Raw genomic sequence first — 111,827 nt, forward strand, 5'->3', positions numbered from 1 at the left:
TGCACGCGCATGGCGAGCAGGAAGTCACCTACGCGTATTGATGGGGCATCGCACATGGCCATTCTGACAGTCCCGGCCGCCGGCAACGTCTGGCTGCGGCGGGCCGCAATCCCCGCGGGCACGCTCGATGATACATCATCCGCCCATCTTGGTGTCCCGCGAGAGGGTTACCTGCACGATGCCGATCTTCTCATCGAAAACGGGGTAGTCGCCGCCGTCGAGCCCGCCGGCACCATTTCGGACGGGGTCGATCTCGCGGGCGGCATCGTCTGGCCTTGCTTCGTCGACATGCACACGCATCTCGACAAGGGGCATGTCGTTCGCCGCACGCCCAACCCCGACGGCACCTTCTTCGGCGCGCTGACGGCGACGGGCGCCGACCGCGCATCGTTCTGGACCGCCGACGACATCACCGCGCGGATGGATTTCGGACTTCGCTGCGCCTACGCGCATGGCGTCAGCGCGATCCGGACCCATCTCGACAGTTTCGGCGAGCAGGCCGAGATTTCCTGGGGCGTCTTTCGCGCCATGCGGGATTGCTGGGAGGGACGCATTGCGTTGCAAGCCGTCGCCCTCGTTACCATCGACCAGTATGAGGGCGCCTTCGGGATTACACTGGCCGACATCGTCGAGCGCTCATCGGGAATACTCGGCGCCGTCACGCGATTGTCCGGCGTCGATCATGGTTCGATCGAGGAGATCGACGGGTTGCTCGACCGGCTTTTCCTGCAGGCGCGGACGCGTCGGCTCGATGTGGACCTGCATGTCGACGAGACGGATGATCTGGCAGCCTTCACGCTGCCGCGGATCGCAGCGGCAGTGGAGCGGAACGACTTCCAGGGCCGCGTGACCTGCGGCCATTGCTGCAACCTCGCGCTGCAGACGGATGATGTTGCCACTGCCGCGATAGAGGCCTGTGCGCGCCTCGGCATCACCATCGTGACGCTACCCTCCGCGAACATGTACCTGCAAGATCGCTCGGGTGGCCGCACCCCGCGCTGGCGCGGCGTTACGCTCGCGCATGAACTCAGGCAGGCCGGCGTCGCCGTTGCGGTCGCTACCGACAACTGCCGGGACCCCTTCGTGCCGTACGGCGATCACGACACGCTGGACAGCTTCCGTTTCGCGCTGCGGGTTTCGCATCTTGATCATCCCTACGGCGATTGGGGCGGCAGCATCTGTCGTGTCCCGGCGACCACCATGGGTCTGCCGGGACTGGGGGCAATCGGCGCTGGGAGATCGGCCGATCTCGTGCTGACGCGGGCGCGGAGCTTTGATGAGCTTGTATCCCGCCCGCAATCGGATCGCATAGTGCTGCGCGCGGGACGGCCGGTCGACACCACGCTGCCCGATTACGCGGAGCTGGACTATCTGGCGAAAGCGGCGCCGCGCGCGACCAATGGACCCAGCGCAGCGTAGCGGGATCAGTAGTCTCGGGCTGCCGCAAAGCTCGTCAGATAGCCTGCGGGGTCGGTCGACAGCAGGCCGGAGAGGTGGCGTCCGATTGCCTCCACGATCGTGTCCTTGCCCATGTCCTCACCGAAGATGGCGGTGATGCCGAGCGCGGCCCGCGCCAACTCCCGTGTGTCGCCGGTCGCTTCGGCCATGGAGATGACGGCACTCGCCCTAGGATCGCTCGGTTGCCACCTCCTCCCGAAGCGTGACGCGCCGGCCACCGCATAGGCAATCCAGCTTGCCGCCGCCAACACCAGGTGGTCGGCCGCCAAGCCCGCCCGAAGGCGCTCGCGTAATGGGTCGAGGATGCGTTGCACGATCTTCTGAGACCCATCGGTGCCGATCTGGTGGCAGCGGTGCCGAACTGCAGTGTTGCCGATACGCGTGAACGTCGTTTCAATATAAGGCTGGATCTCCATCCCGATAACGCTCGGCAGCGTCCACGCAGTTTCCTGTTCAAGCATGGCGCGGGTGAGGCGCGCCAGGAGCTGGTCCGCCGCCGCCTCGAAGCTGTAGTCGTGACCCAGCAACGCTCCTAGATGCGACAGCGTCGACTGCGCAGCGTTCAGCACGCGCATCTTGATCAACTCGTAGGGTCTTACTTCGGAAACGAAAGTGGCGCGAGCCGTATCCCAAGGCGGCCGCCGCGCTGCAAACGAGTCCTCGATCACCCACTGCCGGAACGGCTCGCCCACCACGGCGCCGAGGTCCGTGACGCCTGTCAAAGCGCCGACGTATTCGATGTCCTCGGCCGTAGTCGCAGGCACGATGCGGTCAACCATGGTCGACGGGAAGGCGACCCGCTCCCCGATCCAATCGGCCAGCTTGGGCGAGCGCCGTCGAGCGAACTCTGTAAGCACCGATCGTAGAATGCCACCGTTGCCGGGAATGTTGTCGCAACTGACGAGCGTCAGGCCGGCGCCGTGCTGTTCGCGTCGACGGTCGAGCGCCAGCGCCAGCAGTCCAAGGGCCGTTTTCGGCATCGCGCCACCCGCGGCATCTGCCAGCATGTCGGCATTCGCGGCGTCGAGGCCGCCTGTGGAGGGGATGTGGCAATAGCCTTTCTCGGTCAGGGTCATTGTGACTACATCGATGTCCGGGTCGGCCAACGTGGCCAAAGCGGCGTCGAGCCCGCTTGCGGTCTCCCCATCGATGACGTGACGGAGACTGCCGATCACGCGCGTCTCCGCTGTCGCACCTTGCCGGAGGGTCGCGGTATAGAGCCCGTCCTGGATGCCAAGGCTGTCGGCGAGCCGGGGTGGCCGGATATTGATCCCAATCACCCCCCAGCGCCCCATGCGCGTTTCAAGCATGTCATCGGTGAATACCGCCTGATGACAGCGGTGGAAGGCGCCGACGCCTAAATGCGCCATGCCGATCTGCAGGTTCTCGCGCCGGTAGGCTGGCCGCCGTATCTCGGGTCCGACTTTGGTGAGCGTCGCCGGGGACAGCCGGGGCCGATGGTCCTCTTCACCGTCTGACACGACGAGATCCTTGAATGCGCAAGCTTGAAACCTCTACCCCCGGAAGACGCACGTTCCAATACTTGGTGGCCGGGAGGCGACAACGCGCGCCTGATAGTTGACAGAGCTAGGCGTCCCAGTTCTTACTTATCTCAAGAAGTCTCCGGCGCACGGCGCCATCGGGAGGAGAGTTGCTATGCGGACCCTGAAGGGGCCGGGCCTGTTTCTGGCGCAATTTGTACAAGATACGCCACCACATAATTCGCTGCAGGGTATCGCTGCGTGGGCGAAGAACTTCGGGTATCGCGGCATCCAGATCCCGACCTGGGACCGTCGCCTCTTCGACCTCGATCGCGCTTTCGAAAGCACAACCTATTGCGATGATGTGGCGGGACAACTGACCGATGTCGGCATCGCGATCTCGGAGTTGTCGACGCATTTCCAGGGGCAGATGGTCTCGGTCCATCCGGCCTATGACGGGCTGTTCGATGGCCAGTGTCCCCCCGAACTACGTGGAGCGCCGGAAAAGCGGCGCCTGTGGGCTGCCGACCAAGTGCGCAAAGCGGCCGTCGTGTCACGCCGTCTCGGCCTGACCGAGCACGTGTCGTTCACCGGCTCGCTCGCCTGGCCCTTCTTCTATCCTTATCCGCAGCGTCCGGCCGGCCTTATCGAGGAATGCTTCGAGGAACAGGGCCGGCGCTGGCGTCCGATCCTCGACCTCTTCGACGAGTGCGGCGTTGATCTTTGCTTTGAGATCCATCCTACGGAAGATGTCTTCGATGGCGACACCTTCGAGATGTTCCTGGCTGCCGTCGGAAATCACCCCCGGTGCCACATCAACTATGATGCCAGTCACTTCATCAAGCAGGGGATGGACTATCTTGGCTTCATCGACGTGTATCATGAGCGCATCAAGATGTTCCATGTGAAGGACGCGGAGTTCAACCCGACCGCGAAGCAGGGGTTTCTTGGCGGCTACAAGGGCTGGCTGGATCGTGCCGCGCGCGACCGGTCGCTCGGTCATGGTCAGGTTGACTTCAAGGCGATCTTTTCGAAGCTCGCAGCTTACGATTTCACCGGTTGGGCCGTCTATGAGTGGGAGTGCTGTCTCGAGCATCCCGAGGTTGCTGCCCGCGAGGGCGCCCGTTTCATCCGCGACCACATCATCGAAGTCACTGACCGGATATTTGACGACTTTGCGGCAACGCACTCAGATCGCGCGGCGGTGCGGCACCTCCTTGGATTGTAGTGTTGACCGTCATCCCGGGCTTGACCCGGAGAATAGATACTTCCGCTCGCTCTTGAAGTCGAAGTCCGGATCATCCCAGGCGATCATCTTGCCGGGGTTGAGCAGCCCCTTCGGATCGTTCTCGCGCTTGAAGGCGAGCTGCCCGAGGTCGGAGCGTTTCATCCCGCCCTCCTCCAGCGTGTAGCGGTGCGGGTTGAAGACAAGGCAACCGTTTGCCTCGAACAGCCGCACGATCTCGTCGAGCCGTTCTTCCGTGGTGAAGCGTATCAGGGGCAGGCCGGAACAGACGATGCGGCCGTCGAAGCGAATGAACTCGAGGTGGTCCATCATCTCTGAGCCGATTAGTGTGCCCATGCGGGCGACCGCTTCCAAGTGCTGCGGATAGGGATAAAGCGTCTGCAGATAGGTGATGGCAGGGTCGACGCGACGAGCCACCAGCGTCGTGTGATTCCATGTCAACTCAAAGAGCGGCGGCAGGGCGCGCCGGTCGTCTTCGGAAAGCCGGTCGGTTCGGAACAGCATCTCTCCGCTATGACGCTGCGTAAAAGCCTGCAACGCGGAGACGGAATGCGGCGCCACCATGATGAGCACCGCTGCCTGATCGCGTCGGACGAACTTCCCGTGGCCTGGAAAATAGTCATGTGCGACACCGGGCGCCATGACCGACAGTTCCTTCAGCAGAATGCCGTCCTCGTTGCCGAGGCGATCGGCGAAGGTCGTGGCGCGCTCCATGTTCTCGAAGCCAACGATCACGTCGATCCAGTCATAGGAGGGACCGAGTGGCATTTCGCATTCGGTGATGATGCCGTTGGTCCCGTAGGCGTGAGCGATTTTGCCGATGTCGTCGCCTGTGAGGTCCAGGACGCGCGGGTTGGCCTCCATCGTCACGACGCGAAGCCGGATGACGTTGCCGATGTTGCGCAGACCACCCCAGCGGATGGAGCCGACGCCGCCCGAACCGCCTGCGATGAACCCGCCGATGGAGGCCGTGCGGTGCGTCGACGGGAACATACGCAATTCCTGGCCAGAATGCGCGCGTGTCGCTGCATCGATCTTGCCCAGCAGGGCGCCGGCCCCCGAGACGACCGTGCCCGGGCCGATATGCGTGATGTCGTTCAACCCGCTCAAGCTCAGCACCATGCCGCCCGCGAGGGGCATGGCCTGACCGTAATTGCCTGTGCCGCTGCCCCGTGGCGTAGCCGGGACGTCGGCCTCAAATGCGGCCGCGATTGCCTGCACGACCTCGGCCTCGGTCGTCGGGCTGACAACGATGTCGCCCGTCACGTGGTCGAGCTCGCGTTTAAGGACGGGCGAATACCAGTAGAAGTCGCGGCTCTTTTTGCGGACGATTGCGGGGTCGTCCTCCACCAACAGGCCGCCAAGCTTGGTCTTGAGCTTCTCTATGTCCATCCGAGTAGTTTGGTTCTTTCTCTTGAAAAAGAACAACCATCCTCCACTAATTTTCGCGCCGCACGGCGCTTTCGTGCCAGTGCCGCAGCATCAGGTATTCGAAGGTGCTCAGCACGCCGAAGATCGCAATGCCCAGTACGGAGAGAAGTGCGAGGGCCGCAAACATACGTGGGATGTCCAGTCTGTTTCCCGCCTCGATGATACGCCACGCAAGCCCGGTGGAGGTTCCGCTGCCGGCTACGAACTCAGCCACGACAGCGCCGATAAGTGAGAGGCCGCCCGATATTTTCATCCCCGCGAGCAGGTAGGGCATCGCGCTCGGAAATTGGATCTCCGTCAGCACCCGCCAGCGGGAGGCGCCATAAAGTTGCATGAGGTTGCGCAGGTTGTGGTCCGTCGAGCGCAGGCCGAGCGTTGTGTTGGAGAGCACCGGAAAGAAGGCGACGATCCAGGCGAGGATGAGCAACGCCGTCCGCACGTTGTCGTAGCCCACCCAGATGATGATGAGCGGCGCGATTGAGACGACCGGCGTCACCTGTAGAATGACGGCGTACGGGAAGAAGGCCGTCGCCACCAACTCTGACTGCGCGAAGATGACCGCCAGCGCCACGCCGCCTATGACGGCGAGGATGAAGGCCTCGACTGTCACTGTGAGGGTGAACCAGAGCGACCCCATCAGGATGCCAAAGTCGCGAACAAAGGCCGCCGCGATGAGGGTCGGCGCGGGCAGAACGAACTTCGGGACCTGCAGCCAGGTGACAAGGAACTGCCAGATGCCGAGGAAGGCGACGCCGACGAAGATTGGCAGCGCAACCCGCAGCGCCTTGACGCGGAGAGTGGCTCTCATTCGGGCGCCTCGTCCATGCTGGAATGGAGTTCGGCCGAGACGATCCGGCAGTAGTCGTTATAGGCGGCCGTCATGCGGAAGGCTTCGGAGCGCGGATAAGGCTCGTCGATTGTGAGGTCAGCTGTCACCCGCCCCGGCCGCGCCGCCATCACCACGATGCGGTTGGAGAGATATACGGACTCGTAGACGCTGTGGGTGACAAAGATCACGGTCCAATCATGACCGGCCCAAAGCCGGAGGAGGTCGTCGTTGAGACGGAAGCGGGTGATCTCATCGAGCGCGGCGAAGGGCTCGTCCATCAGCAGGACCGAGGGCCGGGTGATGAGGGCGCGCGCGATGGAGACGCGCATCTTCATCCCGCCTGAAAGCTCCCGCGGATAGGAACGCTCAAACTTCTCCAGCCCGACCATTGCCAGCGCATCCATGATGCGCGGCCGTGCAGACTTCCGTGACAAGCGAGTGAGCTTCAGCGGGAGGTAGACGTTGTCGAACACGTTCGCCCAGGGCATGAGCGTCGGTTCCTGAAAGACGAAGCCAAGATTGCGTTTGAAATCGTCTCCTGCCTGATTTTCAGCGGGCGACTGTGTCCAGTCGATCCGCCCGCTGCTGAAATCGCCGAGGCCCGCGATCAACCGCAGCAGGGTGCTTTTCCCGCAGCCGCTAGGACCAAGCAGGCTGACGAACTGAGCCCGGCCGATCGCAAGGTTCACGTCGCGGAGCGCGACGGTGCCGTTGCCGTAAACTTTGCCAACGCTGTCGAGCGTGACGATGGGTGTGCCGACGCCGCGCGTGTGAACGGCCTCGACACGGCTGGTCGGTTGATTGGCTGCGGGCAAGCGCGCTTCCGTTCTCAGGGTTTCGCCAGATGAAGACTGAGCGCCTTGTTCACAAATTGCAGGGTGTATCCGGATTTGTAGTCGAGCGTCTTGGGGTAGACACCCTCGTCGGACATCACGTCGAAGAACTCCTTCCATCGTGCGTCGGTCATGCCGCCGATGCCGAGCGTTGAAGCGTCACCACCGTCGACGATGCCGTAGGCCTTCATCGTCTTTATCCCGTAGGCGATCAGCGCATCGGTTTCGTCGGGATCGTCCTTCTTGATCAGTGCATTCGCGGGAGACGGATCACCGTGCAGATAGTCGAACCAGCCTTCAATTGAAGCATTGACGAAGGCCTGCACGACCTCGGGATGAGCGTCGACCATCTTCTGGGAGACCATGACGAGTGTGGCGTAGGATGGATAGCCGTAGTCGGCGAAGAAATACACTTGTGGATTGAAGCCACCCTGTTGCTGCACGATGAAGGGTTCGGATGAGACATAACCTTGCTGGATCGCTTTCGAGTTCACCAGGAAGGGCGCCATATTGAATGTGTAAGGACGGATCTGACTGTCGGTGAAGCCATATTTGGCTTTGAGCCAGAGAAAGAACGTATTCACCGAACCGGAAGAGATGAGGATCGGCTTACCCTTGATATCAGCAAGGCTTTTGATGTCGCTACGCGGATGCGTCATCAGGCACTGCGGATCCTTTTGAAACGCGGCCATGACCGCCACGTCCTTGGCGCCGGCCTGGACAAGGTTCAGAGGTCCAAAGCTGTTGGACCCAATCGCAAAATCGACTGCGCCGGCGGCGAGAAGTTGCATGTTGTCGATAGAGGGACCGCCTTGCCGGATGGTCACGTCAAGGCCGGCCTTCTTGTATAGGCCCAGGGCCAGAGCTTCGTAGAAGCCGCCATGTTCCGCTTCGGCTTTCCAGTCAGTGACAAACGTAATTCTTGTAGCGGCCGCTACCGCCGGTTGCAGCCGCAGAGCCAGGATTCCAGCCATGCCGGCAACCACCGTCAGCTTGAGCAGCCTGCGCGTGAACATTTGCGTCCTCTTCCTTTTGGATCAGCAACCACAGCCTAGTTTTTAGGCAGTTCCGCGCCGGGTGACCACCTGGGCAAGACAGCATGAAATTCCGGCACCGCGAAGCCTGAAAATTGTGCCAACCGCTGCTACGGGTGTCTCTCGCCTGTCGCGTCTGCACCCCTGGAACGTCGCCCCTCGACAAGGCCTCACAGATTTGTCATGACTATGGTCTAGGGGCAGATATGCCTTAAACTCATACCTCACTGTGTCAGCCAGGGCACTCTTCTTGTGAGGACGGATGAGAGACACGTCATCTTGGGAGGTCAGCATGTGGAAGCCTAATCGCGGGATCGGCCGGCCGGAAGCCGGCCTGGATCGACGCCAGTTCCTGGCTGCGGCCGGGATTGCAGGGGCCGCCGCCGGGTTGTCCACGCTTCCGTTGATCGGCCACGCGCAGGCAGCCACCATGCCGACACAGGGCGGGCATCTACGCCTCGGCATGTCCGGTGGCAGCACAACGGACAGCCTCAATCCAACGACCTACCTTCAATGGGTGCCGGTCAACCTTGGCTACCAAATCATGAATGGCATGGTCGAGATCGACGACAACAACAAGGCGACGCCGGAATTGCTGATGAACTGGGAATCGAAGCCCGGTGCAACCGACTGGGTCTTCGACGTGAGGCGCGACATCACCTTCTCCAACGGCAAGACGCTCGATGCCGACGACATCATTTACTCCATAAATCTCCATCGCGGGAAGTCGGCTTCTCCGGCGGCGTCGCAACTAGCGCCCATCAACGCCATCACGAAGCTTTCGGCAAACCAGATCCGGATCCAGTTGAGCAGCGGCAACGCTGATCTGCCCTTCATCCTCTCAGATTACCACCTCCTCGCAGTGCCGAACGGCTTCACCGACTGGAACAACCCGATCGGAACTGGCGCCTTTGTGCTGGAACACTACGAGGCAGGAGTTCGTTGCATCGTCAAGAAGATGCGCCCGTACTGGAAAGCCGGTCGCGGCAATGTCGATAGCGTCGAGACGCTGACCATCAACGATGTCTCGGCCCGCACGGCCGCGCTGCTCTCCGGCCAGGTCGATGTCATCAACCGTCTCGATGCGCGCACTGTCAACCTGCTGAAGCGCCGAGCGAAATTTCATGTCATCCAGAGTGCTGCCGGCCAGCATGGCGTCTTCGTCATGAACTGCACGGATTCGCCCTACAGCGACAACAACGTTCGGATGGCGCTGAAGTATGGCATCGACCGCAAGCAGATAGTCGACACCGTGCTGAAGGGCTACGGCCATATTGGTAACGACCAGCCAATTCCCGTTACCAACGAGTTCTACGACGCCAGCCTGCCGCAGCACAGTTACGACCCTGACAAGGCAAAGTTCTATCTCAACAAGGCTGGTCAGACGAACCTCAAGGTCGAACTGGCGGTTTCCGATGTCGCCTTCACCGGCGCCACAGACTCTGCCGTGCTGTTCCAGCAGGCTGCGTCCGCCGCGGGCATCTCCCTCTCCATCAAGCAGCAGCCGGCCGACGGCTACTGGGACAACGTCTGGATGAAGGCGCCGTTCTGCGCGTCCTACTGGGGCGGGCGTCCGACCGCAGACCAGATGCTGACGCTCGCCTACAAGTCCAACGCGCCGTGGAACGACACCTTCTGGAAAGTTCCCGAGTTCGACAAGCTGCTGCTGGCTGCCCGCGTCGAGCTTGACCAGTCCAAGCGGAAGGAGATGTACGGCCAGATGCAGAGCATGATCTCCTCGACGGGTGGCGCGCTCATCCCGATGTTCATCGACTATCTGGAAGCCGGATCGAACAAGGTGCAGGGTATGAAGCCCAATCCCTACTTCGACTTCATGGGCCAGCGCATTAGCGAAAGGGTCTGGCTGAGCTGAGACGCCGTGGACATCCTCCGTTTCATTGCCACCCGCGCGGCGCTTGGGGTGCTCACCCTGATCGCCGTGTCGCTGCTGCTCTATCTCGGCACACAGCTCCTGCCGGGTGACGTGGCGAGCGCGTTGCTCGGACAATCGGCGACGCCCGAGGCGCTAGCCGTGCTGCGCGCGAGACTGGGACTCGATGTGCCAGCCTGGCTGCGCTACCTGCATTGGCTCTGGGGGGTGCTGCACGGCAACCTCGGCACCTCGCTCACAACAGGCTCCCCGATCGCAAGCGTGTTGATGCCGCGGTTGGCGAACACGCTGTTCCTCGCGGGCTATGCAGCGATCATTGCCGTCCCGCTGGCGGTGGGTCTCGGCATCCTGGCAGCGATCCGAGAGGGCGGTATCCTTGACCGTGTCTCCACAACACTCAGCCTTGCCACGATCTCCTTCCCGGAGTTCTTCGTGAGCTACATCCTGATCGTGATCTTCGCCTCGCAGCTCGGCTGGCTGCCGAGTCTGGCCACCGTCTATGACGGCATGGGCTTCTGGGGCCGCGTTGACGCCACGACGTTGCCGGCCCTCGCGCTGGTCTTGGTTGTCGTTGCTCACATGCTGCGAATGACCCGCACCTCGACGCTTGCGGTGATGTCGGCGCCGTACGTCGAGACGGCATTTCTCAAGGGCCTCTCGCGCAGGCAGGTGGTGCTCAATCATGCGCTGCCAAATGCGCTCGGGCCGATCATCGCCGTGGTGGCACTCAACCTCGCCTATCTCGTGGTGGGCGTTGTCGTGGTCGAGGTGGTTTTCGTGTATCCTGGCATGGGTCAGCTTATGGTCGATGCCGTCAGCAAGCGCGACCTGCCGACGGTGCAGGCCTGTGGACTGGTCTTCGCCATTGCCTTCATCGGGCTCAACACGCTCGCCGATATTCTGGCGGCACTGGCGAACCCTCGCCTGCGTGGGAGCCGCCGATGAAGGTTGGAGGCCACAGAGTCCCGGTGACCGCCTATATCGGCTCGTTCATTGTCGCGATCACGATCATTGCAATCCTCTTCGCGCCATGGGTCGCGCCCTATCCGCAGACGAAGATCGTCGGCGGCGTCTGGGATCCACCGAACCCGCATGATCTGCTCGGCACCGACAGCATTGGCCGCGACATGCTCTCCCGCCTCATCTATGGCGGCCGCACCTCCGTGACCATCGCGCTCGTAGCGACGACGTTGACCATGATACTCGGCGTCGGCCTCGGCTTCCTTGCGGTGGCCACAAACCGGATCGTCGACAACATCCTGTCGCGCCTCATCGATATCATGCTCGCCATGCCCGTGTTGATCTTCGCGCTGATGGTCTTCGCGGTGCTCGGCACCTCTATCCCGATCATGATCATTACAATCTCCATCCTGGAATCTACTCGCGTTTTCCGCCTCGCCCGCGCCGTCGCCATGAACATCACCGTTCTCGACTACGTGCAGGTGGCGCGCCTGCGCGGCGAGGGTGTCGGCTGGGTCATCTTCCGCGAGATCCTGCCCAACGCTCTTCCACCGCTCATCGCCGAGTTCGGGCTAAGGTTCTGTTTCACCTTTCTGTTCATTGCCTCGTTAAGTTTCCTCGGCCTCGGTATTCAGCCACCGGCAGCCGATTGGGGCAGCATGGTGCATGACAACGCACAGGCCATCAGTTTCGGCGGTTATGCGCCGCTGTTCCCCGCCGGGGCCATTGCCCTGGTAACGATCGGCGTCAACCTTATCGTTGACTGGCTGCTGTCCATCCATGCCCTGCCGAGCGGCACCGGCGCGGAGATATGACCGAGTGACAGAAGACCTTCTCCTCGACATCAAAGGCCTGCGGATCGAGGCAGGCACGTCGGCGGTGCTCGCCGATGGCATCGACCTCGTCCTGCGCCGTAGCGAGGTGCTCGGCCTCATCGGAGAATCGGGTGCAGGCAAGTCAACGCTGGGCCTTGCGGCGCTGGTGTATGCAAGGCCCGGTTGCCGCATCACCGCCGGGCAGATCCTGTTATCCGGCAAGGACATCCGCGTGCTGAACGCTGCCGGCCGGCGCGCGCTGCGGGGGGTGCGAGTGGCCTATGTCGCGCAAAGTGCCGCGTCGGCCTTCAACCCGGCGATGACGCTCATGCAGCAGGTCTGCGAGGGGCCGCTGCGCCACGGCCTCATGAAGCGGCAGGAGGCTGAGGCCAATGCGGTCGCGCTGTTCAAGGCGCTCGACCTGCCGGACCCCGAGAACTTCGGCAGCCGCTACCCGCATGAGGCTTCGGGCGGGCAGTTGCAGCGCGCCATGGTGGCGATGGCGATGTCCTGCCGGCCGGACCTGCTGGTTCTGGATGAGCCGACGACCGCGCTCGACGTGACGACGCAAATCGAGGTGCTCGCCAAGCTGCGTGAGTTGATCCGCGACTACCACACCGCGGCCCTCTACGTGACGCACGATCTTTCCGTGGTGGCGCAGATCGCCGATCGCATTCTGGTGCTGCGCCACGGGAAAATGGTAGAGACAGGAACGACGACGGAGATCCTCACCTCGCCCATGAGCCCTTACACGCGGGCGCTGGTGGCGGAGCGGCAGGCGGCGATGAGTGGTCCCGGTGCTGTCGGTATGCCGCGGGCCGCGACGGTGCTTGCGGTCGAGAGCGTCACGATTAAATACGGCAACCTCACTGCTGTCGACAAAGTCGGTTTCCGCGTGGGGCGGGCGGAAACGGTCGCCGTTGTCGGCGAATCAGGGTCGGGGAAGTCGACGCTGGCCTATGCCGCAGTGGGGCAGATCGTGCCGGCCGACGGTGGGTTCCGCTTCGGCGAGACGCTGCTGCCGCCTAACTACAAGGCGCGTACGGTGGATCAGCGGCGGCGTATCCAGCTCATCTACCAGCTGCCCGATATTGCCTTGAACCCGCGTCAGAGCATCGGCGATATCCTCGGTCGTCCCGTTGCTTTTTTTGAGAAGATGTCGCGGGCAGCGGTGCGCGACCGGGTGGCGGAACTCCTGCGCCTCGTCGGTCTGCCGGAGGACTTCGTCAGTCGGCAGCCCGGCCAGCTTTCAGGCGGACAAAAGCAGCGAGTCTGTATCGCGCGCGCGCTCGCCGCCCGTCCGGAACTGGTGATCTGCGATGAGGTGACCTCGGCGCTTGATCCGCTGGTTGCCGAGGATATCCTCAAATTGCTCAAGCAACTGCAGGACGAGTTGGGCGTCTCCTACCTGTTCATCACGCATGACCTCGGCACAGTGAAGCGCATCGCGCACCGCGTCGTCGTGATGCTCAAGGGGCGCATGGTGGCTGAGGGCGCGACGGCGGAAATCTTTGACACGCCACCCGACGAGTACACGCGCAAGCTGCTGCTCTCGGTGCCGGAGATGCGCACAGACTGGCTGGACGAAGCGCTGCAGCGGCGTGAGATTTGGCGCGCTGGTCCGGCGCCCGCGCTGGCGTGAGACGCGTTCACGAGCCAAGCCGCGACGTCGATGTCGTCCATGACACGGATGTCCTCGTTGTCGGATCAGGACCAGGCGGTCTTGCGGCCGCGCTGGCGGCGGCACGATCCGGCGTCGAGGTCACGCTCGTTGAGCGTTTCGGCTGCTTCGGCGGCAATATCACCACCGTCGGCGTCGAGGGTTTCGCCTGGTATCGGCACGAGCGGACGGTGGAAGCCGGCGGCATCGGCTGGGAGTTTGAAGAGCGCGCGAAGGCGATGGGCGCTGCCGTTCCGGAAAGCCAGTCGCTGAGCTACGAGCTGGACTCTGAAGGTTTCAAAGTCGTCGCCGATCGGCTGGTCGAGGAGGCTGGCATCCGCCCCATGCTGCACCGGCTGTTCGTGGCGCCCATTCTGGACGGTGACGCGGTCACCGGCATCATCACCGAGTCCAAGGCCGGGCGGGAGGCGATCCTCGCCCGCCGGATCATCGATGCGACCGGTGACGCCGACGTCGCTCACCGGGCAGGCGCCGCGACGCACACAACCTTGGTCGAGAAGATGCAGGCGGCCTCAGTGATGTTTCATCTGGCGGGTGTGGACAAGACGGCCTTCATGGCCGCTGTGCGCGTGAACCCACAGACCTACAGGGATTGGTCAAGCGGAGAATGGACGGTCGAGACCTCCGGCAAGGAGGATGACATGTTCTCGCCTTTCCTGAAGAAGCCGTTTCAGAAGGCAATCGAGGCCGGCGTGTTACCCGCCAACCTCAGCACGATCTCCGGCACCTGGGGCGCGATGCACGACACGGGTGAGCTGACATACATGAACCTCATCCACCTGGCAGGTTGCGATGGCCTCGATCCGGACAGCCTCACCCGGTTCGAGATTGAGGGCCGCAGGCAGGTCATGCTGGCCATCGAGGCGATGCGTCGCTTCGCGCCCGGCTGCGCCTCGGCGCGCCTGCGCAACTTCGGCATGACAATCGGCATCCGCGACACGCGCAAGATCGACGCCGTTTACAATATGACCGAAATCGACGTTCGCAACCAAGCCCGGTTCGACGACACGATCGGCATCTATCCCGAGTTCATCGACGGCTACGGCGTGCTCATCCTGCCGACTACAGGACGCTATATGCAAATACCCTATCGGGCGATGCTGCCCAAAAAGGTCAAAAACCTCCTGGTCGCAGGCCGAGCTATCGGCGGCGACAGAATTGCCCATGCGGCGACGCGTAACATGGCCTGCTGCGCTGTGGCCGGCCAAGGCGCCGGAGTTGCAGCGGCAATTTCGGTCAAAAGCGGGCGTCCGCTCGACAGCATCGACATGGCGGCGGCTCAAGCCGAGCTTCGCCGGCAGGGCGTACGAGTCATCTGAGGGTGCCGACTATGGCTGTGACTGTGACCGAGCATCTCTGGGTGCCGCTGAGCGACGGCACGCGGCTTGCTGCCCGGCTCTGGCTGCCGGACGGGCCGCCCGCGCCGGCTATCCTGGAATACATCCCGTACCGCAAGCGGGACGGCACGCGTGGGCGCGATGAACCGATGCACGGCTATTTCGCGGCCCAGGGCTACGCTGTAATCCGTGTCGACATGCGCGGGTCCGGTGAATCGGATGGTCTGCTGGACGACGAATACATCAAGCTGGAACAGGACGATGCGCTGGAGGTCATCGACTGGTTGAGCCGTCAGCCTTGGTGCGACGGCCGCGTCGGCATGATGGGGAAGAGCTGGGGCGGCTTCAATTGCCTGCAGGTCGCGGCGCGGCGACCGCCGGCGCTGCAGGCGATCATCTCGGTCTGCTCAACTGAAGACCGTTTCGGCGGTGACATCCACTACATGGGCGGAAGCCTTCTCAACGACAACCTGTGGTGGGGCAGCATCATGCTCGCCTATCAGGCGCGGCCGGCCGATCCCGCTCTGGTGGGGGAGGGATGGCGTGCTCAATGGATCGAGCGCCTCCGCCACATGCCCTTCTGGCCGGCGCTCTGGCTTGCTCATCAGCGGCGTGATGAGTATTGGGCGCACGGTTCGGTCTGCGAGGATTGGGCCGCCATCCAGTGCCCTGTCTTTGTCGTCGGAGGCTGGGCAGATTCCTACACCAGCGCCGTGCCGCAGTTGCTGGAACATCTCACCGGGCCGCGGCTGGGGATCATCGGCCCGTGGGCGCATATCTACCCGCAGGACGGCGTTCCTGGCCCGGCGATCGGCTTCCTGCAGGAGGCGACCCGCTGGTGGGACCATTGGCTCCGCGGCCGTGACACCGGCATCATGAAAGAGCCAATGCTGCGTGCTTACGTCGAAGATGCGCTGACACCGATCTCAACGACGAAGACAACAGCGCCTGGACGCTGGCGAGCGGAACCTTCGTGGCCGAGCCCCTCGATCGACACCCGATGGTTCCACCCGCAGGGGCGCGCCGCTGAGGCCGAGCCCGGCCCCGCCGGCCTGCGCCAGTCGATACGCTCGCCGCTCTGGACAGGTATCGCCAGCGGCGAGTGGATGGGCACGGGCGTGCCCGGCGACATGCCGGGGGACCAACGCATCGATGATGCGAACTCGCTAACCTTCGACACCGAAGTGCTCACCGACGCGGTAGAGTGCCTCGGGCAACCGTTGGCGGAACTGTTGCTGTCGGCGGATGCGCCGCTGGCGCAGATCGCGGTGCGGGTGTGCGACGTGGCGCCCGATGGAGCGTCTCAGCGCGTCAGCTATGGCGTGGTCAACCTCGCGCACCGCAACGGCTCAGCTCAACCGAAACCGCTGACGCCGGGCGAGCAGGTGCGTGTTGTGGTGCCGCTTAAGGTGTTCGGTCACCGATTTGCACCGGGGCATCGTATTCGGTTTGCGCTATCGACTGCCTACTGGCCGATCCTTTGGCCTGCACCGAATGCGGCGACCATCACTCTGGATCTCGGGGGCAGCCGGTTCGGCCTCCCGGTGCGGCAGGTGCGGAAGACTGAGCCCGGAGTGGTGCTCGAGCCGCCTGCTCACGGAGCTTCGGCGCCAATCACCCAGCTGTCAGAGAGCCGCCTCGCACGGTACATAACGCTCGACAGCCTGACGGGCGAGGCGACCTACGTCACGGTGGGTGAGGGCGGCTTGTTCGGCGAAGGCGTGCAGCGCTTCGATGAGATCGACATGCTGGTCAACCACGGGCTGACGCGGCGGTTGACGGTTTCGGCCGATGATCCACTCTCGGCGCGGTCCGTGATCACGCAATCCTACGAGATGGGCCGTGACGGCTGGCGCATCCGTATCGAGACCGAGGCCGAAATGACTGGAACGGCGGAGACGTTCCGCCTCACTGGCGCGGTGCGCGCCTTCGAGAACGGCATACTGGTAGTCGAGCGCGCCTGGGACGAGGTGTTTGATCGGGATTGCCTGTAGCACTGGCACGGCGCGCGCGGCAGGAACTTGTCTTGAAAAGGATCAGACGTTTTCAGCCATCTGCTGTCGATGTTGCGTGATAGCCGCCGCTAGCTTGTCGCCGAACGCCCTCAACCTCGTGCCCGAAATCCGCAACGGCGGCGCGTTCGTTAACTGTATGGATGGCCTCTTTATTCGTGTAGCAGAGGTGGCGTTGCGGCAGCCCTCTGTTGCTTGCCCGCTAGGAGACGACGGATGAACTGGGACGCTTTTATCACCTGCGCCGTGACCGGCGTCGGCGCGAGCACGGACAAGAACCCGCATGTGCCGGTGACGCCGGCCGAAATTGCAACCTCCGCGCTGGAAGCGGCGCGGGCCGGGGCGGCCATTGCGCACATCCACGTGCGCGATCCCGCAACCGGCCGCGGCTCCCGTGATCTCGCACTCTACGCTGAGGTCGTGCGGCTCATCCGGGCGTCGGACACCGATGTCGTCATCAACCTTACCGCCGGCATGGGCGGCGACGTCGTCTTCGGCGGCGTGGAGAACCCGCTGCCGCTCGATATGCAGGGAACCGATATGGTCGGCGCCGAGGAACGCCTCGCCCATATCACTCAGCTTCTGCCCGAAATTTGCACCCTCGACTGCGGATCAATGAATTTCGCTGAGGGCGACTACGTCATGACCAACACGCCCGGGATGCTGAGGGCAATGGCGCGACGCGTGCAGGCGCTGGCTGTGCGGCCTGAAATCGAGGTCTTCGACACCGGTCAACTCGTGTTGTGCAAGCAACTCATCCGCGAGGGGTTGATCGACGATCCGGTGATGATCCAGCTTTGCATGGGCATCCCGTACGGCGCGCCGGATGACCCGCTGACGCTGATGGCGATGGTGAACCAGTTGCCAGTCGGCGCGATCTTTTCGGCCTTTTCCATCGGGCGGATGCAGCAGCCCTTTGCCGCGATGGCGCTGCTGGCCGGCGGCAATATCCGCGTCGGACTCGAGGACAACATCTGGCTCGCGCGCGGCGTGCCCGCGACCAACGCGCAGCTGGTGGAGCGCGCTGTGCGCACCGCCGAGAGCATGGGCGTTCGCATCCTGGGGCCTGCGGACGTGCGGGCGAAGCTGCGGCTGGAACGCCGGGCATGAGCGCGATCCGGCATTGCGCCATCATCGGCGGCGGGGTCATCGGGGGCGGCTGGGCCGCGCGGTTCCTCGCCAACGGGCTCGACGTTACGGTGTTCGACCCCCACCCGGAGGCCGAGCGCCGTCTCCGCGAGATGGTGGCGCTCGGCACGCGGAGCCTGCGCCGGCTTGTGGCCGCACCTCTGCCGCCCGAGGGGCAACTGCGATTCGCCGGCAGCCTCGCCGAGGCGGTGGCGGAGGCGGATCTTGTTCAGGAAAGCGCTCCCGAGATCGAGCACGTCAAGCAGCGCATCCTGGCCGAGATCGACCACTACGCCAAGCCGACGGCGCTTGTATGCTCCTCGACATCGGGATTGCTGCCGACGCGCATCTCATCGGAGATGGCGCACCCCGAGCGGTTTCTCGTCGCCCACCCGTTCAACCCGGTCTATCTGCTGCCGCTGGTGGAGCTATGCGGCGGCGAGCACACCGACGCCGCTTCCATCGAGCGCGCCCAGGCATTCTTCGCGGGCATCGGGATGCACTCTCTCCACGTCCGGAAGGAGATCGACGGGTTCATCGCCGACCGCCTGCTGGAGGCGCTTTGGCGGGAGGCGCTGTGGCTCGTGCATGATGGCGTCGCAACAGTTGCCGAGGTTGACGACGCGATCCGCTTCGGCGCCGGTCTGCGCTGGGCCTTCATGGGCACCTTCCAGATCTACAGGCTCGCCGGGGGTGAGGCGGGCATGCGGCATTTTATGGCGCAGTTCGGTCCAGCGCTCAAATTACCCTGGACCAAGCTCATGGATGTGCCCGACCTCACCGAGGCTTTTCTCGATGAGCTGGCGGCGCAATCGGATGCGCAGTCAGGTGAATGGGGCTTCCGTGCACTGGAGGCGAAGCGGGACGATTGCCTCATCGGCATCATGCGGTCGTTGCAGAGCCAAGGCTTCGGCGCAGGCAATACTCTGGCCGCCTATGAGAAGAAATTGCGCGAGGGCCAGAAGCCGGTTGAGCCGCTGAGGCTCTACGAAGGCACCGTGGCGCAGGATTGGGTCGACTACAATGGCCATATGAACGAGAGCCGCTACCTCGAGATCTTCGGTTACGCCACCGATGCGCTGCTGGCCCGGATCGGCATGGATGACGCGATGCTCGCGCGTGGGTTCAGCTACTACACCGTGGAGACCCATCTGCGGCACCTCGGCGAAATCACCGGGGACGAGCGTTTTGTCTCGACCACGCAGATCATCGGGCATGACACGAAGCGCATCCACCTGTTCCACCGGCTCCATCACGACGATGGACGCTTGCTCGCAACGGGGGAACAGATGATGCTGCATGTGGATACGGCGAAGCATAAGGCATGCGAAGCGGCGCCGGAGGTCTTGGAGCTGTTGAGCGCGCTGGCGGCGGCCCACCGTGGATTGCCCGTGCCGAGCGAAGCGGGACGCGGGATCGGCATGAAGTAGGGGAGAGACGACCATGTCCATCATCGAGCGGCCCGACATCCAATCCGCCGTGCCGACGCTGCCGGCCTCGGCCTATCGCGATCCCGCGTTGTTCGATCGTGAACGACGCGAGATCTTTGCCCGAGAGTGGCTTCTCTACGGTCGCAGCGATCAGTTGCCGAACCCCGGCGACTTCCTGGCTGCTACCATCATCGGCTACCCTGTTATCGTTGTCAGACAACCCGACGGCAGCCTCCGCGGCTTCCACAATGTCTGCCGCCACCGTGCTGCGATGCTGACGCAAGAGACAACGGGCGGCCTGCCCGGCGGCATGATCCGCTGCCCCTATCACAGCTGGACCTATGAACTCGACGGCTGCCTCAACCGCGCGCCCGGCTTCGGCGCGGCCAGAGGCGAGGTTGAGCCCGCCGCATGGTCGCTGTTTCCCATCGCCGCCGATGAATGGCGAGGTCTCGTCTTCATCCGCATCGCGACCACTGGCCCGAGCCTGCTGGATTGGCTAGGCCCCATCGTGCCGCTCACCGCGCATTACCCGCTCGAGAGTCAGCGCTACTTCACGGAGAAGAACCGCGAGGTCGCCGTCGATTGGAAGGTCTATGGCGAGAACTACCTCGAATGCTACCACTGCCCGAACATGCATCCCGGCCTGTGCGAGGCGCTCGACATAAGCCGCTACACGATCGACCCGCATCCGGAGCATGGGCTGTTCCACCTCTACGGGCCCAAGCGCGATGGCAGCGCAACGGATGGCCTGTATTTCTATCGCTTTCCCTTTCTCATGCTGAACTTCTACCAGTGGGGCAGCTCGATCGCGACCCTGGAGCCGCTGGGCGCGGGTCGCGTCCGACACATCAACTGGTACCTTTTCTCCGACATCAGCCCAGAGCGCGCCGAGGAAAACAGCCGGTCCGCCGAGTGGTCGGCGCAGATCGTCACCGAGGATCTGGATATGACGATGGGTGTGCAACGCAACCTCTCGGCTGGCGTCTACGAGCGCGGGATCCTCTCGCCGCGGCAGGAACGGGCCGTGCACGCGTTCCAGAACATGGTGCGGGCAGCACTGCCAGGGATCGGCTGATGCTCGACCGCGCGGCAGCGACTGCGGCGAAAACCTATGACGCCGTCGTCATCGGCAGCGGCCATAACGGCCTCGTCTGCGCGAACTACCTGGCCAAGCGCGGCCTCAAGGTCGCCGTGCTGGAGCGTCGCCACGTCATCGGTGGCGCCGCGGTGACGGAGGAAATCGCGCCGGGCTTTCGCGCCTCCATTTTCTCCTACCTCATGAGCCTTCTGCATCCACGGATCATCCGCGACTTTGATCTCCCAAAGCATGGGCTGACCGTGTTGCCTTGTTCGGACATGATCTCCTCGGTCTCCTATGACGACTACATCCTATTCTCGGAGGACATGAGGAAGACCCAGGCGAGCTTCGCCAAGTTCTCGCTGCACGACGCGGAGATCTACCCGGCCTTCGACGCCTACCTGCAGGAAGCGACGAAAGTGGTTCGCTCGCTGCTGTGGGAAACGCCGATCGATCCGTCCCGCGCCAACCTCAGGAGTTTCCGCGAGTCCGCCAGTCTGCTCTGGCGCTATCGCAAGATCGGGCGGAAGATGTACCGCCTCGTCGATCTCCTCACCATGAGCGCCTACGACTATTTGCGCGAGTGGTTCGAGGACGACCGGGTGATGGCGTGCCTCGCCTACTACGCCTCGATCGGCACCTTCGCGGGGCCGAAGAGTCCCGGCTCTGCCTACGTCATCATGCACCACATCATGGGCGAGCATGAGGGTGCAGGCGGCTGGGGATTCATCAAGGGCGGTATGGGCGCGATTACTCAGGCGCTCGCCAGCGCCGGGCGCGTTATGGGCGTCGAGGTCTTCACCGAGACCGCTGTGGCCGAAATCCGTGTCACCAGCGGTCGCGCCAGCGAGGTGGTGACGACAACCGGCGACGTGTTCCGCGCGCGCGTCATCGCCTCCGGCGCCAATGCGAAGGCCGTGTATCTCGACATGCTGAACGAGGCGGACGTACCGCCCGAGGTGCTGCGCGAGGTGCGCGGCTACCGGACCTTCTCCACCGCCTTCAAGATGAACATCGCCTGCGAGCGCCCGCCGCAATACCGCATTCTCGACAAGGCGCGCGCCGATGGTTCCCTCGGCGACTTCCCATACCCGACCTACTGCCACATCGCCCCCGATATCGATTATCTCGAGCGTGCCTATGACGACGCCAAGCACGGCTGGTATTCCTCCGAGCCGTTTATGACGCTCTGCACGCCAACCATCGTGGATGACACTTTGGCGCCCCCAGGGAAGCACGTTGTCAACGTCTTCGGAGGCCACGCGCCCTACAAGCTCAAGAACGGGGATTGGAGCATTGAGAAGGAGAAGTTCAAGAGAACCGTGCTGAACGGCATCGACAACTATGCGCCGGGCTTCTCGAGCGACATCATCGAGGCGCAGACCTTGGTGCCACCGGATCTGGAAGCGATCATCGGCGTGCCGCAGGGGCACATCTTCCATGGTGAGTTGTCGGCGGACCAGCTGTTCTTCCAGCGGCCGGTGTCGGGTTACGCGGATTATCGCACGCCGGTAAAGGCGCTATATCTTTGTGGCTCTTCGACGCATCCCGGCGGCGGTGTTTCCGGAATTCCGGGACACAACGCCGCGCGGGAGATACTCCGTGACATCAAGGCGCGCAAAATCTAAAGGAAGTTTTTGCGCGCTTTTTTCAAAAGCGCCGCTTATTTCATCGAGACGGTATCGGTGGCCTTCATTTTGGCCAAAGCCAGGTTTAGTTGTAGCACGTTGACGTTCGGCGTTCCGATGAAGCCTAGTCCCGGATGATAGGCCATCCGATTGACCAGCGCCGTCACGCTATCGGGCGGCAGATGCCGGGCGGCGGCGACAGCGGGCGCCTGGACCAGTGCGTTGCTCAGCGAGATGTCGGGGTCGACGCCGGAACCCGAGGCAGTGGCGGCATCCGCCGGCACCGGGCCCGGCCCGTAGGCCTTGTGCCATGCATCCACGCGCGTCTTCACCGTCGCCAGTAGCGCGGCGCTGGAGGGCGCGAGGTTCGATGCACCCGATTCCGAGTCGTCGTAGGGCGTGCCGATCGAGGCGCCCTTGGCGTCCGTGCCTGACAACGCAGAGGGCCGCGTGTCGAACCAGGTGGGGCCGGTGAAGTTCTGGCCGATGACGGCTGAGCCGACAACTTTCCCATCCTGTTGGATGAGGCTCCCTCCTGCCTGGAAGGGAAAGAGGGCCTGCGCGACCTCGGTGAAGACCGCGGGCAGGAAGAAGCCCATGGCGATGGTGAAGAAAATCACCAGCGACAGGGCAGGGCGGAATTCGCGGATCATGACATGATCTCTCAAGGTTCAGGAGAAGATGTGGAAGGTGTGGAGCACGACATCGATCGCCTTGATGCCGGCGAAGGGTGCGATGATGCCGCCGAGCCCATAGATGAGCAGGTTGCGACGCAGCAGCGCGCCTGCACCGATGGCGCGGAACTTCACCCCGCGCAGCGCCAGCGGCACCAGCACCACGATGATGATCGCGTTGAAGATCACCGCCGAGAGGATGGCGCTCTCGGGCGAGGAGAGCCGCATGATGTTGAGCGCGCGGAGCCCGGGGTAGGCCGCGAGGAAGATCGCAGGCAGGATCGCGAAGTATTTCGAGATGTCGTTGGCGATGCTGAAGGTCGTCAGCGCACCGCGCGTGATGAGCAACTGCTTGCCGATCTCGACGATCTCGATGAGCTTGGTCGGATCGCTGTCGAGGTCGATCATGTTGCCCGCCTCGCGGGCCGCCTGCGTGCCCGATTGCATGGCGACGCCGACATCCGCCTGCGCCAGCGCCGGCGCGTCGTTTGTGCCGTCACCGCACATGGCGACCAGCCGCCCCTCGGCCTGAACCTTGCGGATGTAGGCGAGCTTGTCCTGCGGGGTTGCCTCGGCAATCACGTCATCCACACCGGCCTCGGCGGCGATGGCGTTGGCGGTGACGCGATTGTCGCCGGTCACCATTACGGTGCGGATGCCCATGCGGCGCAGAGCGGCGAAACGCTCCTTGATGTCAGGTTTGACGATGTCCTTCAGCTCCAGCGCGCCCAACAGCCGGTTGCCCGAACTCACGGCAAGCGGAGTGCTGCCTGCGCGCGAGATGCGGCCCACGGCGTCGGTGAAAGCCTGCGGCGGGTTGGTGACGCCGATGGCTCCCAGCACGCTATCGACCGCGCCCTTCCGCACGCTCTGTCCCGGGCTGTCGAGGCCCGAGAGGCGCGTGTTTGCCGAAAAGGGCACAACTGTCGAGCCTTCCGGCGCGGTGACGGTCAGGCCGTGGCGGTCGCGCACGAAGCTTACGATAGAGCGACCCTCGGGTGTGTCATCACCGAGCGATGCCATCGCGGCCACCTGTGCGAGTTCGCGGTCGGTGACGCCCGGCACCGGGTAGAGGCCGGCGGCCATGCGGTTGCCGAAGGTGATGGTGCCGGTCTTGTCGAGCAGCAGCGCGTCCACGTCCCCCGCCGCTTCCACCGCGCGGCCCGAGGTTGCGATGACATTGAAGCGGATGAGCCGGTCCATGCCCGCGATGCCGATGGCGGAAAGCAAGCCGCCGATGGTCGTCGGGATGAGGCAGACGAGCAGCGCCGCCAGCACGGGCACGGCCAGCAGCGTGCCGGAATAGTGGCTGAAGGGCACGATGGTCACGACGGCGATCAGGAAGATGATGGTGAGGCCGGCGAGCAGGATGTCGAGCGCAATCTCGTTCGGCGTTTTGCGGCGCTCCGCGCCCTCGACCAGTGCGATCATGCGGTCGAGGAAGGTCGAACCCTGTTCTGCCGTGATGCGAACCACGATCCAGTCGGACACGACCTGCGTGCCGCCGGTAACGGCCGAGCGGTCGCCACCGGATTCGCGGATGACAGGGGCACTTTCGCCGGTGATGGCACTCTCGTTGACCGAGGCGATGCCCTGCACGATCTCGCCATCCGACGGGATGAGGTCGTTGATCTCGACCAGCACGAGGTCGCCCTTGCGGAGATCGGGTGCGGGAGTGGGCTTCCACATCTTCGGCTCGCGCGGATCGAGGATGAGCTTCGCCATCGTATCCGTGCGCGCCCGTCGCATGCTTTCGGCGCGTGCCCGGCCGCGCCCCTCGGCCACTGCCTCGGCGAAGGTTGCGAAGAGCACGGTGAGCCAGAGCCAGACGGCGATGGCGAGCGCAAAGGCGGCACCATGGCCACGGCCGATGCCCTCGATGCCCACGATGGTTGTCAGCACGGCGACGATCTCGGTGACGAAGATCACGGGGTTCTTCATCAACGTGCGCGGGTTGAGTTTGAGCACCGCGTCGCGCAAAGCCCTGGAGATGATCGCGCGGTCGAAGAGCGCGATGGATTCAGCGGTTTGGGTCATGATGTCAGTGCCAGATCAATAGGTTTTGCCGGCGAAGAGCGCGAAGTGCTCCGCGAGCGGCCCGAGCGTGTCGGCCGGCATGAACTGCAGACCACCGAGGATGATGATCACGCCGATCAGCAGGGCCACGAACAGGGCGTTGTCGGTAGGAAAGGTGCCGGACCCTTCCGGCAGCTTCGGCTTGGCGGCGAGTGAGCCGGCGATGGCGAGCACCGGGATCATGAAGGCGAACCGCCCGAACAGCATTGCGGTGCCAAGCCCGTAGTCGAGCAGCGGATTGTCGGCGGAAAGGCCAGCCATCGCCGAACCGTTGTTCTCGGTCGCGGAGGTCCAGGCGTAGAGCATCTCGCTCAACCCGTGCGGCCCAGCATTGGCAAGCGCGCCGAGGCCGGTTTTGGTGATGAGCGAGAAACCGCCGCCGACGAGAATGAAGAAGGTCAGGATAAGCACGGAGAGCATGGCGAGCTTGATCTCTTTCGCCTGCACCTTCTTGCCGAGGTACTCCGGTGTTCGCCCAACCATCAATCCCGCGACGAAGACGCTGAGCAGCGCGAATATGACGATCGTGTAGAAGCCCGAGCCGACGCCGCCCGGTGTAACCTCACCCAGTTGCATCATGAACATGGGGATCGCGCCACCGAGCGGCATGTAGCTGTCGGTGAAGCTGTCAACCGCGCCGGTGGAGGTGCCGGTGGCGCTCACGTTGAAGGTAGTTGACGGCGCGATGCCGAACCGGACCTCCTTGCCTTCCATGTTGCCCGGCGTGGCGCTCACGCCAGCGGCGATATGCAGCGGGTTGCCCTGCGCCTCGGCCGCATAGGTGCCGATGCAGGCGGCAATCAGGATGATCGCCATCGCGCCATAGAGCGCGAAACCCTGGCGGGGCTTCCCGATCATGCGGCCGAAGGTGATGGGCAGGGCGAAGCCGATGACAAGCAGGAGCCAGTTCTCGAGAAGATTGGTCCAGATCGTCGGGTTCTCGAACGGATGCGCCGAGTTTGCGTTGACGAAGCCACCGCCGTTGGTGCCGAATTCCTTGATCGCCTCCTGCAAGGCCATGGGTCCGACAGCGATCGTCTGTGAGCCGCCGAAGAGGGTGTGGGCTGTCGCGAAAGGCGCGAAGGTCTGCGGCGAGCCGGACCAGACGAGGAAAAGCGCTGCCACGATCGTGACCGGCAGCAGCAGGTAGAGCGTGATGCGTGTCAGGTCGACGTAGAAGTTGCCCAGCGACTGCAGGCCCGAACCGGTGAAGGCTCGCATGACGGCGCCGGCGACGGCGATGCCGGCCGCGGCCGAGATGAACATGTGCACGGCGAGGCCGAACATCTGCGCGCCGTTCGAGATCTGCGCTTCCGGCACATAGGCCTGCCAGTTGGTGTTGGTGGCGAAACTGGCCGCAGTGTTGAATGCGAGGCGCGGCGACATCGGCCCGATATGCTGCGGGTTGAACGGCAAAAACTGTTGCAGCCGCAAAATGGCATAGAGCAGCACGATGTGGATCACGCTGAGCAGCAGCAGGGCCACCGTATATTCCTGCCAGCGCATCGGGCGGTCCCGGTCGATGCCGCAGACGGCATAAATGCCGCGCTCGACGGGCGCGAGGAAGTGCAGCTCACCACTGAGGATACGGGCGATATAGAGGCCAAGCGGAATGGCGCCGCCCAGCACAAGGATGAAGACGAGGGCCATGTAGGCCCATCCGGCGACTGTCATTTTGGAAATCCGTGATTGGGGCGCTGACTGGAGCGCAGCTATTCAGAATGATGCGCGCTGCACGTCAGAAGTCTTCAGGGCGGAGCAGTGCCCAGACGAGGTATGCGAGCATGAAGGCGGACGCGGCGCCGCCTACGACAAGATCGAACACGGTTCAAACCTTCCGGCAAAATGTCACGAAACCGATCAGCGCGGCGAAGATCGTCGCGGTGTAGACAATAGAAATGATATCGCCCATGGCGAAACCTCTGTCAGTGAGACTGGGTGAACGTTGCACCGATGCCAAATTAAAATGCCATTCGAAAGACACGGGACGTTATCAAAGCGGCATTAAACCGGATGCGCGTCTCGCTCTGTGTCGGAAGCAGCCGCAGACGCTCAGTCTGACGGATGAGTAGCGGTGCTTCCAATGGGGACTGCGCTTCTGTCATCATCCTCATGGCGCGCTGCATGGGCGAGCAGTCCGAGAAGTCCTGCGACACTCATCATGACGAAAACAAAGTCGAACACGATCCGGCGTCCTGCTGTTCAGGCAGCTTGATTAGGCGGACGCGCCATTAAAGAGCCATGCCGCTTTGCGGCTGCGCGCGTTAAAGCCGAATAAAAGCCTCGCCTTCTAAGCGGGCGTTGCGAGGCGCGGTGGCAGCGCCATCTTCTTCCTGCATGAGCTGCGGAGACATCGAGATGGCGGATCAGGGTCAGGTAACGCGTGTCGGGCAGAAAGCCCCGGCGGCGGAGCGGTCGGTTACGGCGGCCGCGGCTCTGGCGGCGATGGGCATAGTCTACGGCGATCTCGGCACCAGCCCGCTCTACACCTACCAGACGATCGTCGATGACGTAGGCGGCCATCCGTCGGCGACAGCCGCCTTGGGGCTACTGTCGCTCGTCGTCTGGACGCTGATCATCACCATCTCCATCAAATACTGCATCTTCGTCATGCGAGCGGACAACCATGGCGAAGGCGGCATTCTGGCGCTGATGTCGCTCGTCACCAGCCGGCTCGGGGGGCGTGGCCGTACCGTGGCGGCGCTCGTCGGCATGGGATTGTTCGGCGCGGCGCTGATCTACGGCGACGGCATCATCACTCCGGCGATTTCCGTGCTCAGCGCGCTGGAGGGCATCAACGTCGTCACCAAAGCCTTTGCGCCGTACGTGGTGCCGCTCGCGCTCGTTATCCTGCTGGCGCTTTTCGTCGCGCAGTCGCGCGGAACCGCCACCATCGGCAAGCTGTTCGGGCCGATCATGCTCGTCTGGTTCATCGTCATCGCGATCCTCGGCATCGGCGGCATCGTGCGCAGCCCCAAGGTGCTCGAGGCCATCAACCCGCTCTATGCCATCGCTTTTCTGGCGGCACATCATTGGGAAAGCTTTATCGTCCTCGGCGGCGTCTTCCTGGCCATCACGGGTGGCGAAGCGCTCTACGCCGACATGGGCCATATCGGGCGGCAGCCCATCCGCTTCGCCTGGTTCGCGGTCGTGCTGCCCGCGCTGCTGCTGAGCTATGCCGGACAGACGGCATTGCTGCTCCAGAACCCCAAGCTGAGCGGCAATCCCTTCTTCGAGTTGTGCCCGCACTGGGCCGTCGTGCCGCTCGTGGTGTTGGCAACGCTCGCCACCATCATCGCCAGCCAGGCGATCATCACCGGCGCCTTCTCGCTCACCCGCCAGGCCATGCAGCTCGGCTGGTTCCCGGGCCTGATGATCCGCCAAACCTCGGATCAGGAATACGGCCAGATCTACGTGCCGTTCGTGAACTGGGCGATGATGATCGGCACGCTTGCCCTGACCTGGGGTTTCGGCAGTTCGGAGAAGCTGTCCGGGGCCTATGGCACGGCGGTTTCCACCACCATGCTGCTGACGACGGCGCTTCTCTACAACGCGATGCGCGATGTCTGGCGCTGGCCTGTCCTGCCGTCGGCGCTGCTGAGCGGCGTCTTCCTGATCGTCGACCTCGGCTTCTTCGCGGCCAACCTGCTCAAGCTGCGCGAGGGCGGGTGGATCCCGCTCGTGCTGGGCATCGTCCTCTTCCTGATCATGACGACCTGGCACAGGGGCGTCGCGGCGGTGCGCGTGAAGCTGTCCGAGGGTGAGGAAAACCCCGGCACCCTCGTGGCCGATCTCGACGCGGGCCGGATCAGGCGCGTCCCCGGCACGGCGGTCTTCCTCAGCCGGACCGGCACGGCGATCCCCGTCACGCTGATCCACCAGGTGACCCAGATGGGCGCGCTGCAGGAGGCTGTGGTGACGCTCAGTCTTGTGTTCGAAGAGGTGCCGCGCGTCGCCGGCGACCATCGGGCGGATGTAAAGCGCATCGCCGAGGGCTTCTGGCATGTGACGGTGCGGTTCGGCTTCATCGAGGTGCCGAACGTCAACGTCGCTCTTGCCAGCGCCCGCGATCAAGGCTGTCCGCTGAAGCTCGACGATGCCATGTTCTTCGGTGCGCGGGACGAGGTGGTGCCGGCCAAGAAGCATCCCCGGCTTCCGGCGTGGCGGCGGATGCTCTTCGCCTTCATGTATCGAAACGCCGTTCGCGCGCCGGACCGGTTCGATCTGCCGGCTGACCGGTTCCTGCAGGTCGGGCGGCAGGTGGAGCTTTAGCAGGGGGCGCGGTAGAGCAGGCGGTGATGCCGCCGCGACCTGAACCCCTCCGCCTCTCCGCCGCAGCCCTGTTCGGGGCGTTCTTCCGGGCCGGGCTGATGGGTTTCGGCGGTGTCCTGCCGATGATCCGCCGGGTCATGGTGGAGGAACGCCGCTGGCAGACGCCGGCCGAGTTCAACGAACTGCTCGCTCTCTGCCAGTTCCTGCCGGGCGCGAATGTCGCCAATCTCGCCGTCATCTTCGGCTCCCGCGTCTGCGGCATCCAGGGCAGCGCGGCGGCGCTCGTCGGGCTGCTCGGCGCGCCCATCGCCATCGTGCTGGTCATGGTCTCGCTCTATGACCGTTACGGCGCCTATCCGCCGGTCCGGCATCTCGTCACCGGGCTCTCGGCCGGCGCCGCCGGACTGATCCTGGCGACTGCGCTGAAGATCGCAACACCGCTGCGAACTTCGCCGCGCGCGCTGGCGGTCGCGGCAGTGAGTTTCGCCGCCCTCGGGCTGCTCCGGCTGCCCTTCCTGCCGAGCCTCTGCGTGATCCTGCCCACGAGCATCGCCCTTGCCGGCTGGAGCATCCGGGAGTGACGCATCTCGTCGCGATAATCCTGATCTTCGGCGAGTTGTCCTTCCTGGCGATCGGAGGTGCGTCGACGACGCTGCCGGCGATGGAGAAGGCCGTCGTCTACCAGGAGCACTGGATGAGCGCGGCGGAGTTCGTGCGGCTGTTCGCGCTGGCGCAGGCGGCGCCGGGACCGAACATGCTCGCGGTGACGCTGTTCGGCTGGCATGTGGCGGGAGCGGCAGGAGCGGCGGGAGCGACGCTCGCGTTCCTCCTGCCGGCCTGCGGCCTCGCCTACATCACGGGCCATCTCTGGGTCCGCTTCCGGGACCGGCGCTGGCGGCGGGTGGTGCAGGCGGGACTCGTGCCGGTAACTGCCGGGCTGATGCTGGCGGCCGGGTTCCTGCTGGTGCGCGGCGCCTCCATCGACTGGCGCGCCGCGCTGCTCGCTGGGATGGTGCTGGTGGGCAGCCTTGCCACGAAGCGCCACCCGCTGTGGTTTCTGGGTGCGTCCGCCGTGGCAGGGCTGGTGGGCTTCTACTGAAGCCCACATCTGACCCGCCTACTGGACGCTGGAGAATTTCGTCGGAACGAGGAACTCATTGCTCAGGGAGCTGACGATCTGTCCGTCCGCCTCGGTTTCAGCGCGCTTGGCAAGCCACTCGGGGTCGGTGGCGAAAGCGTTCCACTTCGTTTCGCGCTCGGCCAGGCTCTCCCAGGCCAGCAGATAGGTGAGAGTTTGGTTTGAGGGGCCGACAAGCGTCGTCCAGAACCCCGCCTGACGAATGCCGTGCCTCTCCCAGATCCCGAGCGTAATGGTCTCGAAGCGCTTTAGCAGCGCGGGCAGGCGGCCGGGCAAACAATGATAGACTCGGAGTTCGTAGATCACGATGGCTGTCCCTTATGTTGTCACGGGCATGTTGTCTCGGGCCGGAAGCGCGCCGTGCACCCGGCCGTCGTGGTCATCGCGCCAACCGCTGGTAGGGTAAAGCTATGAAGAAGAGAGCCGCGCTCACGCTGCTGCCGAGCCTGTTGCTGGGGGCGTGCTCGGTCGTCGGCATCCGGGACGCGCCGGAACCGGCGTCGACCGTGATCGGCCGCGTCGGGGCCGTCGAGATCCGCAGCTATGCGCCGACCGCGGCGGCGGAAACGACCGTCACGGGTAGCGAGCTATACGCCCGTTCCATCGGCTTCCAGCGGCTCTTCGCCTACATAACGGGATCGAACACGGGCCGTCACAAGATCGCGATGACAGCGCCGGTGGCGCAAGCGCGTGCCGAGAAGATCGCGATGACGGCTCCTGTCGCGCAGATGCAGGCCTCAGCTGGCGCCTGGACCGTGCGCTTCTTCCTGCCCCCGACCGTGACGCCCGCGACGGCTCCGCTTCCATCGGACCCGCGGGTCGCAGTCGTGGCCGTGCCGGCCCGCACAGTGGCCGTGCTGCGGTTCTCCGGGCAGGGAACGCCATCGGATGTCGCGGGTGAGGGCCGGCGTCTCGATGCAATCCTGGCGACAAGCACGTGGCAGGCCGATGGACCTCTGGTGGCATGGTTCTACGATCCTCCGTGGACCCTGCCGCCCTTCCGGCGAAATGAGGTCGCACGACAGGTCGAGCCCCGCTCCGCACAAGCCCCATCAGGATTGTGACAGCTACATGGCTGCGGCCGTCTCATGCTTTTCGCGCATGAGAAACATGACTGGCGCCCTAATTACGCTGCGGTGCAGCAAGACCTATCTAGCGGTTAACGGGACGGATGCCGACGCTAAGGCGCCGCTCGCCCTGGGCACGATGGGTTGCCCAGGTTCCATCTGGAGCATTGATATGAAGTCTTTCGTAATGGCAGCCGTCGCCGCCGTCAGTCTCGGGATGACCGGTGCCGCTATGGCCTCGACAGTCGTTCCCCCCGCCGCTTATTCGCAGCAGGCCCGCAACTCCGTTGTTCTGCCGAGCCAGCGCCCTGCCTACCTGGCCCGCAACTCCGTTGTTCTGCCGAGCCAGCGCCCTGCCTACCTGGCACGCAACTCCGTTGTTCTGCCGAGCCAGCGGCCCGCTTATCTCGCCGACAACTCCTCGGTTCTGCCGAGCCAGCGCCCGGCCTACCTCGCGGACAACTCCTCGGTTCTCCCGAGCCAACGTCCGGCCTACCTCGCCTGATCCTCGTGATCGGCTAAAACACCAAAGGCCGGTCCGAGTGACCGGCCTTTTTTGCGGGCGGGCCTCGATCTCCAACCCGGTCGTCCGCCGAGGTTGCCCTGAGCCTCCAACCGAACCAAAACGATGATCCGATCATCGCGGAGAGGTTCATGGCGCGGCAGATGCACCTTGGTGCGTTTCTCTTCAATCTCGGCAACCATATCGCCGGGTGGCGCATGCCCGGCGTCCCGACCGACGGGCTAATGTCCTTCGCCTTCTACAGGGAGCTTGCCGAGATCGCGGAACGCGGCAAGTTCGACCTTCTGTTCCACTCGGACGGCGTCGGCATCAACGACACCTATGACGCCGTTCTGCGCCACAGCATCACAATCCGGCCCGAGCCGCTGACGCTGCTGTCGGCGCTCGCGGTCACCACGCGACGCATCGGGCTCGCGGCAACCGTCTCCACCACCTACAACGAGCCGTACCCGATCGCGCGCAAGCTTGCGATGCTCGACTTCCTCAGTGAAGGACGTGCGGCGCTCAACCTCGTCACGTCCAGCACGGATCAGGAGGCGCGCAACTTCGGACAGGACACCCATCTCGACCACTCCATCCGGTATGAGCGCGCGCAGGAATTCGTAGACGTGCTCAAGCTGCTCTGGGACAGCTGGGAGGATGGCGCGCTCGTCTTCGATAAGGAGACCGGGCAGGTTGCGGACCCCACGCGCATCCACCGCGCCGACTGGCGCGGGCGCTTCTTCTCGGTGCGCGGACCGCTCAACCTCCCGCGACCGCCACAGGGACATCCTGTGATCATCCAGGCTGGAATATCGGAGGCCGGCCAGGCGTTTGCGGCTCGGCTGGCCGATATCGTGTTCAGTGTCGAGACGTCGTTCGAGAGCGCACGGAAGTTCTACTTGGCGGCGCAGCATCGCGTGGTTGCCGCCGGGCGGCCTGCTGGAGCCATGAAGATCATGCCGGGGCTCCTGCCGATCCTGGGGCGGACGGCTGCGGAGGCGGCGCGGCGGGACCGCGAACTCCAGGATCTGGTGCCCGACCGGCTCGCAATCTCATATCTCTCGGATGTCGTGCAGCATGATCTGTCGCGCTACCCGATGGACGGACCGCTGCCGGATTTGCCGGAGAGCAACGGCGAGCAGGGACGCTTGCGCATGGTCATGCAGCAGGCGCGGACCGAGGCAGGGGCTGCAACCATCCGCTCGCTCGCGGTCCGGATGGTGCAGAACCGCGGTCATTGGAGAGTTGTCGGAACTCCCGCGCAGGTTGCGGATGTAATGCAGCACTGGTTTGAAGGGGGCGCCTGCGACGGGTTCAACATACTGGCGCCATTTCATCCTGGAGGCCTGGCCGAATTCGTCGACGGCGTGGTGCCCGAACTCCAGCGCCGCGGTCTGTTTCGCCAGGACTACACCGGCTCGACCCTCAGGGAACACATGAGTCTTGCAAAACCAGGTCTTCCTGCACCGGGAGTTTGAGGAGGAGCCAACGATTCGCATTTGCACTGTTGAACGCTTACGCAACAAAATACTTTAGTTGACTTACCTGTGCAGCACACACAGTGTCGCGACGGATCGAATGTCATTAAGTGCTGCCTGGCAGGTAAGACTCGGTAAGGGCCGCCGACCGGACATTCTGGCATGGTGAGCAAGATGCGGGACGATTCACAGTCCACTTTCGCGGTCAACGAGCAGGGGGAAAGCGACCCGCTGCAGAAGCCTTGGCGTCCGTCATGGTCGGGCCGCCGTGAGAAGCCGTCGGGCATCGATGATGAGACGCTGAGCGCACTGCTCTTGTTGGTTCTGTCGGGGACAGAGGAGCATCAGCATGTGGCCCCGGCCTCCGAACGGATTGTCAGCCTGTTGTCCGAGATGGAGGCTCATCCTCGTGGGTCGACAACCGACTACGCCGTGAGGGCGGGCCTCATCAAGCAACTCAGCGCAGCCCTTACGGGGCTTCGGGAGGAACTGGGATAACAAGGGGGTCGGCCGCTCGTCATCGGCACACATTGCCCGCCCGGCTTAGCGGACAGGATCGGGTCCCAGCCCAGCATCACCTAATCCCGCACCGTTGTCGTAATACCGATCAACGTCCCGCGTTCCCGAACCACCCCAAACATCGAGATCGGTCGCATCATAGTTCGGCGCCGCTTCAAGCTGCCGACGGTCGAGCCCGACGACGTATCCGCCAAGTTCCGTGTTGTAGCGCAGCTGATTCCACGGCAGCGGGTGATAGCGGTCCCCTATGCCCAGAAAGCCGCCGAAACTGAGAATGGCGTAATCCGCGTGCCCGGACCTCTTATCGAGAAGAATGTCGTAGACACTGCCGAGACGCTCGCCGTCCGCATTGTAGACCGCTGTGCCGTTGACCTTGCTCGCGGCGATACGGTCTCCGCCGGTGTCGCGCGGGTCCTGGATGGTTGCCATGATTGCCTCCTAGCGTGGCATTCGACCACTGCATTCCAATGAGGAAGTGGTAGTGCCCGCGGGCCTCCGCAACCGGCGGCAAGGCCCTTAGTTAGGCGTCTCCGTGGGGGAGGGAGAGGCCAGCAGGATGGCGCCGTCAAGCGCCGCCTTGAGCGCCCGCGCCGCCGCCATGTTCATCCGCAGGTGGGCGACCACCACGTGGTCCGATGCAATCTTGTTGTTCGCCAGCGGCATGTCCCGCGTCGCCGTGAGCGTCACCTTGATGATGCCGTTCATGGTGCCGAAGGCCGGAGCGTTTTCGAAATAAAGGAACGGGGCGGCGGCACTGCCTAGTCCGGAGAGGCCGCCCTGCACGCTCGGGATGGACTCGATCGTGGCGGGTAGCTCTTTCTCTGACATGAGCGGTGTCTCCGGCTGAGGTGGGTGCCGACCTTACCCGCGGCTTCCTTACGAAGTCGAGCCGTTCGCGCCGGTCTGGCCCCCGTCGCGCAGCAGGCGGGCGCGTAGTTCGTCCGGCAATGTGGCCGGCCGCCCTGTGGCGCTATCCACCATCACCAGCACCTCTCGGCCCGTCGCGACGCAGAGGTCGCCGATGAACACCCCCTGGATGAGCGTGATCGAGCTGCGGCCCAGGCGCACGACGGCCGAGCCCAGATCGAGCACCGCCGGCCAGTGCACTTCGTGCCTGTAGTCGATCTCGACCCGTGCCAGGACGATGTGGTGCCCGAGCCCCTGCACGCCGATCGGCAGCCCGCAGGCGCGGCCGAAGGTCGTGCGGCCGGTTTCCAGATACGCGGCGAACGAGACGTTGTTGACGTGACCGACCGCATCCGTGTCGGAGAAGCGCACGGTCTCGACGCCCCAGATGCGGTAGGTCGCCCGCCCCGTCACGTCCGGTTGGGGGGTGTCCTCAAACATTGGCGCCGACCAGGCCGCGGGCGAACTCGGCGGCCGCAAAGGGACGCAGGTCCCCGACCTTTTCGCCGACGCCCACGGCGTGAACGGGGAGGCCGAACTCCTCCGCCAGCGCGACGACGATGCCGCCACGCGCCGAGCCGTCCAGCTTCGTCACGATCAGCCCATCGATGTTCACCAGATCCTGGAAGACCTCGACCTGGTTGATGGCGTTCTGGCCCGTCGTCGCGTCGAGCACCAGCACGGTGGAATGCGGCGCCGTCGGGTCGAGCTTGCGCATGACCCGGATGATCTTGGCGAGTTCGTCCATCAGCGCCGTCTTGTTGTGGAGACGCCCGGCGGTGTCGATGAGCAGCACGTCGATGCCCTCGCGGCGCGCCCGCTCGAGCGCCGTGAAGGCGAGGCCCGCGGCATCCGTCTCCGGCTTGCCCGATACCACGGGTGCGCCGGTGCGTTCGCCCCAGATTTGCAGCTGCTCGACGGCGGCGGCGCGGAAGGTGTCCCCGGCCACCAGCATCGGCCGCAGCCCCTGATCACGGTAGAACTGCGCGTATTTGCCGATCGTCGTCGTCTTGCCGGTGCCGTTGACGCCGACCACCAGCACGACGTGCGGCGCGTGGCTGGCGTCGATCTCCAGCGGCTGGGCGACCGGCTCCAGGATCGCGGTGATCTCCTCCGCCAGCGCGGTCTTGATCTCCTCGTCCGTCACGTCGGTGCCGAAGCGGGTGCGGCGAAAGGCGTCGATGACGCGTCCGGCGGCACCCGGTCCAAGGTCGGCCGCTATCAGCAGCTCCTCCAGCTCGTCGAGCGCTGCGTCGTCCAGCTTTCGCTTGGTGAAGACCGCGGTGATGCTGGTGCTCAGCTTCTGGGTGGAGCGGGACAGCCCCTCCTTCAGCCGCGAGAAGAACCCGGACAGCGCCATGTCAGTGCCTCATAAACATATGTTTATGTCGCTAGGAGGCCGAGGCCGTCGGCGCCGGTCACGGTCGCCGACACGATGGCGCCGGGCATGGCTGGCACCCCGAGCCGCACGGGCCGGAAATGCTCGCAATGGCCGCGCGTCTCCGTCTCCGCGAGCACGCGCACCGAGCCGCCGAGCCGGGCGGCGTCGAAGCGGGAGGCCACGACGGCGCCGGCGGCGCGGAGCCGTGCGGCGCGCTCCCGCCGCGCAGCCTTGGGCACGCTGGGCATCCGTGCCGCCGGCGTGCCGGCCCGCTCGGAGTAGGGGAACACGTGCAGCATGGTAAGGTCGGCCTCCTCGACGAGCGCCAGGGTCTCGTCGAAGGCCGCGTCGGTCTCGGTCGGGAAGCCGGCGATGAGGTCGGCGCCGAAGGCGATGCCGGGCCGCAGGTCGCGCGCCCGCCTTGTCACCGCCAGCACGTCCGCTCGCAGATGGCGGCGCTTCATGCGCTTGAGGATGAGGTCCGACCCCGCCTGGATCGAGAGGTGCAGATGCGGCATGAGCCGAGGCTCCTCGGCGATGAGGCGCCAGAGGTCCTCGTCGATCTCGCAGGGGTCGAGCGAGGAGAGCCGCAGGCGGGGCAACTCGGGCAGCAAAGCGAGCAGCCGCCGCACGATCTGGCCGAGCGGCGGGCGGCCGGGCAGATCGCCGCCGTAGCTCGTGATATCGACGCCGGTGAGCACGATCTCCTGGTAGCCGGACGCGATCAGGCTGCGGCACTGGCCGAGGATGGCGCCCAACGGCACGCTGCGGCTGGGCCCACGCCCGAATGGGATGACGCAGAAGGTGCAGCGATGGTCGCAGCCCTGCTGCACCTGAACAAAAGCGCGCGCCCGGCCTGCGAACTCCGTCACCAGATGCGCCGCCGTTTCCCGCGCCGCCATGATGTCCGACACCGCCGAGGGCGCGCCGGGCGCCCAATGGGCCGCATCGAGCTTCTCGGTGTTGCCGAGCACGCGGGCGACGCCCGGGATGGCGCCCCAGCCAGCGGGGTCGATCTGCGCCGCGCAGCCGGTGACGACGATGGTGGCCTCCGGCTTTTCACGGCCCAGGCGGCGAATGGCCTGACGCGCCTGGCGTTCGGCCTCGGCGGTCACGGCGCAGGTATTGACGATGACGGTGTCGCTGAGGCCAGCGGTGCGGGCATGGCCGCGCATGACCTCGCCCTCGTAGGTGTTGAGGCGGCAGCCGAAGCTCAGGACCTCGATCGTCACGCGGCTAATCCGATCGCCGAATGGCTGGCGTCGAGGTCGATCATGCCAATGAAGCTGGTCTCGGCCGGCCCGGTCATGAGGACGTGGCCGTCCGCCTCCCGCCACTCGATGGTGAGCGTTCCACCATCCAGTAGAAGCTCGGCGCGCCGGTCAGCGAGGCCGCGGCGCACGGCGTTGACCAATGTCGCGCAGGCGCCGGAGCCGCAGGCGAGGGTGAGGCCGGCGCCGCGCTCCCAGACGCGCAGGCGGATGCGGTCGGGCGAAAGGATCTGGGCGAAGCCGATATTGGCGCGATCCGGAAACAGCGCGTCACGTTCAAAGCGCGGCCCGAGGCGTTCGACATCCAGCCCCTCGACCGTAGGGACAAAGAATGTGGCGTGAGGATTGCCCATCGAACAGGCGGCGGGATCGGCGACCGCGCCCTCGGCCAGCGGCAGATGCAGCGTGTCGAGCGCCATGGCCAGCGGCACGTCGGACCAGCCAAGGCGAGGCGCCCCGAGATCGACGGTCACGCGGCCGTCATCCAGTATCGAAGAGGGCAGATCGCCGGAGATGGTGCCGATGATGACCTCGCCTCGACGAAGTTCCCGGCCGATGAGGGTCGCCACGCAGCGGGTGGCGTTGCCGCAGGCGCCGGCCTCGCTGCCATCCGGATTATGGATGCGCATGAACACTTCGGAGCCGTCGGTGCCCGGTTCCAGGCTGATAAGCTGGTCGCAGCCGATGCCCAGGCGACGGTCCGCGAGCCAACGAATGCGGTCGCGGGTCAGGCCTAGCGGCCGCGCGCGTCCGTCCAGCACGACGAAGTCATTGCCGGCCCCATGCATCTTGATGAAGGAAATCTCCATGGGCGGGGTTATAGGTGCCGGCCGCGACAGTCGGAAGAGCGATAACCGTGAGCCACGGTTGCCTTGAGAGGTAAGTGATGCGTAGACGCGAATGGCTGGCCGGAGTTGCGGCGACCGCAGGTGCGCTGGCGGCGGGATCGCTTCCCGCCTGGGCCTCGGACCCTGGCTCACCGGTCGGCGTCTGGCGGACGATCGACGACAAGACCAACAGGCCCCGCGCCCTGGTGCAGATCTACGCCCGCAACGGGCTGCTCTACGGGCGCGTGACCGACATCCTCGATGCGAAATACGCCGATGCGCGGTGCCAGGATTGTGCGGGCGATCGCGCGAACCAGCCCGTCCTAGGGCTGGAGATCATCCGCGACATGCGGCCCGATGGCGACCGCTGGGGGGGCGGAACCATCCTCAACCCGGAAACCGGCGACACGTACCATTGCCGGTTCCATCTCGGACCGGATGGGCAGACGCTCGTGGTGCGTGGATTCATCGGCTTCTCGCTCATCGGCCGGTCGCAGACCTGGCAGCGGATGCCGAACGGTTAACGTGAAGGGGCGGCACCCGAAGATGCCGCCCCTTCTTGTCGTCAGGCTTAGTGGCGGACGATGTCGTAGCGGTCCGCGTTCATGACCTTGTTCCAGGCCATCACGAAGTCGTCCACGAACTTCCGCTCGGAGCCCGCTTCCGCGTACACCTCGGAGAAGGCGCGCAGCTGCGAGTGCGAGCCGAAGATGAGGTCGACCCTGGTGGCGGTCCACTTCGGCTCTTTGGTCTTCCGGTCGCGGCCCTCATAGGCGTTGTCGCCGCCGGCCGGTTGCCACTCCATGCCCATGTCGAGCACGTTGACGAAGAAGTCGTTCGTCAGCTTGCCCACCCGGTCGGTGAAGACGCCGTGCTTCGACCCCTGTGAGTTGGCGCCCAGCACCCGCAGGCCGCCGACCAGCACCGTCATCTCCGGCCCCGTCAGGCGCATCAGCTCCGCCTTGTCCACCAGCGCTTCCTCAGGCGCCATGAACTGCTCGCCCTCGTAGTGGTTGCGGAAGCCGTCCGCCGTCGGCTCGAGAGGCTCGAAGGAGACGGCGTCGGTCAGCTCCTGCGTCGTGTCCATGCGGCCAGGGGTGAACTCGACCTTGGTCGGTGTTCCGGCATCCGCTGCCGCCTTCTCGATCGCCGCGTTGCCGCCGAGCACGATGAGGTCGGCCAGCGACACCTTCTTCCCACCGGAGGCCGACGCGTTGAACGCCGTCTGGACCCCTTCGAGCTTCTCCAGCACCTGCGCCAGGACGGCCGGGTTGTTCACCGCCCACTTGTTCTGCGGCTCCAGCCGGATGCGCGCGCCGTTGGCGCCGCCGCGCTTGTCCGAGTAGCGGAAGGTCGAGGCCGACGCCCAGGCGGTCGAGACGAGCTCCTGAACCGAGAGGCCGGTCTCGAGGATCTTCGCCTTGAGGCTGTCGATGTCCTGCTCCTCGATCACCGGATGATCGAGCGCGGGGATCGGGTCCTGCCAGATCAGCGTCTCCTTGGGCACGAGCGGCCCGATGTAGCGCTGGACCGGCCCCATGTCGCGGTGCGTGAGCTTGAACCAGGCGCGGGCGAAGGCATCCGCGAACTGATCGGGGTTCTCGTAGTAGCGGCGTGAGATCTTCTCGTAGATCGGGTCCATGCGCATGGCGAGGTCGGAGGTGAGCATGGTCGGCACACGCTTCTTCGACGGATCGTAGGGGTCGGGGATGTCGGCCGGAGCGTCCTTCGCCTGCCACTGCCAGGCGCCGCCGGGGCTCTTCACCAACTCCCACTCGAACTTGAAGAGGTTGTCGAAGTAGTGGTTGCTCCACTGGACCGGCGTCTGCGACCAGATCACTTCGAGGCCCGAGGTAATCGCGTCAGGGCCGACGCCGGTGCCGTGCTTGCTGCGCCAGCCGAGGCCCATGTCCTCGATGACGGCGCCTTCCGGCTCGGCCAGCACGAAGGACGGATCGCCGGCGCCGTGGGTTTTGCCGAAGGTGTGGCCGCCCGCCGTGAGAGCGACGGTTTCCTCGTCGTTCATCGCCATCCGCGCGAACGTCTCGCGGATGTCGCGCGCCGAGCCGAGCGGATCGGGCTTTCCGCCTGGACCTTCGGGGTTGACGTAGATGAGGCCCATCTGCACCGCGCCGAGCGGGTTCGCGAGTTGGCGCTCGCCGCTGTAGCGCTCATCGCCGAGCCACGAGCCTTCTGGACCCCAGTAGAGCTCTTCGGGCTCCCAGGTGTCGGCGCGGCCGCCGGCAAAGCCGAACGTCTTGAAGCCCATCGACTCCAGGGCGACGTTGCCGGTGAGGACGAAAAGGTCGGCCCAGGACAGCGCTTTTCCGTACTTCTTCTTGATCGGCCAGATCAGCCGGCGCGCCTTGTCGAGGCTCGCATTGTCCGGCCAGCTGTTGAGCGGCGCGAAACGCTGCTGGCCACCGCCGGCGCCGCCACGCCCGTCGCTCGTGCGATAGGTGCCGGCGCTATGCCATGCCATGCGAATGAAAAGGCCGCCGTAATGGCCAAAATCTGCCGGCCACCAATCCTGGCTGTCGGTCATCAGGGCATGAAGATCCTGGATGACCGCGTTCAGGTCGAGGGTCTTGAAGGCTTCGGCGTAGTCGAATTCGCCGCCGAACGGGTTCGCCCGCAGCGAATGCTGGCTCAGCGTGTGCAGGCTCAGCTGCGCCGGCCACCAATCGCGGTTGCCTCTGCGCGAGCTCTTGCTCTGGGCTGAAGAGCCGCCGCCGTGCACGACGGGGCACCCGCCCGCACTCTTGTCGTCGCTCATCCCATCCATGGTGTCTCTCCTTCGAAACGTGGCTTGTTTTCGCTCTGCCCGCGAGCCGCTCAACGCCGCCGAGCGCGCGGGACATGGGCGCGTTGATCGCCGGCCGGCACTCTACCCGCGTTGCGCCCGCTTGGAAAATTGATTGTCCAAACGAAGCCAATCTACTGGCCCGATGAGTGGCGGCCGCTCACACGCTGTGAACGCCTTCGGGCAGATGATCGCGCAGGGTCTGCGCCAGCAGGTGGATCTCACGCGGCCTGGAATAGCTCCGGCGCCAGACGAGGCCGATGCGCCGCCCAACCCCGGCCTCCAGCGGCCGCATGGTCACCGAGCGCGCGCGCGCCTCGCTGCGCGCCATCGCCGGCAGCAACGTGCTTCCGAGCCCCGTTGCCACCATCTGAAGGATGGTCTCGAGGCTGGTGGCGCGAAAGTCTCCCTCGTCCTCGGTGCCGGCGATGCCGCAGATCGCCAGGGCCTGATCGCGCAGGCAGTGGCCTTCGGTCAGAAGCAACAGGTGCTGCCCGCGTAACTCGTCCTCGGTCATCCTTGTCGCGGCGGCGGCCCTGCGGCCCTTCGGCTCCGCGAACCAGAACGGTTCGTCGAAGAGGGGGAGCGTCTCCAGACGGCCGTCCGGCACCGGCAGCGCCATGAGCGCGGCATCGAGACGGTGCGACCCCAATCTCTCGAGGAGGGGCGCTGTCAGATCCTCGCGCAGGGTCAGCCGAAGCTCCGGGTAATCCTGCTTCAGAGCCGGGACGAGCCACGGCAGGATATAGGGGCCAAGCGTGGGGATGACGCCGAGGCTGAAGCTTCCCGACAGCGGCCCCGAAATCGTCTGCCCGACGCTGACGATGGCGTCGACTTGCTCCAGCACCTGGCGCGCGTGCCCGACGATCTCCCGGCCCGAGGCGGTGACGCTGACCGACTTCGTCGTTCGCTCGAACAGTTTCACGCCAAGCTCGAGTTCGAGGTTCTTGATCTGCGTGCTGAGGGTCGACTGGGAGACGTCGCAGGCGGCGGCGGCCCGGCCGAAATGGCCATGTTCCGCCAAGGCGACGACGTAGCGAAGGTCCTGGAGTGTCATCCGCGTGCGGGGCTCATAGGCTCAATCGATCAGACGTTGCGGTCTGATTGATGCGCCACCAGGGCAGCCTGAGCAAGATGCAGCTGGCCGGGTGCGGTGCCGATCAGTCTCCGGTCATGGCAAGGACGCCATCGGCCGGTGGACGCGGTTGCGTCCGTCCCCCTTGGCCGCATAGAGGCGCTGGTCGGCGAGCGCGAGGAGGGCATCGGCCGAACCATTGACCTCGTCGAGCGTGGCGCAACCGAAGCTCGCAGTCACCCTCAGCATGCCGCCCGGCACCGGTATCTCAAGATCGGCAATGATACCGCGCATGGCCTCCGCCAGATCGAGTGCCTGCTCGCGATTATGTCGCGGCAGGAGAACCCCGAACTCTTCGCCGCCCAGGCGAGCGAAGGTTCCGCGCGGGGGCAGCAGCGCCTTGCAGGCCTCCGCCACGCTGGAGAGCAGCAGATCGCCGACGGGATGCCCGTGAGTGTCGTTGACTTTCTTGAAGTGATCGAGATCGAGTGCGATGAGCGACAAAGGATGCTTGAACTCCTGCCACTCGGACTGCGCCCGGGCGAGCATCCTGCTGAAGTGCACCCTGTTCGCCGCGCCCGTCAGGTGGTCGCACGTCAACATGCGCCGCAGGTCGTCGGCGACCGCGCCCCGCCGCGGCACATCGCGCAACACGACCGAATACTTGGCGTGCTCCGCCGCGGGACCGTCGATGCCGACGACAACGAGGCGCTGACACCAGTAGCGTCCGCCGGTCGCCCGCTGTTGCCAGCCCTCCTGGAGGTGCCAGCCATCCCGAGCCGCGATCGCAAGTTGCTCGTCGATGCTGAAGCCGCCGCTCGGTGTTTCATTCCCGAGGACGGCAGAAAGCGGACGGCCCACCACGCCGACGTAGTCATACCCCGTCTGATGGGTGAAAGACTCGTTCGCACTCTCGATCCTGCCGTCGAGCGACACGGTGACGAGCGCATAGTCGTTGATCTGGTCGAGGAGGGTGGCGAACCATGCATCCGCCTGACGCAGGCGCTGCTCCTGCGCCACCTGCCCGCTGATGTCCGCCAGTGTGGCCATGAGCCGGTTGTGTCCAAGCTTGACCAGCGTGCAGGAGAGGACCTTGGGTTCGTCTTTCTGGCGGCCGCTGCCCAACTCGACCATGATGCGGTGCCCCTCCAGGATAGTGCCCGTTCGCGGCCTGAAGCGGGAAGCGAGGTGGCGCATTTCCGGAGCGTACTGCTCCAACGTCTTGAACAGATTTCCAAAATCATTGGCAGCCGCCAGCGGCATCAGGTGCTGCATGGCGTGGGGGTTGATCATGGATATCTCGCCCGCTTCGTCGCACTCGATCAGCCCGACGGGGCAGGCATAAAGGAATTCGAGAAGTTGTTCCTCGCTGGAAGGGAGGATCGTCACGGCTCAGCTCAACGTTCGATGAGGATGTAGCGCCGTGCGACGGCCGCAGTTGCCAACAGACGCAACCGCACGCGCGTCGGCCGCATCCGCAAGGTGAGCACGAAAGGAACGACCGCATCGAGTTCCGGTTCATCCTCGAAGCGTTGCGCCACCATGAAATTGTTCATGCACTGTGCGACGGCATCGAAAAAGGGCGCGCCAAGGACTGTGCTCGAGGCAAGGCCGGACATGCGCGACTCCGTGGCGTTGTACAACTCGACCACCGAGGTGTGGTTGAAGCCGATGACCCCGAACGAAAGCTCGTCGAGACCTTCAGAGCCCATTGCTTCAAGCTCGAGTATCGTGATCGTCTCGAAGCTGCCCTCCGCCATCTGGTTGCATCCTGTCGTTGTGGACCGCGCGACTGTCTACATGGCTTAAGTCTTTATGAGAAGCCAGATCTATCCATATAAGCCCGGGGCAGCAGTGGCTCGCGAGGCGGCGTCCTGCGCCCGCAGGCGGGGCTGGGAAGATCGTAGTGCCTGGAGAAGTAGCTTCGGCCCGGTGAGTGAGGGCTTCCGCCCGAAGCAGGAGCCGTTGCGGCATGGCAGCGGTCCTGTCGCGCGGCTTGCCCGGCCCTTGCGCCTTCTGTATAGGCCGCCGCTCGTTTTGTCTGTGCGCCGGGCCTGAAGGGCATGCCCGGCCACGACACGTCTCCGGCTCCGCATCGCGTGGAACCAGCCGGGACGACCTATTTTGAGGAGAGTAAAATGCCCAAGTTGAAGACGAAGTCGTCGGTCAAGAAGCGGTTCAAGATCACCGCGACCGGCAAGGTTCTGGCGGGTCCCGGCAACAAGCGCCACGGCCTGATCAATCGCCCCCAGAAGATGAAGCGCACCAACCGTGGTTCCCAGACGCTGACCGAGATGGATGCCAAGACGGTCAAGCAGTGGGCGCCCTACGGGCTGGTGTGAGAGAGGGGATCTGATCCATGGCACGTGTAAAACGCGGCGTAACCGTTCACGCCCGGCATAAGAAGGTCCTCGACCAGTCGAAGGGCTTCGTCGGCCGGTCCTCCACCAACTACCGCATCGCGCTGGAGCGCCTCGAGAAGTCGCTCCAGTATGCCTATCGCGACCGGCGCAACAAGAAGCGCGAGTTCCGCGCGCTTTGGATCCAGCGCATCAACGCGGCGGTGCGCGAGCAGGGGCTGACCTACAGCCAGTTCATCTTCGGGCTGAAGCAGGCGAATATCGAGCTGGACCGCAAGGTTCTGGCCGCGATCGCCTTCGACGATGCCGAGACCTTTGCAGGCATCGTGAAGCAGGTTCAGGCCGTCCTCGAAGCAGCGCCCAGCAGCGCCGCCGCCTGACGCCTCGCCCCATCCGGGGCGGTTCCGTCCGGCCACCCGACGAGAGGGCTGCCTTGACCGAGGCGGCCCTTTTCCATGTTTGGAGCTACCATGTCCGACGATCTGAGCGCCCTTCAAGCGGAAGCCGAGGCGGCCATTGCCGCCGCACCCGATCCCCGTGCGCTCGATGCGGTGCGGGTCGCCTTCATGGGCAAGCAGGGGCGCATCACCGGCCTGCTGCGCAGCATGGGCCAAGTGCCGCCGGATGAGCGAAAGGCCCGTGGCGCCGCCGTCAACGCCCTGCGTGAGGCTGTGGAGGGCGTGCTCGCGGGCCGGCAGGCGGTGCTGGATCAGGCGGCGCTTGCCGCGCGCCTCGCCACCGAGCGGATGGACGTGACGCTGCCGCCCGCACCAGAGGCGCGCGGGTCGATCCATCCCATCAGCCGGACCATGGAGGAGATGGCGGCGATCTTCGGCGCCATGGGCTTCACCGTCGCGGAAGGCCCGGAGGTCGAGGCCGACTGGTACAATTTCGGCGCGCTGAACATCCCCGCGCATCACTCCGCCCGCAGCGACATGGACACCTTCTACCTCTCCGGCACGCATGAGGGGCATCCGCTGGTCCTGCGCACGCATACGAGTTCGGTGCAGATCATCTCGATGCTGTCGGAGCCGCCGCCGCTGCGGCTGATCGTGCCCGGCCGCACCTACCGCGCGGACCACGACGCGACCCATAGCCCAATGTTCCACCAGTGCGAGGGGCTGGTGGTGGACCGCCACATCACGCTGGCGCACCTCAAGGGTTGCCTGACGGATTTCCTGCGCGCCTTCTTCGGCATTGCGACCCTGCCGGTGCGCTTCCGGGCGAGCTACTTCCCCTTCACCGAGCCCTCCATGGAGGTCGATATCGGCTGGAACCGCCGCACCGGAGAGTTGGGCGGCGGCGGCGACTGGCTCGAGATTTTAGGCAGCGGCATGGTGCATCCGAAGGTGCTCGCCAATTGCGGCATCGATCCGCGCGAGTGGCAAGGCTTCGCCTTCGGCATGGGCGTCGAGCGGGTGACGATGCTCAAGCACGGCATCTCCGACCTGCGGCTGTTCTACGAGAGCGACATCCGCTGGCTGCGGCATTACGGCGCCTCGCCCTTCCAGCCGGCCAGTCTGCACGAAGGGGTCTGAGCCGATGGGCCAGCACCCAAGAGTCGGTTGCGGCGCGGCGATCGTACGTGACGGCAAGCTGCTGCTCGTCCAGAGGCTGACCGAACCCGAGGCGGGCCGCTGGGGACTTCCCGGCGGCAAGGTCGATGCCTTCGAGCCCCTCCACGACGCGGTCCGCCGCGAAATCGAGGAAGAGCTTGGCATCGTCATCGAGGACGCTGGCCTCCTCTGCCTCGTCGAGTTGATCGACCGGGACGGCGACGAACACTGGGTGGCCCCGGTCTATCGGGTCGCGGCGTTCAGCGGCGAACCGGAAAACCGGGAGCCCGCGAAACATGCCAGGTTCGGGTGGTTCACGCTCGACGCTCTGCCCGCGAACCTGACCGTCGCTGCCGCCCAGGCCGCGACCGCCCTCTGATCGAGACGCATTCATGAAATTCACCCTCTCCTGGCTGCGCGACCATCTCGAGACGACGGCTTCGCTCGACACCATCACCGAGCGACTGACCGGCATCGGGCTGGAACTGGAAGGCGTCACCAACCCCGGCGCGGCGCTGGCGCCCTTCCGCATCGGGCAGGTTATGGAGGCCGTGCAGCACCCGAATGCCGACCGCCTGCGCGCCTGCACGGTGGATGCGGGCGAGGGTCCGGTCTCCGTCGTCTGTGGTGCGCCCAATGCCCGCACCGGCATCAAGGTCGTTTTCGCGCCCGTCGGCGCCACCATCCCGGCGTCCGGCATGGTCCTGAAGGCGGGCGAGATCCGTGGCGTCGCCTCGAACGGAATGCTCTGCTCGGCCCGCGAGCTCGGCCTTGGCGAGGATCATGACGGCATCATCGAATTGCCCGATGACGCGCCGGTCGGCGCTGCCTATGCCGAGTGGGCCGGGCTCGACGAGCCGGTGATCGAGATCGCCGTCACGCCCAATCGCGGCGATGCGCTCGCTGTGCGGGGAGTCGCGCGCGATCTGGCGGCGGCGGGCGTCGGCGCGCTGAAGACCTTCGCGCCCGAGACGGTGCCTTCGGAGGGCGCGAGCGCCATCGACTGGGCGATCGAGATGCCCGAGGTCTGCCCCTGGGTGCTCGGCCGCACGGTGCGCGGCGTCACCAACGGGCCGAGCCCTAGCTGGCTGCAGGACCGGCTGCGGGCGATCGGGCTGCGCCCGATCAGCGCGCTCGTCGACATCACCAACTTCTTCACGATCGACCTCGGCCGTCCGCTGCATGTGTTTGACGCTGGGCGAGTGTCGGGCGGTCGGCTCACGCTGCGGCCCGGCGCGGGCGAGACCTTCCGGGCGCTGAACGGCAAGGACGTGACCGTGACGCCGGCGGACTGCGTCATCGCTGACGCTTCCGGGGTCGTTTCGCTGGCGGGCGTGGTCGGCGGCGAGAGCACCGGCTGCACCGGGACGACGACCGACGTCTTCATCGAATGCGCCTACTTCGACCCCATCGCGATCGCGCTGACCGGCCGCCGCCATCAGATCGCGAGCGACGCCCGGGCGCGGTTCGAGCGTGGGATCGACCCCGCGCTCATGCCGGCGGCCCTGGAGGCCGCGACGCAGATGGTGATCGAGCTTTGCGGCGGCACGGCGTCCGAGCCCGTCGCGGCCGGGACAGAACCCGCATGGCGGCGCACGGCGCGGCTGCGCTTCGACCGGCTGCGCACCTTCGGCGGCGCCGATGTGCCGCGCGACGAGGCCGAGCGCATCCTCCGCAGCCTCGGCTTCAACCTCGCGGGCGCCGACGGGGAGAGCATCACCGTGAACGTCCCCTCCTGGCGCAACGATGTTGCTGGGCGCGGCGACCTGGATCAGGGCCCGGCATTGCATCCCGAGCGCGCCGCCCAGGCCCGCGAAGGTGCTGCGGTCATCGAGCCCGAGGTCGACCTCATCGAGGAGGTGCTTCGCATTTGGGGCATCGACCGCATCGCGCCGGTCTCGCTCCCGGCGCTCTCCGCGGTGCCGTCGGCGACGCTCACGCCGCGGCAGGCGCGTGCGGCGGTGGCGCGGCGGGTGCTGGCGGGCAGGGGCCTTGCCGAGGCGGTGACCTTCAGCTTCGCCGACAGCCGCATCGCCGCGCTGTTCGGGGAAGCGCCCGAGGCGTTGCGGCTGGTCAACCCGATCGCCTCGGACCTCGACCAGCTGCGCGCCACGCCCCTCATCACGCTGGCGCTCGCTGCGGCGCGCAACGCGGCGCGTGGCTTCGGCGATGGCGGGCTGTTCGAGGTCGGACCCGCTTTTCACGAGGGCGTACGGGGCGGCCAGCAGGTGGTGGCCGCCGGGCTGCGAACGGGCGAGACGCCGCGCAGCTGGCTCGTCCCCGCGCGGGGCGTGACGGCTCTCGATGCCAAGGGCGATGTGTGGTCCGCGCTCACCGCACTCGGCCTGCCGCCGGAGGCGCTGACGGTGACTGGCGATGCGCCGGGCTTCTACCATCCGGGACGTTCGGGCGTTGTCCGGCAGGGGCCGAAGCTCGCCTTGGCCCGCTTCGGGGCGCTGCACCCCGAGATCATCCGCGCCCTCGACCTGCCCGCCCATGCGGCGGCCTTCGAGATCTTCCTCGACGCGATCCCCGAGCCGAAGCGCCGCCGGAAGGCCGCACCTGTGCTGTCGGCTTTCCAGCCGGTCCGGCGGGATTTTGCCTTCATCGCGGCGAGCGAAGTCGCCGCCGAGGACGTGTTGCGGGCGGCGCGTGGCTCGGTGCGCGATCTCGTCGCGGGCGTGACGCTGTTCGATGTCTATGAGGGCGAGCGCATGGAGCCCGGCCGCAAGTCCCTCGGCGTCGAGGTCGTGTTCCAGCCGAAGGATCGCAGCCTGACCGATGCGGAGATCGAGGAAGCCTCCGCGAAGGTGGTCGCCGCCGTCGCCAAGGCGACCGGAGCCGTGTTGCGGTAGTGCCCTAGATACGGCGCGCGAGGCGCGGGAACTGGAAGTCGCCGTAACCTCGCGCTTGGCGTTCGCGGTTCACTCGGTCACGCCGGCTTTGGACGCGGTGAGCGACGATCCATAGCACGATGCCGGCAATGGCCGGTGCGCCGAAGAGGGCGACGACGCCATACCAGTTTGCAGCGAGCGAACCCATAGCTTGTGCCTTCCAGTTCCGGACGACCTGCAATTGCCGGCCACGTAAATCTCTCCCGCACGCCTCTGTGATCAGGCGCCTCTGGCGGAACCGCTGTGGTACTCCAATATATGTGAACGAACCAAGAACGGGGATCGTTAGATGAGCACGCGCAGCAGGACGACGCAGCCGGAGACGGAGCAGCCGGAAGCCGATCTGGTGGACACCGATGTCAATCCGAAGACTGCGGTTTCGGACGATGTTCCGAATAATACCGTCAAGGACCCGAATACCTGGACCACCGGACATGAGACGATGACCGGTGCCCAGGCCTCCTACCTGAAGACGTTGTGCGAGGAAGCCGGCGCCGCCTTCGATCCAAGCCTGTCGAAGGCCGATGCGTCGAAGATGATCGACAGTCTCCAGGCTCAGACGGGTCGCGGCCGCAACCACTGACGCTTCCGAGCCTCACGAGGAGATGAGAATGAGACACCGTGATCCGCCGGCGTACAGGTCGAACGATGTGGCCTTTGCACGGGGGCTGGGCATGCTCAGTATCGGTCTCGGCCTGATAGATCTCTTCGGACGGCGCGGCGTTGCCCGGAACACCGGCCTGCCGAACGAACCACTCATTGCTCTTGTCGGTTTGCGGGAAGTGGCGACCGGTCTCGGGCTTGTCCTTGCGCGGGACCCGATGCCATGGGTGTGGGGTCGTGTCGGGGGCGACGCCATGGATATCGGAGCGCTGGCCATGGGCGTGTCGTCGCGCAATCCGCAGCGGCAGGGAGCCGTGGTGGGCCTTCTGTTGGTGGCAGCGCTGACAGCCGTTGATGTCGCGTTGGCCGGCCGACTGCACGTGACGGCCGAAGATCAGGCAACGAGGCCGCTGCTCGCCTGATCCCCTACACCCCTGTCACGTCATCAGCGGTCATGACGCAGTTGCGTCCTGCATCCTTCGCCGCATACAGCGCCCGATCGGCATCCGCGATGAGGCCGTGGGTTCCACGGAACGGGACGTAGGCTGCTACGCCGATGCTGAGCGTCACATGTTGCTCCATCGTGTCGTCAGCCTCCACCGCCAGTCGCAGGCGCTGGGCAACAGCCGCGGCGGCTTGCACTCGGGCACGCGGCAGGATCAGGCCGAACTCTTCACCGCCATAGCGGGCCAGCAGATCTGAAGACCGGTTATTGCCGTTCAATATTCTAGCCACTTGGACAAGAGCCGCATCACCTGCCAGATGGCCGTGACGGTCGTTGAATTGCTTAAAGTGGTCGATATCGATCAGCAACAGCGACAACGGCTCGTTGGTACGTCTCGCAGTCTTTTCTTCGGCTGCAAGCCGCTCGTTGAAGGCGCGGCGATTGGCGATGCTCGTCAGGACATCCGTCAAGCTGATCTCGGAAAGCCGTTCGTTGGCCGCACGCAACACACTGTTGTCCTGTGCCAACGCCAACAGGCGGACGATCTGCCGCGACAGGCTCTGCAGAGCCACGGTCTGCGATTTCGATAGTTCACGACTGCAGCGATCAATGACGGACAACGTTCCGAACGGCACCCCATGAGGCGCCAGCAGCGGCGCGCCTGCGTAGAAACGAAACGGCACACCGCCTGCCTTGGCCCAGTTGCGGGAGAAACGCGGGTCCTCGGCTACGTCCCGCACAACCATCACCTCATCCGGCACCCGGATCGCCTGCGCGCAAAAGGCGAGCGCACGCGGATAGTCCATCGTACCGATGCCGATACGAGCACTGAGCCACTGCCGGCCACGGTGAATGAACGATAGCAGAGCGCCCTGCGTGCCACAGACGTTCGCCGCAAGTTTGACGGCCTCGTAATATGTTGAGTCATCGCCGCAGTTGACGGTTTGAAAACGATCCGTCGCTGCCTCGGCAGCTGCCCTGTTTGACATCTGGCCCGATGGCTTCAGCGTAACGTAGGAAGATGCCGACGGCGCTTGCATCGAGTCACACCTCTGGAAGGGCGATGATTTGGTTCCGTCTCAAGAGGCCACAAAACATTTGAATGCCGCGTGAATGATTCCCGTAGGGATCATCAACGCCGCGATCAAAACACCAGACAACCCGACGGTAAGGCTCCTGTCTCCGGGGACCGGATCGCGCACGAGGCGGTCGCGCGCGCCGCCCTCCGCTCGGGCGAGGCATTGACGTTAATCCCGTCAATGGAGTAAGCGCTGCAAATGCGAGGCGTTCGCAATATTGCGATGGCTCGATGATCAGGAGTTCACGATGTCAATCCGGCGTCGGGCGAAGCCGCGAGTACTTGCGGCAGCAGTGATATGCGGCGTTTTCGTTCCGGTATTCGGCGCTCAACGCCCTGCGCAGGCCGCGGGACCGCCGGTGCTCACGCTTTATTCGGCGCAGCACGAGCAGACGGTGGACACGCTGGTCGCCGGGTTCGAGAAGGCGACGGGGGTTCGCGTTCAGGTGCATACGGGCGATGGCCCGGAGGTCGCTAACCAGATCATTCAGGAAGGCACGGTTTCGCCCGCCGATATCTTCTTCACGGAGAATTCGCCGGAGATCGCGGTGCTGGACGAAAAGGGCCTGTTGGCCCCCGTCGACCCCGCGACCCTTGCCGAAGTCCCGGCGAAGGACAGCGCGCCCGACGGCCATTGGGTCGGTGTGCTCGCGCGGGAGAATGTGCTCGCCTACAACACGGGCATGATCGCCGGCGACAAACTGCCGGAATCGGTGCTCGATCTTGCCGGGCCGGCCTGGAAAGGCCGCGTCGCCATCGCGCCGAGCGACAACGACTTCCTGCCGCTGGTCAACGCCGTGCTCGTGTTGAAGGGGCATGACGCCGCTCTCGCCTGGCTGCGCGGCCTGAAGGCGAATGCTCAGATTTTCGATGACGACGAGGGCGTCGTGGCGGCCGTGAACCGGGGCGCCGTCGCTACCGGCATCATCAACAACTACTACTGGGCGCGTCTCCAGGCGGAGTTAGGCCGCGGCCATATGCACAGCGCGATCTACCATTTCAGCCACGGCGATATCGGCGGCCTCGTCAACATCTCCGGGGCCGGCGTCCTGAAGACGGCCAAGGACCCGAAAGACGCGCAACGTTTCCTGGCCTACCTGGTGGCCGCCGACACGCAGAAGCTGCTCGCCGACAACACGGTCGTCTTCGAGTATCCGCTGCATCCCGGTGTCGCGCCGAACCCCGTGCTGAAGCCGTTCGATCAGTTGCAGCCGCCGGCGATCAGCGTGGCGCAGCTGGGTGATGACGCCCAGGTCGTCGATCTGCTGAACGAGGCCGGCCTCCTCTGATGAGTTTCCTCCGGTGAATGGGGCGGTCAAGCCACCTCTGGGACTGCTGGCCGCCTCGGCCGTGGGAGCGGCGCTGGTGCTGCTGCCTTTCGGTCTAACCGTGTTCCGGGCCGCTGAAGTCGGTGGCGCGCGGGCGAGCCGGTTGCTGTTCCGTCCGCTGGTCGGCCTGCTGCTCATCAACACCCTGAGCCTGGTGGCGGTCTCCGTGGTGCTCGCGGCCATTCTCGGCACTGCGATCGCGTGGTTCGTGGAACGGACGCGGCTCCCCGGCCAGCGCCTTTGGGCGGTGCTAGCGGCGGTGCCGCTCGCCATCCCTTCCTTCACCACGAGCTACGCCTGGGTCTCCATCAGCCCCGCCTTGCAGGATTTCGCGGGTGCCGTGCTGGTGGTGACCTGCTCCTACTACCCGCTGGTCTACCTACCCGTGGCGGCGGCCCTGCGCGGCATGGACCCGGCACTGGAGGACGCGGCCCGCGCCCTCCGCTGCGGACCCGTCGCCTGCTTTTTCCGCATCGTCCTGCCGCAGCTGCGGCCGGCGTTGCTTGGAGGGATGCTCCTGGTGACGCTCAACATCCTCACCGAGTTCGGCGCCTTCGCCCTGCTGCGCTTCCGCACCTTCACCACCGAAATCTACGTGCAGTTCCGGGCCAGCTTCGATGGCGCCGCCGGATCGCTGCTGGCGGGTGTCCTCATTCTGCTCTGCCTGCTCTGCCTGCTGGCGGAGCTGCGGGTGAGGGGACGTGCGCGCTACGGCCGCATCGGCTCCGGCGCCCGCCGCGCCTTTACCCCTCATGAACTGGGCCGCGCCCGCCTGCCCGTGCTGGGCTTCTTCGTGGTCGTGACGCTCGTGACAGTCGGCGTGCCGCTCGGCACCGTGCTATTTTGGCTCGCGCAACCGGGGGCGGCGGCCATTACTCCGGCCGAGGTGTCGCCGGCGCTGCTGACCCAGGCGACACTCGCCTCCATCGGCTACGGGCTGGGCGGCGCGGCGGTCGCGACGCTGATGGCCCTGCCGATAGGCTTCCTCGCCACGCGCTATCGCGGCCGGTCGGTGACGCTCATCGAACGCACGAGCTATCTGACCCAAGGACTGCCCGGCATCGTCATCGCCCTGGCGCTGGTCTTCCTGACCGTCCATTACCTCCACATCCTCTATCAGAGCGCGCTGCTGATGATCCTCGCCTACGGCATCCAGTTCCTCTGCCTAGCCGTGGTCGGCGTTCGCGCGGCCTTCGCCCAGTCGCAGCCGGGGCTGGAGGAGGCGGCCCGGTCGCTGGGTCTTGGGCCGATCGCGGTCGCCTGGCGCGTCATGCTGCCTCTGGCCGGACCGGGCCTTGGAGCCGCGGCGGCCATGGTGTTCGTTTCGGTGACGACGGAACTGACCGCGACGTTGCTGCTCGCGCCCATCGGCACGCAGACGCTGGCGACGCAGATCTGGGCCGACACCTCGACCTTGGCCTTTGCAGCGGCGGCACCTTACACGGCGCTCATGATGACGATTTCGCTCCTGGCGACCTGGCTCCTGGCGCGCCGGTTCGGACAGTCGCGCGTCCGTCTTGCGACCGTTGGCGCCTCCGCCAGCGGCATCGCCTGAGCGATCCCGATGACGGCATTGGCCTTGGCCGGGGTATGCAAATCCTTCGGCGCCCGCACCGTCCTGGCGCAGATTGATCTCGATGTGGCGTCCGGTGAGGTGCTGGCCGTGCTCGGCTCCTCCGGCAGCGGCAAGACGACGCTGCTGCGGCTGATCTGCGGGTTCGAGCGGAGCGGAGGCGGGACTATCCGCCTTGGTGATGATCTGGTGTCCGGAGCCGGCGTCCACGTGCCGCCGGAACGTCGCCGGGTCGGCTATGTGGCGCAGGACGGCGCGCTGTTTCCTCATCTTTCGGTCGCCGGCAACATCGCCTTCGGACTGTCGCGCCGCGAGCGCCGGAGGCGCCACCGGGTGGCCGAGCTGCTGGAACTCGTCGGACTGCCCGCGGCCTACGCCGATCGGCCGCCGCAGGAGCTGTCGGGCGGCGAACAACAGCGCGTCTCGCTCGCCCGCGCCCTCGCGCCGCAGCCTGGGCTGGTGCTGTTGGACGAACCCTTTTCGTCGCTCGATGCCGGGCTGAGGGTCGAGACGCGGGAGGCGGTCGCCGCCGCTCTCCGCCGCACAGGGGCGACGGCCGTGCTGGTGACGCACGATCAGTCCGAGGCACTGTCGATGGGCGATGCCGTCGCCGTGCTACGGGGAGGTGTGCTGGTTCAGGTCGCCGAGCCCGAGACGCTCTATCGGCGTCCCGTCGACATCGCACTTGCGCGCTTCCTCGGCGCTGCCGTGGCGCTGCCGGGCGAGGCCACCGGTGGCTCAGTCCGCTGCGCGCTCGGGACGTTCCCGCTCGTGGCGCCGGTTGGTGACGGAACGGTCGAGGTGCTGATCCGCCCCGAACAGATCCGGCTGATGGCGCCGGGCGAGGGCCATCCGGCGACGGTCGAGGCCGTGACCTTCTACGGCCACGACTGCAGCGTGGCGCTGCGGGCGGCGGGCCTGCCCGGATCGCTGAAGGCCCTCGTTCCCGGCTACGCCAGCCCTCTCTCGGGTGCGAGCGTCGGGCTTCGGGTCGAAGGCCCGGTCGCGGCCTATCCCGTCGTCAGGGGATCGTAGCCCGGCTTCTTGAGGACCGTGTCCGACTTCCCGATGATGTCGGGCTTGTAGACCGTCTCCACCCAATCCTCCTTCGCCACATCCTCGAAGGCGACGGAGACCGCATCCTCTCCAACCTCGGCCCCGGCCATGATGGCCTTCGTTATGTCCTCGGCCATTCTGGATTTCTGCTGCTCGGTCCGGCCGGCGACGAGCTTGACGATAACGTGCGGCATCTCAACCTCCGTAGTCAGCGTCGCTGACCTGCTCCATCCAGTCTACCGGCGACCCATCGAGCTTCTCCTGGATGGCGATGTGGCTCATCGCCGTCGTCGCCGTCGCGCCGTGCCAGTGCTTCTCGCCGGGTGGGAAATGGACCACGTCGCCGGGGTGGATTTCCTCGGTCGCACCGCCTTCCCGCCTAGCCCAGCCGGCGCCGGCTGTCACGATGAGTGTCTGGCCGAGTGGATGCGTGTGCCACGCCGTCCGCGCACCCGGCTCGAACGTGACCAGCGCCATTGCCACGCGGGCTGGATCGGGCGGGCTGAACAGCGGATCGATCCGCACCGTGCCGGTGAAATAATCCGCCGGACCCTTGCCGGACGGCTGCGAACCCGCGCGCTTGATTTCCATCGCTGTCTCCTGTGCGTGTTGCCCATCTAGGTAATGGGTGAACCGGCTGCCGATAAGGCGGTAGAACCCGCATGAACCTATAAGTCGGCGATCTGAATGCCGCCGCCCGCCGGCCGTTGGGCCTCCACTAGGCGTCCGCCCGGCCGCCCGGTATGGTGCGCCCTCCTGATCCGCCCGCTTGAACCCCGCCGCTTGACCCCGAGGTGAGTGCCTATGCCTGGAGCGTTGAAGGTCGCCGTCCAGATGGACCCTATGGAGACCGTGAAGATCGACGCGGACTCGACCTTCGCCCTCATGCTCGAAGCGCAGTCGCGCGGCCATCAGCTCTGGCACTACGAGGTCCGCCACATGGCGCTTCGCGGCCAGCGGCTCACGGCGCGCGCCAACTCCGTGGTCCTGCGGCGCGAGGTGGGGAACCATTTCACCTTCGGCCCGACGGAGCTTCTCGACCTCGGCACGATGGACGTCGTCCTCATGCGGCAGGACCCGCCCTTCGACATGGCCTACATCACGGCGACCCACATGCTGGAGCACATCCACCCCAAGACGCTGGTGGTGAACGATCCGGCGGCCGTCCGAAACGCGCCCGAGAAGCTGCTCGTGGCGCACTTCCCCGACCTCATGCCGCCGACGCTCATCACCTGGGACCGCGCGGCGATCGCGGAGTTTCGGGCGGAGTTCCGCGACATCATCATCAAGCCGCTGTTCGGCAACGGCGGCATCGGCGTGTTCCGCGTGCGCGAGGACGACGAGAATTTCGGCTCGATCCTCGACAGCCATTTCTCCCGAACCACCGAGCCGCTGATGATCCAGCGCTACGAGGCGGCCGTGCGGCAGGGCGACAAGCGCATCATCCTGGTCGACGGCGAGCCCATGGGGGCGGTCAACCGCATACCGGCCAAGGGCGATGCACGCTCGAACATGCATGTCGGCGGGCGGCCTGAAAAAAGCACGCTCACCGCGCGCGAGCACGACATCTGCGCCGCCATCGGCCCCTACCTGCGCGAGCGCGGGCTGCTGTTCGTCGGGATCGACGTGATCGGCGACTACCTCACCGAGATCAACGTGACCTCGCCCACGGGCTTGCAGGAGATCACGCGCTTCGACGGGATCAAGATCGAAGAGACTGTTTGGGACAAGATCGAGGCCAAGGTCTAGCCGTCGCCATTCATGGCCAAGCCCACCCCAAACCCGATCACGCGGCCGGTTCCGCTCGAGGGCGCATGGCCTTGGGTGCCGCGCATTGCCGGCAGCGCCTGGATTGTCTGGCGCATCCTCACCTTCACCGTCTGGACCCTGCTTTGCGCCCCGGTGCAGACGGTGCTCCTCGCTTTGCCCGGACGCGGCAAGGCTCGGTTGCCCTTGCTCTACTGGGCCGGATGCTGCTGGTGCCTGGGGCTGCGGGTGAGGGTCATCGGCGCGCCTGTCGCCCGCGCCCTGCCGACCGTCTTCGTCTCCAACCATTCATCCTGGATGGACATCCCGGCGCTCGGCTCCTGCCTGCCCGCGGCCTTCATCGCCAAATCGGAGGTCGGCCGCTGGCCGGTCATCTCCATCATCGCGTGGCTCGGGCGCACGGTGTTCGTGAGCCGCCGCGCCCGCGGGGCAGGGCGCGAGAATGCAGACATCGCGAGACGGCTCGGTCAGGGCGACAGTCTTATCCTGTTCCCCGAGGGCACCACATCGGACGGCGCCCGTGTCATGCCGTTCCGCTCCGCCTTCCTGGCCATCGCCGAGAGCGGCCAGCCGCATATCCTTCAGCCGGTCTCGATCGTCTACGACGAGATCGATTACCTGCCGGTCCGGCGCGCGGATCGTGCATTGTTGGCGTGGTTCGGTGATATGGACCTCGCCTCCCACTTCGCGCGGATCGCGCGGCACCGTGGGTTGCGGGTGACGATCGAACTCCATCCGCCCGTGGATGCCGCTGGCGCGCTGACCCGGAAGCAACTCGCGCAGTCCGTCTGGCGGCAGGTCGCGACGACAGCGGCCGAACTCCGGCGCAACCGGATCCCGCCGCGAGAGCCCTGAAACAGGCGAGATCAGGAGCGTTTCTGATGAACGAGAAGCCGGCCCCGCTCGTTCTGCCGCAGGTGCACGAGACCCTGCGGCAGGTCTTCAACCACAATGTCGCTCAAGGCCCGGCCTGGATCCCGGCCTATGTCTGGAGCACCATTATCCTGGTCGTTGCCGGCTGCATCGGCCTGCTGCTGCACCGGCTGACGCTGGCGCTCTTCAAGCGCTTCTCGCCGCCGCGCAAGGTGCGCACGTTTTTCGAACTGTTCGTCGAGAACACCACCGGCCCGAGCCGCCTCGCCTATGTCATCTTCCTGGTCGGCGCGGCATTGCCGTCCACGAGTTATTCTTTCGCGACGACACTGACCATCGCGCACATCCTGCTGGTGGCGTTCGTGCTGCTCGTGGGCTGGACATCGATCCGGGCCGGCGAGATCTTCGCCTCCCTCTACCTTGCCCGCTTCCGCACGGATGTCGACGACAACCTGCTGGCGCGCAAGCATCTCACCCAGATTCGCATCCTCAAGCGCGCGGGCGCCATCCTGATCGGCGTGGTGACCGTCGGCGTCGCCCTGATGACCTTCGATCAGGTGCGGCAATACGGGATCAGCCTCTTCGCCTCGGCGGGTGCCGCGAGCCTTGTCGTCGGTCTCGCAGCCCGGCCCCTGCTCACCAACCTCATCGCGGGCGTGCAGATCGCTATCACGCAGCCGATCCGGCTCGAGGATGCGGTCATCGTCGAGGGCGAATGGGGCTGGATCGAGGAGATCAGCAGCACCTACGTCGTCGTGCGGCTGTGGGACTGGCGGCGGATGATCCTGCCTATCTCCTATTTCCTCGAAAAACCGTTTCAGAACTGGACGCGCGAATCCGGCGCACTGATCGGATCGGTCTACCTCTACGTGGATTACACCATTCCCGTGCAGGCGGTCCGCAACAAGCTCTCGGAGGTCGCCGCCGAGAGCAAGCTTTGCGACGGAAAGGTCGTCAACCTGCAGGTAAGCGATGCCCGCGAGGGCGTCGTCGAACTGCGTTGTCTGGTCAGCGCACGCAACGCTCCGCAATGCTGGGACTTGCGCTGTGAGGTGCGCGAGAAGCTCATCGCCTTCATCCAGGCTGAGTATCCGCATTCGCTGCCGCATACACGCGTGGCAATGGATCGCGCCAGAGGCGATGCTGCGACGCACAACAAAGTTGAGGTCGGGGTTGGTGCGCCCGGGCGCGGTTAGCAGATCTTCGCTGAGTAGGAGGCGCCTGTGCGTGGTCGGTGCCGAGGCTCTAGCCGCTGAAGGCCGGCATACCAGATACGTAGTCTAACTTGGGGGTTAACAAAGATGAGCGCCTTCGCACCCACGTCAGCTTCGGCCGGAACCGGCGCAGACCATAGCTTTTTCACCGGCGGAATGGCCGCGCTGGCAGGCTTGATGTTCGGCCTCGATATCGGCGTCATTTCCGGTGCGTTGCAGTTCATCGGAACCGCCTTCCACGCCTCCGATACCGCCAAGGAGTGGATCGTCAGCAGCATGATGTTCGGCGCGGCACTCGGTGCGCTCGCGGCGGGCGTGCTCTCGTATCGGCTTGGCCGCAAAGTCTCCCTGATCCTCGGCGCCATTCTGTTCGTTGCCGGCTCGCTCTTCTGCGCGTTCTCGTGGTCGATATCCTCATTGATCGTCGCCCGCATCGTGTTGGGGCTGGCCATCGGCATCGCGACCTTCACAGCTCCACTCTACATTTCCGAAATCGCACCGCCCGAGAAACGCGGTTCGATGATCTCGACCTACCAGCTGATGATCACCATCGGCATCCTGGCGGCCTTCATCTCGGATACGTTGCTGGCCTACACCGGCGCCTGGCGCTGGATGTTGGGGATCGTGGCCGTGCCCGGCGTGCTGTTTCTGCTGGGCGTTCTGCGCCTGCCCAACAGCCCGCGCTGGCTGATGATGCGCGGCCGCAAGCGCGAGGCTCAGGACGTTCTCCACACTCTGCGCGGCAACGACCGCGTCGTAGAGGCCGAGGTGCGCGATATCGAGGAACAGCTTCGTCGCCCGCAGGTTGGCCTGCAGCTGTTTCGCGGCAATCCGAACTTCCGGCGCTCGGTCTTCCTGGGCATCGCGCTGCAGGTCATCCAGCAGCTCACCGGCATCAACGTCGTGATGTACTACGCCCCGCGCATCTTCGAGGCCGCCGGTTTCCACGGGCACGCGCAGCTTTGGGGCACCGCGATCGTCGGCCTCGTCAACGTGCTCGCGACGTTGCTCGCGATCGGCGTCGTCGATCGCCTCGGCCGCCGCCCGGTGCTGCTGGCGGGCTTCGCCACAATGACCGTCGGCATGGGCGTGCTCGGCTTCCTGCTGCACATCGGCACCCACACCCTGGGGATGCAGCTGTTCGCGGTCGCCATGCTGCTCGTCTTCATCATTGGATTTGCAACCTCCGCCGGGCCGCTCATCTGGGTGCTGTGTTCCGAGGTGCAGCCTACCAAAGGCCGGGACTTCGGCATCGCCGCCTCGACCCTCACCAACTGGGTGGCCAACTTCATCGTTGGCCTGACATTCCTGTCGATGCTGCATAGCTTCGGCGACGGCGTGACCTTCGGCATCTATGCAGCCTTCAACTTCGCCTTCCTCTTTTTCACGTTCTTCATGGTGCCGGAAACCAAGGGGATTTCTCTCGAGAAGATCGAGGCGAACCTCATGGAGGGCAAGCCGCTCCGCAATATCGGCGTCTGACAGAAGACCTGATCGGGCAGAAGTCTGGTTTTGCCTCGGGGAAAACCGCCTCCGCTCAGTCGATGTTCGAAAGATGTCCCTGCCACAGCACCGGCCCCTGTGGCAGGCCGGTCGGCGAACCGCCCTTCTGCTCCAGGCTCACCATCAGCTGCATCGGCCCACGGAGGGTCGGCGGGACCGTGACCGTCTGCCCGCCCGGCGGCAGGACGCCGAGCGCCTTGGGAACGTTGGCCCCATCGGGTAGCGCCCATAACTCGTAGTCCTTGCCCGAGGCAACGGCCACCCGCTCAAGCGGCTTCAGCACGAGGGTCCTGTCGGGCGTGGCCTCCGCGACAAAGGCGGGCGCACCCTTCGGCGGGTTCAGAATGGCGCTCGCGACGGGAATTTCGGAGGCCGGGGCAGGCGCGGGCGGCACCCGGCGATCGACCACCGCGACAACGGCGATGGCCGCCGCAAGGCCGAACCCTAAAGCGGTCGTCCCGCGCCAGAAGCCAAGAGCATTCAGGAAGCCACGCGCCGACGACGGCCCCGACGACCTGGCGGATTGGCTCAGAGGGGCACGGCTGAGAGGCGCCGCAACCAGTCCGCAGGAGGCCTCGATCCTTTGCCACAAGGCTGCCGGCGGCGTCACCGGCGGCACAATAGCGGCAAGCGGGGCGAGCCGCTCCTCCCACTCCGCTATGGCGGCGCCAAAAGCCGCGTCCTGGTCCGCGCGGCGGACAGCGCCTTCGCGTTCGGGGCCTTCGAGCACACCCAACACGTATTCCGCCGCCAGCAGGTCCCGATCGTCCTCGGTCCCGCTCATGGTTCGAGGCACCGTTTCAGGCTGGCCAGCGAACGCCGGATCCATGACTTGATCGTGCCCAGAGGCGTGCCGGTCTTCTCTGCCAATTCGCTGTGTGAGAAGCCGTCGGCATAGGCCTGCATCAGCAGCTGGCGACGGTCGGGCTCCAGCTCCTCCAGGCAACGCCGCAAAGCAGCGCCCTCTGCGCTGGTCACCAGTTGGGAAAGGGCATCGGGCGATTCGTCCGCCTGCTCCGGCGGCTCGTAGCCCGGCTTCTCCCGCACCCGGCGGCGCGTGATGTCGAGCGCGCGGTAGCGGACGATGCTGGTGAGCCAAGCGCCCGCGGCGCCGCGCGCGGGATCGAAGCGAACCGCCTGGTTCCAGACCTGCACAAAGGCATCATGGGTGGCGTCCGCGGCCAGCCCGGGGTCGCGGGTGATCCGCAGCGCGAGGCCGTGCAATCGCGCGGATTGTCCATCGTAGAGGGCACGGAATGCTGCGCGGTCACCGGTTGCACACCGGGTCAGCAATGCGGTCAGAGCCCCATCGCCGTCGTCCCGCGAGCCGCTGCGTTGAGAAAGCAGACCTGAGCACTCCCGCAATACCCGCGCGTGAACCGCGCGTTTCCTGGCCCGCATATTGCGCGGCTGGCGCGGAGACGCAAGCCGAAGCCTTGTCTCTGACACTGCGGAAGCCATAGACCCAAGACCCCTCTCCGACACCAAGGAGGCCCGGTCGACCTCTGCACTTTCTACGCGGCGCGAACGCCAGCGGATGCCGCCAGGGCGATCATCGCCTCGACATTGCAGTGTCGCACCACATGCGCAGCCAAACGGTCCAGCACAGACTCGATCTCGGCCGCATGGTTGCGTGTGCTGGCAACGCCGCCGAAACGGACAAGCCAGGCAGACCGTTGCCGATCATTTATAAAAAATCCATGAATGTAACTTCCGGAGACGCGCCCATCAGCCGATCTTGCGCCGTCCGGCCGACCATCGTCCGTTCGTATGAGAGGACGTTCGGTATCGGCACCTTTTGTGATGCCCATGTGCATCTCGTAGCCGTGCAGCGGCGTATTGTCAGGAAGCGTCACTCCATGCACGGCGCGCAGGTGCTTCGGACCTTGCAGGGTCGTCTCGACATCGAGCAGTCCAAGCCCGGGCGCGGATGATGGCGGTCCCTCGATCCCCTCGGGATCGGAGATGCGTTGGCCCAGCATTTGATAGCCGCCGCAGAGGCCGAGCACATGACCGCCGCGCCGGTGGTGAGCGATTATGTCCTTGTCCCAACCGAAGGCGCGCAGCCGCGCGAGATCAGCGATAGTCGTTTTAGAACCGATAAGAAGAACGAGATCGGTATCCGCCGGCAGCGGCGTGCCCTGGTGCAGCACGACCAGATCGACCGACGGCTCCGCACGCAACGGGTCCAGGTCATCGAAGTTGGCGATGCCGGGCAGCACCGGCACGGCAATGCGGAGCGGTCCTCCACGGGCCGGCGGAAGCGCGCCGAGATCGGCGGCATCCTCGGCGGGCAGGCGCTGGGCGTCGGCGAAGAAGGGCACGAGACCCATCGGCGCCCAGCCAGTACGGGCCGCGATGAAGTCCATGCCGTCGGCGAACAGAGTGGCATCGCCCCTCATGCGGTTGACGATGAAGCCACCGATGAGAGCCGCGTCGGCTGGGTCCAGCACCGCCTGGGTGCCGACGAGGCTGGCGATGACGCCGCCGCGATCGATGTCGCCGATCAGCACGACAGGCACGCCCGCGGCACGGGCAAAGCCCATGTTGGCAATGTCGTTCGCTCGGAGATTGACCTCGGAGGCGCTGCCCGCGCCCTCGACGACGACGATGTCGCACTCCGCGCGCAACCGGGCGAAGCTTTCCAGCACATGCGGCAGAAGCTGGGGCTTTAGGGATTGGTATTCGCGAGCGCGGGCCTGGCCCCAGACGCGTCCCTGCACCACGATCTGGGAGCCGACCTCGCTCTGCGGCTTCAGCAGCACAGGGTTCATGTGAACCGAGGGCGGCACGCCACAGGCCTGCGCCTGCAACGCCTGCGCGCGGCCGATTTCGCCGCCATCGGCCGTGACGGCCGCATTGTTCGACATGTTCTGCGGCTTGAACGGCCGCACGCGGAAGCCCTGATGGGTGAGGGCGCGGCACAGCCCGGCGACAAGCAACGATTTTCCGACGGAGGACCCAGTCCCCTGCAGCATCAGCGCGAGCGTCATGAAGGAACAGCGTTCTTTTTTTCAAACGGGATGCCCCGCCTTGCAAACGGGATGCCCCGCGCAAAGAACCAAAGAACTCCCATCCGCTAAGCCCCGAAACGGCCATTCTTCGGGAAGCCAGCCGGCGGCTGCCGCCCCGTCTGCGCCCGGCTCCCGAGCCAGTCCCGGAGGTTGGTCTCCACGCGCATCCGCTCGCCGGACCTCCAGCTCAGCCCGTCGGCGAGGCGGAAAATCCGCACGTCGGCGATGCCGCCGCTGCTGTAGCGCTGCAACTGCACGCCCGTGCCGCGGGCCATCTCGGGCACCTCGGCCAGCGGGAAAACCAGCATTTTGCGGTTCTCACCGACGACCGCGATGTGGTCGCCATTGCCAACCGGCACGGCCAGCGCCAGCTCCTCGCCCGGCTTCACCGCCATCACCTGCTTGCCCGCACGGCGCTCCGACAACAGATCGTCGGCGCCGACGACGAAGCCACGGCCCGGCGTGGAGGCCAGCAGATAGCGCGCCTCCGCCACCCAGGCGAACAGCCCGACCACCTCGTCCTCATTGCCGAACTCGGCCAGCAGCCGGACGGGCTGCCCATCGCCACGGCCGCGCGGAATATCGGCGGCCTTCAGCGTGTAGGCGCGCCCGTTGGTCGCCAGCAGGCAGAGCCGGTCGGTCGTGTCGCAGGCCAAAGTGAGGCGCAGGCCGTCGCCTTCCTTGAACTTCAGCTCGGCGTCGTTCGCGAGCTGACCCTTGATCGCCCTGATCCACCCCTTCTGCGACAGGATCACGGTGATCGCCTCGCGCTCCACCAGAGCGCTTTCGTCGATCGCCACGATCGAGGGCGCGGCGCCGATGGCCGTTCGCCGGTCCCCCAATGCCCCCGAGCCGAAGGTCGCGCGGGTCTTCTCCAGCTCGGCGACGATCTTCTCCCAGCGCAGCTTCTCGCTATCCAGCAGCGTGCGCAGATCCTTGGCCTCCTTCGTGAGCGACTTGTGCTCCTTGCGCAGCTCGATCTCCTCCAGTCGCCGCAGCGAGCGCAGCCGCATGTTGAGGATCGCCTCGGCCTGCACGTCGCTGAGGTCGAAGCGCTTCATGAGCACCGGCTTCGGTTCGTCCTCCTCGCGGATGATCCGGATCACCTCGTCGAGGTTCAGGTAGACGGCGAGATAGCCGTCGAGAATCTCGAGCCGACGCTCGATCGCGGCCAGACGATGCTGCGACCGCCGGACCAGCACCTCCTGCCGATGGGCGAGCCATGCCCGCAGCACATCCCGCAGCGGCATCACCCGAGGCGTGCGGGTCGCATCGAGCACGTTCATGTTGAGCGGAAACCGTGTTTCCAGCGCCGAGGTCCGGAACAGGCTCTCCATCAGCATGGCGGGCTCGACCGTGCGCGCCTTCGGTTCCAGCACCAGCCGGACGCGTTCGGCGCTCTCGTCGCGGATGTCGGCGAGCAGCGGCACCTTCTTGTCTTCAAGCAGCTGGGCGATCTGCTCGATGAGGCGGGACTTCTGCACCTGATAGGGGATTTCGGTGACGACGATGGCCCAGGTGCCGTGGCGGCCCTGCTCCACCGACCAGCGGGCGCGCAGCCGGAAGCCGCCGCGCCCGGTCTCGTAGGACTGCAGGATGGAGGCCGCATCCTCCACCAACTCGCCGCCGGTCGGGAAATCCGGCCCGGGCATGAACTGCAACAGCTCTTGGGTGGTCGCCTCCGGCTTGCGGATGAGCAGCACGGCCGCCGCACAGAGTTCGCCGGCGTTATGAGGCGGGATGGAAGTCGCCATGCCGACCGCGATGCCCGCCGCGCCGTTGGCCAGCAGGTTGGGGAAGTTGCCCGGGAGCACGAGCGGCTCCTGCTCCTCGCCGTCATAGGTGGCGCGGAAGTCGACGGCGTCCTGATCGATGCCCTCCAGCAGGGCCTGGGCGACGGCGGTGAGGCGCGCCTCGGTGTAGCGCATGGCCGCCGGGTTATCGCCGTCGATGTTGCCGAAGTTGCCCTGGCCCTCGATCAGCGGGTAGCGGACGGAGAAGTCCTGCGCCAGCCGCACCATCGCCTCGTAGATCGAGGCGTCGCCATGCGGGTGGAACTTGCCCATCACGTCGCCGACGACGCGGGCGCATTTCTTGAACCCCGAGGCCGGGTCCAGCCGCAGCTGGTGCATGGCGTAGATCAGCCGCCGGTGGACCGGCTTCAGCCCGTCGCGCACATCCGGCAGGCTGCGGGACATGATGGTCGACAGGGCATAGGCGAGATAGCGGTCGCTCAGCGCCCCCGAAAGCGGCGTCTCCTCGATATGACCGGCGATGTCGTCAGGCATGAGGCTCTCCAGCGGAGAAAACTAGTCATCCGTCCGCGGCGATCCGGGCGTCCAACAAGTGATAGAGGTGTCGGCGCGCTTCGGGAAGCGGCCGGTTATGATGGCCGAAGGCGTCACGCTCCAGGAAATGCCCGGTCAGCCGCAGCGCGTCCCGCCACGCAAGCAGGTCGCCCGGCATTGCCTCGTCGCGGAGGAAGGCGGGCAGCGGCAGCATACGGCCGCGCCACGTCCCGGCGGCGGCCTCGGTCACTGCCCTGCCGGTTCGCGGCGATACCAGAGCGAGGCCCTCGGTCTCACCGCTGAGGGCGCAGGAGCCGAGGTCGAGCCCGTAGCCGAGGTCGGCGAGCAGCACCATCTCGAACCGCGCAAGCTCTCCGGGCGTCGCCACATTGGCGGCGAGGCGGGGCAGCAGATGGAGGAGCGCGTTGAAGCTCGGGGCCTGCGGCTCACGCTCCGGCAGCGCGCCCACGGTCACCGCGCAAACCGCCCGCAGCAGGGCGAGCGACATCGCATCCTGCATGGCGCCGGGCGCGATCGCCTGGATCATCTCGCCTGTGAGGCTGCCCAGCTGATCCGGCAGGCGGCCGACCCATCGCAGGGAGACAAGGTTGCCGACCTGCCAAAGCGCCACGCGGGCGCGGGATGCGCCGCCACGGGCGAGGCCCCGGTGGACGCCCTGGGCCGCGGTGAACGCCGCGACGATGAGGTCCGCGTCGCCGTACGGGCGGGCGTCCAGCACGATGCCAGGCGCTTCCCACTCCATCGGATTGCTACAGGTGTTCGCGGAGGCGCGGCATGAGTTCGACGAGGTTGCAGGGCCGATGCCGGCTGTCGAGCTGCGTCACAAGGATATCGTCCCAGCCATCGCGCACCGCGCCGGTGCTGCCCGGAAGCGCGAAAAGATAGGTGCCCATGGCGACGCCGCCGAGGGCCCGCGACTGGATGGTGGAGGAGCCGATCTTGGCGTAGCTGAGCATCCGGAACAGCTCGCCGAAGCCGGAGATCTCCTTCTCCAGCACGCGGCCGAAGGCTTCCGGGGTCACGTCGCGTCCGGTCACCCCGGTGCCGCCCGTGCTGATCACCACGTCGATCTCCGGATCGGCGATCCAGTCGCGGAGAACCGCCTCGATGGCATCGGCATCGTCCCGCTCGATCCGGCGGCCGGCCAGGCGATGACCGGCGGCCTCGATGCGCGCCACCAGGGTATCGCCCGAACGGTCATCCGCGAGGCTGCGCGTATCCGAAACGGTGAGCACCGCGATATTGACGGGTAGAAAAGGAAGATTGGAGTCCATGTTCGCAATCCTAATGGATCGTCGCCGAACTCGCGATAGCTGTTTTGCTCGCACCCGTCAGGCGAGGAAACTGCCCTTCAGCAAGTGCATCAAGACTTGGTATCGGCAGATTGAGTTGCCGTGCGTAAGCCCAACTGTAGCGCAATACGCAGAACACGAAACGACGTGTCTGATCATTCGGTATCATCTCGATATAAAGCAGCGGGTCATCCTCAGCCACTTGGGCGTTGTTCCATCCCGCAGCCTCATTAGGCCCGGCGTTGTAGCTCGCCAGGATACGCAAAAGATCACCATCTATCGATGATTGTTCCGACAAGTAATTGAGATAGCGCTGACCCATTTCGATATTGTATTGAGGATCGGAGAGCGTCCCAGGTCTTCGTTTTCCGCGACGTTGATCCATGAATGCAGCTGTCGACGGCATCAGCTGCAGAAGGCCCTGTGCTCCGACGGCGGATACCGCATGTGGATCGAAATTCGATTCCACCCGCACCAGCGCATAAAGAAGCGAAGCATCCACATGGAGCCCATGCGGCGTCGCGAGCGACATCGGAGGTATCACAACTGCATCGGCTGACGATCGTGATGGATCAAGTCCCGCAATCTGATTGGCGAGCGTTGCCATCCCGGCTTGCCACGCGACCAGCATCACGGCTCGACGCATCGCCGCATCATGGGCGATGGCCGGGTAAAGATAACGCAACTCCTGTTCCGCCAGATGATTCTGACCCACTTGCAGCAGCGCGAAAGCACGTTCGCCATGCGGATAGGAAGCCACCGCGTCGAGATCGGCGAGGCCCAGCGTCTGATTGGCGAATGACGGGTCGATCCCATCCTGCCCAAGCATTCGTTGCGCGAGAACGGTGTAGAAGCCTGAGCCGGTCGAGGCCGCGCGGCGCATCCAGGACAGGTAGTCCATGTCCTGGCCACCACGCAGCGCACTCCGCGCCGCCCAGAAAGCGGCGGCGGCCGCGAGATCGTGCGAAGCACGAGGCGCCGACGCCGCTGTCGCGAAGAGGTGCGTCGCGGACGGGTCACCAGCCCGCCACGCGGCAAGGCCGGCGACAAAGGCCGGGAGCCCTAGCGCGCCATGGCTTTGCTTCATTGCGATGCGAGCCAACCGCGCGGCGTAGCCGTTCTTGCCAAGTGCGAACGCCGTCCGGGCGACCTCCGCGCGAAGCGTGGCGCCAAAAAGCGGGTCGATCCTTGCAGCCGCGATCACGTTGACTGCGGTGTCGAGCCGGCCAGCTTCGCTCAAGGCAAGAACCTGAGCATCGAGTGCGGGCTGACGCGCGATGCCGGTATCGGCTGGCCTGAGATCGAGGTCGGCGCTCTGACCAGGCACCGGCGGCGCCAGGTACGGGAGAACGGACGGCCTGCTGTTTGCGAAATTCCGCTTCTGCATCCGGCGGCCGAGCAGGGCCTGGACAGCTTTGGCCTGGGGCTGATCGCCAAACTGCTTCAGCCACTCAATCAACTCGGGTGCGGTTGGCTTGCCGTGCGGGCCGAGGTAGCGGTCGGCGAGGATGGCGCCGAGCAGAATCCGGTTGGACAACTGATTAGTTGCCTGCGCGGCGGCCGACATGTCGCCGCGCGCCTGCAACGTAAAGATCTGACGCACGATGGCGGCGTCGCTCATGTTCAACGGCTGCGGAAACGCGAACGCGTTCCCGCTATCAGGGTCGGCGCGCGGCACTGCGTAAGCCCGCTGGTCGTTTAAGCTGTTCTCCGAAGCGGCCTTTTCCTGGGCGTCTGCGTGAAGGCCGGGAGCGGCCGTTCCAGCAAGAATCGCGGCCCCTGCTATTATTGCTTTGGGGCTGAAAAGACGGGAGAACGAAATGCCGATCCCTCGCATGACGGGACCGCTACAACAGGATCATCCCGCCGCGCAACCCGACCTAAAGTTGCCTCAGCTCCGCATTGCTTAGTCAATGACGCTTTGAGCTTACAAAACAGGGTAATCAGCCTGATGACGATTTGGTGCTGGCAGACGGCTTTTGAACTCGAGGAGGTCCGTCCACGCTTCTCGTTTGGCAAGCGGCGTGCGCAGCAGATAGGCTGGATGATAGGTGGGCAGGGCAGGCACGGGCTGCTCAAGCCCCGGCACGGCGAGGCTCTGCCATTGGCCGCGTAGGCGGCGGATCCCTTGCGAGTTTCCAGTGATCGCGCGTGCGGCGGTGGCGCCCAGAAGCAGCAGGACCTCAGGCGCCACGAGGGCGATGTGCCGCAGCAGGAAGGGCAGGCAGACGGCGATCTCGGCCTCCGACGGTGCTCGGTTTCCGGGCGGCCGCCAGGGCAGGATGTTGGTGATCAGCACCTGTGTGCGGTCGAGCCCGATGCTCCCCAGCATGCGGTCGAGCAACTGGCCGGAGGCGCCGACGAAGGGCAGGCCGGCCCGATCCTCCTCCGCGCCCGGGGCTTCCCCCACCAGCATGATGCGGGCGGCGGGGTTGCCGTCGGAGAAGACGAGGTTGGTCGCGGTGTCGCGCAGCGCGCAGCCCTCGAAACCGGCGATTGCGGCCCGCAGCTCGGCGAGGGTCGTGCAGGCGGCCGCGAGCGCCGCCGCTTGTGTCGCGGCAGGGCGGGCAACGCCGCGTAACGCCCCGGCCACGATCGGGACTGCAGGAGAGACGAGGGCCGAACTTCCGCGCAGCCGGCCTCTCGACGGCTCGGGCGCGCCAGACTGATCCACGGACGGCAACGCGGCGTAGAGCGCCTCCCGCGGCGCGACGGCAAGACGACTCGGGAACCGGTCGACAGGCTCCTCGGTCAGCCCCTCGTCGGCGCCCCAGTCCCGCTGCAACGCGAGGAGCGCGAGCGCCTCCTCGGGCGACAGCCTGGCGGCTCGATCATCGGGCGTCAGTGCGGCCACGCTCGATGTCCAGCATCGTCACGGCGTGCGCGTCGTAGCGGTCGCCCGCCGTGGCGCCGGGGGGTGCGATCTCGTCGAGCCGCGCCAACTCGTGCGGGCTTGGCGTCACCGCAACGGCTCCAAGCGCCTCATCGAGCCGGGCCCGGCGCCGCCTCGTCTGATCCTATCCATGCGGCCCGCTCTCGTTTCACGACAGCCCCATCCTAAAGTGTCGGCGGCAGACGCTCCACCCCCCGCTTGGCGGGATCAGGACACGGCGGTTGCGAAAGCTGTCTCCCCCCGTGGCGCGGTCCGTCCGTGGCTGTTAGCATCCCGGTCATGAGACATGCTCCGATGCTTGGCCGCTGCGTCCTTCTCGCGATGACGACGCTTTCAGCCTGCGCCGCCACGACGCCTCCCGGTCTCGGTTCATCGCGTCTCGGCGGGTCCGGACCCGCATCCGGCGCAAGCGCCTCCGGCAGCTTCCTCGTCGGCCAGTATGCGGCAAGCCGGTTCGACTTTCCGTCCGCGGCGGCCGCCATGCAGGACGCGTTGATCGCCGATCCGCGGGCCGCCTCGGGTCTCGCCGGCGAGACCTTCCTGCTCGAATTGCTGGCGGGCAACGCAGGAACCGCAAGTGCCCTGGCGACCGCGGTGCCCGGTGATCCACTGGCGCAGCTGCTGCTGGCCGGTTCGGCGGCCCGGGGCGGGCATTGGCATGAGGCGCTGCGCCGCTACCAGTCGATCCCGACGCCGGACGGATTGACCGCGGTCATGAAGCCGCTGCTGGTGGCCTGGGCCCTGAAGGGCGCGGGCCAGACCAACGCCGCGCTTTCAGCCCTACAGGTTCAGTCGAATTCACCTGGCCTCCGTACGGTCTTCGCGTTGCACACCGCGCTGATCGCGGACCAGGCGAACCTCGTGCCGACGGCGGCGCAGAATTACGGGATCGTCCAGGGCAGCCTGCAGGCGCCCAACCTTCGCCTGGCGCAGCTGCTCGCCAGCTGGGACGCGCGCACCGGCAACATGGCCGGAGCCGATCAGGTGCTCGATAGTCTGACGCCCGATCTGGCGATGGCGATGACGGTGCCGGCGCTCAAGAAGCGGGTGATGACGGTTCCGGTGCCGAACGCCGTAGACGGCCTGGCCGAGGTCTACGTCAATCTCGCCGCTGCGTTCCAGGACGAGGCCGACAACGGCATGCAGCGGGGCGCGCGCGCGCGCGCGCAGCAGACAGTGCTGATCCTGCTGCAGCTCGCCCTGCAGATGCGGCCGGATCTGACCGAGGCGCGGCTGCTGCTATCGGATGTCATCGATACGGGCCGGAACGCCTCGGTGGCGCTGGCGCCGCTGCAGAGGATCGGCCCCTCGGACCCGCTTTACCCTCTGGCGGCGCTGCGGTCTTCGGTTCTGCTGGCGCGGCTCGGTCAGAAGGAAGAGGCTCGGCAGAAGCTCACGGATCTGGCGGCGGCCTATCCAACGAGCCCGGAGCCCCAGCTGGCGCTCGGAGATCTGCTGCGGGACCAGTCGGACTATCTGGATGCGGCTGCCGCCTACTCGAAGGCGCTTGCACTGTTGCCGCCAAACGATCCTGCCGGCTGGCTGGTCTATTACGACCGTGGGATTGCCTACGACCAGGGCGGAGACTGGGCGAAGGCGCTGCCCGATCTGCAAACCGCGCTGAAGCTCTCGCCGGGGCAGCCCTACGTGCTCAACTACCTCGGCTATAGCTGGGCGGTGAAGCGGCAGCACATCGCACAGGCGAGAACGATGATCGAGCAGGCTTTGCAGGCGGTGCCCAACGACGGCGCGATCGTTGATAGCCTGGGCTTCGTTCTGCTGCAGCAGGGCCAGGCGCAGGCGGCGGTGACGACGCTCACGAAGGCGGTGAACCTCGAGCCCGACGACCCGACGATCAATGCTCATCTGGGGGACGCCTACGCGGCGGCGGGCGACCACCTTCAGGCAGTCTTCCAGTGGCGTCGCGCCTTGCAGCTCGGGGCAGACCCCAGCCTCGCCTCCGCGCTGCTGGCGAAGCTGCAGATCAAGCAGACGGCGGCGGCGCCGGCCGCCAACAACTGATCCCGCGCCAAATGATGCCTGTGCCGAGCGCCGCTTTCGCGCCCGCGAAGGTCAATCTGACCCTCAGGGTGACCGGGCGCCGCGCAGACGGGTATCATCTGCTCGATAGCCTCGTGGTCTTCGCCGATGTCGGCGACCGGCTCACGGTGCGGCAGCCATCGCCGCTGTCGCTGACGGTGACGGGGCCGTTCGGGGGCGGCTTGGCGGGAGAGGAAGACAACCTCGTCCTGCGCGCGGCGCGACGCTTGGCCGACGCCGGCGGCATCGATCCTCAGGGGCGGCTCACGCTCGAAAAGAACCTGCCCGTCGCCTCCGGCATCGGCGGCGGCTCGTCCGACGCTGCGGCGGCGTTGCGGCTGCTCGCGGAGGCCTGGGGCTTATCCCTGCCCCAAGGGGAGATGGACCGGCTGGCCATCTCATTAGGCGCGGATGTGCCGGTGTGCCTGGCGCGTCGGCCGGCGCGGATGGCCGGGATCGGCGAAATCCTCTCGGCAGTGCCGGCGCTGCCCGAAATCGGGCTGGTGCTGGTCAACCCTGGAGTGGCCTGTCCGACCGCGGCGATATTCCGGGCGAGGGCCGAGGCCGGAACAGGCTTCTCTCCCGCCGATGCCGTTCCGGCAGGAGGATGGGAGACGGCGCGGTCGCTCTCCATGGCGCTTGCGGAGATCGGCAACGACCTCGAGGCGCCGGCAATGGCCGTGGCGCCAGTCATCCGGGCAGTGCTGGATGCGATCCGGGCGCAGCCCGAGTGCCTGCTGGCGAGAATGAGCGGTTCGGGCGCCACCTGCTTCGGCCTGTTCCCCAAAGCCTCAGCGGCTGTGCGGGCGGCTCATGGGGTCCGGGGCGACGGCTGGTGGTCCTGGGGCGGAGGTCTTTACGACCCTGCCCCCTCGGCCCTATGAGGGCTCCCGCGGCGCGAGTGGATCGCCGGCTGTTTCCAGGCACGGATGGTGGGGCGTAGCCAAGCGGTAAGGCAGCGGATTTTGATTCCGCCATGCGGAGGTTCGAATCCTCCCGCCCCAGCCAGTGCCATGTGCCGGACGCTCAGTGACAGATCGCCGGGCGAGGGAACCCGCGGCCATCCAGACGATTGCAACTTCCCGTGGTTTATGTTGCACTGTCGAAATTAGTATGGAGCGCCGGCCGCATTGCCCGGCTGCTTGACGCCGCCAGTCGGATGGCACATGTTCCTGTTACGTTCCAGCCCACGCGACGCGAACGAGGAGGTCCAGATGGCGCGCATCAAGAAAGAAGATCATGCGAGGATCTTGCAGCTCGTGGATGTCGAGCGGCGGGCGGTGCGCGAAATCGCGGCCGAGTTCGGCTGCACCCCGGCGGCGATCTACATGCTGCTGACGAAGCTGCGCCGGGAGGCTAGCGCCGCGAATGCCGAACCGGGCGAAACCCAGCCGCCTCTCGCTCTCGGCGAAGAACTCGATGCGGAGGGGGAGGCCGATGCGCCGGTCCTGGCACCGTCGGCTCCGCCCCCGGTTGCCCTGCCGCCGATGGCCGAGCCTCCAACCGCTGCGGGCGCGCCTGCGCCGCAGGATGAGCGCCGGGTCGTGAGCTTCGAACGTGCGACCCCAGTTCCCGCTTCGGCCCCAGCGCCTGCTCAGCCGCGGGAGGACGCGCGGCGTCCGGCATCGGCGGCCGTCGGCGGCAAGCTCGCGAAGCCCGGGATGGGTCTCCTCATGCGCACTCCCGATGGTGAGGAGACGATGACCCCGTTTCGCTCGATCGACGATCTGCTCTCGGCGATCAAGCCGATCCTGCGGGCCGGTGCGCGCAGTCCGGAACCAGTCTGGTTCTCGCTGCAGCCGGTCGATCTTTCGGCGATCGATGTCGATGCCGCCTGACGCTGAACCATCTGACGTGGTCGGGCGCAGTCCAGGGATCGCCGCGTTTCTGGCCGCGTTGGTTCCTTGCCTTGAACAGAGTACGAGCCACTGCCCTGCCGACCGCGCGTTCGTGTCCGGCGTCGTGGCGCTTCTCGCCGATCCTGGCGTTCCCACCTGTCATGAAGCGGGAGCACGCCCGGAGGTGCTTTGCCATCTGAATGCGGCGGTCGCCGGGCTCGAGGATGCCTCGCCAGACCTCTGCCGCCTCGGTGCGGCGTTTGCCGTCATCGCATCCATGGTGCCGTGGTCGAAGCGCCCGCATGTGGGACCGGATGCGGAACGCTTCGCGGCGGGACATGCCAACGCCATCATCATGGGACCACGTGGCGCCGAGGTTCGGGACGACATTGTCCTCGGCGTGAGCCTCATGGCGCCTCATATACGTTATCCCGATCATTCCCATCCGCCGGATGAACTCTATCTCGTGCTCTCGGAAGGCGAATGGCGCCAGGGAGACGGCACCTGGATGCGGCCCGGCATTGGCGGCACGGTCCGAAATCCGCCCGGTGCGGTGCATGCCATGCGGGCCGGAGCGAGGCCTCTCCTTGCAGTTTGGGCTCTCAGGCCCGCTTTTGCCGGCTGATCGCACAAGCGTCTTGCATAGGGGGCTGGTCGTCCGGAAGCTGCTGGACCAAAAGAGGCCGCAGATCGTCCGTCAGACCGGAGCAACGTATCGTGCCTCCCTCATTCTCCACGACATCGCCGGTTGCGGTAGCGACTGCACAAATACTTGAGGCCTACCTGTCCCGTCACAAGCTGTCGCCGGCCGATGCCGCGACCCTTGGTGGAAAGATCGCGGAAACGCTCGCGAGCCTGACGGGCGTTGCCTACTCAAAAAGCGGCACTCAACCTGCACGGACGGAAGAGGCGGCGCCGAAGCGGCAGACTAAACGACGGGAACCTCGTACGGTGGGTGCGGCGGCCGTGGCGGAGACGCCTGCCACGCAGGAGTTCGAGACAGAACCGGATCGCGTGGACGAGCCTGAGCCTGAGCCTGAGCCTGAGCCTGAGCCTGAGCCTGAGCCTGAGCCTGAGCCTGAGCCCGAGCCTGAGCCGCCATCCGAGCCGGTGATCGAGCACGTGGACGACGATCGGGAGCCCGAGACCGACGTGCCGACTGCGCGGCCTCAACACGAGGCGCAGGCCGATACGGTTGGCGATCAGGACGTGCCGCGGAAGCGGAAGAGGCCGTCGCGGCCACGCTCCAGACGCGGGAAGGGGGCAGGTAGTCCCGCCGTTTCCGGCGCCAGCTCCAGCGATGAGGCGTCCGCCGGTGAGGCCTCCCCCAGTGAAGCGGCCGACAACCGGGCGGCCGTGTTACAGCCAGAGAACGATACGGACACTGACACAGATCACGATCCAAATGCAGGGACAGGCGCTGAGCCTAGCGAGGTCCAGAAAGCGACGGGAGATCCCGCGGCCGTACCGAAGGCACGGCGGAACGCGAGCCGGGCCCGTCGCGGCACAGCATCGTAATTATGGTCCTCTGCTACCAGATGAAGATTGTTGCCCGAGCGATGTAACCGGGTCCGACGAGCGCCCGAAGAGTGGGCAACGCGTCGCACTAAGCCCGAGCAGTCACTCAATTGTCGCGCCTGCCTCAACAGGAACGACTTAAGCTTGGTTAAACAGCGGCAGGGGGACATCGGCTGCATGACGTTGAACCGCCGGCACCCTCTGCTCGCTACGCCGGCCCTTCCGCTCGTGGTTCCGGCGCCGCCGTCGTCTGCCGAACTCCCTTTTCGGTTCCAGCATGGCCTGCCCTTCAAGCTGCACATCCCGGCGAAACTCGGCTTTGCGAGTTTGAAGTTGGTGACAACGACCTGCGTGATCGACAAGATGCAGTGCGGGTGTCGGTGGAATCGCGGCTACAATCGGTTCAGCGGGAGTTAAGGATGCAACGAACCTGTGCGGTTGGCGTCATGGCGAAGGCGCCGCAAGCCGGGCGATCCAAAACGCGGCTTTGTCCGCCGCTGACGCCCGAGCAGGCGGCGGCGATGAGCGCCGCCTTCCTGCGCGACACGACGGAGAACATGGCCGCAGCAACCCGGAACGCGCCAATCACCGCCTATGCCGCTTACGCGCCGGTGGGTACGGAGACGCTGCTGCGCGCCTGTCTGGCCGAGGGGACGGAGTTGTTGCTCGCCGATGGCGGCGACATCGAAGCGCCGGGCGTGGCGGGCTTTGGGCGCTGTCTGCTGCATGCGATCCAGGGGATGCTGGCCGCCGGCCACACCGCCGCCTGTGTGCTGAGCGCCGACAGCCCGACCATCCCGACCGCTGTTCTGGTGCAGGCGGCGACGCTCTTGCTCGAGCCGGGAGACCGCGCCGTGCTGGGGCCCGCCGATGACGGCGGCTATTACTTCCTTGGCCTGAAAACGGCCCATGCAGCGATGTTCCGCGATATAGACTGGAGCACCGAGACCGTCGCCGACGCGACGCGGGCGCGGGCAAGGGAGATCGGGCTCGACCTCATCGAGCTGGAGAGCTGGTACGATGTCGACGATGCCGCCTCCCTCGGCGTGCTGCTGCGGGAGACCCGGGGCTATGCGGCGCTTGCGACGCGGGCGGCAATCGCGCGCCTGGAGCTACGGCATCCGCTGGACAAGACAACACTCCTGAGCGCCGCCGAGTGATTCTCGCCTGGGCTCCACTGGCGATCCACGGCGTGATTCTGCTCGCCCTCATGGGCGGTGGTCTGCTGATGCACCAGTCGGGCGCACGCTCGATCGGCGACCCTCTTCATGCCGACCTCTTCGTGGGCATCCTGGGGCTGGCGGTGCTCGTCTATTTCAGCGCCGTGCGCCGCGTTCTGCACAAGGTCCAGCCGCGGCGAGCGGTGTGGCTCGTCCTCGGCGTGGCGGTCATCATGCGCGTGGTCCTCATCACCAACCCGCTGCTCCTGTCGAGCGACATCTACCGCTATGTCTGGGATGGCCGCGTCCAGGCAGCCGGCATCAACCCCTATCGCTACATTCCGGCCGATCCGGCGCTGACGGCGCTGCGGGACCAGACGATCTATCCGAACATCAACCGCCGCACCTATGCGCGCACCATCTATCCGCCGGCGGCGCAGGTGGTGTTTGCGATCGTGGGCCGCATCAGCCAGACCGTCATTGCAATGAAGCTCGCGATGCTGGCTTGCGAGGCGGTGGCCGTGATCTGCTTGCTGCGGCTGCTGGCCATCGCTCGTCTTCCGGCGGAACGCGTGCTCATCTACGCCTGGAACCCGCTCGTGCTGTGGTCCTTCGCGTGCGACGGACATGTCGACGCCATTGCCGTCGGCCTGCTGGCGGTGGCGCTGCTGTGCCGGGCGGAGCGGCGGTTCGGCGCCGCCGGTGCGTTCCTGGCAGGGGCGGTGCTGGCGAAGTTCCTGCCCATCGTGGTGGCACCCGCGTTCCTGCGCGGCGGTGCGTTCTGGCGCCCGGCGCTCGCGGGGCTTGCCGTCATCCTCGTGCTCTATGGGCTCTACATCTCGGTCGGCTCGCATGTGCTGGGCTTCATGGGTGCCTACGATCGGGAAGAGGGGCTCAACGATGGCCGCGGTTTCTGGCTGCTCGCCGGCCTCGCGCATGTGATGCCGTTGCCGGTCGGCGTTTCCGCTATCTACGTCGCCTGTGTCGCGGCCGGGCTGGGGCTGCTGTCGCTCGCCATCCTGCGCCAACGGGCTCAGGGCGTCGTTGCCGATGTCACGCTGCTCTGCCGGGACACGGCAGTCCTGGCGGGCTGTGCCATGGCCGCCCTCAGCCCGCACTACACCTGGTATTTCGCCTGGCTCGCCTTGCCCAGCGTGATCGCGCCAATCCCGGCGGTGATCTGGCTCTCGGCCGCACCCGTGGCCCTCTATCTCGATCCCGACAATTCGCGTTTCCTCTGGCGCTCGATCGTCTACGTGCCCGCGGCAGCGCTCACCCTCGCCAGCCTGTGGAGGCGCCGGCAGCGGCTCCCCCAGGCTCTTGCGACCTCGGAAGGAACCCGCCCGTGAACGTCGTCAATCCGCGTCGCTACTTCGAAGAAATTGCGAGCCAGCGATCCTCCACAGCTGAGGCTGCTCCGGTCTGCCTCTATCTGGAGGTTACCAACCGCTGCAATCTGCTGTGCGAGACATGCCCGCGCACCTTCGAGACGCTGGAACCCCCGGCCGACATGAGCTGGGAGCTGTTCACGAAGATCGTGGACCAGGTGCCCAACGTCGCCCGCGTCGTGCTGCACGGCGTCGGCGAGCCGATGCTGGTCAAGCAACTCCCTCAGATGATCCGCTACCTCAAGGATCGCGGCACCTACGTGCTGTTCAACACCAACGGCACCCTGCTGCAGCCGAAGCGCTTCCAGGAGCTCATCGACACCGGGCTCGACGAGCTGCGCGTCTCGCTCGACGCCGCCGACCGTGAGACCTACCTCAAGGTGCGCGGCAAGGACTACTTCAACCGCATCGTCCGCGACGTGGGCAAGTTCATCGCCTATCAGAAGCTCGTGGGTGCGACCTCGCCGCGCGTCTCGCTGTGGCTCACCGGCCTCAAGGAGACCGTCGATCAGCTGCCTGATTTCGTGCGCCTCTCGGCCTCGATGGGTGTGACGGAGGTGCATCTCCAGCGGCTTGTCTTCGACGAGTCGGGCTATGGCATGGCACGTGCCGAAAGCTCCCTTTTCGAGGTGACCCAGGCGCAGGAGCAGGCGGCGATCGAAGCGGCACAGGCGATCGGCGCCACGCTCGGCGTGACGCTAGACGCTTCGGGGGCGACCGAGCCCGGACTCAGCCTCAAGCGGCAGGAGGACGACACGCCCTGGGCGACCTGTCGGCGGCCTTGGTCGCTGATGTATTTCACCGCCCATGGCCGGGCGTTGCCGTGCTGCATCGCACCCTTCTCGGTGCGCGGCTACAGCAACTACACGTTGGGCGACGCGACGCAGAGCAGCCTGCGCGAAATTTGGAACAGCCCGGCTTATCGCGATTTCCGCACGTCGCTGTTGTCGGAAGCGCCGCCGGCTCCCTGTGCGAACTGTGGGCTGCGATGGAGCCTGTAGCCGTCGTCATCCCGACGCTGAACGAGGCCGGGACGATCGGCGCCGTCATCCGCGAGATCCCGCCCGAGTATGCGGGCGACATCATCGTGGCCGATAGCGGCAGCACCGACGGCACCCAGGCGATCGCCGTCGCGGCGGGTGCGCGGGTGCTCGACACCGGTCGCGGCTATGGCCGCGCCTGCGCCATGGGTGCCGCGGCAGCCGCTCCTGATTGCCGGGTCATCGTCTTCCTGGACGGGGATGGCGCCGATCGTGGCGACCTCATCGCGCGGATCGCGGGGCCGGTGCTGGCGGGCGAGCGGGATTTCGTGATCGCCTCCCGCACCAGGGGCGCGCGCGAGCCGGGATCGATGCTCTGGCATCAGGTGTTGGCAGGGCGGCTCGCGGGGCTCGGCATGGGGACGCTCTACGGCGTCGGTTACAGCGACATGTGCGCCTTCCGGGCGATCGACCGAGCCGCGTTGGCGCGCCTACGGATGCGCGAGATGACCTATGGGTGGAACATCGAGATGCAGATGAAAGCCGCTCGCGCCCGTCTGCGCATCCTCGAAGTGCCGATGCCGTATCGCTGCCGTGCCGCTGGCCAGTCGAAGGTTGCCGGGTCGTTGCGTGGAACGATGCGGGCCAGCACGAAGATTGTCTCGACCTTTCTACGGGTCGCCGCGGCACGCTCGTGAAAGCGAGGATCGTCGTCCGTCGGGAGAGCCCGGAACAGCCGGAGGCGGTGAGGCTGCTGACACTGGCGGATGAGTGGTCGGCGTCGCTCTACCCCGCCGAGAGCCGGCATGGGTTGTCTCTCGCATCTCTTATCGAACATGAGGTGCGCTTCTATCTCGCGAGGAGCGACGGCTTGGCCACGGGGTGCGGCGGCTATAGTCTGCTGCCCGGGCGCGCGGCCGAGATGAAGCGGGTTTTCGGTACGGCATCGGCTCGAGGGCAGGGGATCGGTCGTGCCATTGTCGAAGCGGCGGAGGCCGGCGCCACAGCAGAGCATGTCGCGCGGATATATCTGGAGACGGGTGTGAAGTCGGATGAGGCGGTCCGGCTTTATCGGCGGCTCGGCTATGCTGAGTGCAAGCCGTTCGGCGCCTACGGCTCAGATCCGCTCAGCGTTTTCATGGTCAAGTCGCTCAGTAGCCGTTGACTGACGCTGCGCCGTCACACGATGCCCAGAAATAGCGCCAGCGCCCGGTTAACGCGGCGCAATAGCGCGTCGTCGGCACTGCCGATGGCCTGACCGATCTTCGCCGCAGGGACGACCGTTATTTTGTCGACGGTGAGCTGAGACATCTCGCGCAGGCCGTTCTTTGCTGATGGCGAAACATCCAGCCGAAACTGATCCGCATCCGTCCGGATCGTAGTTGTCAGCGGGCAGATGACGGCGGATGGCAACTCGCAGAAAAGATCGCTTTGGACGATCAGCGCAGGCCGCGGCTTGCCGTAGGTCCCAGGGGCCGCAACGATGACAAAGTCACCGCGCCGCACTACTCCTCGGGCCACTCATAGGCGCTCTCAACGAACTCCATGATTTCATCGCCGCCGGGATCATTGGCCGCGATTGCAAGAGCCTGAATGGCAGATTTCGACGAACTCAGGCGCGCGCGTGTCCGGTACCCAAAGCTGTACCGGCCGCAACCCATCTGCGCGCATGCGCGCCCTGTAGCTCGCCATACGCTCGGTCGGAAGACGAGGGCTCGAGTTCGAGTGGGCCATATGAACCTCTTGAGGATCACATGTTACGCTCGAAGATGATGCCACTCAAGCGTCGAGCTAGATGAACTGCCCGCGCAGGAAGCCCAACGCCGGTAGAGGCCGCCATGTCTTCGGCAGATCGGCCCGCCGCATGGGCTCCACCGAGTAGTTGGGAGGCGGCTGCCGGCTGCTCCGGAGAAACGCGGCGTAAGCGCGCACCTGCTGCTCACGCCACGCCCTGTCCGCCAAGGCGGCATCCCGGCTCGGGAAGATTTCGGCTATACGCCGATTACGACCAACCGAGGCGATCACCGCCCAGAACCGGTCCTCACGCACGCTGGAAAGGCTAACGACACCGTCCATGGGAGAAGTTTGGCGTGGCCGCGCGAATCCCGCAAGGTCAATCCCGGCGGCCAGCCTACCAGGGCGTGGCGGCGCGCCTACTTCAGGTAATCGTTCGTGTAGTAGGATGAAGCCGGCAGCACCTTGGGGATCTGCTTCGTGTTGGCCAAAGCCTGAGCGATCTGCTCCCACTGCGTGTCGGACTGCGTCATGTAGCCGTCCGGGCCCTTGAGCAGCGGCACCGTGATCTTCCACCCGACCGCGTTGTAATCGACCGCCCCCGCACTCGGGTAGAGCTTGATGAGTTCGGCCACGGCCTGCGCCTGATGGGTGGAAGCCCAGACCATCCCCTTCTGGGTGGCGGCAAGAAACGCCTTCACGGCATCCGGATGAGCGGCGCCAAAGCTCTTGGTCGTCGTGAAGTTCCACACCGGGATGTCCGGCCAGCCGGCTGCCGGGCCGAGCGCCATGGTTGGCATCTGCTTCACCGTCGGCAGGATCTCGGCGACGGCGTAGTTGGAGCAGTTGGTGGCGTAATCGATCTTCTTGGTGAGAAGCAACGGGATGTCGTCATCCGTCGCGATGATCTCCTGCACGTCGGCGTCGGTGACGCCGCCCTTCTTCAGGCTGTACGGCAGCATCGCCTTGGTCCAGCTGTCGGTGAAGATGCCGATCTTCTTTCCCTTCAGCGTGGAGAGATCGATCGGCTCGCCGGGCCGGGCGATCAGGCCGCAGTTGTTCGACTGGGAGAAGAAGGCGATCGAGACGACCGGGATGCCCTGGGCGGCCGCGAAGATTTCGTCCGTCACCGGATCGTACCCGATGTCGCCCTGGCCGCTGGCCAGCATGCGGACTGTCGTCGAGTTATCGGGCGGGAAGGACACCGACACGTCGAGCCCGGCATCCTTGTAGAACCCTTGCGCCTGGGCGACCGCCTCGGGGATGAGCTCGAAATCCGCCGTCACCCAGTCGTAGACGAAGCGGACCTTTTGCAGGTCCGCGGCGGCCGCGGGTTTGGCCATGCCGGGGATCGCCAGCATCATCATTCCGGCGGCGGCCGTGGAGGCGAGCAGGCGAGCAATGGACCGGATGGGCTTCATGTCAGACCTTTTGTTGCGCGGTGAGGGCAGGTGCAGCCGGCTTAGACGCGGCCGGGTGATGGATTGCCGGGGTCGGGACCGACCCGCCGAAATAGGCGGGCGCCGTCATCCGGCTGCGCCAGGGCGTGGCGAAATGCTCGGCGACAAGGACGAGCAGGAAGGACCCGATGCCGATGGCCGTCAGCAGCAGCATCGCGCCATAGACGCCGGCGGTGTTCATCTGCGAATTGGCCGTGAGCAGGTAGGTGCCGAGGCCGACGTGGGATGAGGCGGTCCACTCTCCGATGACGGCGCCGGTCACGGCGTAGGAGGCGCCGATCTTCAGCCCGGAAAACAGCGGCCCGATGCAGGCGGGAAGCCGGACGATCATGAAGGTGCGGAGCTGCGTGCCGCCCAGCAGCCGTGCGAGGTTCACCTGATCCTGGTCGACGCTCGCCAGCCCGTCGAGCACGTTCACGACTACGGGAAAGAAGACGATCCAGGCGACGATGATGATCTTGGGCGTGAGACCGAAGCCGAAGATGATGACGAGCGGTGCCGCGATGGCGACGATCGGCACCGCCTGGGAGGTGATGAGCGCCGGATACAGCAGCCGGTGGACGATCCGGATTTGGCCCATGACCACGGCGAGCACGAAGCCGATGACTGCCCCTGCAACGTAGCCGTAGAACGTCTCCGAGATCGTCTGCCAGCTCAGCTGCTTCATCAGGCCGAGGTTGCCGAAGATGACGCCGAGAGCCGCGCCCGGCGTCGGGATGACGTAGCTGGGCAGGCCGGTCACGACCAGCAGCAGCTTCCAGGCGGCGAAGATGAGCGCGATCGCCAGGACCCAGAGGCCGATGTGACGGCCCACGCCATGCCAGGCGGGCGCCTCGCCGCTCATGCCGGCACCGCGAGAGTTGAGTCCGGCACGCCGTGCAATGTCGCCTGACTGTAGAGCATGTCCATGATCTGCCGCTTGATCTCGACGAAGGCGGGGGAGGTGAGGCAGTCCATCGCCCTTGGGCGCGGGATCTCGATGTCAAGGATCCAGCCGATCCGCCCCGGCCGGGGCTGCATGACCACGACGCGGTCGGCGAGGAAGATCGCCTCGTCCACGTCGTGGGTCACGAACAGCACGGTACGGCTAAGCTCGCGCCAGATCTGCAGCAGCCATTGCTGCATGCCGATACGGGTCTGGCTGTCGAGCGCGCCGAAGGGCTCATCCAGCAGCATGAGGTCGCGTCCGGCGGCGATGGTCCGCATCAGCGCCACGCGCTGGCGCATGCCGCCCGAGAGAGCGCGCGGATAGTGGCGCAGGAAGTCGCCTAGGCCGTAATGGGCGGCCAGTTCCGCCGCGTGGATGCGGTCGGCACGGGTGGCGCCCCGGGTGAGCGAGGCGCCGAGCGTGATGTTGCCGAGCACGGTCCGCCACGGCAGCAGCAGGTCCTTCTGCAGCATGTAGCCGACCTCGCCGGGTTTGCCCGCGATGTTCCGTCCGTCGAGCAGGATGCGACCGGAGGTGATTTTCAGCAGACCGGAGACAGCGTTGAACAGCGTGCTCTTGCCGCAGCCGGAGGCGCCGAGGATGCAGACGAATTCGCCGGGCTTGATGTCGAGGGAAACCTGCTCCAACGCCTTGAAGGCGCCGAAGCTCTGGCTGAGGTTCTGGATCGAGAGCTTGGGCGCTGCGTCCATCGATGATTGCAAATCTCTCGTGGTTAAGGCGTACGCTGCCGTGGCCCGGCCCTCGTGGCAAGCGCTGGTCTTCCTTGCAACCGAGGATACGCACGTTTCGTGCCGTCGCCCCGGTATATCGCAGCTAAGAAGCTCTGTCGCTCCGCGCCGGGCGCCTGTATCCTGCGGCTATGACACGTCCTCTCATCATCGCGCCCTCCATCCTCTCGGCGGATTTCGGCCGCTTCGCCGAGGAGACCCGCGCCATCGAGGCCGCGGGCGCCGACTGGCTGCATCTGGACGTGATGGACGGCGCCTTCGTCCCCAATATCAGCTTCGGCCCGGGGGTCATCGCCGCTGTCCGGAAGGTCAGCCAAAGCCCGATCGACACGCATCTGATGATCGAGACGCCCGACCGCTACCTGGAAACCTTTGCCGAGGCGGGTGCGGACCGCATCACCGTCCACGCCGAAGCCTGCCCACATCTGAACCGTAGCCTCATGGCCATCCGCGCCCTGGGCCTCAAGGCGGGCGTCGCCCTCAACCCGGCGACCTCGGAGGAAGCCGTCCGCTACAGCCTCGATGCCGCCGACCTCGTGCTCGTCATGACAGTCAACCCCGGCTTTGGCGGCCAGAGCTTCCTGCCCTTCACCCTGGAGAAGATCACCCGCCTGCGCGCCCTCATCGGCGACCGCCCGGTGGAGATCGAAGTCGATGGCGGCATCACCGCCGAGACCGCCGAACGCGCCGCACGCGCGGGGGCAAACGTGTTCGTCGCCGGCTCGTCCGCCTTCAAGGGCGGTGCCGAGGCCTACCACGCCAATATCGATGCGGTGCGCGCCGGGGCACAGAAGGGCCTCGTCGCCGGCTGAGCGCAAACCGTTCCACCCGCGCCGGATTGTGTTAGCCTCGACGGCGAAACAAAGACGCGGGAGCGCCATGCAATGGACGCGAAACCTCGCCTGACGCGGCCGGCATTCGGCTGCGCCTGCTGCAGCGGCGCGATGAACGGCGGCGGACATAGCCGCCGGGCTGTGCTGCGCTCCGGGTTCGGCGTCATAGCCGCGACCGCTGCCGGCAGCACCGGCGCCCCGCGACCGGCCGCAGCCCAGACCACGCTGTCCCCGGACGCCGCGTTGCAGACGCTGGTCGATGGGAACCGCCGCTTCTACGAACATCGCCTGACCTCCTTCGACGAGGATCTCGCCATCCTCAAGGAGCGCACTGCCGAAAAGCAGGAGCCCTACGCGGGCATCCTCTCCTGTGCCGATTCACGCGTGCCGGTGGAACTCATCTTCGACCAGACGATCGGCCATCTCTTTGTCACCCGGGTCGCCGGAAACACCGCGGGGTCGACGGTCACCGCGAGCCTTGAGTATGGCGCGGCTGTCCTCGGGACGAAGGTGATCCTGGTGCTGGGCCATGCGAACTGCGGAGCGGTCAAGGCCGCCATGTACAACAAGCCCGTCCCCGGCCAGATCAGCCGGCTCTTCGCGGCGCTGCAGCCGGCCGTCACCGAGGCGCATGGCGATCTTACCGAGGCCATCAAGGCCAACGCGCGCATTCAGGCAAGGCTTCTGGCGACGTCCTCCCCGGTGTTGGCGGGGCTCATCAAAAGCGGCAACCTCAAGATCGCGGCCGGCTACTACGCGCTCGACACCGGCATCGTCACGATACTCGGCTGAAAGGGCGGGCCGCCGTCACATCAGAATGCCATCCTTCGGCCTGATCGGCTCGGGCGTTTCGGTGACACCGATCGCCTGCAGCAGATCGATCTCGATTGTCCGCGTGATTGCCGACATCGGCACGTCGTGGACGCCGTTCTCGAACGGGTCTTCCAGATCGCGCCCGACCTCGTCGAGCACGAGGAACATGAAGCCGATGAGGCCGGAGCCGAGCGGCGTCGCGAGGCCAAGGCTGGCAACCGCCCCCAGCGGAAGCACCACGCAGTAGGCGCGGATGAACATGAGGGGCAGGAGGCTGTACTGACGCGGCAACGGCGTGTTCTTGATCCGCTCGAGGCCGCCCTGGGCGGCGGTAATGGCGCCGAGTGTCTGGTCGAGTGCCGCTATGGCGACGGTATCGAGCCCGCCTGCCGACCGCGCGGCAGCCAGCTCCCGCCCAAGCGCCATCTGGATCGCCACAGGCACGTTGGACGCGGTCCGGCAGGCCGCCGCCAGCTCGGGCGGCAGGTAACGCGCCAGCATGGCGTCGCCCGGCTGGCGCAGAAGGTGACAGCGTAGAGCCAGCGCATAGGCGATCTGGCCATGGACGATCCGGCTTTGCAGTGCCTCGTCGTCGCTGAGCGTGACGAGACCCCGAGCCAGGCTGCGGGAGTTATTGACGATTGCGCCCCACAGCGTCCGCGCCTCCCACCACCGGGCGTAGGCTGTGGTGTTCCGGATGCCGACGATGAGCGCGATGGCGCTGCCCAGAAGCGCCAATGGCAGGCTCGGCAGCGACACGAAGCGCCAGTCCAGGCCGCTATAGGCGATCGTCACCACGATGTCGTAGGCGATCAGGACCGATAGGACGGGCAGGTTGGAGCGGACGAGCAGGCCGAGATGCAACCGCTTGTCGACGATCATCGCCGCCCCGCGCCGACTTACCCGAGAGCCAGAAGATCGCCGGTCGCGAGGGTGACGAAGATGCGGCCCTCAGCCGCGATAGCGGGCGCTGCCGCCGGTGCGGGCAGCCGGATCATGCTGGTGATCTCGCCCGTGACGGGGCTGACGGTCACCAGCTGCTTGTTGTTGCTGACGAGCACCAAGCTGCCGCCGGCGAGCACCGGTCCCCACCAGTAGATCGGCTGGGTGAGCTTCTTCATGTTCTTGAACGACGGTAGTTGCCGCGCCCACTTGACCTGCCCGGTCGAGGCAGAGAGCGCCGCCAGCTGCTGATCCGTGCTCAGCTGGAAAACCCAGTCGCCGGCGACCCAGCTGGTCTGGTCGGTCGCGAAGTCCTTCTCCCATAGCCGCCGCCCGGTCGGCAGATCGAGCGAGAGGACGATGCCGCCCAGGCTGCCGACGAAGACCCTGCCCTGGTCGATCACCGGCAGCCCGACGATGGCGGATAGCTGGGAGAGGCCGGTGCCGGTTGCGCCCAGGTTGTCCGTCCACAAGACTTCGCCGGTGTCGGTGTTGAGCGCGATCAGGTCGCCGGAGCCGAACCCGGCGACGACGATGCTGCCCGCGACGGCAGGCGCCGGCAAACCGAGCACTCCGGTTTGGGGGTTGTTCGCCTGGTGGCTCCAGATGGTACGGCCGGTGTGGGCGTCGAGGCCGACCATCGAGCTGTCGATGAGGCTGACGAAGATATGGCCGCCCGAGATCGTCGGGCCGCTGCGCGCGGGAACGCCAAGAGGCTGGCGCCAGCGGATGGTGCCGCTCTTCGCGTCAAAGCAGATGATCTCGCCGAGGCCGGTGGCCGCGTAGATATGGCCATCGGCATAGCTGATGCCGCCGCCGACATTGAGGCTTCGGGAGTGCTTCGGGTGGATCGAGGCGCTCCAGAAGGACGCGCCGTTGTGGATGTCGAAGGCGCTGACGGCGCCGTCGGCCCCCATGGTGAAGACAGCGCCCCCCGCGACCACGGGCGGGCAGGGAATGCGCTGCCGGTAGGCCGTCCCCGAACCGAAATCGGCGCGCCAAAGCGGGGCCAGTTGCGGCGGGAGGGCGGAGATGCCGGGATCATGCGCGGCGTTGCCGCCTTGCTGCGGCCATTCCAGCCCAGGGACGGCCGCCGGCACTGTGACCGCTTCGGTCAAGCTGGGGTCGACCTCAAGCGCGCTCGAAGACGCCATGACATCGATGCGCTTGCCGGGCAGGGGCGGGGTTTCATCCCCGCCGATAAAGCCGCACCCGGCCAGCGCCAGGGGCAGCGCGAGCACGGCACGGCGCGAAAAACGGGACCGTTCATCCGTCTGGTGAGCTTGGATACGGCTCGCGACAGTCGTTATGCGTCTCATAGGGGGGCGCCAATCATCTGGTATCGTCTCGTGGTAATGCCGGGCGATGAGTCGCGTCGACCCGTCATTCCGTGCTGGCGGGGGCGCCGAGCGCCTGGGCCAGGCCATTCGCCATCCGCCGCATGTCGTCCGGCGTGGAGATGTCGTTCGCCACCTCCAACAGGGTTCGCGCCGCTTCGCTTTTGTGGCCGAGACGGATGTCGAGCAGAGCCAGATACTGCAGGGCGACCGGCCGCCACGGGCTGCCCTCGGCCGCCAGCGTCTCCAGCCGCGCCTGGATCAGCGAGGGCTCGGCCGTGTCGATCGCGTGCGCGGCCCAGCCGATCGTCGCGACCTGACGCAGCACCGGATTGAGCGAGCCGTTGTTGATGAGGCCGTTCCAGACCGCCTCCGCCGCCGCTTGTTTGCCGGCATCGGCGAGGAGGCTTGCCTCGTTGAGGCGGGCGAGGGTGGCGTAGCCACTGGGGGCAGATTGGGCCACGGCGCCGAATTTGCGGGCCAAAGCTTCCCGGTCCGCGGCCGAGCCGTGCTGGGCGGCCTGGTCCAGAACCGCAATGAAGGCTGTGGCCGCCTTCGCGTCCTCCTGATGACGGTGCCAAAGCCAGGCCTGCCAGCCGCCGACGCCGGCAATGAGGAGAACGGCGAGGACCATGAAGCCGATTGCGTAGCGCCGGGCGAAGCGAGACATGCGCTCGGCCCGGAGATCCTCATCGACCTCGTCGAAAATATCGACCACGTTTCTCTCCAGCCACCACTTGCGGTTTGCGCTCCAGCCAAAAGCGGGCGCAAACGGGGCCGGACCATAGCGGCGGCGTGAGGCGAGGGCAAACTGGAGGACAAGAATGGCTGGAAGTGTCTTTGAGTTCGAGTTGAAGACCCTGACGGGCGAGCCCTATCCGCTCGCGGCACTGGCGGGCCGTCCGCTGCTGATCGTCAACACCGCATCCAGATGCGGATTTACCCCTCAATACGCCGGGCTGCAGGCTCTGTGGACGAAACTGGGAGACCAGCCGAACGGCTTGGTCATCATCGGCGTGCCCAGCAACGACTTCGGGAACCAGGAGCCGGGCGAGGCGACAGCCATCGGCGAATTCTGCGATCGCAACTACGGCGTCACCTTCCCGTTGATGGCGAAGGCGCATGTGAAGGGGCGAGAGGCGCACCCCCTCTTCAAGTGGCTCGGCGACCAGGGCGGATTTCTGTCCAGGCCGCGCTGGAACTTCTACAAGTACCTCACCCGGCGTGACGGCACGTTGCAGACCTGGTTTCCAAGCACCACGACGCCCGGTTCGTCCAAGCTCGTCGGCGCGGTCGAAGACGCGCTTTGAAGCCGGCTAATCCGCGGTGTCGAAGGCCACGCGCAGATTGCTGGCGGCCAGAGCCTGCGCCTCGGCCGCCGCCTTCACGACCCGGCTCATGCCGAAGAACTCGTGCGTCGCCCCCGGGTAGATCGTGTTGGTCACCCGGGTGCCGGCATCGCGCATACGTTTCGCCAGCTTTTCTCCGTCGCTTTCCAGCGGGTCTATGCCGGCGTTGATGATGGTGGCAGGCGGCAGGTCTCGCAGGTCGGCGGCGAGCAGATTGAGCAGCGGGCTCTTCATGTCGCTCGGGTTGGCGAGCAGCTTGTCCATGAACCAGGTCAGCATCGAGACGTTGAGAGGCTTGGCGTTCGCGTTCTGCAGGTCGGAGGCCTGCATCAGGTTCGTGCTGGCAAGCGGGTAGATCAGGATCTGTGCGACGGGAGCCTGCAGCCCATGATCGCGCGCGTCGATTGCGACGTTCGCCGCAAGATTGCCGCCGGCACTCTCCCCCATCAGAGCGATACGGGCCGGATCGCCGCCGAAGCTTTGAGCATTCTCCGTCACCCAGCGATAGGCGGCGAAGGCGTCGTCATGCGGCGCCGGGAACTTGTGCTCCGGGGCCATGCCGTAGTCGGCCGAGACGAAAATGGCATTCGCCTGGGCCGCCATCGCTCGGGGCGTTGCGTCATAGGCATCGAGGCTCCCGATGACGAAGCCGCCGCCGCGGAAGTAAAGGACGACCGGAAACGGGCCGTCGCCCGAGGGCGTGTAGATGCGCGCCGCGCAGTTGCCGGTGGCAGCCGGGTAGGTGACATCACGCACGGTGACGCCCGGAACCTCCGGCGAGATGCCATCGGCGGTCATGACCGCGGCGGCTGCGTCCGCGGCTGTCGGCTGCGCGCGTGCCTCTTCGACACTGCACGTCTCGATCGGCTTGATCTTCAGACCTGCCAGCGCCTCGAGGACGCGCGCCATATCGGGGTCGGCGCGTGTCGACGGGTCTAGGCCGATCAGATCGCGAACCGTCTGGATGACGCTCATGCTCGGAGCCTTCTTCAGTGCCGGATACCGGAAGCAGCGCTCCGGTACGAAGCTTTTGCCTTATAAGGTTAGGTTCTCCTGCCGTGGCCGCTGTCAACGGGTGGGGGCGCGCCTCCCGCGCATGTGACGCGCGCCCTGTCGTCTGGTCAGCCGAAGCTGGGGACAGTCGATTGGTAGCTCGGCAGCGCCTGCACGCGCTCCCACCACGCGTCAAAGCCGTCGACGCCCGAAAAGAGTTCCTCGGCGTCCGGGGTCAGGGAGAGGTAGAAGACACAGGGTGCAAGGTAGAGGTCCGCGAGGCTCAACTCGCCGGCCAAGAAAGGCGAAGCGCCTTTCGTCTTGATAACGAACGTCAGCACTTTCCCGGCCATCTCGATTGCGGCGGCGCGGCGGGCTTCATCTCGGCCGCCGATGAACTCCGGGAACAGATGGTAGCCGGCAATGCCAAGCAGGGAGCCATAGCCGTAGGAGTCGGTGATCCCGATGACCATGTCCATGCGGGCGCGGTCCTCGGCGGTCTGCGGGACCAGTGACGGTCCGGGCAGCACGTCGTTGAGGTAGCGGATGATGGCGGAGGTTTCGAGGAGGCGCAGCCCATCGTAATCGACAACCGGGACCTTGCCGAAGGGGTGGCGTTCCAGATGCTCCGGCGTCTTGGGTTCGCCCGCGAGCACGTTGAGCGGCACCTGCCTGAAATCGGTGACGCCCTTCTCGGCGAGCAGCATCTTGACTGTGCGGACATAGGTGGAGCCGTCGAAGCCCCAGAGCGTGATGTCGGGCATGGTCGGTGTTCCTTCTCCGTTGAGGTGCAGCCTACGCGGCGCGAGGCCTACAGTGCACCGTCTGGAGGCTTCGGGCTATCGCGTGCGAACCCCCGACGCGATCCTCAGGCGGAACTTACGCCGCCTCACCCCCCGAATTTGACAAGCCGCCCCACCGGCTCGCCCAGAACCTCGTCGTCGCGCATCACGGTCTGGCCGCGGATGATCGTCGCCACCGGCCAGCCCGTCACCTCCATGCCCGCGAAGGGCGTCCAGCCGCAGGGGCTCGCGATCCAGCTTTCCTCGATCACCCGGCGCCGGCCCATGTCGACCAGGGTGAAATCGGCGTCGTAGCCGCGCGCGATCCGGCCTTTGCCGCGCACGCCATAGACCCGCGCCGGTCCGGCGCACATGAGGTCGGCAAGCCGCATCAGCGACAGCCGCCCGGCCGAAACATGGTCGAGCATCACCGGCACGATCGTCTGCACGCCCGTGAGGCCGGCGGCGCAAAGGGGCCAAGGCTTCTCCTTCGCCGCCCGCGCATGCGGCGCATGGTCGGAGCCGACGACATCCACCATGCCGTCCCGCACCGCAGCCCAGGCCGCCTCCCTATGGCGCGCCTCACGGATCGGCGGGTTCATCACCGCATAGGGGCCGAGCCGGTCGTAGGCGTCCGGCGCCCACTGGGTGAGGTGGTTCAGCAGGACCTCGACCGTCGCGATGTCCCGGTAGTCCTGCAGGTAGTCGAGTTCCTCGGCGGTGGAGACGTGCAGGATGTGCGCGGGCCGCCCGGTCTTCCGCGCGAGCGCCATCAGGCGCCGGGTGCCGAGGAAGGCCGCCTCCACATCGCGCCACTCGGCGTGGGTCGCGTAGGGCATCCCCTCGTGGAACAAAGGGCGGCGCTCGCGGAGGCGATACTCGTCCTCGCTGTGATAGGCGACGCGGCGGCGCCCGCTGCGCATCACCCGCTCCAGCGTCACGTCGTCCTCGATGAGCAGATCGCCGGTGCTGCTGCCGGCGAAGACCTTCACCGCGCAGACGCCGTCCTCCAGCTCCAGGCTCGCCAAGTCGTCGATGGTGCCGCGTGCGGCGCCGACGTAGAGGCCGAGGTCGCACCAGGACCGCGTCGCCGCGAAGGCCTTCTTCGCCTCCAGCCGGTCGGCCGTGGTGATGGACGGGTTCCCGTTCGGCATGTCGAAGACGGCGCAGAGCCCGCCAAGCACGGCCGCGCGTGTGCCGGAGGGGATGCTCTCCACCGCCGCCTGTTCGGGGTCTCGCAGATGCGTATGCGCGTCGATCAGGCCGGGCAATACGTGCAGCCCGGTGGCGTCGATGACCTCGGTGGCCTCGGCCGCGCTGCCAGGGGCGAGCGTCGCGACCACACCCGAAGCCACGGCGATATCGGCCTGTTCCAGGCCCCACGGCAGGACGACGGTGCCGTTACGGATGAGCAGGTCATAGAAAGCGGTCATGCTGCGGCTAGTCCTTCGTCTCTGAGCAAAGCGGCGGCGGCCTCGGCGGCCGCGTCCACGGTAAGGGCGGACATGGGCGCGGCGCCCACCGGCCCCGGTGCGACCACAAAGGCGGCGCGGCGACCGGACGGCGCATATTCATCCGCAGGGGAGGGGCCGAACAACCCCAGCGTCGGTGCGCCGGCGGCGGCGGCGAGGTGCATCAGACCGGAGTCATTGCCGATGAACAGGGTCATCCGGGCCAGGCACGCTGCGGCCTCCGGCAGGCTCAGCCGCCCGGCGAGGTCGATCGCATCCGGCAGGGCCGCGAGCACGGGCTGCGCCATGGCGGCCTCCACCGGGCCAGGACCCGCGTAGATCACCGCCCGCGCACCCTCCATGCCGAGACCGGGCAGGTAACGGTCGCGCAGTGTCTCGAACAACGCCACGAAACGCTCGGGCGGCCAGAGCTTGCCTGCCCAGTTCGCGGTCGGGCCCAGCCCGATGAGAGGTACGCCGTCCGGCAGCAGGGCGTCGGCGCGGGCACGGTCCGCGGCCGAGGTCCAGGCGACCGGCAAGGGTGGCGGTGCGACGCCCATGCTCGCGGCTAGCTGCGCAAGGCGACGCCCTGGCCGGCGGCCACCCCGGAGCACCCGCCGCTGCCGCGCATTGAGAAAGAAGGCGGTGCCCGAGCCGCGCAGATCGACCACCATGTCCCATCGCGCACGCACAACCTGGCCCCAAAGCTTGAACCAATGGCCGTCCCACTTCTGCTTGGGCATCAGGATAAGCCGCTCCAGCCGCGGCATGGCCGCGAAGACGCCGGCCGCGACCGGCCCGCAGGCGACCGTGAAACGGGCGGTCGGGTGACGCTGCAAGAGGTCGTTCAGGATGCCGGTGCTGATGACCGCATCGCCGATGCGCGTTGCCGTAATGAACAGGATGCGCGGGCTGACACGATATGATTTGAGAGGCGGCTCTTCGTCGGCACGCGAGTTTGTTTTCGTAAGACCGCCTATCTTAAACATTTGACACTTGTAGAACCTCTTAACACGCGGCGACTATGAGCCATGGACATGAGCATCTCCACGCCCTGTGCGACAGGTGATGCATCACCCCCTTTTGAGAGAAGGGGGGTGGCGCCTATTTTCGGCGCCCCGATCTTCGGCGCCATCGATCTGGGCACCAACAATTGCCGGCTCATGCTCGGCGTCCCCAGCAGCAACGGTTTCCGCGTCATCGAGAGCTTCAGCCGGTCGGTCGGTCTCGGTGAAGGCTTGGCGGAGACGGGTCAACTTGCCGAGCCCGCGATGGACCGCGCCATGGACGCGCTACGGTCCTGCGCCACCCGCATCTCCCGCTACCGCCTCACCGGCCTCACCGCCGTCGCGACCGAGGCCTGCCGCCGCGCCGCCAATGGCCCGGACTTTCTGGCCAAGGTCCGCCAGCAGACCGGGCTCGACATCCGCATCATCTCGGGGCGGGAAGAGGCGGAACTCACGCTGGAAAGCTGTTCGCCTCTGCTGCGCGGCGCGGGCACCCGCGCCCTGGTGTTCGATATCGGCGGCGGTTCCACCGAACTCGCCTGGGTCCGGCTTGACGGCGGTTCGCCAACCCTCATCAGCTTTCTGTCCTTGCCCTTCGGTGTCATGACGCTTGGCGCCTGCACGCCCTACTCCTGTTTCACCGATCGCGGCTTCGACGCGATGGTCGAGACCGTGGAGGAGAAGCTTTGGGAGTTCGAGGACATCCACCGCATCGGCCGCGAGATCAACCGGGCGGGCGTCCGGCTGCTGGGAACCAGCGGCACCATCACGACGGTCGCGAGCGTCGCCCTCAAGCTGCCCCGCTACCGCCGCCCGCTGGTGGACGGCATCCTGCTGCCCGGTGAGGAAGCCGATGCCGCAGTTGAAACCCTGCGGTCCATGGGGCGCGCCGGCCTCGCGGCCCACCCCTGCATAGGGGATGACCGTGCAGACCTCGTGCTGCCGGGTTGCGCCATCTTCGCCGCTATCCGCTCCGTGTGGCCAACCCCGGAGGTAGGCGTCGCCGATCGTGGCTTGCGCGAGGGCATGCTCCTGCGGCAGATCAGGGGCGGACGCCGGCGGAACAGCCGCCGCTCGAACGGGGCGCGTCCGGTTGCTTCCTTGCCGCATAGCCCGCCGGCGTAACGAGGCTTAGGCGTAAATTAATGAGTAAGGGCGTGTCCGACCCGGGTCAGGGCTCCGGACGGAGTCTCACGGTCAAGCTGAAGAAGACGGCGGGGCGCAGCGTCGCCTCGCAGCGATGGCTCACGCGCCAGCTCAATGATCCCTACGTCGCGGCGGCGCAGAAGCAAGGGTGGCGGTCACGCGCCGCCTTCAAGCTCATCGAACTCGACGACCGCTTCCACGTCATCAAGAAGGGCATGCGGGTGCTGGACCTCGGTGCCGCACCGGGCGGCTGGACCCAGGTGGCGCTGCGGCGCGGCGCGCGCTCCGTCGTCGGCATCGACCTGCTGGCCATCGAGCCCATCCCCGGCGCCCATCTCATCAAGGGCGACGCGACCGATCCCGCGTGTCAGGCGCAGATACTGGAGCTTCTGGGCGGGCCGCCCGATCTCGTGCTGTCGGACATGGCACCGAACACGTCGGGCCACGCCTCGACCGATCATATCCGGATCGTCGCCCTCGCCGAGATGGCGCTCGAGCTTGCCTTCGCCATGTTGCCGCCCGGCGGGTCCTTCCTCGCCAAGCTGTTTCAGGGGGGTGCCGACAAGCACCTGCTCACGCCCATGAAGCAGCGGTTCGAGACGGTTCGTCATGCGAAGCCGCCGGCCAGCCGCAAGGAATCCAGCGAGCTTTACGTCGTCGCGACCGGCTTGCGGGCATCGGCTAATCCGGCGGGTGAAGCTCCTCATCCAGCGTCAGATTGACCGCAGTGGCGCGTCCGCCCGGGACCGCGATGATCGGCTGAGGCACACGGCGCGTCGCCTGCTTGTGCATCGTGTCGGTCACTCTGAAGGCCATGGCGACGGCTGCCAGCCCGAACACGACCGAACCCAGCGCCTGGCCGATGAGCACGCCCTCCGGCCCGAAGCGTGCGCCGTAGGCCACGAAGGGGATGGTGCCGAGGGTCGCCCGGCCCCAGTTCATGATGGTCGCAAGTCCAGGACGGCCAAGGTTGTTGAACGCCGAGTTGGCGACGAAAAGGCCGCCCGCGAAGATCATCGTCCCGGCAATCCAGCTGCAGAACAGGTGCAGGAGTGAAGCCGCGACGCCCTGCGAAGAGAAGGCGAGCGCCAGCAGGTTCTGCGTGAGCGCCAGCACCACCCAGGCGGCGGCGACGGTCGCCGCCATGAAGATCAGGCTCGCCCGCAGCGTCGTCCGCACGCGGTCGGTGCGGCCGGCGCCAAGGTTCTGCGCCATGATCGGGCCGACCGCGCCGCTCAGCGCGAAGATGACGCCGAAGGCGACCGGGGTGATACGGTCGATCGTCGCCTGTCCCGCGACCGCCGCCACGCCGAAGCCGGCCATGGTTTGGGTGACGTAGGCGCTGCCGACCGGCGTCGCGAGGTTGGTGAGGATCGCGGGCGCCGCCACCCGCCCCACACGCCGAAGGTCTGCGAGCGCCCGCCGCGGCTCCGGCCGCCCGAGCAACCCCTGCCGCCACACGAAGCGCAGCCCGACCGCCGCGAGCAGCACGCGGGACAGCACCGTGCTGATCGCCGCGCCCTCCAGCCGCAGATGGAGAGCGAAGATGAAGATCGGGTCCATGACGGCCACGGCAATGGCGGCGAACAGGGTCACGTTCATGGCCCGGCGAGCGACCCCGGCCGAGCGCAGCAGCGCGGCACAGCACATGCCGACCGCCATCAGCGGCAACGACGGCGAGGTGATGAGCAGATACATCGAGGCCATCACCCGCGTTTCGCCCTCAGCGTGCAACAGGCCGAGCAGCGGCCCCCGTGCGGCGGCGGTCGCGAGCCCGATGACGAGCATCAGCGCCGTCATGACGATCAGGCTCGTCGTGCCGATCCGTTGCGCCTCGCCGGGTTTCTGGCTCCCGATGGCCGCGGAGACGGTGGCGCCGATGCCGATGGTGAGGCCGATCGCGACCGAGATCTGGAAAAAGCCGACGGCGCCCGCAAAGCCGACCGCGGCCGCGATGGGCTTCTCGCCGAGGCGGGAGATGTAGAAGAAGTTGAGAAGATCGACGGCGAAGACCGCGATGAGCCCGATGGCGCCGGTCAGCGCCATGACGGTGACGTGGCGCATGATGGAGCCGGTCAGGAAGCGCGCGGGCGGAGACCCTGGCTTGGCGGCGATAGCCATTGTGCGGCGGGTCCTCGAGAGCCAGCGCGGCGGACGCGTTTCGTAGAGCGAACTGGAGCCGATGGACAGCCCGAGGCGGCCTCCCGGCCAACACCTCGCATTCACCGTTCCGTTGCCGGATGCATTACCGATAGCGCCCGTGGCAAGATGATTGCACATTGATGACGCAGACCAAACAGGCGTCTCGATCTCGATTCGGCGCCCGGTCTTCGAGTGACGCTGCAACATCTGGAACAGAAGGACGGATCATGAGCTCGGTTGAAAGGACACCTCCATCCCGTGATGCTCAGACGTCGCCCGCCGCACAGGCTCATGCGAAGTCAGCCTGGCTCGCATCGCATGAGCATGGCTATGCGAAAGGGTTGAAGCCGCGGCAGGTTCAGATGATCGCCATCGGCGGCGCCATCGGCACCGGGCTTTTCCTCGGCGCGGGCGGCCGGCTGCAACATGCGGGGCCTGCTCTGGCCCTCGTTTATCTTGTCTGCGGGATCTTCTCGTTCCTCATCCTGCGGGCGCTTGGCGAGCTCGTCATGCATCGCCCCACCTCGGGCAGCTTCGTCTCCTATGCGCGGGAATTTCTCGGCGAGCGCGGCTCATTCGTCGCCGGCTGGATGTACTATCTGAACTGGGCGATGACCGGCATCGTCGATATCACGGCCGTTGCGCTCTACATGAAATATTGGGGCACCTTCGCGGGCGTGCCGCAATGGATCTTCGCCCTGATCGCATTGGTGCTCGTCGGAAGCATGAACATGATCGCCGTCGAGTGGTTCGGCGAGATGGAGTTCTGGTTTTCGCTCGTCAAGGTCGCGGCACTCGTCCTGTTCCTCGTCATCGGCGTGATCTTTCTCATCAGCGGTCATCATGTCGCCGGCCACAGCACGGGTTTCATCTCATCGCCCAGAACGGCGGCATCTTTCCTCATGGCATTCTGCCCGCGGTCATCATCGTGCAGGGCGTCGTGTTCGCCTATGCCGGCATCGAGTTGATCGGCACCGCCGCCGGCGAGGCGCAGGATGCGAAACGTATTCTGCCGCGCGCGATCAACAGCGTGATGTGGCGGATCGCGCTTTTCTACGTCGGCTCCGTGGTGCTGTTGGTGATGCTGATGCCCTGGACTGCCTATCACGCGGGCACCAGCCCCTTCGTGACCTTCTTCGGCGCCCTCGGCGTCCCCTTCATCGGCACGATCATGAACCTCGTCGTGCTGACCGCCGCTTTGTCGAGCCTGAACTCGGGGCTCTACTCCACCGGCCGCGTCCTGCGCTCGCTCGCGATGGGCGGCTCGGCGCCCCCGTTCGTCGCCAAGATGAACGCGGCGAAAGTGCCGTTCGGCGGCATCCTCGTGACACTGGTCATCTACCTCATCGGCGTTCTTCTCAACTACGTCGTGCCGTCGCAGGTGTTCGAGATCGTCCTCAACATCGCCTCGCTGGGCATCGTTTCGACCTGGGCTTTCATCGTCATCTGCCAGATGATGCTGCGCCGCGCGATCGATCGTGGAGAACTGCCCGCGGTCGAGTTCCGGATGCCCTTCGCGCCGCTATCCTCGTGGCTGACGCTCGCCTTCCTGCTCGCCGTGCTCGTGCTGACCGGCCTCGACTACCCCGATGGCACCTACACCATCGCCGCCATCCCGGTGGTCGCAGTCGCGCTGGTCGTGGGATGGATCATCATGAAGGGCAGCCACCCGTTCAGCCCGACCATCCCCTCCTATCTTCTGACCCGCACCGTGGAGTCGCATCCGAACAACGACCCGCGGTGAGGTCCGCGCTCAGAATTCCAGGTGCGCCTTCAGGCCAAGCACGACGGCGCTCGGGATGCTCGTCTGCGCGTTCGGATGGATGACGTATTGGAAGTCCGGCATGAGGTTGACGCCGCGATAGACGTGGATGTCGTAATTGGCTTCCAGCACTTCTTCATTGGTCTGCACGCCGGTCGCGGAGACGCCGGTGGCGCTGTCGCTGTAGGGCACGCCGAAGTCCTGGTCGAGTTGCTCGGCGCTCGTGAGTTGACTGCTCACGGTCTGGTAGATGAACAGAAGGCCGATCGTGTCCTCGGACCGGGCATGCCAGAAACCCTGATCGACAAGCCCGGCGTACAGCTCGTTCTCGTAGACCATCGTCTGCGGGGTATCGTGGACGAAGCCGAGCAGACCGATCAACCCGGCCTCGTCGCCCTTTCCCTGGCGGATGAACATCTGGTCGAACTCCGCCCAGAATTGCCACCGATCCCGTTTGTCGGAGCCAGTGCCGCCGGGGATCGCGCTCTCGAAACTCGCGAAGGGCGCGCTGTCGTAGCCTACGCCGAGCTTGTAATGGCCAACGAGGTGGTCCGGTCCGAAAGACGGCTCCCACGCAACTTCGAGCGGCACCTCGACGCCGTTGTATTGCGAAACGTCGATGTTCCAGCCGGAACGATCTTGCGGGTTCTGGTAGAGATAGGGATCGCTGCCCCAGAGGCCGAACTGCACATAGGTGTCAGCCGTGGGCCGGACCCGCAGGCGAGCCCCTAAAGTGGCATCGGGCCACGAGGAAAAGCCGACATTCGCGCCGGTGATGGCTTTTTCGTTTCCGCAGAGCGCGTTCTGCATGAAATTACAGTTCAGTGGCGACGCCGAGAAATCGTTGCCCGTCGGCCAATAGCCTGCGGCGATATCGACATCGCCGTGCAGCAGCGTCTCCTCCCCGTAGAGGTAGACGAGATGAAAGGCGACGCTGCCGCCGGCGCCGTATATTTCCTGCGCCGGAAGCAGGTTGTCGCCGAAGCCTTCGCTCGCATTGCTCCCGGCCCGGTTGACGGCCACGAAATGCGTGGCGAATCCCGTGATGCCGGCGAGCTTCTGCCAATCGACATCGACCTCGAGCGCGCGCTGATCGGCGTACCCGAGATCGCGCTTGGTGCCTCCGCTGACATTGCCGGCGGTTTCCGAGGTGTAGTTGAGCAATACGTCGATGCCGAGCTTTCCAAGATCGGTGCGGATGCCGCCCCAGTCGCCGAACAGGTGCTCGACCTTCGGAAAGCTGTCGGAAGGAGAGGACTTTGGCGCTGGTTGTGAAAGCGTCTGGCTGGCGCCGACACCGGCGCCGCTATTTGAGGTCTGAGCCCGCGCCGCCTCGGGCGCCGCGACAAGACTGGTGAGGGCGAGCACGACCATGAAGGTCCGATTGCAGATCCAACCGGTCATCCGAAACGTCCCTCCGATTTATTGTTGCATGACAGTTCGGTAGGGTTCGCAGGAACGCAATCCCGGTCACAGAAACGCGAGCCAGCTACCGAGCAGATCAGAGTCGCGCGGCCTTTCCTTGCGCTGCAGCAAGGGCCGGAGTATCCGGCACCGCCAAGGCTGCGCAGGGATCCTCGCCATGGCACTCAACGATCTGACCCCCGACTCCGCAATCGAGCGCTCGCTCGATCTGCCAAGAGGGATCGCCGTCCGGCCACCCATCGAGGAGGCTCTTGCCTTCGACGACGTGCTGCTGGTCCCGAACTACTCGCAGGTGCTGCCTGCCCAGGTTGACACGACCACCCAGTTCACCCGCAACATCAGCCTCAACGTGCCATTGGTCGCGGCTGCCATGGACACGGTGACCGAAAGCGCGATGGCCATTGCCATGGCCCAGCTGGGCGGCATGGGCGTCATCCACAAAAATCTCACCATCGAGGAGCAGGCGGCCCAGGTGCGCCGCGTCAAGCGCTTCGAGTCCGGCATGGTCGTCGATCCGCTGACCATCCATCCGGACGAAACGCTCGCCGACGCCCGTGCGCTCATGGCGGCCAACCGCATCAGCGGCATCCCGGTGGTGGAGCGGGGCACCCGCCGCCTCGTCGGCATCCTCACCAACCGCGATGTGCGTTTCGCGACCGACCTCGACGAACGCGTCTCGCAGTTGATGACCCACGACAAGCTCATAACGGTCTTCGAGGGCGCCAAGCCGGACGAGGCCCGGAGCCTGCTCCACAAGCACCGCATCGAGAAGCTGCTGGTGGTCGACGCGGAGTATCGCTGCGTCGGGCTGATCACGGTTAAGGACATGGACAAGGCCGAGGCCTATCCCCTCGCCAACAAGGACGCGCTTGGCCGCCTGCGGGTGGCGGCTGCCACCGGCGTCGGCGAGGACGGCGAAGCGCGGGCACGCGCGCTCATCGCGGCCGGCGTCGATGTCATTGTGGTCGATACCGCTCACGGGCATTCGGGCGGGGTGCTGACCTCGGTCGAGCGGATCAAGATGGCGTCCAACGATGTGGAGGTCGTGGCCGGAAACGTGGCGACGCCGGACGGCGCCGAGGCGCTGGTCGATGCCGGGGCGGATGCGGTGAAGATCGGCATCGGGCCGGGCAGCATCTGCACAACCCGCGTGGTCGCGGGCGTCGGCGTGCCGCAGTTCTCGGCTGTGCTGGAGACCTCGGCCGCCTGCCGCGCGCTGGGCGTGCCGGCGATTGCCGACGGCGGCATCCGCACCTCGGGGGACATGGTGAAGGCGATCGCGGCCGGCGCCAACTCCGTCATGCTGGGCAGCCTCTTCGCCGGTACGGACGAAGCCCCGGGCGAGGTGTTTCTCTATCAGGGCCGCAGCTACAAGTCCTATCGCGGCATGGGGAGCATCGGCGCCATGGCGCGTGGCTCGGCCGACCGCTATTTTCAGCAGGATATCAAGGACCAGCTCAAGCTGGTGCCGGAAGGGATCGAGGGGCAGGTGGCCTACCGGGGGCCTGTCGCCGCCGTCGTGCATCAGCTGGTCGGCGGGTTGCGGGCGGGAATGGGCTATGCGGGCAGCCCCGATATCGCCGAGCTGCAGCGGAGCGCCAAGTTCCGGCGCATAACCGGGGCGGGTTTGCGCGAGAGCCACGTGCATGACGTGTCGATCACCCGCGAGGCGCCGAACTATCGGCGGGACTGAACAGACCTCACGCTAGGTTCCTGCCTTGACCCCTAATGCACGCCTTGCGGGCGCTATTTCTCTGTTGGAGGCGATAGCGGCCGCCCCTCGCAAGCCTGCCGACGCCGTCGCCAACGACTTCTTCCGGCAGCGTCGCTTCATCGGCGGCGGCGACCGGCGCGAGGTCTCGGATCAGGTTTGGCACGTCCTCCGCCATCAGCGCCGGCTCAACTGGTGGATCGGGCGCGCCCAGGGCGAGCCCAGTCCGCGCCTGGCGGTCGGCGCGGTCGCCGTACTCGGTGGCCGTCCGTCCCATGACGTGGCGAAGATGTACAACGGCGGCCGTTATGCCCCCGAGCCGCTGACCGAGGCCGAGGAGGAAATCCTCCGACGCCTCAACGACCACACCTTCGATCATCCAGCCATGCCGGACGCCGTGCGGCTCGAGGTGCCCGACTGGATCATGCCGCTGCTGGTGGAGCGCTTTGGCCGCGATACCGACCGTGAGGTCGCCGCCATGCTGGCGCCGGCGCCACTCGACCTGCGGGTCAACCTGCTGAAGGGCGACCGCACGGCGGCGCAGGCGGCACTCGCGGCCGAGGGGATCGTCGCCGAGCCGACGGCGCTCAGCCCTTGGGGGTTGCGGATCGCCGGCCGCAAGCCGGTCGTGACCGGTGAGGCTTTCCGTTCCGGGCTCATCGAAATCCAGGACGAGGGCAGCCAGGTGGTGGCGTTGCTCGCCGATGCGCAACCGGGGATGCGGATTCTCGACTACTGCGCCGGGGCAGGCGGCAAGACGCTCGCGATGGCGATGACCATGGAGAATCGCGGCCACATCCTGGCGGCCGACACCTCAGCCCATCGGCTGGAGGGTGCGGTGCGCCGGCTTCGTCGCGCTGGGGTGCACAATGTCGAACAGCATCTGCTGACGGAAGGCGACAAATGGGCCAAGCGCCGCCGGGAAACCTGCGACCGCGTGCTGGTCGATGCGCCTTGCACCGGCACTGGAACCTGGCGGCGTAACCCGGACGCCCGGCTGCGGCTGACCGAGGCCGACCTTTCAGCGCTGGTGGAAAAACAGGCCGCCATTCTGCATGACGCATCCCGCTTCCTGCGCCGCGGCGGCCGGCTGATCTACGCCACCTGCTCGCTGCTGCGACCGGAGAATGAGGATCAGGTGGATCGCTTCCTGGCCGGACATGCCGATTTCTCCCGTGTGACCGAGATGCCTGAGGGGATGCCGGACATTGCCGAGGAGGGCGTGGTGCGGCTGACGCCCGCCCGCCACGGCACGGACGGGTTTTTTGCGGCGATCCTCGAACGGCGATGACGATGATCCGGCCCGCCGTTCCGTCGGATGGGGCCGCCATCGCCGCCGTGCATGTCGCGGCCTGGCGCAGCGCTTACGCCGGTCTGCTGCCGGATTGGACGCTCACCGAACTCTCCGCGCGGCGGCAGGAAGCCTACTACGGCCGGGTAATCCGCAGTGGCGGCATCGTCCATGTCGCGCAGCCGCCGGATGATGCGCGCGAAGAGGAGGGCGACGCGCCGCCGGTGGTCGGCTTCGTGACGGCGAGCCGGCTGCCGTCGGGTGCGATCGCCGATGGTGAAATCGAGACGCTCTACGTGCTGGACGATTGGCGGGAGCAGGGCTTCGGCCGCGGACTTATCCGGGCGGCGGCGGTCGATCTGGCGGCGCTCGGATGCCGCAGCGTGCTGGTCTGGGTTCTGAGCGGCAATCCCAGCCGCTGGTTCTATGAGCGCCTGGGCGGCGTGCGCTCGATCGAGGGCAGCGTCAGCGTCGGCGGCCGTTTGCAGCCGCAGACGGCCTTCGTCTGGAACCCGATCGACCGGCTCACGGCCCCGCTGACGGAATAGCGCCTTGCCCCGAAACCCTCGCTAGGTCATATCGCGACATGGCACAGATCACCGCAGACCGTATCCTCATCCTCGATTTCGGCAGCCAGTTCACGCAGCTGATCGCGCGCCGTGTGCGGGAAAGCGGCGTCTATTCCGAGATTTGGCCGTTCAGCACCGACCCGCAGAAGATTGCCGACTACGCCCCGCGCGGGATCGTTCTCTCCGGCGGTCCTGCGAGCGTGACCGAGGACATTTCACCCCGAGTGCCTGCGATCGTCTTCGAGCTGGGCGTGCCGGTGCTCGGCATCTGCTACGGCGAGCAGGCGATGTGCCTGCAACTCGGTGGGACGGTCGAGGGCCATGACCATCGTGAGTTCGGCCGCGCCTTTGTAGAGGTGACGGAGCCCTGTGCTCTTTTCGACGGCATCCAAGACGGCTGGGCGCCGGGCGCGCGCGAGCAGGTGTGGATGAGCCACGGTGACCGCGTAACCCGCCTGCCGCCGGGCTTCCGCGCCGTCGCCACCAGTGACGGCGCGCCCTTCGCGGTCATCGCCGATGACGAGCGGCGGCTCTACGGGCTGCAATTCCACCCCGAGGTTGTCCATACGCCGCATGGCGCCGCCATTCTTCGCAACTTCACCCACGCTATTGCCGGTTGTGCCGGCGACTGGACGATGGCGGGATTTCGTCAGACGCAGATCGAGGCCATCCGCCGTCAGGTGGGGCAGGGCCGGGTCATCTGCGGCCTCTCGGGCGGCGTCGATTCGGCTGTTGCGGCGGCCCTCATCCACGAGGCGATCGGCGACCAGCTCACCTGCATCTTCGTCGACCACGGGTTGCTTCGGGCGCGCGAGGCGGAGGAGGTGGTGCGGGTGTTCCGGGAGCGTTTCAACATCCGGCTCGTGCATCGCGATGCGTCCGACATGTTCCTCGGCGCCTTGGACGGCGTGGACGACCCCGAGGTGAAGCGAAAGACGATCGGGCGTCTGTTCATCGACGTATTCGAGGAGGAGGCCGCAAAACTGGGTGGCGCCGATTTCCTCGCCCAGGGGACGCTCTATCCCGATGTCATCGAGAGCGTGAGTTTCACCGGCGGTCCCTCGGTGACGATCAAGTCGCACCACAATGTGGGCGGCCTGCCGGCGCGGATGCGGATGCAACTCGTCGAACCTTTGCGCGAACTGTTCAAGGACGAGGTACGGCTGCTGGGGCTGGAGCTTGGGTTGCCGCCGGCAATCGTCGGGCGGCACCCGTTCCCGGGGCCGGGGCTTGCCATCCGCATTCCGGGGGCGATCACGCGAGAGCGGCTCGATCTTCTGCGGCGGGCCGACGCGATCTTCCTGGAGGAGTTGCGGCTGCACAATCTCTATGACGCGATCTGGCAGGCCTTCGCGGTATTGCTGCCGGTGCGGAGCGTCGGCGTGATGGGCGACGGGCGCACGTATGACCTCGCCTGCGCCTTGCGGGCGGTCACGAGCACGGACGGCATGACGGCGGATGTCTATCCGTTCGAGGTGCCATTTCTTACGCGGGTCGCGAACCGGATTGTCAACGAGGTACGCGGCATAAACCGGGTGACCTATGACATCACAAGCAAGCCGCCGGGCACGATCGAGTGGGAATGATTTTGAGGGCGTAGGACGATCCTGCTTTACGTATAACTCGTGATCGCGATCGCCGAGAAGTTCCCGGGCGTCCATGTGCGGAGCGGCGAAGGACACACGTTCGGTCGCGAATTCTCAGGGCGACGCTCGAACGGCCACCCATCCTCGCTGACGCTTCTCTACAACATCTGTTACGATCAGTTCAGACATTCGAGTGGAATTGCGTGCTATGGCGGTTGAGAAAGTGGACACCCTAGTTGTGGGTGGCGGCCAGGCTGGCATTGCCATGAGCGAGCACCTGAGTACGGTGGGGGTGCCGCATCTCATTCTCGAGCGTCATCGCGTTGCGGAACGTTGGCGCTCCGGGCGATGGGACTCGCTCGTGGCAAATGGGCCTGCCTGGCACGATCGCTTTCCAGGTCTCGAGTTCTCGGGATTCGATGCAGAGGAGTTCGTGCCCAAGGACAAGATGGCCGAATACTTCGTTGCTTATGCCGACATGATCGGCGCCCCGATCCGCTGCGGTGTCGAGGTCAAGGCGGTGGAGAGGCTGGACCGTGCCCGTGGTTTTCGAGTGGTTACCTCGCACGGCATCATCGAGGCTGATCATGTGGTGGCCGCAACGGGCGCGTTTCACAACGCGGTCATTCCGGCTCTTGTCCCGCCGTCGGCCGGGGTGATGCAAATTCATTCCAGCGATTACCGAAACCCTGGTCACTTGCCGGAAGGGGCCGTGCTGGTGGTCGGCTCCGGATCGTCGGGCACGCAAATCGCGGATGAACTTGTCCATGCCGGGCGGCGCGTCTTCCTCTCCGTCACTCCGCACGGCAGGCCGCCTCGCCGCTACCGGGAGAGGGACTATTGCTGGTGGCTTGGCGTGCTCGGCAGATGGGATGCGCAGACCCCGCCCGAAGGGGCCGCGCATGTCACGATCGCAGTCAGCGGCGCCGATGGAGGCAAGACAATCGATTTTCGGCGTCTTGCCCGGCAGGGCGTTGCCCTCGTGGGGCGGGTAAACGGTTATCACGATGGCGCGGTATCGTTCGATGGCGATCTAGCCGCCAATCTGGCTCGTGGCGATGCCGATTACCGGGCCGTGCTCGATGAGGCGGATGCTTATGTTGCTCGCAACGGGCTTGAGCTTCCGGAAGATCCCGATGCCCGTCGGATAGAACCGGAGCCGGCGTGTGTTTCCGATCCGGTCCGCGTTCTCAAACTTGCCGAAGCGGGCGTGACCTGCATTCTTTGGGCGACGGGATATTCGTCCGACTTCAGCTGGTTGAAGGTCGACGCGTTCGATCGGGAAGGACGGCCGAAGCATCAGCGTGGCGTGTCGAGCGAACCGGGAATTTACTTCCTTGGCTTGCCCTGGCTGGCCAGACGCGGATCGAGCTTCATCTGGGGCGTCTGGCATGACGCCAAGTTCCTGGCCGATCATATTGCAACGCAACGCGGCTATCTGGCTTATCGCCCGCCTGCGACACGCGCGAGCGACGTGGCGTAGCGCGTGACGAAGGACCGGCCCGATCAGATGGAGACCGACATGGTGCATACCCGGATTCGTATGTTCAACACGAAAGATACCTATCCTGAGCAGAAGCTCGAGAACGATCTCTGCCAGGCAGTTGTTACGCGAGGCGGGCAGACCGTCTATTTGCGTGGCCAATGTCCGCAGGATCTTGATACCGCACGGTCGATCGATAGCCATGATCCCGCCGAACAGACACATAAGGTCATGCAGAACATTCAGCAGCTCATCGAGGAATGCGGCGGCTCCATCGAGCACCTTGTCAAGGTCGTGGTTTACATCACCGATGTGCGTCATCGCGAGGCGGTTTACCGGACCATGGGCCAGTACATCAAAGGCGTGCATCCGGTCTCGACCGGGCTCGTCGTGCAGGCGCTTGCGCGACCTGAGTGGCTGGTCGAGATCGACGCCACCGCGGTCATTCCGGACTAGAGCCGGCTCATGACATTTTCGATCGTCGCGCGATGCATGAGCACCGGCATGTTTGGCGTCGCCGTCGCATCGTCTTCGCCCGCTGTTGCCGCACGTTGCGCCTATGCGGCGGCCGGCATAGGCGCGGTCGCCAGCCAGAATGTGACTGATCCGGAGCTGGGACCGCGCATCCTTGAACTCATGGCGAGAGGTGCGTCAGCAACGGAAGCCGTCGAAATAGTTCGGCGGACGGCGCGGCATGCCGATTACCGGCAGGTTCTGGCCGTCGATTTCAATGGGTTGAGCGCCATCCATTCCGGTCCGAAGGCACTGGGCATCTGGGCCGAGGCGCGGGCCGGGAATGTCGCGTGCGGTGGCAATCTGCTGGCCAACAGCGGCGTGCCGCAGGCTATGGTCGACGCGTTCCTGTCGCATCGTGGCGATCTAGGCGACCGTCTTGTCGTGACGATGCGGGCGGCTCTTGCGGCAGGAGGTGAGGCAGGCCCCGTTCACTCCGCCGGCCTCAAGCTCGTACGGGATGTGGCCTGGCCTGTTGCCGATCTGCGCTGCGACTGGACGAATGACTGCCCGATCGAACAGGTTGCCATGCTGTGGGACCTCTATAAGCCTCAGCTCGAGGCCTATGTGACACGCGCCAGCGACCCATCCGCGGCACCAAGTTACGGTGTTCCCGGCAACGAATAGGTCGGTGGACCAGAAGAAAAAGCCTGGACGGGCTTATTCGGCAGCCACGGCGGGAGCCACGGCTTTGGACCGGGATACGAAGTAGTAGACGGGGCTGATCACCGCCAGGCACACGATCCAGGAGATGTCGGCGCCGCCAAGCATTTTTGCGATCGGGCCGGTGTAGAGCGTCTGGGACATGAACGGCACTTCGAGGGCGATGCCCGCGATGTAGCAGGCGATAGCCGGCCACTGGAACCGACCATAGATGCCGCCATCGGATCTGATGAACGAGGCGACATCGTAGGATCCATGGCGCACCAGGTAGTAATCAACCAGGTTGATCGCGGTCCAGGGAACCAGAACATAAAGCAGGACGTAGAGGAAGTTCATGTAGTTCGCGAGGAAGTGCGCTTGTCCCAGAATGCCGACGGCAACTGCGAAGACGAAGATGAGCAAGCTTGTGACGAGGCGCGCGCTCAGTCCGGGCAGCCAGTCGCTGGCGAAGGTTTGCACGAAGGTCAAGCAGGCGAGGACGCCGCAGTAAATGTTGATCGCGGTGCCACAGGCGAGGCCGATCGTGAAAATAATCATGATGGGGATGGCAAGTCCGCCCGAGGCATGGGTGAAGCCGGCGACCATGTCGCCACTGCCGACGATGATCCCGAGTATGGCGCCGAGGATCATCGGGAAGATCGAGCCGAGTGCCGCTCCCCAATAGGTGCCCCAGAAGGCCGGAACAACGCCCGTGTTCTTCGGCATGTAGCGTGTGTAGTCCGAAACGTACGGCGCGTAGGAGAGCGTCCACAGGGCGCCGAGCGATGCGGCGCCGATGAAGTTCGGCAGGGTGTAGGTGCCGGCGGTCAGGAGATTTTTCGGCAGGCCGACGAAGAACGCCAACATGACGAAGACGGCGAGGAGTGCCAGCCCCGTGACGATGGATACGTATTTGCTGTATTCATGGATGATGTCGTAGCCGTAGATTGCTGCGGCAAGGCTGATGACGCCGAGAATGACAACGCCTGTGTCGATGCTGACACTCGGCAGGACGGAGTGGATCGACTGCCCTCCGAGCACCATGTTCGAAGCGATGAACCCCAGGTACATCAGGATCACGGCGACGATGATGACGATGGAGCCTACCGAGCCAAACTGGCCGCGCGTCTGCACCATCTGCGGCACGCCAAGCTGAGGCCCCTGCGCGGCGTGCAACGCCATGAAGATCGTGCCGACCAACACGCCGATCGCGACAGCAAAACATGCCGATACGAACCCTAGCCCGAACAGCGTGGTGGCCAGACCGCCCGTGACGACGGTGAGGATGTTCATGTTGCAGCCAAACCAGATGGTAAACAGGTAGCTGCCTGTACCATGCCGTTTATCTAGCCCGATGGGCTGGATGGTGTTGTGCTCTATCGCACCGAGTGGTGGTGAATCCATCACATTCTCCCAGGCAGAATTCTGCCGGTTATGACCAGCCTGACCGAGCCGTGATGGTGGCGATCGTCCCGAAGCTAGCCTTTTAACTGACGAGATTGTTCTCGCAGCGGAGATTGATCAATCGATTCGATAGCATACTGCCGATCTTGGTCAATACGAAACCTCCCCGCGGCGCGCATCGCCAATGATAAGTCGCGTCCGGCGAGCGGGCGTTTCGCTTCCAGCGTCCCCTCTCATCATGCCGTTGGCTTCAGGCCCCGATGGGCACGTGCTCCAGTCGCGCCTCGATCATGCCGATCAACGCGTCCTCCGCGGGCTTCAGCTCCTGCCCACCGCTCAGCGCGAGATGAGCATAGGGGTCGGGCGTCGGCGGCAACCCTGCCAGCGTCTCCATCACGGCAAGACCGCACCATGGCGCATAGGCCGGCGAGTAGCCGCCCTCGTGGCAGAGCGCCAGCCGGCCCTGGCAGAGCTGCGCCGCGGCCGCCATCAGCCGCTCGGTCATGGCCCGGTAACTGTCCGTCGTCAGGAGCATGCGGCCGAGCGGGTCCATCGCACAGGCGTCGAAGCCGGAGGGCACGATGATTATCTCTGGCCGGAACCGCTCGAGCGCGGGAAGCACGATGCGGTCGAAGGCGGCCAAATAGCCGCCGTGCCCGGTGCCGGGCGGCAGCGGCACGTTGATGTTGGCGCCTTCCCCAGCACCCGTCCCGCGCTCCTCGACACCGCCCGAATCGAGCGGGTAGCAGCGATCCTGATGCAGGGAGATCGTGAGCACATCTGCATCCTCATAGAACAGAGACTGCGTGCCGTTGCCATGATGCACATCCCAATCCACCGTCGCGATGCGCCGCGCCCCGCGCGTGCGGCGCAGATGTTCGATCGCGATCGGGATGTTGGCCAACAGGCAGAAACCGCGGCCCCGGTCGCGCTCGCAATGGTGGCCCGGCGGGCGGACGAGCGCATAGGCGGTATCGACAGTGCGGTCCCACACAGCCTCCGCGGCGACCAGGCAGCCGCCCGCCGACATCAGTGCGATCTCCCAGGAATTCTTGCCGACGGGCGCATGGTCTCCGGCCTCGCCGAAACCCAGCTCGCTCATCGCCTGCAGGCGCTCGATATAGGCGGCGCCATGGACGCGCAGCACCTCGTCCATGGTGACCGGACGAGGCCGCAGCGGCGTCAGGCTGTCCATCACGCCGGTGACCTCGAGCAGGTTGCGCATGCGGCGCTTGGCGGACGGGTTCTCGATGTGGATCTCGGGCTCGACGAGGCCCCCAGCCGGGATGGAACCCGCGGCCATCCCCGTGTTGTGCCACATGTAGCGCTCGTGCCAGACGAAGCCGACGTTGGGCATTCAGACAGCCTCCTTCATCGCGGCGCGCGGCGCGGTCGCGCCCAGGAACTCCGCCGCCCGTTCCGCGATCATGATCGTCGGCGCATTCGTGTTGCCGGAGATCATGCGCGGAAAGACGCTGGCATCGGCGACGGTGAGACCCTCCAGCCCATGCACCCTGAGATGCGGATCGACCACCGCCAGACGGTCGGTGCCCATCCTGCAGGTGCTGGTCGGGTGATAGAGCGTCGTGCACTGGCTGCGGATGAAGTCGCCGATGTCGTCATCGCTTTCGAGGCCCGCGCTCGGAGCGATCTCATGGTCGAGCAACTCGGCGAGCGGGGATTGCGCCGCGATCCGCCGGTTGAGCCGCACCCCCTCCACCATGGTCGCGAGGTCCGTGCCGCTGTCGTCGGAGCTGAAGTAGCGCGGGTCGAGCGACGGATGCTCGAGCGGGTCGGCCGAGCGCAGGCGAAGCTCGCCCTGGCTCTTCGGCCGCTGCAGCGTCGCGTGGAAGGTGAAGCCGGCATGGCTCGCGAGGTAGCGGGCATGGTCGCGATGACCGGAGACGACACCATAGAGTTGCAGATCCGGCTCGACATCCGGCCTGCTGCGCACGAAGCCGCCGGCCGCGACCCAGCAGGAGGTGAAGGCGCCGCTGCGCTGCTCCTGCCATTCGGTCATGGCCGCCGCGAGTTCGGCGCCGGTCATGCCGCCGATGCCGACACGCTCCTTGGTGCGGTAGGTGATGGGAATGTTGATGTGGTCCTGCAGGCTCTTGCCGACGCCCGGCAGATCGTGCACCGGCGCCACGTCCACGGCTTCCAGCTCCGCGGCGGGGCCGATGCCCGAGAGCAGCAGAAGCTGGGCCGAGCCGATGCTACCGGCCGAGAGGATGATTTCGGGCGCATAGGCGGTCTCCGGCTGACCGCGATCGAGAAACGAAACGCCTTGCGCCCGGCCATGCTCGACATGGATGCGGGTCGTTAAAACGCCGGTTCGCACAGTGAGGTTGGAGCGGCCAAGCGCGGGGCGAAGGAAGGATTTGGCCGTGCCGAACCGCTCGCCGTCCTTCACCGTAAGCTGGAACCAGCCGACGCCCTCCTGCTCAGGGCCATTGAAGTCGGCGTTGTCGGGCATCCCGGCCGCCTGCGCGGCGCGATGCCAGAGCCGTTCCACCGGATCGACAAAGGGCACGTCGGAGATGGTCAGCTCTCCGCCAGCCGCGTGCAACGGGCTGTTGCCGAGGCGCGGATTGTTCTCGGATCGCAGAAAGACCGGCAGCACGTCCTGCCAGCCCCATCCGGTGCAGCCGGCAGCCGCCCAGCCGTCATAGTCGGACGGCAGGCCGCGGATATAGATCATGGCATTGAGCGACCCCGAGCCGCCGACCATACGGCCGCGAGGCCAGTAGATGCGCCGCATGCGGCATCCAACCTGCGGCTCCGTGTGGTACCCCCAATCGACGCCAGTGTTGAACATCATCGGCC

Annotated in this window: 107 protein-coding genes, 1 tRNA gene and 1 pseudogene (2 of these 109 only partly in view); 58 read left to right on the forward strand and 51 right to left on the reverse strand. The window is 65.8% G+C overall.

The window, feature by feature from the left end:
- Both ACOEQ1_RS02945 and ACOEQ1_RS02950 read left to right on the forward strand, forming a co-directional pair.
- Positions 1-41, forward strand: partial view of a Rieske 2Fe-2S domain-containing protein gene (locus ACOEQ1_RS02945; RefSeq protein WP_419757730.1) — the 3' end only. 979 nt of this gene lie to the left of the window's left edge; 41 of the gene's 1,020 nt are visible here — the last part of the coding sequence; its start codon lies beyond the left edge, outside the window; the stop codon is at positions 39-41.
- Between the two features lie 13 nt (positions 42-54).
- Positions 55-1,419 carry a cytosine deaminase gene (locus tag ACOEQ1_RS02950; RefSeq protein WP_419757731.1) on the forward strand — a complete coding sequence of 455 codons (1,365 nt, stop codon included), beginning with the start codon at positions 55-57 and terminating at the stop codon, positions 1,417-1,419.
- A gap of 5 nt (positions 1,420-1,424) precedes the next feature.
- On the opposite strand, the gene ACOEQ1_RS02955 is transcribed toward ACOEQ1_RS02950, so the two are convergent.
- Positions 1,425-2,939 (reverse strand): mannitol dehydrogenase family protein, encoded by a 1,515-nt coding sequence (locus tag ACOEQ1_RS02955; RefSeq protein WP_419757732.1) that lies wholly within the window; start codon positions 2,937-2,939, stop codon positions 1,425-1,427.
- Between the two features lie 175 nt (positions 2,940-3,114).
- On the opposite strand from ACOEQ1_RS02955, the gene ACOEQ1_RS02960 reads away from it, so the two are divergent.
- Positions 3,115-4,167 (forward strand): sugar phosphate isomerase/epimerase family protein, encoded by a 1,053-nt coding sequence (locus ACOEQ1_RS02960; protein WP_419757733.1) that lies wholly within the window; start codon positions 3,115-3,117, stop codon positions 4,165-4,167.
- A gap of 9 nt (positions 4,168-4,176) precedes the next feature.
- Here ACOEQ1_RS02960 and ACOEQ1_RS02965 read toward each other — a convergent pair whose 3' ends face one another.
- The 4 genes from ACOEQ1_RS02965 to ACOEQ1_RS02980 are packed head-to-tail and all read right to left on the reverse strand — an operon-like array spanning position 4,177 to position 8,294.
- Positions 4,177-5,577: an FAD-binding oxidoreductase gene (locus ACOEQ1_RS02965; protein WP_419757734.1), complete on the reverse strand. Its 1,401-nt coding sequence runs from the start codon at positions 5,575-5,577 to the stop codon at positions 4,177-4,179.
- Between the two features lie 46 nt (positions 5,578-5,623).
- The gene (locus ACOEQ1_RS02970) at positions 5,624-6,424 is read right to left on the reverse strand and encodes an ABC transporter permease (protein ID WP_419757735.1); all 801 of its coding nucleotides are present in this window, start codon (positions 6,422-6,424) and stop codon (positions 5,624-5,626) included.
- A complete protein-coding gene (locus tag ACOEQ1_RS02975; RefSeq protein WP_419757736.1) occupies positions 6,421-7,260 on the reverse strand; it encodes an ABC transporter ATP-binding protein in 840 nt (279 codons plus the stop codon). The genes ACOEQ1_RS02970 and ACOEQ1_RS02975 overlap by 4 nt, the downstream gene beginning before the upstream one ends.
- Before the next feature lie 14 nt (positions 7,261-7,274).
- Positions 7,275-8,294, reverse strand: coding sequence for an ABC transporter substrate-binding protein (locus tag ACOEQ1_RS02980; protein ID WP_419757737.1), 1,020 nt, complete (start codon positions 8,292-8,294; stop codon positions 7,275-7,277).
- Positions 8,295-8,604: 310 nt separating this feature from the next.
- On the opposite strand from ACOEQ1_RS02980, the gene ACOEQ1_RS02985 reads away from it, so the two are divergent.
- The 10 genes from ACOEQ1_RS02985 (at position 8,605) to ACOEQ1_RS03030 (ending at position 22,275) form a co-directional block, all read left to right on the forward strand.
- Positions 8,605-10,185, forward strand: coding sequence for an ABC transporter substrate-binding protein (locus tag ACOEQ1_RS02985; protein ID WP_419757738.1), 1,581 nt, complete (start codon positions 8,605-8,607; stop codon positions 10,183-10,185).
- Between the two features lie 6 nt (positions 10,186-10,191).
- Positions 10,192-11,148 carry an ABC transporter permease gene (locus ACOEQ1_RS02990; protein ID WP_419757739.1) on the forward strand — a complete coding sequence of 319 codons (957 nt, stop codon included), beginning with the start codon at positions 10,192-10,194 and terminating at the stop codon, positions 11,146-11,148.
- A 23-nt stretch (positions 11,149-11,171) separates the two neighbouring features.
- The gene (locus ACOEQ1_RS02995; RefSeq protein WP_419757740.1) at positions 11,172-11,978 is read left to right on the forward strand and encodes an ABC transporter permease; all 807 of its coding nucleotides are present in this window, start codon (positions 11,172-11,174) and stop codon (positions 11,976-11,978) included.
- Between the two features lie 4 nt (positions 11,979-11,982).
- Positions 11,983-13,620, forward strand: a complete 1,638-nt coding sequence (locus tag ACOEQ1_RS03000; RefSeq protein ID WP_419757741.1) for an ABC transporter ATP-binding protein — start codon at positions 11,983-11,985, stop codon at positions 13,618-13,620.
- Complete coding sequence (locus ACOEQ1_RS03005; protein ID WP_419757742.1) at positions 13,617-14,978, forward strand: FAD-dependent oxidoreductase; 1,362 nt, start codon at positions 13,617-13,619, stop codon at positions 14,976-14,978. Before ACOEQ1_RS03000 ends, ACOEQ1_RS03005 begins: the two co-directional genes overlap by 4 nt.
- 11 nt (positions 14,979-14,989) lie before the next feature.
- Positions 14,990-16,990: a CocE/NonD family hydrolase gene (locus tag ACOEQ1_RS03010; protein ID WP_419757743.1), complete on the forward strand. Its 2,001-nt coding sequence runs from the start codon at positions 14,990-14,992 to the stop codon at positions 16,988-16,990.
- Between the two features lie 234 nt (positions 16,991-17,224).
- Positions 17,225-18,118: a 3-keto-5-aminohexanoate cleavage protein gene (locus ACOEQ1_RS03015; RefSeq protein ID WP_419757744.1), complete on the forward strand. Its 894-nt coding sequence runs from the start codon at positions 17,225-17,227 to the stop codon at positions 18,116-18,118.
- The gene (locus tag ACOEQ1_RS03020) at positions 18,115-19,566 is read left to right on the forward strand and encodes a carnitine 3-dehydrogenase (protein ID WP_419757745.1); all 1,452 of its coding nucleotides are present in this window, start codon (positions 18,115-18,117) and stop codon (positions 19,564-19,566) included. The genes ACOEQ1_RS03015 and ACOEQ1_RS03020 overlap by 4 nt, the downstream gene beginning before the upstream one ends.
- A gap of 13 nt (positions 19,567-19,579) precedes the next feature.
- A complete protein-coding gene (locus tag ACOEQ1_RS03025) occupies positions 19,580-20,644 on the forward strand; it encodes an aromatic ring-hydroxylating oxygenase subunit alpha (protein ID WP_419757746.1) in 1,065 nt (354 codons plus the stop codon).
- Positions 20,644-22,275, forward strand: a complete 1,632-nt coding sequence (locus tag ACOEQ1_RS03030; protein WP_419757747.1) for a phytoene desaturase family protein — start codon at positions 20,644-20,646, stop codon at positions 22,273-22,275. Before ACOEQ1_RS03025 ends, ACOEQ1_RS03030 begins: the two co-directional genes overlap by 1 nt.
- Before the next feature lie 35 nt (positions 22,276-22,310).
- On the opposite strand, the gene kdpC is transcribed toward ACOEQ1_RS03030, so the two are convergent.
- The 4 genes from kdpC to kdpF form a co-directional block, all read right to left on the reverse strand.
- Positions 22,311-22,928: a potassium-transporting ATPase subunit KdpC gene (gene kdpC / locus ACOEQ1_RS03035; protein ID WP_419757748.1), complete on the reverse strand. Its 618-nt coding sequence runs from the start codon at positions 22,926-22,928 to the stop codon at positions 22,311-22,313.
- Positions 22,929-22,946: 18 nt separating this feature from the next.
- Positions 22,947-24,986 (reverse strand): potassium-transporting ATPase subunit KdpB, encoded by a 2,040-nt coding sequence (gene kdpB, locus ACOEQ1_RS03040; RefSeq protein WP_419757749.1) that lies wholly within the window; start codon positions 24,984-24,986, stop codon positions 22,947-22,949.
- Between the two features lie 15 nt (positions 24,987-25,001).
- Entirely contained in the window at positions 25,002-26,699 is a 1,698-nt protein-coding gene (kdpA, locus tag ACOEQ1_RS03045; protein ID WP_419757750.1) for a potassium-transporting ATPase subunit KdpA, read from the reverse strand.
- A gap of 64 nt (positions 26,700-26,763) precedes the next feature.
- Complete coding sequence (gene kdpF, locus ACOEQ1_RS03050) at positions 26,764-26,850, reverse strand: K(+)-transporting ATPase subunit F (protein WP_419758628.1); 87 nt, start codon at positions 26,848-26,850, stop codon at positions 26,764-26,766.
- Between the two features lie 533 nt (positions 26,851-27,383).
- On the opposite strand from kdpF, the gene ACOEQ1_RS03055 reads away from it, so the two are divergent.
- The 3 genes from ACOEQ1_RS03055 to ACOEQ1_RS03065 are packed head-to-tail and all read left to right on the forward strand — an operon-like array spanning position 27,384 to position 30,396.
- Complete coding sequence (locus ACOEQ1_RS03055) at positions 27,384-29,297, forward strand: potassium transporter Kup (protein ID WP_419757751.1); 1,914 nt, start codon at positions 27,384-27,386, stop codon at positions 29,295-29,297.
- Between the two features lie 26 nt (positions 29,298-29,323).
- Positions 29,324-29,878 carry a chromate transporter gene (locus ACOEQ1_RS03060; protein ID WP_419757752.1) on the forward strand — a complete coding sequence of 185 codons (555 nt, stop codon included), beginning with the start codon at positions 29,324-29,326 and terminating at the stop codon, positions 29,876-29,878.
- Positions 29,875-30,396, forward strand: a complete 522-nt coding sequence (locus ACOEQ1_RS03065) for a chromate transporter (protein ID WP_419757753.1) — start codon at positions 29,875-29,877, stop codon at positions 30,394-30,396. Before ACOEQ1_RS03060 ends, ACOEQ1_RS03065 begins: the two co-directional genes overlap by 4 nt.
- A gap of 18 nt (positions 30,397-30,414) precedes the next feature.
- Here the strand turns inward: ACOEQ1_RS03065 and ACOEQ1_RS03070 are convergent, their stop codons facing one another.
- Positions 30,415-30,741, reverse strand: a complete 327-nt coding sequence (locus ACOEQ1_RS03070; protein WP_419757754.1) for an NIPSNAP family protein — start codon at positions 30,739-30,741, stop codon at positions 30,415-30,417.
- Between the two features lie 104 nt (positions 30,742-30,845).
- Here ACOEQ1_RS03070 and ACOEQ1_RS03075 point away from each other — a divergent pair, with 104 nt between their 5' ends.
- The 4 genes from ACOEQ1_RS03075 (at position 30,846) to ACOEQ1_RS03090 (ending at position 33,983) form a co-directional block, all read left to right on the forward strand.
- Complete coding sequence (locus ACOEQ1_RS03075) at positions 30,846-31,499, forward strand: SOUL family heme-binding protein (protein ID WP_419757755.1); 654 nt, start codon at positions 30,846-30,848, stop codon at positions 31,497-31,499.
- Between the two features lie 175 nt (positions 31,500-31,674).
- Positions 31,675-32,007, forward strand: coding sequence for a hypothetical protein (locus tag ACOEQ1_RS03080; RefSeq protein WP_419757756.1), 333 nt, complete (start codon positions 31,675-31,677; stop codon positions 32,005-32,007).
- 149 nt (positions 32,008-32,156) lie between these two features.
- Positions 32,157-33,485 carry an LLM class flavin-dependent oxidoreductase gene (locus tag ACOEQ1_RS03085; protein WP_419757757.1) on the forward strand — a complete coding sequence of 443 codons (1,329 nt, stop codon included), beginning with the start codon at positions 32,157-32,159 and terminating at the stop codon, positions 33,483-33,485.
- Between the two features lie 174 nt (positions 33,486-33,659).
- Positions 33,660-33,983 carry a hypothetical protein gene (locus tag ACOEQ1_RS03090; RefSeq protein WP_419757758.1) on the forward strand — a complete coding sequence of 108 codons (324 nt, stop codon included), beginning with the start codon at positions 33,660-33,662 and terminating at the stop codon, positions 33,981-33,983.
- A 45-nt stretch (positions 33,984-34,028) separates the two neighbouring features.
- On the opposite strand, the gene ACOEQ1_RS03095 is transcribed toward ACOEQ1_RS03090, so the two are convergent.
- The 6 genes from ACOEQ1_RS03095 to dapF form a co-directional block, all read right to left on the reverse strand.
- Positions 34,029-34,433: a PRC-barrel domain-containing protein gene (locus ACOEQ1_RS03095; RefSeq protein WP_419757759.1), complete on the reverse strand. Its 405-nt coding sequence runs from the start codon at positions 34,431-34,433 to the stop codon at positions 34,029-34,031.
- 87 nt (positions 34,434-34,520) lie between these two features.
- Entirely contained in the window at positions 34,521-34,832 is a 312-nt protein-coding gene (locus tag ACOEQ1_RS03100; protein ID WP_419757760.1) for a hypothetical protein, read from the reverse strand.
- Positions 34,833-34,880: 48 nt separating this feature from the next.
- Positions 34,881-35,351 carry an acyl-CoA thioesterase gene (locus ACOEQ1_RS03105; protein ID WP_419757761.1) on the reverse strand — a complete coding sequence of 157 codons (471 nt, stop codon included), beginning with the start codon at positions 35,349-35,351 and terminating at the stop codon, positions 34,881-34,883.
- Positions 35,344-36,270 (reverse strand): signal recognition particle-docking protein FtsY, encoded by a 927-nt coding sequence (ftsY, locus tag ACOEQ1_RS03110; protein WP_419757762.1) that lies wholly within the window; start codon positions 36,268-36,270, stop codon positions 35,344-35,346. The genes ACOEQ1_RS03105 and ftsY overlap by 8 nt, the downstream gene beginning before the upstream one ends.
- A gap of 23 nt (positions 36,271-36,293) precedes the next feature.
- Positions 36,294-37,523, reverse strand: coding sequence for a tRNA (N(6)-L-threonylcarbamoyladenosine(37)-C(2))-methylthiotransferase MtaB (gene mtaB / locus ACOEQ1_RS03115; protein WP_419757763.1), 1,230 nt, complete (start codon positions 37,521-37,523; stop codon positions 36,294-36,296).
- Positions 37,520-38,371 carry a diaminopimelate epimerase gene (gene dapF, locus ACOEQ1_RS03120; protein ID WP_419757764.1) on the reverse strand — a complete coding sequence of 284 codons (852 nt, stop codon included), beginning with the start codon at positions 38,369-38,371 and terminating at the stop codon, positions 37,520-37,522. The genes mtaB and dapF overlap by 4 nt, the downstream gene beginning before the upstream one ends.
- 77 nt (positions 38,372-38,448) lie before the next feature.
- On the opposite strand from dapF, the gene ACOEQ1_RS03125 reads away from it, so the two are divergent.
- On the forward strand, positions 38,449-38,913 hold the full coding sequence (locus tag ACOEQ1_RS03125) for a DUF2147 domain-containing protein (RefSeq protein ID WP_419757765.1): 465 nt from the start codon (positions 38,449-38,451) through the stop codon (positions 38,911-38,913).
- 47 nt (positions 38,914-38,960) lie between these two features.
- Here ACOEQ1_RS03125 and katG read toward each other — a convergent pair whose 3' ends face one another.
- The 4 genes from katG to ACOEQ1_RS03145 all read right to left on the reverse strand — a co-directional run bounded on the left by katG (position 38,961) and on the right by ACOEQ1_RS03145 (position 44,027).
- Positions 38,961-41,165, reverse strand: a complete 2,205-nt coding sequence (gene katG / locus ACOEQ1_RS03130; protein ID WP_419758629.1) for a catalase/peroxidase HPI — start codon at positions 41,163-41,165, stop codon at positions 38,961-38,963.
- A 187-nt stretch (positions 41,166-41,352) separates the two neighbouring features.
- Positions 41,353-42,249, reverse strand: coding sequence for a LysR substrate-binding domain-containing protein (locus ACOEQ1_RS03135; RefSeq protein WP_419757766.1), 897 nt, complete (start codon positions 42,247-42,249; stop codon positions 41,353-41,355).
- 114 nt (positions 42,250-42,363) lie between these two features.
- Positions 42,364-43,656 (reverse strand): diguanylate cyclase domain-containing protein, encoded by a 1,293-nt coding sequence (locus ACOEQ1_RS03140; protein ID WP_419757767.1) that lies wholly within the window; start codon positions 43,654-43,656, stop codon positions 42,364-42,366.
- An 8-nt stretch (positions 43,657-43,664) separates the two neighbouring features.
- A complete protein-coding gene (locus ACOEQ1_RS03145) occupies positions 43,665-44,027 on the reverse strand; it encodes a hypothetical protein (protein WP_419757768.1) in 363 nt (120 codons plus the stop codon).
- A 378-nt stretch (positions 44,028-44,405) separates the two neighbouring features.
- On the opposite strand from ACOEQ1_RS03145, the gene rpmI reads away from it, so the two are divergent.
- The 5 genes from rpmI (at position 44,406) to pheT (ending at position 49,038) form a co-directional block, all read left to right on the forward strand.
- On the forward strand, positions 44,406-44,609 hold the full coding sequence (gene rpmI / locus ACOEQ1_RS03150) for a 50S ribosomal protein L35 (RefSeq protein WP_419757769.1): 204 nt from the start codon (positions 44,406-44,408) through the stop codon (positions 44,607-44,609).
- A gap of 17 nt (positions 44,610-44,626) precedes the next feature.
- Positions 44,627-45,007: a 50S ribosomal protein L20 gene (gene rplT, locus ACOEQ1_RS03155; protein ID WP_419757770.1), complete on the forward strand. Its 381-nt coding sequence runs from the start codon at positions 44,627-44,629 to the stop codon at positions 45,005-45,007.
- 90 nt (positions 45,008-45,097) lie between these two features.
- Positions 45,098-46,165, forward strand: coding sequence for a phenylalanine--tRNA ligase subunit alpha (pheS, locus tag ACOEQ1_RS03160; RefSeq protein ID WP_419757771.1), 1,068 nt, complete (start codon positions 45,098-45,100; stop codon positions 46,163-46,165).
- Between the two features lie 4 nt (positions 46,166-46,169).
- Positions 46,170-46,562, forward strand: a complete 393-nt coding sequence (locus ACOEQ1_RS03165) for an NUDIX domain-containing protein (RefSeq protein WP_419757772.1) — start codon at positions 46,170-46,172, stop codon at positions 46,560-46,562.
- 13 nt (positions 46,563-46,575) lie between these two features.
- Positions 46,576-49,038 (forward strand): phenylalanine--tRNA ligase subunit beta, encoded by a 2,463-nt coding sequence (pheT, locus tag ACOEQ1_RS03170; RefSeq protein ID WP_419757773.1) that lies wholly within the window; start codon positions 46,576-46,578, stop codon positions 49,036-49,038.
- A gap of 4 nt (positions 49,039-49,042) precedes the next feature.
- On the opposite strand, the gene ACOEQ1_RS03175 is transcribed toward pheT, so the two are convergent.
- Entirely contained in the window at positions 49,043-49,225 is a 183-nt protein-coding gene (locus ACOEQ1_RS03175) for a hypothetical protein (RefSeq protein WP_419757774.1), read from the reverse strand.
- A 141-nt stretch (positions 49,226-49,366) separates the two neighbouring features.
- Here ACOEQ1_RS03175 and ACOEQ1_RS03180 point away from each other — a divergent pair, with 141 nt between their 5' ends.
- Together ACOEQ1_RS03180 and ACOEQ1_RS03185 are read left to right on the forward strand one after the other, a co-directional pair.
- Entirely contained in the window at positions 49,367-49,660 is a 294-nt protein-coding gene (locus ACOEQ1_RS03180) for a DUF3072 domain-containing protein (RefSeq protein ID WP_419757775.1), read from the forward strand.
- Between the two features lie 28 nt (positions 49,661-49,688).
- Positions 49,689-50,102: a hypothetical protein gene (locus ACOEQ1_RS03185; protein ID WP_419757776.1), complete on the forward strand. Its 414-nt coding sequence runs from the start codon at positions 49,689-49,691 to the stop codon at positions 50,100-50,102.
- Between the two features lie 4 nt (positions 50,103-50,106).
- Here ACOEQ1_RS03185 and ACOEQ1_RS03190 read toward each other — a convergent pair whose 3' ends face one another.
- Complete coding sequence (locus ACOEQ1_RS03190; RefSeq protein ID WP_419757777.1) at positions 50,107-51,165, reverse strand: diguanylate cyclase; 1,059 nt, start codon at positions 51,163-51,165, stop codon at positions 50,107-50,109.
- Between the two features lie 397 nt (positions 51,166-51,562).
- On the opposite strand from ACOEQ1_RS03190, the gene ACOEQ1_RS03195 reads away from it, so the two are divergent.
- Genes ACOEQ1_RS03195 through ACOEQ1_RS03205 form a run of 3 tightly spaced genes read left to right on the forward strand, consistent with a single transcriptional unit; the run spans position 51,563 to position 55,139 of the window.
- On the forward strand, positions 51,563-52,492 hold the full coding sequence (locus ACOEQ1_RS03195; RefSeq protein ID WP_419757778.1) for an iron ABC transporter substrate-binding protein: 930 nt from the start codon (positions 51,563-51,565) through the stop codon (positions 52,490-52,492).
- Between the two features lie 13 nt (positions 52,493-52,505).
- Positions 52,506-54,086 carry an ABC transporter permease gene (locus tag ACOEQ1_RS03200; protein WP_419757779.1) on the forward strand — a complete coding sequence of 527 codons (1,581 nt, stop codon included), beginning with the start codon at positions 52,506-52,508 and terminating at the stop codon, positions 54,084-54,086.
- A 9-nt stretch (positions 54,087-54,095) separates the two neighbouring features.
- Positions 54,096-55,139 carry an ABC transporter ATP-binding protein gene (locus ACOEQ1_RS03205; protein WP_419757780.1) on the forward strand — a complete coding sequence of 348 codons (1,044 nt, stop codon included), beginning with the start codon at positions 54,096-54,098 and terminating at the stop codon, positions 55,137-55,139.
- On the opposite strand, the gene ACOEQ1_RS03210 is transcribed toward ACOEQ1_RS03205, so the two are convergent.
- Positions 55,115-55,354, reverse strand: a complete 240-nt coding sequence (locus tag ACOEQ1_RS03210) for a tautomerase family protein (RefSeq protein WP_419757781.1) — start codon at positions 55,352-55,354, stop codon at positions 55,115-55,117. The two genes, ACOEQ1_RS03205 and ACOEQ1_RS03210, sit on opposite strands and share 25 nt — an antisense overlap.
- A gap of 1 nt (position 55,355) precedes the next feature.
- Positions 55,356-55,751, reverse strand: a complete 396-nt coding sequence (locus tag ACOEQ1_RS03215; protein WP_419757782.1) for a cupin domain-containing protein — start codon at positions 55,749-55,751, stop codon at positions 55,356-55,358.
- Between the two features lie 213 nt (positions 55,752-55,964).
- Here ACOEQ1_RS03215 and gshB point away from each other — a divergent pair, with 213 nt between their 5' ends.
- The 4 genes from gshB (at position 55,965) to ACOEQ1_RS03235 (ending at position 60,496) form a co-directional block, all read left to right on the forward strand.
- Positions 55,965-56,909, forward strand: coding sequence for a glutathione synthase (gene gshB / locus ACOEQ1_RS03220; protein ID WP_419757783.1), 945 nt, complete (start codon positions 55,965-55,967; stop codon positions 56,907-56,909).
- Positions 56,910-56,921: 12 nt separating this feature from the next.
- On the forward strand, positions 56,922-57,782 hold the full coding sequence (locus ACOEQ1_RS03225) for a lysophospholipid acyltransferase family protein (protein ID WP_419757784.1): 861 nt from the start codon (positions 56,922-56,924) through the stop codon (positions 57,780-57,782).
- 26 nt (positions 57,783-57,808) lie between these two features.
- Positions 57,809-58,996 (forward strand): mechanosensitive ion channel family protein, encoded by a 1,188-nt coding sequence (locus ACOEQ1_RS03230; protein WP_419757785.1) that lies wholly within the window; start codon positions 57,809-57,811, stop codon positions 58,994-58,996.
- A gap of 105 nt (positions 58,997-59,101) precedes the next feature.
- Entirely contained in the window at positions 59,102-60,496 is a 1,395-nt protein-coding gene (locus ACOEQ1_RS03235) for a sugar porter family MFS transporter (RefSeq protein ID WP_419757786.1), read from the forward strand.
- 55 nt (positions 60,497-60,551) lie between these two features.
- Here ACOEQ1_RS03235 and ACOEQ1_RS03240 read toward each other — a convergent pair whose 3' ends face one another.
- The 9 genes from ACOEQ1_RS03240 to ACOEQ1_RS03280 form a co-directional block, all read right to left on the reverse strand.
- Positions 60,552-61,301, reverse strand: a complete 750-nt coding sequence (locus tag ACOEQ1_RS03240; protein WP_419757787.1) for an anti-sigma factor — start codon at positions 61,299-61,301, stop codon at positions 60,552-60,554.
- Complete coding sequence (locus tag ACOEQ1_RS03245) at positions 61,298-61,810, reverse strand: sigma-70 family RNA polymerase sigma factor (RefSeq protein ID WP_419758630.1); 513 nt, start codon at positions 61,808-61,810, stop codon at positions 61,298-61,300. Before ACOEQ1_RS03245 ends, ACOEQ1_RS03240 begins: the two co-directional genes overlap by 4 nt.
- 221 nt (positions 61,811-62,031) lie before the next feature.
- Entirely contained in the window at positions 62,032-63,510 is a 1,479-nt protein-coding gene (locus ACOEQ1_RS03250) for a cobyric acid synthase (RefSeq protein WP_419757788.1), read from the reverse strand.
- Positions 63,511-63,596: 86 nt separating this feature from the next.
- Positions 63,597-65,819, reverse strand: a complete 2,223-nt coding sequence (gene parC / locus ACOEQ1_RS03255) for a DNA topoisomerase IV subunit A (protein ID WP_419757789.1) — start codon at positions 65,817-65,819, stop codon at positions 63,597-63,599.
- Positions 65,820-65,844: 25 nt separating this feature from the next.
- Positions 65,845-66,582 (reverse strand): DNA repair protein RecO, encoded by a 738-nt coding sequence (gene recO / locus ACOEQ1_RS03260; protein ID WP_419757790.1) that lies wholly within the window; start codon positions 66,580-66,582, stop codon positions 65,845-65,847.
- Between the two features lie 7 nt (positions 66,583-66,589).
- Positions 66,590-67,114 carry a molybdenum cofactor biosynthesis protein B gene (gene moaB, locus ACOEQ1_RS03265; protein ID WP_419757791.1) on the reverse strand — a complete coding sequence of 175 codons (525 nt, stop codon included), beginning with the start codon at positions 67,112-67,114 and terminating at the stop codon, positions 66,590-66,592.
- A gap of 10 nt (positions 67,115-67,124) precedes the next feature.
- Complete coding sequence (locus tag ACOEQ1_RS03270; protein ID WP_419757792.1) at positions 67,125-68,753, reverse strand: lytic transglycosylase domain-containing protein; 1,629 nt, start codon at positions 68,751-68,753, stop codon at positions 67,125-67,127.
- 306 nt (positions 68,754-69,059) lie between these two features.
- Positions 69,060-69,986, reverse strand: coding sequence for a uracil-DNA glycosylase (locus ACOEQ1_RS03275; RefSeq protein WP_419757793.1), 927 nt, complete (start codon positions 69,984-69,986; stop codon positions 69,060-69,062).
- Entirely contained in the window at positions 69,964-70,095 is a 132-nt protein-coding gene (locus ACOEQ1_RS03280) for a hypothetical protein (RefSeq protein WP_419757794.1), read from the reverse strand. The genes ACOEQ1_RS03275 and ACOEQ1_RS03280 overlap by 23 nt, the downstream gene beginning before the upstream one ends.
- 209 nt (positions 70,096-70,304) lie before the next feature.
- Here ACOEQ1_RS03280 and ACOEQ1_RS03285 point away from each other — a divergent pair, with 209 nt between their 5' ends.
- The 10 genes from ACOEQ1_RS03285 to ACOEQ1_RS03330 all read left to right on the forward strand — a co-directional run bounded on the left by ACOEQ1_RS03285 (position 70,305) and on the right by ACOEQ1_RS03330 (position 80,114).
- Positions 70,305-72,047, forward strand: coding sequence for a tetratricopeptide repeat protein (locus tag ACOEQ1_RS03285; RefSeq protein ID WP_419757795.1), 1,743 nt, complete (start codon positions 70,305-70,307; stop codon positions 72,045-72,047).
- Positions 72,048-72,058: 11 nt separating this feature from the next.
- Positions 72,059-72,949: a 4-(cytidine 5'-diphospho)-2-C-methyl-D-erythritol kinase gene (locus ACOEQ1_RS03290; RefSeq protein ID WP_419757796.1), complete on the forward strand. Its 891-nt coding sequence runs from the start codon at positions 72,059-72,061 to the stop codon at positions 72,947-72,949.
- A 49-nt stretch (positions 72,950-72,998) separates the two neighbouring features.
- Positions 72,999-73,073: transfer RNA gene (locus tag ACOEQ1_RS03295), tRNA-Gln, on the forward strand.
- 206 nt (positions 73,074-73,279) lie between these two features.
- The gene (locus ACOEQ1_RS03300; RefSeq protein ID WP_419757797.1) at positions 73,280-73,903 is read left to right on the forward strand and encodes a hypothetical protein; all 624 of its coding nucleotides are present in this window, start codon (positions 73,280-73,282) and stop codon (positions 73,901-73,903) included.
- Positions 73,904-74,015: 112 nt separating this feature from the next.
- A complete protein-coding gene (locus tag ACOEQ1_RS03305) occupies positions 74,016-74,528 on the forward strand; it encodes a dimethylsulfonioproprionate lyase family protein (RefSeq protein WP_419757798.1) in 513 nt (170 codons plus the stop codon).
- A 1,312-nt stretch (positions 74,529-75,840) separates the two neighbouring features.
- Positions 75,841-76,581 (forward strand): TIGR04282 family arsenosugar biosynthesis glycosyltransferase, encoded by a 741-nt coding sequence (locus ACOEQ1_RS03310; protein ID WP_419757799.1) that lies wholly within the window; start codon positions 75,841-75,843, stop codon positions 76,579-76,581.
- Positions 76,578-77,930: a hypothetical protein gene (locus ACOEQ1_RS03315; RefSeq protein ID WP_419757800.1), complete on the forward strand. Its 1,353-nt coding sequence runs from the start codon at positions 76,578-76,580 to the stop codon at positions 77,928-77,930. Before ACOEQ1_RS03310 ends, ACOEQ1_RS03315 begins: the two co-directional genes overlap by 4 nt.
- Positions 77,927-78,970 (forward strand): radical SAM/SPASM domain-containing protein, encoded by a 1,044-nt coding sequence (locus ACOEQ1_RS03320; RefSeq protein ID WP_419757801.1) that lies wholly within the window; start codon positions 77,927-77,929, stop codon positions 78,968-78,970. Before ACOEQ1_RS03315 ends, ACOEQ1_RS03320 begins: the two co-directional genes overlap by 4 nt.
- Positions 78,958-79,647 (forward strand): glycosyltransferase family 2 protein, encoded by a 690-nt coding sequence (locus ACOEQ1_RS03325; protein ID WP_419757802.1) that lies wholly within the window; start codon positions 78,958-78,960, stop codon positions 79,645-79,647. Before ACOEQ1_RS03320 ends, ACOEQ1_RS03325 begins: the two co-directional genes overlap by 13 nt.
- The gene (locus ACOEQ1_RS03330) at positions 79,644-80,114 is read left to right on the forward strand and encodes a GNAT family N-acetyltransferase (protein WP_419757803.1); all 471 of its coding nucleotides are present in this window, start codon (positions 79,644-79,646) and stop codon (positions 80,112-80,114) included. The genes ACOEQ1_RS03325 and ACOEQ1_RS03330 overlap by 4 nt, the downstream gene beginning before the upstream one ends.
- A 14-nt stretch (positions 80,115-80,128) precedes the next feature.
- Here ACOEQ1_RS03330 and ACOEQ1_RS03335 read toward each other — a convergent pair whose 3' ends face one another.
- From ACOEQ1_RS03335 to ACOEQ1_RS03360, 6 genes are all read right to left on the reverse strand, one after another.
- Entirely contained in the window at positions 80,129-80,455 is a 327-nt protein-coding gene (locus tag ACOEQ1_RS03335; protein ID WP_419757804.1) for a type II toxin-antitoxin system PemK/MazF family toxin, read from the reverse strand.
- 60 nt (positions 80,456-80,515) lie between these two features.
- Entirely contained in the window at positions 80,516-80,683 is a 168-nt protein-coding gene (locus tag ACOEQ1_RS03340) for an antitoxin MazE family protein (protein WP_419757805.1), read from the reverse strand.
- Positions 80,684-80,740: 57 nt separating this feature from the next.
- Positions 80,741-81,025, reverse strand: coding sequence for a hypothetical protein (locus ACOEQ1_RS03345; protein WP_419757806.1), 285 nt, complete (start codon positions 81,023-81,025; stop codon positions 80,741-80,743).
- Between the two features lie 77 nt (positions 81,026-81,102).
- Complete coding sequence (locus ACOEQ1_RS03350; protein WP_419757807.1) at positions 81,103-82,104, reverse strand: ABC transporter substrate-binding protein; 1,002 nt, start codon at positions 82,102-82,104, stop codon at positions 81,103-81,105.
- A gap of 1 nt (position 82,105) precedes the next feature.
- Positions 82,106-82,987: an ABC transporter permease gene (locus ACOEQ1_RS03355; RefSeq protein WP_419757808.1), complete on the reverse strand. Its 882-nt coding sequence runs from the start codon at positions 82,985-82,987 to the stop codon at positions 82,106-82,108.
- On the reverse strand, positions 82,984-83,781 hold the full coding sequence (locus ACOEQ1_RS03360) for an ABC transporter ATP-binding protein (protein ID WP_419757809.1): 798 nt from the start codon (positions 83,779-83,781) through the stop codon (positions 82,984-82,986). Before ACOEQ1_RS03360 ends, ACOEQ1_RS03355 begins: the two co-directional genes overlap by 4 nt.
- A gap of 170 nt (positions 83,782-83,951) precedes the next feature.
- Here ACOEQ1_RS03360 and rpe point away from each other — a divergent pair, with 170 nt between their 5' ends.
- Entirely contained in the window at positions 83,952-84,632 is a 681-nt protein-coding gene (gene rpe / locus ACOEQ1_RS03365) for a ribulose-phosphate 3-epimerase (RefSeq protein WP_419757810.1), read from the forward strand.
- Between the two features lie 72 nt (positions 84,633-84,704).
- Positions 84,705-85,445, forward strand: coding sequence for a carbonic anhydrase (locus tag ACOEQ1_RS03370; RefSeq protein WP_419757811.1), 741 nt, complete (start codon positions 84,705-84,707; stop codon positions 85,443-85,445).
- 15 nt (positions 85,446-85,460) lie between these two features.
- On the opposite strand, the gene ACOEQ1_RS03375 is transcribed toward ACOEQ1_RS03370, so the two are convergent.
- From ACOEQ1_RS03375 to ACOEQ1_RS03385, 3 genes are all read right to left on the reverse strand, one after another.
- The gene (locus ACOEQ1_RS03375) at positions 85,461-86,348 is read right to left on the reverse strand and encodes a bestrophin family protein (RefSeq protein ID WP_419757812.1); all 888 of its coding nucleotides are present in this window, start codon (positions 86,346-86,348) and stop codon (positions 85,461-85,463) included.
- A gap of 17 nt (positions 86,349-86,365) precedes the next feature.
- Positions 86,366-87,727, reverse strand: a complete 1,362-nt coding sequence (locus tag ACOEQ1_RS03380; protein WP_419757813.1) for a PQQ-binding-like beta-propeller repeat protein — start codon at positions 87,725-87,727, stop codon at positions 86,366-86,368.
- Between the two features lie 64 nt (positions 87,728-87,791).
- A complete protein-coding gene (locus ACOEQ1_RS03385) occupies positions 87,792-88,463 on the reverse strand; it encodes a tetratricopeptide repeat protein (RefSeq protein WP_419757814.1) in 672 nt (223 codons plus the stop codon).
- A gap of 106 nt (positions 88,464-88,569) precedes the next feature.
- Between ACOEQ1_RS03385 and ACOEQ1_RS03390 the strand changes: the two genes are divergently transcribed.
- Positions 88,570-89,055, forward strand: a complete 486-nt coding sequence (locus tag ACOEQ1_RS03390; RefSeq protein ID WP_419757815.1) for a glutathione peroxidase — start codon at positions 88,570-88,572, stop codon at positions 89,053-89,055.
- A 6-nt stretch (positions 89,056-89,061) separates the two neighbouring features.
- Here the strand turns inward: ACOEQ1_RS03390 and ACOEQ1_RS03395 are convergent, their stop codons facing one another.
- From ACOEQ1_RS03395 to ACOEQ1_RS03410, 4 genes are all read right to left on the reverse strand, one after another.
- Positions 89,062-90,069: an alpha/beta hydrolase gene (locus ACOEQ1_RS03395; RefSeq protein ID WP_419757816.1), complete on the reverse strand. Its 1,008-nt coding sequence runs from the start codon at positions 90,067-90,069 to the stop codon at positions 89,062-89,064.
- A 146-nt stretch (positions 90,070-90,215) separates the two neighbouring features.
- Positions 90,216-90,851, reverse strand: a complete 636-nt coding sequence (locus ACOEQ1_RS03400; protein ID WP_419757817.1) for a glutathione S-transferase family protein — start codon at positions 90,849-90,851, stop codon at positions 90,216-90,218.
- Between the two features lie 125 nt (positions 90,852-90,976).
- Positions 90,977-92,302, reverse strand: coding sequence for a dihydroorotase (locus ACOEQ1_RS03405; RefSeq protein WP_419757818.1), 1,326 nt, complete (start codon positions 92,300-92,302; stop codon positions 90,977-90,979).
- Positions 92,299-93,309, reverse strand: coding sequence for a glycosyltransferase family 9 protein (locus tag ACOEQ1_RS03410; RefSeq protein ID WP_419757819.1), 1,011 nt, complete (start codon positions 93,307-93,309; stop codon positions 92,299-92,301). The genes ACOEQ1_RS03405 and ACOEQ1_RS03410 overlap by 4 nt, the downstream gene beginning before the upstream one ends.
- Before the next feature lie 108 nt (positions 93,310-93,417).
- On the opposite strand from ACOEQ1_RS03410, the gene ACOEQ1_RS03415 reads away from it, so the two are divergent.
- Together ACOEQ1_RS03415 and ACOEQ1_RS03420 are read left to right on the forward strand one after the other, a co-directional pair.
- Entirely contained in the window at positions 93,418-94,452 is a 1,035-nt protein-coding gene (locus ACOEQ1_RS03415) for a Ppx/GppA phosphatase family protein (protein WP_419757820.1), read from the forward strand.
- Positions 94,453-94,472: 20 nt separating this feature from the next.
- Positions 94,473-95,195 carry an RlmE family RNA methyltransferase gene (locus tag ACOEQ1_RS03420; protein ID WP_419757821.1) on the forward strand — a complete coding sequence of 241 codons (723 nt, stop codon included), beginning with the start codon at positions 94,473-94,475 and terminating at the stop codon, positions 95,193-95,195.
- Here ACOEQ1_RS03420 and ACOEQ1_RS03425 read toward each other — a convergent pair.
- Positions 95,155-96,594, reverse strand: a complete 1,440-nt coding sequence (locus ACOEQ1_RS03425; protein ID WP_419757822.1) for an MATE family efflux transporter — start codon at positions 96,592-96,594, stop codon at positions 95,155-95,157. The genes ACOEQ1_RS03420 and ACOEQ1_RS03425 overlap by 41 nt on opposite strands.
- Positions 96,595-96,842: 248 nt before the next feature.
- Between ACOEQ1_RS03425 and ansP the strand changes: the two are divergent.
- Positions 96,843-98,359 (forward strand): annotated as a pseudogene (ansP, locus tag ACOEQ1_RS03430) (L-asparagine permease).
- A 9-nt stretch (positions 98,360-98,368) separates the two neighbouring features.
- On the opposite strand, the gene ACOEQ1_RS03435 reads toward ansP, so the two are convergent.
- Complete coding sequence (locus tag ACOEQ1_RS03435; protein WP_419757823.1) at positions 98,369-99,781, reverse strand: carbohydrate porin; 1,413 nt, start codon at positions 99,779-99,781, stop codon at positions 98,369-98,371.
- Positions 99,782-99,959: 178 nt separating this feature from the next.
- Between ACOEQ1_RS03435 and guaB the strand changes: the two genes are divergently transcribed.
- The 7 genes from guaB to ACOEQ1_RS03470 all read left to right on the forward strand — a co-directional run bounded on the left by guaB (position 99,960) and on the right by ACOEQ1_RS03470 (position 107,582).
- Positions 99,960-101,495 carry an IMP dehydrogenase gene (gene guaB, locus ACOEQ1_RS03440; RefSeq protein WP_419757824.1) on the forward strand — a complete coding sequence of 512 codons (1,536 nt, stop codon included), beginning with the start codon at positions 99,960-99,962 and terminating at the stop codon, positions 101,493-101,495.
- Positions 101,496-101,520: 25 nt separating this feature from the next.
- Complete coding sequence (locus ACOEQ1_RS03445) at positions 101,521-102,804, forward strand: RsmB/NOP family class I SAM-dependent RNA methyltransferase (RefSeq protein WP_419757825.1); 1,284 nt, start codon at positions 101,521-101,523, stop codon at positions 102,802-102,804.
- A gap of 2 nt (positions 102,805-102,806) precedes the next feature.
- Positions 102,807-103,352, forward strand: a complete 546-nt coding sequence (locus ACOEQ1_RS03450; protein WP_419757826.1) for an N-acetyltransferase family protein — start codon at positions 102,807-102,809, stop codon at positions 103,350-103,352.
- Between the two features lie 38 nt (positions 103,353-103,390).
- Positions 103,391-104,959, forward strand: coding sequence for a glutamine-hydrolyzing GMP synthase (guaA, locus tag ACOEQ1_RS03455; protein WP_419757827.1), 1,569 nt, complete (start codon positions 103,391-103,393; stop codon positions 104,957-104,959).
- A 208-nt stretch (positions 104,960-105,167) separates the two neighbouring features.
- A complete protein-coding gene (locus ACOEQ1_RS03460; RefSeq protein WP_419757828.1) occupies positions 105,168-106,442 on the forward strand; it encodes a flavin-containing monooxygenase in 1,275 nt (424 codons plus the stop codon).
- Between the two features lie 39 nt (positions 106,443-106,481).
- A complete protein-coding gene (locus ACOEQ1_RS03465) occupies positions 106,482-106,898 on the forward strand; it encodes a RidA family protein (RefSeq protein ID WP_419758631.1) in 417 nt (138 codons plus the stop codon).
- Positions 106,899-106,907: 9 nt separating this feature from the next.
- Positions 106,908-107,582 carry a DUF1028 domain-containing protein gene (locus ACOEQ1_RS03470; RefSeq protein ID WP_419757829.1) on the forward strand — a complete coding sequence of 225 codons (675 nt, stop codon included), beginning with the start codon at positions 106,908-106,910 and terminating at the stop codon, positions 107,580-107,582.
- Between the two features lie 33 nt (positions 107,583-107,615).
- Here the strand turns inward: ACOEQ1_RS03470 and ACOEQ1_RS03475 are convergent, their stop codons facing one another.
- The 3 genes from ACOEQ1_RS03475 to ACOEQ1_RS03485 form a co-directional block, all read right to left on the reverse strand.
- Positions 107,616-109,001, reverse strand: coding sequence for a purine-cytosine permease family protein (locus ACOEQ1_RS03475; protein WP_419757830.1), 1,386 nt, complete (start codon positions 108,999-109,001; stop codon positions 107,616-107,618).
- A gap of 250 nt (positions 109,002-109,251) precedes the next feature.
- Positions 109,252-110,358 (reverse strand): class II histone deacetylase, encoded by a 1,107-nt coding sequence (locus ACOEQ1_RS03480; protein ID WP_419757831.1) that lies wholly within the window; start codon positions 110,356-110,358, stop codon positions 109,252-109,254.
- Positions 110,359-111,827, reverse strand: partial view of a GMC family oxidoreductase gene (locus tag ACOEQ1_RS03485; RefSeq protein WP_419757832.1) — the 3' portion only. Its footprint extends 142 nt past the window's final position; the window shows 1,469 of its 1,611 coding nt (coding positions 143-1,611); its start codon lies beyond the right edge, outside the window; the stop codon is at positions 110,359-110,361.

Source organism: Acidisoma sp. (genome assembly GCF_965199065.1).
GTDB lineage: Bacteria > Pseudomonadota > Alphaproteobacteria > Acetobacterales > Acetobacteraceae > Acidisoma.

What these genes read in the sequence shown, in the direction of transcription:
- ACOEQ1_RS02950 (WP_419757731.1), top strand. Translation starts at nt 55, where the DNA reads ATGGCCATTCTGACAGTCCCGGCCGCCGGCAACGTCTGGCTGCGGCGG.
- ACOEQ1_RS02960 (WP_419757733.1), top strand. Translation starts at nt 3,115, where the DNA reads ATGCGGACCCTGAAGGGGCCGGGCCTGTTTCTGGCGCAATTTGTACAA.
- ACOEQ1_RS02965 (WP_419757734.1), bottom strand. Translation starts at nt 5,577, where the DNA reads ATGGACATAGAGAAGCTCAAGACCAAGCTTGGCGGCCTGTTGGTGGAG.
- ACOEQ1_RS02970 (WP_419757735.1), bottom strand. Translation starts at nt 6,424, where the DNA reads ATGAGAGCCACTCTCCGCGTCAAGGCGCTGCGGGTTGCGCTGCCAATC.
- ACOEQ1_RS02980 (WP_419757737.1), bottom strand. Translation starts at nt 8,294, where the DNA reads ATGTTCACGCGCAGGCTGCTCAAGCTGACGGTGGTTGCCGGCATGGCT.
- ACOEQ1_RS02985 (WP_419757738.1), top strand. Translation starts at nt 8,605, where the DNA reads ATGTGGAAGCCTAATCGCGGGATCGGCCGGCCGGAAGCCGGCCTGGAT.
- ACOEQ1_RS03010 (WP_419757743.1), top strand. Translation starts at nt 14,990, where the DNA reads ATGGCTGTGACTGTGACCGAGCATCTCTGGGTGCCGCTGAGCGACGGC.
- ACOEQ1_RS03015 (WP_419757744.1), top strand. Translation starts at nt 17,225, where the DNA reads ATGAACTGGGACGCTTTTATCACCTGCGCCGTGACCGGCGTCGGCGCG.
- ACOEQ1_RS03020 (WP_419757745.1), top strand. Translation starts at nt 18,115, where the DNA reads ATGAGCGCGATCCGGCATTGCGCCATCATCGGCGGCGGGGTCATCGGG.
- ACOEQ1_RS03025 (WP_419757746.1), top strand. Translation starts at nt 19,580, where the DNA reads ATGTCCATCATCGAGCGGCCCGACATCCAATCCGCCGTGCCGACGCTG.
- ACOEQ1_RS03030 (WP_419757747.1), top strand. Translation starts at nt 20,644, where the DNA reads ATGCTCGACCGCGCGGCAGCGACTGCGGCGAAAACCTATGACGCCGTC.
- kdpC (WP_419757748.1), bottom strand. Translation starts at nt 22,928, where the DNA reads ATGATCCGCGAATTCCGCCCTGCCCTGTCGCTGGTGATTTTCTTCACC.
- kdpB (WP_419757749.1), bottom strand. Translation starts at nt 24,986, where the DNA reads ATGACCCAAACCGCTGAATCCATCGCGCTCTTCGACCGCGCGATCATC.
- kdpA (WP_419757750.1), bottom strand. Translation starts at nt 26,699, where the DNA reads ATGACAGTCGCCGGATGGGCCTACATGGCCCTCGTCTTCATCCTTGTG.
- ACOEQ1_RS03055 (WP_419757751.1), top strand. Translation starts at nt 27,384, where the DNA reads ATGGCGGATCAGGGTCAGGTAACGCGTGTCGGGCAGAAAGCCCCGGCG.
- ACOEQ1_RS03060 (WP_419757752.1), top strand. Translation starts at nt 29,324, where the DNA reads ATGCCGCCGCGACCTGAACCCCTCCGCCTCTCCGCCGCAGCCCTGTTC.
- ACOEQ1_RS03075 (WP_419757755.1), top strand. Translation starts at nt 30,846, where the DNA reads ATGAAGAAGAGAGCCGCGCTCACGCTGCTGCCGAGCCTGTTGCTGGGG.
- ACOEQ1_RS03080 (WP_419757756.1), top strand. Translation starts at nt 31,675, where the DNA reads ATGAAGTCTTTCGTAATGGCAGCCGTCGCCGCCGTCAGTCTCGGGATG.
- ACOEQ1_RS03085 (WP_419757757.1), top strand. Translation starts at nt 32,157, where the DNA reads ATGGCGCGGCAGATGCACCTTGGTGCGTTTCTCTTCAATCTCGGCAAC.
- ACOEQ1_RS03090 (WP_419757758.1), top strand. Translation starts at nt 33,660, where the DNA reads ATGCGGGACGATTCACAGTCCACTTTCGCGGTCAACGAGCAGGGGGAA.
- ACOEQ1_RS03095 (WP_419757759.1), bottom strand. Translation starts at nt 34,433, where the DNA reads ATGGCAACCATCCAGGACCCGCGCGACACCGGCGGAGACCGTATCGCC.
- ACOEQ1_RS03100 (WP_419757760.1), bottom strand. Translation starts at nt 34,832, where the DNA reads ATGTCAGAGAAAGAGCTACCCGCCACGATCGAGTCCATCCCGAGCGTG.
- ACOEQ1_RS03105 (WP_419757761.1), bottom strand. Translation starts at nt 35,351, where the DNA reads ATGTTTGAGGACACCCCCCAACCGGACGTGACGGGGCGGGCGACCTAC.
- ftsY (WP_419757762.1), bottom strand. Translation starts at nt 36,270, where the DNA reads ATGGCGCTGTCCGGGTTCTTCTCGCGGCTGAAGGAGGGGCTGTCCCGC.
- dapF (WP_419757764.1), bottom strand. Translation starts at nt 38,371, where the DNA reads ATGGAGATTTCCTTCATCAAGATGCATGGGGCCGGCAATGACTTCGTC.
- ACOEQ1_RS03125 (WP_419757765.1), top strand. Translation starts at nt 38,449, where the DNA reads ATGCGTAGACGCGAATGGCTGGCCGGAGTTGCGGCGACCGCAGGTGCG.
- katG (WP_419758629.1), bottom strand. Translation starts at nt 41,165, where the DNA reads ATGAGCGACGACAAGAGTGCGGGCGGGTGCCCCGTCGTGCACGGCGGC.
- ACOEQ1_RS03135 (WP_419757766.1), bottom strand. Translation starts at nt 42,249, where the DNA reads ATGACACTCCAGGACCTTCGCTACGTCGTCGCCTTGGCGGAACATGGC.
- ACOEQ1_RS03145 (WP_419757768.1), bottom strand. Translation starts at nt 44,027, where the DNA reads ATGGCGGAGGGCAGCTTCGAGACGATCACGATACTCGAGCTTGAAGCA.
- rpmI (WP_419757769.1), top strand. Translation starts at nt 44,406, where the DNA reads ATGCCCAAGTTGAAGACGAAGTCGTCGGTCAAGAAGCGGTTCAAGATC.
- rplT (WP_419757770.1), top strand. Translation starts at nt 44,627, where the DNA reads ATGGCACGTGTAAAACGCGGCGTAACCGTTCACGCCCGGCATAAGAAG.
- pheS (WP_419757771.1), top strand. Translation starts at nt 45,098, where the DNA reads ATGTCCGACGATCTGAGCGCCCTTCAAGCGGAAGCCGAGGCGGCCATT.
- ACOEQ1_RS03165 (WP_419757772.1), top strand. Translation starts at nt 46,170, where the DNA reads ATGGGCCAGCACCCAAGAGTCGGTTGCGGCGCGGCGATCGTACGTGAC.
- pheT (WP_419757773.1), top strand. Translation starts at nt 46,576, where the DNA reads ATGAAATTCACCCTCTCCTGGCTGCGCGACCATCTCGAGACGACGGCT.
- ACOEQ1_RS03175 (WP_419757774.1), bottom strand. Translation starts at nt 49,225, where the DNA reads ATGGGTTCGCTCGCTGCAAACTGGTATGGCGTCGTCGCCCTCTTCGGC.
- ACOEQ1_RS03180 (WP_419757775.1), top strand. Translation starts at nt 49,367, where the DNA reads ATGAGCACGCGCAGCAGGACGACGCAGCCGGAGACGGAGCAGCCGGAA.
- ACOEQ1_RS03185 (WP_419757776.1), top strand. Translation starts at nt 49,689, where the DNA reads ATGAGACACCGTGATCCGCCGGCGTACAGGTCGAACGATGTGGCCTTT.
- ACOEQ1_RS03190 (WP_419757777.1), bottom strand. Translation starts at nt 51,165, where the DNA reads ATGCAAGCGCCGTCGGCATCTTCCTACGTTACGCTGAAGCCATCGGGC.
- ACOEQ1_RS03205 (WP_419757780.1), top strand. Translation starts at nt 54,096, where the DNA reads ATGACGGCATTGGCCTTGGCCGGGGTATGCAAATCCTTCGGCGCCCGC.
- ACOEQ1_RS03210 (WP_419757781.1), bottom strand. Translation starts at nt 55,354, where the DNA reads ATGCCGCACGTTATCGTCAAGCTCGTCGCCGGCCGGACCGAGCAGCAG.
- ACOEQ1_RS03215 (WP_419757782.1), bottom strand. Translation starts at nt 55,751, where the DNA reads ATGGAAATCAAGCGCGCGGGTTCGCAGCCGTCCGGCAAGGGTCCGGCG.
- gshB (WP_419757783.1), top strand. Translation starts at nt 55,965, where the DNA reads ATGCCTGGAGCGTTGAAGGTCGCCGTCCAGATGGACCCTATGGAGACC.
- ACOEQ1_RS03225 (WP_419757784.1), top strand. Translation starts at nt 56,922, where the DNA reads ATGGCCAAGCCCACCCCAAACCCGATCACGCGGCCGGTTCCGCTCGAG.
- ACOEQ1_RS03230 (WP_419757785.1), top strand. Translation starts at nt 57,809, where the DNA reads ATGAACGAGAAGCCGGCCCCGCTCGTTCTGCCGCAGGTGCACGAGACC.
- ACOEQ1_RS03235 (WP_419757786.1), top strand. Translation starts at nt 59,102, where the DNA reads ATGAGCGCCTTCGCACCCACGTCAGCTTCGGCCGGAACCGGCGCAGAC.
- ACOEQ1_RS03240 (WP_419757787.1), bottom strand. Translation starts at nt 61,301, where the DNA reads ATGAGCGGGACCGAGGACGATCGGGACCTGCTGGCGGCGGAATACGTG.
- ACOEQ1_RS03250 (WP_419757788.1), bottom strand. Translation starts at nt 63,510, where the DNA reads ATGACGCTCGCGCTGATGCTGCAGGGGACTGGGTCCTCCGTCGGAAAA.
- parC (WP_419757789.1), bottom strand. Translation starts at nt 65,819, where the DNA reads ATGCCTGACGACATCGCCGGTCATATCGAGGAGACGCCGCTTTCGGGG.
- recO (WP_419757790.1), bottom strand. Translation starts at nt 66,582, where the DNA reads ATGGAGTGGGAAGCGCCTGGCATCGTGCTGGACGCCCGCCCGTACGGC.
- moaB (WP_419757791.1), bottom strand. Translation starts at nt 67,114, where the DNA reads ATGGACTCCAATCTTCCTTTTCTACCCGTCAATATCGCGGTGCTCACC.
- ACOEQ1_RS03270 (WP_419757792.1), bottom strand. Translation starts at nt 68,753, where the DNA reads ATGAGCGACGCCGCCATCGTGCGTCAGATCTTTACGTTGCAGGCGCGC.
- ACOEQ1_RS03285 (WP_419757795.1), top strand. Translation starts at nt 70,305, where the DNA reads ATGAGACATGCTCCGATGCTTGGCCGCTGCGTCCTTCTCGCGATGACG.
- ACOEQ1_RS03290 (WP_419757796.1), top strand. Translation starts at nt 72,059, where the DNA reads ATGATGCCTGTGCCGAGCGCCGCTTTCGCGCCCGCGAAGGTCAATCTG.
- ACOEQ1_RS03300 (WP_419757797.1), top strand. Translation starts at nt 73,280, where the DNA reads ATGGCGCGCATCAAGAAAGAAGATCATGCGAGGATCTTGCAGCTCGTG.
- ACOEQ1_RS03310 (WP_419757799.1), top strand. Translation starts at nt 75,841, where the DNA reads ATGCAACGAACCTGTGCGGTTGGCGTCATGGCGAAGGCGCCGCAAGCC.
- ACOEQ1_RS03325 (WP_419757802.1), top strand. Translation starts at nt 78,958, where the DNA reads ATGGAGCCTGTAGCCGTCGTCATCCCGACGCTGAACGAGGCCGGGACG.
- ACOEQ1_RS03340 (WP_419757805.1), bottom strand. Translation starts at nt 80,683, where the DNA reads ATGGCCCACTCGAACTCGAGCCCTCGTCTTCCGACCGAGCGTATGGCG.
- ACOEQ1_RS03345 (WP_419757806.1), bottom strand. Translation starts at nt 81,025, where the DNA reads ATGGACGGTGTCGTTAGCCTTTCCAGCGTGCGTGAGGACCGGTTCTGG.
- ACOEQ1_RS03350 (WP_419757807.1), bottom strand. Translation starts at nt 82,104, where the DNA reads ATGAAGCCCATCCGGTCCATTGCTCGCCTGCTCGCCTCCACGGCCGCC.
- ACOEQ1_RS03355 (WP_419757808.1), bottom strand. Translation starts at nt 82,987, where the DNA reads ATGAGCGGCGAGGCGCCCGCCTGGCATGGCGTGGGCCGTCACATCGGC.
- ACOEQ1_RS03360 (WP_419757809.1), bottom strand. Translation starts at nt 83,781, where the DNA reads ATGGACGCAGCGCCCAAGCTCTCGATCCAGAACCTCAGCCAGAGCTTC.
- rpe (WP_419757810.1), top strand. Translation starts at nt 83,952, where the DNA reads ATGACACGTCCTCTCATCATCGCGCCCTCCATCCTCTCGGCGGATTTC.
- ACOEQ1_RS03370 (WP_419757811.1), top strand. Translation starts at nt 84,705, where the DNA reads ATGGACGCGAAACCTCGCCTGACGCGGCCGGCATTCGGCTGCGCCTGC.
- ACOEQ1_RS03375 (WP_419757812.1), bottom strand. Translation starts at nt 86,348, where the DNA reads ATGATCGTCGACAAGCGGTTGCATCTCGGCCTGCTCGTCCGCTCCAAC.
- ACOEQ1_RS03380 (WP_419757813.1), bottom strand. Translation starts at nt 87,727, where the DNA reads ATGAGACGCATAACGACTGTCGCGAGCCGTATCCAAGCTCACCAGACG.
- ACOEQ1_RS03390 (WP_419757815.1), top strand. Translation starts at nt 88,570, where the DNA reads ATGGCTGGAAGTGTCTTTGAGTTCGAGTTGAAGACCCTGACGGGCGAG.
- ACOEQ1_RS03395 (WP_419757816.1), bottom strand. Translation starts at nt 90,069, where the DNA reads ATGAGCGTCATCCAGACGGTTCGCGATCTGATCGGCCTAGACCCGTCG.
- ACOEQ1_RS03400 (WP_419757817.1), bottom strand. Translation starts at nt 90,851, where the DNA reads ATGCCCGACATCACGCTCTGGGGCTTCGACGGCTCCACCTATGTCCGC.
- ACOEQ1_RS03405 (WP_419757818.1), bottom strand. Translation starts at nt 92,302, where the DNA reads ATGACCGCTTTCTATGACCTGCTCATCCGTAACGGCACCGTCGTCCTG.
- ACOEQ1_RS03410 (WP_419757819.1), bottom strand. Translation starts at nt 93,309, where the DNA reads ATGTTTAAGATAGGCGGTCTTACGAAAACAAACTCGCGTGCCGACGAA.
- ACOEQ1_RS03420 (WP_419757821.1), top strand. Translation starts at nt 94,473, where the DNA reads ATGAGTAAGGGCGTGTCCGACCCGGGTCAGGGCTCCGGACGGAGTCTC.
- ACOEQ1_RS03425 (WP_419757822.1), bottom strand. Translation starts at nt 96,594, where the DNA reads ATGGCTATCGCCGCCAAGCCAGGGTCTCCGCCCGCGCGCTTCCTGACC.
- ACOEQ1_RS03435 (WP_419757823.1), bottom strand. Translation starts at nt 99,781, where the DNA reads ATGACCGGTTGGATCTGCAATCGGACCTTCATGGTCGTGCTCGCCCTC.
- guaB (WP_419757824.1), top strand. Translation starts at nt 99,960, where the DNA reads ATGGCACTCAACGATCTGACCCCCGACTCCGCAATCGAGCGCTCGCTC.
- ACOEQ1_RS03450 (WP_419757826.1), top strand. Translation starts at nt 102,807, where the DNA reads ATGATCCGGCCCGCCGTTCCGTCGGATGGGGCCGCCATCGCCGCCGTG.
- guaA (WP_419757827.1), top strand. Translation starts at nt 103,391, where the DNA reads ATGGCACAGATCACCGCAGACCGTATCCTCATCCTCGATTTCGGCAGC.
- ACOEQ1_RS03460 (WP_419757828.1), top strand. Translation starts at nt 105,168, where the DNA reads ATGGCGGTTGAGAAAGTGGACACCCTAGTTGTGGGTGGCGGCCAGGCT.
- ACOEQ1_RS03465 (WP_419758631.1), top strand. Translation starts at nt 106,482, where the DNA reads ATGGTGCATACCCGGATTCGTATGTTCAACACGAAAGATACCTATCCT.
- ACOEQ1_RS03470 (WP_419757829.1), top strand. Translation starts at nt 106,908, where the DNA reads ATGACATTTTCGATCGTCGCGCGATGCATGAGCACCGGCATGTTTGGC.
- ACOEQ1_RS03475 (WP_419757830.1), bottom strand. Translation starts at nt 109,001, where the DNA reads ATGGATTCACCACCACTCGGTGCGATAGAGCACAACACCATCCAGCCC.
- ACOEQ1_RS03480 (WP_419757831.1), bottom strand. Translation starts at nt 110,358, where the DNA reads ATGCCCAACGTCGGCTTCGTCTGGCACGAGCGCTACATGTGGCACAAC.